Below are 112,425 nucleotides of genomic sequence, written 5' to 3'. Positions count from 1 at the left end.
CCATTGTACGAGAACCCTGGACCGCTGGCGTATTAGCCATCAAACGCTGTACGGGCGGCCAGGACAAGGACGTCGGTTCCGGCTAGCTGCGGTGTTGCGAGTGAAATCATGAAACGACGTTCCCTTTCGGCCGGTCTGTTCGGCGCCCTGATGGCGCTCGCCGGGCCGGGCCACCTGCCCCTCGGAGGACTGCCTGTCATGGTCGGAAAAGCCGATGCGGATGAGAGCGGCAAACAAGGCGGCACAGCGGGGCGCGCGCCCTCCGTTCCAATGGCCCGCGACCCCTCGGCTGCGGTCGCGGAGGAGTACGAATCCGCCCGTCGCAAGGGAACGCGGGAGGCGTTCGAGCTGTTCATTGCGCGCCACGGCGATGACCCGCTGGCCGAGCAGGCGCGCGCCCAGCTGAAACAGCTGGCGCGCTGATCCTGCGCGGGCGCCGCCCAGGCATTGCATTTCGCCAGGCGGCATCGGCGCGGCCCTGACCTGCCGCGTGATGCCTTGCCGCATGGTTTTACGGCACTATGGTAGGCCCGCAATCTGTCCCGGAGCCCATCAAGATGCCCTTTCCGCATGCCTCGGAAGCCCTGTCACGCTTCACCGTGCTCGATCTGACCCGCGTGCGGTCCGGGCCCACCTGCGTGCGGCAGCTCGCGGACTGGGGCGCGAACGTGATCAAGGTCGACGCGCTGACCGAGGATGCCGGCGGCGAGCAGCCGGGCGGGCCGCGGCGGGGCTCCGACTTCCAGAATTTGCATCGCAACAAGCGGGCGATGACGCTGAACCTGAAGGACGAGCGCGGGCTCGCCGTGTTCAAGCGCCTCGCCGCCAAGGCCGACGTTGTGGTTGAGAATTTCCGCCCCGACGTGAAGAAGAAGCTCGGCATCGATTATGAGGGCCTCGCCGAGGTCAATCCCCGCATTGTCTATGGCAGCATCTCGGGCTTCGGCCAGGACGGGCCCTACCACAAGCGGCCGGGCTTCGATCAGATCGCGCAAGGCATGGGTGGGCTGATGTCGATCACCGGCGCGCCCGGCGAAGGCCCGATGCGGGTCGGCATTCCCGTCGCCGACCTCACCGCCGGCCTGTTCTGTGCCATGGGTATCCTTACCGCACTGCTGGAGCGCGAGGTCTCGGGCAAGGGCCAGTGGGTGCAGACCTCGCTGCTGCAGGCCCAAATCTTCATGCTCGACTTCCAGGCCGCGCGCTGGCTGATGGAGAAGGAAGTGGCCAAGCAGGCCGGCAACAACCACCCGACCAGCATTCCGACCGGCGTGTTCAAGACCTCGGACGGCTACATCAACATCGCCACCACGGGCGGCCGGATCTGGGAGCGTTGCGCGCAGGCGATCGGCGCGCCGGAGCTCTACAGCCATCCCGACTATCTGACCGCGCCAGCCCGCTCCAAGAACCGCGACGCGCTCAATGCCGAGATCGAGAAGCGTACCTTGACGAAGTCCACCCAGACCTGGGTCCGTGAACTCAACGAGGCCGGCGTGCCCTGCGGGCCGATCTACGCCATCGACCAGATGTTCGAAGACGAGCAGGTCAAGCATCTCGGCATCGCGCAGGAGGTGCCGAATGACGAGGATCGCGACATCCGTCTGGTCGGCCAGCCCGTGACGCTGTCGCGCACGCCGAGCAGGATGGTGGCGCGGCCGCCGGAATTCGGCGAGCAGACCGACGAAGTGCTGAAGGAGTTCGGCTTCGGCGCCGACGAGATCGCCAAGCTCCGGGACGCCAAAGTGGTGTGAGTGCTTCGTTAGAGATCGGCCAGCGAAGAAGCCCGGCGCTCGCCGGGCTTTTTGACTCGCGGAGCCACGTCGCCGCTCAGGTGCCGCTGAAGCGATAGTTGACGCCGACGCGCAGGATGTTGTCGGTGATGTGCGAGCGATAGCCGACAACCAAGGGCGCGCCGCTGAGCGCGATCACTGGCGTTGCGAGCGAACCCGAGACGGTTCCGAGATCGACATGGAGATATTCGAGCCTGGCGCTCCAATTTTCGGCGAAGGCGCCTTCGATGCCGGCACCTGCGGTCCAGCCGATCTTCGTCGTACTGCTGCTGAAATTTGCCGCGACGGGCGTGAACGCCAGGTTGTCGTCGCTCCCAGGGCTGCCGCTGACACTGGTCGCGGCGATGGTGCCCGCGGTGGAGACGCGGCCATAAGCAAGACCACCGGTACCGTAGAACAGCACGCGCGGCGTCACCGCCGCGCCAAGCCGGCCGCGGACAGTGCCGAACCAGTCGAGCTTCTGGACGAGATTGAAGGTCACGGGCAGCGCGGGATCGGACGTGTTGTCGCCGCGATGACCCGGCGTGCAGACGCCGTCCTGCAAACCCGCCGGCGCGCCGGCGCACAGCGCGTCGAAACGGCCCTTCCGGCCGCTGCCCTGGAAACCAGCCTCGAAGCCGATCACGAACATCTCGCGCTGCCAGTTGTAGCCGATCTGTCCGCCGCCGCTGACGCCGTTGAGATCGAACTTGCCGGCGCTCGAATTCAGAAGCGCGCCAGCTCCGCTGTCGATGAAATCAGCAGTCGTGGCCGAGCGTCCCCAGCCATGGCCGACATTGATGCCGGCGTAGAAGCCGCTCCAATTGTGGCCGGGATCCACGGCCACCGGCGGCGCCTTGGTATAAATGTGCGGCACCGCGAGATCAGCGGCGAAGGCAGGCGGTGCTAGCAGCATGGCGGTCGCGACCGCAACCAGCAGAGTTCGTGTCATCAATCTTCCCTCGACAAAAGGTGTTGCCTGCTCGCTTCCCCGCGCGAGGCCGGCGATTCAGTGTCGCGACCCTAGGGAAGAGCGCATCGCTCCGCGTCGTGCGAACGAATGTCAGTCGTTTGTGGGATGCGAGCGGACAGTTGCGCGCGGAAGGCGTGCGCGCACTACCCAAGCGTTCTCGAAATCGCTGCTATTTCAGTAGGATTTGATGGTCGGATGGATTTTCGCGGACTGGCACGATGGCGTCGGGAGGCGCTCGACGCATACGGCTTCGCAGGTCCAACCAGAGCAGATCAGGCCGCAGACGTGGCGCGACCGCAACAAGTCAATCGCTCCGTCCGATTGTCGGCCTTGCGCCATTTCCTAAAATCAGGACAGAAACGACAAAGCCCGGCTCGAGCCGGGCTTTGCTTCTCGTTGACGCCTCAGTTGTTCTTAGTAGCGGGCGACCACCGGGCCACCGAACTGGTAATTGATGCCGGCGCGCAGGATGTGGTCGGTGAAGCGCGACGAGACGTTGGCACTGATTGTGGAGAGCGGCGCCAGCGTGAACGGACCGGACGAGAAGCTGCCGAGATCCATGTAGAGATATTCGAGCTTGGCGCTCCAGTTCTGGGTGATCTTGCCTTCGACGCCGACGCCGGCGGTCCAGCCCGCGCGCGTCGTCGAATTGGATGCGACCGAGGCGATCGCGACACCGGCGGGCGTGAAGCCGGTCATGGTGCCCGTCGTCTTGATTTCGCCGAAGGCCAGACCGCCGGTACCGTAGAACAGCACCTTGGGCGTCGCCAGGATGCCGACGCGGCCGCGAACCGTGCCGAACCACTGGAGATGCTGATCAATCGTCAGAACCGTATTCGTCAGGGCGCCGGCCGGAAGGAAGGTCAGGCCCGGAAGGCAGGGCCCGGCGACCGGAAAGACGGCACTGCCAGCGCAGCTATATCCGGCGCGGCCCTTCTCACCCGACCATTGCAGGTCGCCCTCGATACCGAACACCCAGTTGGCGTTCTGCCAGTTGTAGCCGGCCTGACCGCCCGCGATGCCGCCGTTCATGTCGAACGACGCATTGGTGATGGAGCCAGCCGGCGGCGCGATCGCAGCACCTGTTGCCGAATTGAAGTAGGAGACGTCGGTGCGCGAGCGGCCCCAGCTGTAGCCGCCATTGGCGCCTACGTAGAATCCGGTCCAGCTCCAGACCGGATCGACCATGACGGGCGCCTTGACATAGGGCCTCGCGCCTAGGTCGGCAGCCAATGCGCCCGTCGCAAACAGCGACATCGCCGCCGCCATTCCAATCACAATCCGCTTCATGGCAATTCCTCCGCCCTGTTTGATGATAAAAATATACGCGGAGGAGCGCCCAACGGCTGTGCCGCGCCAGCAACAAACGGGAACAATCGGGGCGTGTAACGCCCAAGACTAGAACGACATCACCCCTATGTATCTGAATCCGGGGGAGATTTTGCCTAGCGGGACGCCCAGTTGGCCCCCTGCGTCAATCCGACACGGGCAAGCAAGGCGTCGATCACAGGCCAAAACAGCAGCACGATCGCCAAGGTCGTGATCGAGCCGACCAGGCCATTCGACCAGAACACCTTGAGGTCGCCGCCGGCGCCGATCATCGACAGACGGAAGGCATCCTCGGCGCGGTTGCCGAGCACGAGGGCCAGCGTGAACGGCGCGAGCGGAATGCCGATCTTCTTGAAGACATAGCCGACGACGCCGAAGCCGAGCATCAGCCAGATATCGAACATCGCGTTCTGGATCGCATAGGCGCCGATCGCGCAGGACACCACGATCATCGGCGCCACCGCGGCGAACGGCACGCGCAGGATCGAGGCGAAGATCGGCACCGTCGTCAGCACCAGCACGAGGCCGACGACATTGCCGAGATACATCGAGGCGATCAGGCCCCAGACGAAATCCTTGTGCTCGACGAACAGCAGCGGTCCCGGATTGAGCCCCCACACCATCAGCCCGCCGAGCAGGATCGCCGCGGTGCCGGAGCCGGGAATGCCGAGCGCCAGCATCGGCAGCAGCGCCGCGGTGCCGGAGGCATGCGCCGCCGTCTCCGGCGCGAACACACCCTCGATGCGGCCCTTGCCGAAGCTCTCGGGATCCTTGGCAAAGCGTTTTGCCAGATTGTAGCCCATGAACGAGGCTGCGATCGCGCCGCCCGGGGTAATGCCGAGCCAGCAGCCGATGAAGGAGGAGCGCAGCAGCGTCACCCAGTATTTCGGCAGGTCCTTCCACACACTCAGCACGACGCGCAACGAAATGCTCGCTGCGTGTCCGCGCAGCGCCAGGCGCTCCTCCATCGTCAGCAGGATCTCGCTGATGCCGAACAGGCCGATGACGGCGACGAGGAAGTTGATGCCGCGGAGCAGCTCGGACGAGCCGAAGGTCATGCGCAGATTGCCTGACACCGTGTCCATGCCGATGCCGGCGAGCAACAGCCCGAGCGACATCGAGATGACCGTCTTGTGCTTGGCCTCGCGTCCCAGCCCGACGAAGGAGCAGAAGGTGAGCAGATACACGGCGAAGAACTCGGGCGGGCCGAACTTCAACGCAAAGGACGAGATCATCGGGGCGAGGAAGGTGATCAGGAGCACCGCGACCAGCGAGCCGATGAAAGAGGACGTGAACGCCGCCGTCAGCGCCTCCGCCGCCCTGCCCTGCTGCGCCATCGGATAGCCGTCGAAGGTGGTCGCGACCGACCAGGCTTCGCCGGGGATGTTGAACAGGATCGAGGTGATCGCGCCGCCGAACAGCGCGCCCCAGTAGATGCAGGACAGCATCACGATCGCCGAGGTCGGATCCATCGTGAAGGTCAGCGGCAGCAGGATCGCAACACCGTTGGGTCCGCCGAGCCCGGGCAAAACGCCGACGAAGATGCCGAGCACCAGCCCGACCATCATCAGCGCGAGCGTCTTCCACGTCAGCAGGACCGCAAAGCCGTGAAGCAAGAGACCGAAAGCTTCCATCGCGGGCCCGCCTTAGTGGCCGAAGGCCGCTTCTAGCGGCCCTTTCGGCATGATGACGTCGAAGGCGATGTCGAAGGTAACGAACATGATGGCCGTGAATACGACAGCGGTGAGCAGCGACTTCCACAGCGCGATCTTGCCGACGAGGCGCATGAAGCTGGCGATCAGCAGGAAGCTCGCGACATAGAGGCCGAGAAACTGCGTCGCCAGGCAGAACAGCAGCGTCGGCACGAACACCGCCATCACGCGGCGGGCCTGCGCACGCGTGACGAAGGTCTCAGCTGCCGCGCGGTGCGCGACCAGCGCCACGATCAGGCCGTAGAGGCTGGCACCACCGAGAATGACGGAGAGGTAGAACGGGAAATAGCCGGGCTCCGGCCCGGTCGAATCCCAGGAGGCGCCGGTGCGCCAATTGTCGTAGCCGAGCGTGGCGGCCAGCGCGAGCAACAGGAAACAGACGAATATCTCGATCGTGCCGGAGGAGACGACGGAAGGCGAGTCGTCTTCGGGCGCGGTCGGATCTTCGACGATGATTTCAAGATCGGTTTGGGGCATGAGCCGTTGGGACGGAGTGCGGTCGATTCTCCCTCTCGCCGCAAGAACGGGAGAGGGAGAAGGGAGAAGAGACGGCTACTTCGCGACGAATCCAGCTTCCGTCATCAGCGACTTGTTGACTGCATCGTCCTCCTCGAGGAATTGCACCATGTCTTTGCCGGTGAGGAAGATCGGCTTCAGCGCCTGCTTTTCCATGTAGTCCTTGTATTCCGCGGTCTGCGTCACCTTATGGAACAGCTCGACATAGAACGCCTGCTGTTCCGCCGTGACCTTGCCGGGCAGGAAGGTCGCGCGCAACATCAGATACTGCACATCGACGCCCTCCTCCTTGCAGGTCGGGATGTCGGCCCAGGACTGCGTCTCCGTCACCTTGCTGGTGTAGGAGATTCGTTCCTTGTCGAACACACAGAGCGGACGCACCTGGCCCGCGCGCCAGACTTCGAGATTTTCGGATGGATTGTTGACGTTGGATTCGGTGTGGTTGCCGACGAGCTGGGTCGCCGCCTCGCCGCCGGACTTGTAGGGCAGATAGGAGAATTTCGCGCCGGTCTTCTGCTCGAGGAACACGGTCAGGACGTGATCCTCGCGCTTGGAGCCGGTGCCGCCCATCTTGAACGGCGCGCTCGCCGCCTTCGCGGCGGCGACGAACTCCTTCACCGTCTTGGGACCCGCGCTGTTGTCCCACAGCACGAACTGGTCGAGCGCGATCACCGAAACCGGGGTCAGCTCACGCCAGTTGAACGGGATCTTTGCCGACAGCGGCAGCATGTAGATCAGCGAATAGGCGATCAGCACCTTGTTGGGGTCGCCCTCGCTGGATTTCATGTACATCAGTGCTTCGGCGCCGGAAGCCCCGCCCTTGAGCGAGACCACGATCGGCTGCTTCATCAGATTGTTCTTCTGGATGGCGGCCTGCATCATCCGCGCCATCTGGTCGGAGGCGCCGCCCGCGCCCGCCGCCACCACGATCTCGACCGGTTTGGTCGGCTCCCAGCCGGCAAAGGCCGGCGCGCTCAACGATAGCGCCGCTGCAACGCCAACAGCTTTCACTAAAATTCGCACGAGTTTCGTCCCCTGGATTGTTGGCTTTGTTTGCAAGGAATTATTGACGCATTGTGCGGATTAATGCGGGTGAGTTCAAGCACGCGGGCATGCCGCTGCCTATGACTTTCGGCTGACGAAGCTAAGCCGGAGATGCGCTACTTGCCTTTCCAGCTGGGCGTGCGCTTGTTGAGGAGAGTGTCCATTCCCGTTGCGAAAATCTTCGCCTTCCTCGCGCGACCGTCTGCGGCGGATATCGCGCACCGGTTCTCCTGTCGCTTCCCGCGGAAGCGCGTGGCGAGCGACTTGGATATGTTGCCCAATGGCCACGGTGGCTGAAAATGCACAGCGGCACAGGCCCGAACCCGGCGCAAATGGATAGCCATTCCTTGCAGGCCGTTGCGGCGCCATGAGATCATGTCGGGACTGCTGGGCATCCGTACGGGTCACGGTTGCGTGCTCGCGATAATTTCATTGTTGATTGAGAAGATTGGATGGCCGGACCGATGGCTGGTGAGCGGATCGGATACGGGCTGCGATCTATCGTGCGTCATTCTTTGGCGACCCTGCTGGCGACCACCGCGCTCGGCGTTGTCGCCGCGCAAGCTCAGGACGGCACATGGATTGGCGGCACCAGCGACTGGACCACTGGCACGAACTGGTCATCCAACCCGGTCGTGCCGGACGGAACCGCAACCTTCACCAACACCGGAAGCACGGCCGTCGACAACAATAACGGTGTCGTTGTCATTGGCGCGGTCCAGTTCACGAGCATCGCGCAGGCCTACTCCATCACGATCGGCAAGGCGTTCACCGTCAACGCGGCAGGCATTGTCAACAATTCCGGGACGACGCAGAATTTCGAAGTCACCTCCGGCAACAATCTGGTGTTCCAGAACAGCAGCACCGCGCGCAGCGGCGTCGGGGCCGGAGCCGTCATCATCACGAACGACGCCGGCGGCCAGATCGATTTTTTCACCAGCGCTTCGGCCGGCAGCGCCACGATCAACAACCTCGCTTCGGCGACGCTAAACTTTCACAACACCACGACCGCCGCCACCTCGACCATCACCAACGACGGAACGGTGAACTTCGACGGCTCCAGCACGGGCGGCAGCGCGCGTTTCGTTAACAATGCCGGGGGCACGGTCGATATTTCCGGCCTGACCAGCGGCGGGATGACCGCCGGCTCGATCGAAGGCGCCGGCAATTACGTGCTCGGCGCCAAGACCCTCACCACAGGCAGCCTCAACACCTCGACCCAGGTCGACGGCGTGATCTCCGGCACCGGCGGCGGACTGGCCAAGGTCGGCACCGGCACGCTGACGCTGACCGGCCTCAACAGCTACACCGGCGCCACGACGATCTCGGCGGGGACACTGGCGATCTCGGGCTTCGGCAGCATCGCGAGCTCCAGCGTCGTCACGGTGAACGCGACGTTCGACATTTCTGCATCCTCGGTTGCGTTCAACCTGATCACGACACTTGCCGGCAGCACGAGCGGCGTCGTCAACATGGGCGGCAACGGGCTGCTCATCACCAACGGTTCGACCGAATTCGCAGGCTTGATCCAGGGCACAGGCGGGCTTGAGGTTTTCGGCGGAACGCAGACCCTCTCCGGTGTGAATACTTACTCCAATACGACGCAGATCGATGCCGGCGCGACATTAGCGCTGAAAGGCAGCGGATCAATCGCGAACTCGGCGAGCGTCACGTTCACGCCAGGCGCAGGCGGTACGTTCGACATCTCGCAAACAACCTCCGGCACGTCGGTGAACGCTTTGTTCTCGTTGACCGCTGGCGGCATCGTCGCACTTGGATCGAAGACACTGGCGATCACCAGTGGCAGCTTCTTCGGCGGCGTCATTCAGGATGGCGGCATTGCAGGCGGCACCGGTGGCAACGTCGTGATCGCCAACGGCGCCACCCAGCAGCTCTACGGCACCAACACCTATACGGGCACCACGACCATCGCGAGCGGCGGCGAGCTCGATCTCATCAATTTCGGCGGCAACGATGGCAGCATCGCGACCTCGAGCAATGTCGTCGCCAACGGCTTCTTCGACATCTCGGCCCTGAGCGCCGGCACCTCGATTAAGTCGCTGTCGGGCTCCGGCAACGTCAACATCGGCGCCAACACGCTGACGATCACCAACGGAATCGGCAATTTCGCGGGCGTGATCGACGATGCCGGCGCCGGCGGCGGCCTCACGCTGACCGGCGGTACGCAGACACTGTCCGGCGCCAACACCTATACCGGCGCCACCACGATCAACGGCGGCAAACTGATCGTGGACGGCTCGATCCTGAGCCCGACCACCGTCAACACGGGCGGCACACTCGCCGGAAGCGGCACGGTCGCCGGCGTTGCGGTGAATGGCGGCACGCTCGCCCCAGGCAGCACGGCGACCCCGTTCGCGCCGCTAACGATCAACGGTCCCCTCAGCTTCACGGCGGCCTCGACCTATCTCGTGCAGGTCTCCTCCGGCAATGCCAGCCTCGCCAATGTCAACGGCGCGGCCACGCTCGGCAACGCGACGGTGAGCGCGATGTTCGCCTCGGGCACGATCAAGAAGCAGTACACGATCCTGTCCGCGACCGGCGGTTTTGGCGGCACCTCCTTCAACGCAGCCGTCGTCTCCAACATACCGACGATCAACGCATCGCTGAGCTACGGCACCAACAATGTGTTCCTCAACATCGGCGTCACCTTCGCGCCCAGCGGCGGCGGCCTCACCGTCAACGAGCAAAACGTTGCGAACACGCTGACCAACTTCTTCAACTCGACCGGCGGCATTCCGGCGGCCTTCGCCGCGCTGACGCCGGCCGGACTGACGACGGCCTCGGGCGAGCTCGGCACCGGCATCATCCAGTCCGCGATCAATGCCGACGGGCAGTTCCTCAATCTGATGCTCGACCCGACCGTCATCGGCCGCTCGGGTGGTTTCGCCAAGGCCGGCAGCGTCGCGCAATTCGCCGAGAGCGACGACGCGGCCGCCTATGCGTCCATGCGCCCGGCCAACGCGCGCGAGCGCGAGGCTTATGCGATGGCGACCAAGGCGCCGCTGCTCGCCTCGCAGCCGGCCAGCCGCTGGAGCCTCTGGACTGCCGGCTATGGCGGATCGGCACAAGTTGGCGGCAATGCACCGGTCGGCTCGCAAGACCTGACCGCGCGGGTCTGGGGTGGGGCGGCCGGCGCCGACTACAGGGTTTCGGTGGACACGCTGGTCGGCTTCGCGCTCGGCGGCGGCGGACTGAGCTACTCGCTCGCCAATGCGATGGGCTCGGGCTCGGCAGACCTGTTCCAGGCCGGCGTCTACGGCCGGCACAATTTCGGATCGGCCTATATCTCCGCCGCGCTCGCCTATGGCTGGCACGACGTCACCACCAACCGCACCGTGGCGCCCGGCGGCTTCGACCAGCTGCAGGGCCGCTTCAAAGCCGACACCTTCTCGGCCCGCTTCGAGGGCGGCTACCGCTTCGCGACGCCGATGATCGGCCTCACCCCCTATGCGGCGGCGCAGGTGACGAACTTCAACCTGCCCAACTACTCCGAAGTCAGCCTCAATGGCGGCGGACTGTTCGCGTTGAACTATGCCTCGCAATCGCTGACCGACACCCGCTCCGAGCTCGGCCTGCGCACCGACAAGTCGTACGCGATGCAGAACGGCGTGCTGACGCTGCGCGGTCGCGCCGCCTGGGCGCACGACTACAATCCGGGCCGCGCCGTCACCGCGCTGTTCCAGACCCTGCCGGGCACCAGCTTCGTCGTGAACGGCGCCCGGATCGACGCCGACTCCGCGCTCGTCAGCGCCAGCGCCGAGATGAAATGGCTGGGCGGCTTCTCGATCGCCGGCACATTCGACGGCGAGTTCTCCGGCAACGTCGCCAGCTATTCCGGCAAGGGCGTGTTCAAGTACGCTTGGTGAGCCGGACGTCGTGAGTTGAGGAGGCCGCCCTACTTCCCCGCCTGCCATTGGCCGGAGGCGCCCAAAATCACCCTGACGCGGCCGGCGCCCGAATCACTCAGCGCCGTGGTCTGCGGCACCTGGACGTCGAGCTGGTCGACGAACAGGAACGGCATGCCGGCTTCGCATCAAGGGAGAAGCGCGTAATTGTGGTTCCGACAGGCGGAACCACTTGAAGAGTTGCACGGCGCAATCGGCAGCGGCTGCGGGCTACTTGCCCTTCCAGTTGGGCGTGCGCTTGTTGAGGAAGGCGTCCATACCCTCGCGGAAATCTTCGCTCATATAGGCCTTGAGGATCAGATCCTCGCCCTCTTCGCGCGACAGCGTGCGGCGGATGCGGCGCACTGCCTCCTTGGTCGCTTCAAGCGTCAGCGGGGCGTGGCTCGCCACGAGCCTGGCGGTCTCGTCGGCGCGGCGCTGCAGCGTCTCGATGTCGGGCACGATTTCGTTGAGGAGACCGAGCGCCAGTGCCTCCGGCGCCTCGACCAGGCGCGCCTTGAAGATCAGATCCTTGGTGCGGGCGGGGCCGACCAGCGAGACGACGCGACTGATATTCGACATCGACAGGCAGTTACCGAGCGTACGCGCGATCGGAAACCCGATGCGCATCGTTTCAGTCCCGATGCGGAGGTCGCAGCACGCCGCAATTCCGGCGCCGCCGCCGGTGCATGCCCCCGCGATCGCCGCGATCACGGGCACGCGGCACTGCTCCAGCGTGCCGAGCACGCGGTCGATGCGGGCCTCATAGTCGAGCGCATCCTGCGCGGTTTTGAACGCACGGAATTGAGAAATGTCGGTGCCGGAGGCAAACGCCTTGTCGCCGGTGCCGGTCAGGATCAGCGCCTTGATCGAGCGGTCGGCGTTGATCTCCTGGCAGATCTCCGCCATGCGCTCGTACATGGCGAAGGTCAGTGCGTTGCGCGCCTGCGGGCGGTTGAAGGTGATCCGCGCGATGCCGTCCGTGACGGAGTAGAGCAGGTCTTCGTTGGCGGTCGTCGGTGCGTTCATCGCGCGCTCTCATTTCTCTAGGTTAGTTCAGGCAAGCTGAGCCTTCAGGCCACCTGAGCCTTTAAGCCACCTGAGCCTTGGTCATCGGCACCACGTCGCGTCCCTTCAGGACGTCCATGGCCGCCAAAACGCCGCCGCTCCGGTGCGGGATCTTTGCAAGATCGAGGCCCATCTCGACGCCGGCGAGCGTGCCCATCAGCATCAGATCGTTGAAATGGCCGATATGGCCGATGCGGAACACCTTGCCCTTGACCTTGTTCAGGCCGGTGCCGAGCGACATGTCGAAGTTTTCCAGCACCACCTTGCGGAAGGCATCGGCGTCATGGCCATCGGGTACGCGCACGCCGGTCAGCGCCGGCGAATGCGCGGCAGGATCGGCGCACTGCGTCTCCAGGCCCCACACCTTGATCGCGGCACGCGTCGCCGCGCTGTGGCGCTTGTGGCGGGTCCAGACGTTCTCGAGCCCCTCCTCTTCCAGCATCTTGATCGCCTCACGCAGGCCGTAGAGCAAATTGGTCGCGGGCGTATAGGGGAAAGTGCCGAGCTTGTTGAAGCTGATGACCTCTTGCCAATCCCAATAGGAGCGCATGCCGGGGTTGGCCTTGGCCACCGCGAGCGCCTTTTCCGAGACGGCGTTGAAGCCGAGACCCGGCGGCAGCATCAGGCCCTTCTGCGAGCCGGCGACCGAGACGTCGATGCCCCAGGCATCGTGCTCGTACTCGATCGAGCCGAGGCCGGAGATGGTGTCGACCATCAGCAGCGCGGGATGCTTGACCCGGTCGAGCAGCTTGTGCACTTCGAGCGGCGGCGTCACGCAGCCGGTCGAGGTCTCGTTGTGGACGACGCAGACCGCCTTGATGGTGTGCTGCTTGTCGGCGGCAAGGCGCTTCTCGATCTCGGCGAGGTCGGCACCATGGCGCCAGTCGCTCGGGATGAAGTCGACGTCGAGCTTGAACTTGTCGGCGATGCCGCGCCACAGCACGGCGAACTGGCCGGTCTCGCACATCAGCACCTTGTCACCGGGCGCGAGCACGTTGACCATCGCGGCTTCCCAGGCGCCGGTGCCGGACGAGGGGAAGATGATCACGGGCTGCTTGGTGCGGAACACCCGCTGCATGCCGGCGAGGACGGCGAAACCGAGTTCGGCGAACTCCGGACCGCGATGGTCCAGCGTCGGCATGTCCATCGCCCGCAGCACCCGGTCGGGCACGTTGGTCGGTCCTGGAATCTGGAGAAAATGCCTTCCAGTATGCACGGTCATCGGCGTCCTTCCCGGTCTTTGAGTCTGTCTTTTGCGTCTGTCTCTTGAGTCTGTCTTGGCTTCGAGCCCAGCTTGACTTGGAGCCATCTGGCCTCAAGGGGGCTGCGCGAGCCGCTCGAATATCACTATTCGCCGGGCTTGTCCCTCGCCGGGCGGGGTCCGTCAATGCACAAGAAGCAGGGCTCGCCTTGCCAAGGGCCGTGACCGGAGGCAAGACGGGGGCGGCGAACAGGCAAGAGCGGACCATGGCGGCGGAAGTGCCCGGGAAATCACAGGAATCGGCCAAAAAGGACGGCCTTGCGGCACGCCTGGCCCGGGACGTGACCGGCGACGTCCTGTTCGACGCTTTCAGCCGCGGCCGCTACGCCACCGACGCTTCCTTCTACCAGATCATGCCCTACGGCGTGGTGGTGCCGCGCACCATGGACGAGGCCTTGCGGGCGCTGGCGATCGCGCGCGACGACGGACTGAAGGTGACCCCGCGCGGCGGCGGAACCTCGCAATGCGGCCAGACCGTCAATGACGGCCTCGTGGTCGATCTCTCCAAGCACCTGAACCGGATCCTGTCGCTCGACGTCGAAGGACGCACCTGCGTGGTCGAGCCGGGCATCGTGCTCGACGACCTCAACCGCCAGCTGAAGAAACACGGCCTCTGGTTTCCGGTCGATGTCTCCACGGCCTCGCGCGCCACCATCGGCGGCATGGCCAGCAACAATTCCTGCGGCGGCCGCAGCCTGCGCTACGGCACCATGCGCGACAACACACTGTCGATGGAGGCCGCGCTTGCCGACGGCACGCTGAGCCGCTTCGGCGAGGTCTCGCGCGATCTCTCCGATCTCGATGCGAACGACGGTGCCCGCGCTCTGTTCCGCGACATGCTCGATCTCGGCGCCCGCGAGGCTGACGAGATCGCCGCACGCTTTCCAAAGGTGCAGCGCCGTGTCGGCGGCTACAATATCGATGCGCTGGTGCCGCGCAATGCCCGCAACAACATGGCCCACCTTCTCGTCGGCTCCGAGGGTACCCTCGCCTTCACCACCAAGGTCGAGCTGAAGCTGTGGCCCGTGATCCGCAACAAGGCGCTCGGCATCTGCCATTTCGGCAGTTTTTACGAGGCGATGGACGCGGCCCAGCATCTGGTCAAGCTCAAGCCCATCGCGGTCGAACTGGTTGACCGCACCATGCTCGCACTCGGCCGCGACATCGCGATGTTCCGGCCCATCATCTCCGCCGCAATCAAGGGTGATCCGGATGCGGTGCTCATGGTCGAGTTCGCCGAGGAGGACCAGGCGGACAATTTCGTGCGCCTGAAGCAGCTCGGCGAGCTGATGGGCGATCTCGGCTTCGGCTGGAACAACGACAAGCGCAAATGGGGCGGCGTGGTGGAAATCACCGAGCCCGCGCTCCAGGGCGGGATCGCCGATTTCCGCGCCGCCGGCCTCAACGTCATGATGTCGATGAAGCAGGAGGGCAAGCCGGTCTCCTTCGTCGAGGACTGCGCCGTGCCGTTGCCGCATCTCGCCGACTACACCGCACGGCTGAACGAGGTGTTTGCCAAGCACGGCACCAGCGGCACGATGTATGCTCACGCCTCCGAAGGCTGCCTGCATGTGCGGCCCGTGCTGAATTTGAAGCTGGAGAAGGACGTCAGGGCGATGCGGGCCATCGCCGAGGAAGCCTTCGAACTGGTGCGCGAATACAAGGGCTCGCATTCCGGCGAGCACGGCGATGGCCTGGTGCGCTCCGAATTCCACGCAACGATGTTCGGCGAGCGCCTCGTCGCCGACTTCAGGAAAGTGAAGCAGCGCTTCGATCCCGATGGCGTGCTCAATCCCGGCAAGATCGTCGACGCCCCCAGGATGGACGATCGATCGCTGTTCCGCTTCAAGCCTGAGTATCGCGTCGCTGAGCTCAAGACAAAACTCGACTGGTCCGCTTATCCCGGGGCCGGCGGCGGCTTTCAGGGCGCGGTCGAGATGTGCAACAACAACGGCGCCTGCCGCAAGCTCGAGGGCGGCGTGATGTGTCCGTCCTATCGCGCGACGCGCAACGAGAAGGACGTGACGCGAGGCCGCGCCAACACATTGCGGCTCGCGATCTCCGGCCAGCTTGGCGCGGGCGCACTCTCCTCCGACGAGATGATGGAGACGCTAAAGCTTTGCGTGTCCTGCAAGGCCTGCCGCCACGAATGCCCTGTTGGCGTCGACATGGCCAAGATGAAGATCGAGGTGCTCGCCGCGCGCGCGGCCTCGCATGGCCTGACCTTGCGCGACCGGCTGGTCGGCTACCTCCCGCGCTATGCCGGCCTCGCGTCGCGCTTCGCGCCGCTGGCGAATTTGCGCAATAGCAGCCCGCTGCTGCGAAAGCTGTTCGAGCGCTTTGCCGGCATCAGCGCCCGCCGCGCGCTGCCCGCCTTCCGCAGCGATGTGTTTGCACCGCCGATCGAAGCGGTCGGACCGGAAACCGGCCGCGAGGTCGTGCTGTTCGCCGATACCTTCAACCGCATCTATGAGCGCGAAAACCTCGAGGCCGCGTTGCGGGTGCTTGCGGCCGGCGGCTATCGCGTGCATCTGCCGAAACCCGCAAGCGGCAGCCGTCCGCTGTGCTGCGGCCGCACCTTCCTGTCAGCGGGCCTTGTCGACGAAGCCAAGTCCGAGCTCGATCGTCTCGTCGCCGCGTTTGCACCCTTTGCCGCGCGCGGCATCCCGATCGTCGGCCTCGAGCCGAGCTGCCTTTTGACCCTGCGCGACGAGCTCGCCTCGCTGCGCAGGGACGACGACGCCAAGGCCGTCGGCGCCCACGCGCTGACCTTCGAGGAATTCCTGGTGCGCGAGGCCGAGGCCGGCCGGCTGCAACTGCCGCTCGGCACCGTGGCCGACAAAGCGCTGGTGCACGGCCATTGCCATCAAAAATCCTTCGGTGCGTTCAAGCCGGTCGAGCAGGTGCTTCGCCTCATTCCCAGCCTGAAGGTCGAGGCCATCGAGTCGAGCTGCTGCGGCATGGCCGGCGCCTTCGGTTATGGCGCGGGCACCTACGATGCCTCGATCGAGATGGCCGAGCTCTCGCTGCTACCCGCCGTGCGGCGCGCGGACCAAAATACGCTCATTGTTGCCGACGGCACCTCCTGCCGGCACCAGATCCACGACGGCGCCGAACGCGAGGCGCTTCACGTCGCGCGCGTGCTGGCGATGAGCCTCGATCGTGCGAAGACCCAATCCACAACAACTCCCCTTGCAAAGGAAACCAGCCATGGCTGACCTCACCCTCGACACCGCTCGCAAGATCCTCGACGCCGCCTTCGCGAAATCCACGGAGCTGAAGCTGAAGCCGCTCGTCGTCACCATTCTCGACGCCCGCGGGGTGCTCAAGATCGCCGCGGCGCAGGACGGCACCAGCCTGATGCGCGCCGAGATCGCACACGGCAAGGCCTATGGCGCACTCGCATTGGGTATGGGCTCGCGCGCTCTCTTCCAGCGCGCGCAGGAGCAGGCCTATTTCATCGACGCCGTGAACACGATGGCCAAGGGCGCGCTGGTGCCCGTCCCCGGCGGCGTGCTGATCATGGACGGCACGACGCTGCTAGGCGCCGTCGGCGTCTCCGGCGACACGTCGGATAATGACGAGGCCTGCGCGGTGGCCGGTATCCAGGGGGCAGGGTTGAAGGCTAACGCGGGATAGTGATCGTCCACGCACCCGGAGCCCTGCGCTTGACAAGACGTCACAGAGTGCGCCGCGTAGCATCGGTTGGCGGGGGTTCGAGTCCCTCGACCGCTACATGGCTCAACCCACTACAGTGGAGGCGCTGTGCATTTCCGGAGGGCGGCTTAACTCCCGACCTCGCGCCTTCTTAGCTCACTAGAAGCCGCCCTTCTTGCCCGTTCCACGCACTCCCGTGCGTCGACGTAAGATTCACGATTCCGGCGGATTGCTGATTAAGAGACACGCTACCAGCATTGATTCTCAAGCGAATTCTTCAAGTGGGCATATACCCGATCATTACGGATCAATGGCTTACTGCGAAACCCCACCCCCGAATGCGTGGTGTGGCGCATCACCCCGCTATCGTTCGCGTCATTCTAGGGCGGGTTCAGCACTTTGGCATTCTAGGTGCTTCCGCGCCGAAGATGCGCATGTGCAACCAACGACTCGCTTCCGACGGTAGACCGGCCGGTCGAACAAGAATCAATCTGGAGTTCGCCGCGTTGAACATTCGACGTTTCTATGCTGGCTGATCAATCGGTCCGATCCATCATCAGCCAGTTTGAGCTAGCTCCAGCCAAACGTCGCAAACTAGAGCAAGCTCCAGAAAACAGCCTGGGTGCGCTACGGACACGGACCTTCTTATCCCGAGGTCAACATCGCCATATAAGAGTCCCCCTGCGCTTTAATCCAACCGGAACCGAAGGGCGAGCGCAAGCTCCATTACGAGTGGATTGACACTCGATAGGCGTGGACTGTGGCGACTCCGGACCGGATGACTTTTCCAATTCTCGGATAGCCCGGCGTGTACAGGCTAGGTGGCCCAATCAAGCAGGTGGAAAAATGATGGATCTAGTTCGGTACTACGCTGCTCGTGCTCGCTTCCGTTCGCATGATCGTGGCGACCTGGGCAGCCGGTGAAATTGAGCGGACATTGCGGCGCTGACCTTCACGGCCTGCCGGTTCACGCTGGTGGGCCACTGTGCTAGCACGACGGTGCCGTGCCGATCGTGCGGACCGTCGCGGAGCTTGCGCCGGCACGAGAGACAATCTGGCGGCTCGCACTCACGGCATAACCGAGAAATAGGAATAGCTGCGCATCGCGGCTTATCCTCCCGTGTGCCATGCTCATGCAGAATAGGAATGTTAGCACGCACAGGGCGAAGCGCGCCTCCTGGCTAGAAGGCGCCTGAGAAAGAGCCCTTTGTCCTGCGAGCAGCGTCAGAATTAAAAGTGCTATGCTGGCAGGCCAGCCAAATTCGACGGCGACCTGAAGCACACTATTGTGCACTTCATTCTTCTCGGCGAGGCAAGATGCATCCGTGAAACGGTCCAAGCCGATGCCAATTAGCATCGTCTGGGGCAGGAGCTGAAATGCCTCCCGATAAAGCTGCTTGCGAATTTCGACCGTGTTGGTTTGGTCGATCCCGGCGCACCTCGACTGAGCTGGCATCGCCAGCGGTTGGGCTGGTGCCGCCTGTAGTGCGGCCGCGTGCAAGGGCGGAGAGGTGGTTTCAGCATTTCCCAGCCCGAGCGACTCGACGCCCGACTTCATAAAAAGTGCGGCGGTGACGGGACGACTGAAGTGGCCAGCCATGATGGCAAGAACAAGCACACCAGCGACCACAGCGAGCGCCTTTCGATCCTTCGCACTACCAAAGATAGCTGCGAGTGCCAGCATGCCCATTATGGAGACAAAAGAAAATCGCACCATAGCCGCCGCAATGATTGCCGTGGGCAGGGCTGCTGCGACCGCAACCCCAACAGCTTGTTTCAACGTCAATGGTCGCGCCACAAGCGCGGCGATCGTAACAGCCAGTGCAACTGCGAAGTAGAGCTGGGCGGCTCCGTACTTCCCGAAAACGAAGACCTTGCCGACGCTGTCGACATATCCTGGTCCTGCATTGATCGCGGCGAGGATAGTGATCGCACCGATTACGACGATCGTGGCGCTTATGATTGTGAATGTCGGCTCAATCGGGGCACCGGCGAATACCCGACCGGCGGGATATGCGGCAACTGTTAGTGCGAGCAAGGCCAATTCTTTCGGATCCGAAAATCCGTGGAGAGCGATTGACACCGTGGTCCCCGCAAGAAAGACGCAAAACGCAAGATCTGCCCTGTGAACAGAAAGCGATTTCCAATTCCCAAGCAGCAGGAGCGCTAGCGTGGTCCCCCCTAAAAACGCGGCTGTAAAAACGGACGAGGTATCAAAGAACTCGTGAGCAAACATTAGGATTGGGCCGCTTGATACAAAACACGCGAGACTTAGCCCTCGCCAAAACGCTCTAGACAAAACAGGCAGATTCCAGAGCGCTGCCAAAAAGAGCGCGGTTCCCAGCACGGTGAATCCAAGCTTATCGGTGTTCTCGTAGAGAAAATCCCACATGTTCCCGTTCTCCTCAACCTGGGTAGGGACGGATTCGCAGCTAAGTCAATCGTTGTTGTCCGGAGCGGGCTATAGGCGATGCAACGACAACCAGGCCTGTGCTCAGAAGAAGGGGCTGAGTGGCAAGTCAATATGGCCGACACGATCAAGCAGATGAGCAAGGCAGCTATCGCCAAGCAGGATGGTTTGAAGCGCCGATAGCTATCTGCGAAGAATCCGGTACCACGGACGGGGTCTAGTCCCTCGGTGGCTCGGCAGATAGTTATCAGCAAGCTCGAGCAGCGCGGCGCGCTCGACCGGATCTTCAGTTGCGACCGCCAAGGTGCGACAGATTGACTCGATGTCGTGCCGGCCAGGCAGCGAGCTGATTGTACGTTCGATTGTGCGCTGAAACTTTGACATCCGCTTAAGTAATTGATTTAAATGAACTTTTGGCAGAAGGGGTGTCCAGTAAACCTTCTTGATATTACTCGCATTTTCGAGCGCGGCGCGAGCGATCCACGGTCCTATCCACGGCGAATTTCGCAGCCTCACGACCGTAGTTTTCGGCCATCTCAAGCAGCGCCCCGTCCTCGCCGGGCGGGCTTCCTATGACGCCTAGGAGCGCCTTGGCGGGCGCGCCTCACCTAGCTCTTGTGCCGGGGGCGGTGCGCTATGTCCAGAGGGGAGACCCTTAAAGGCGCGCCGACGTGTCTCTTTAGCACGTTGTCACCCCCCGACTGCCCGGGCCGCCTTCGGGCATCGCTGTGACGGGCCAAGCTAAAGAGCAACCCACCATGACCCGTCGTCTTATCGACAACGCCTGAGACATGTTCGTCGGCGAGCTTTCCCGCATTGATAGCCTCGGCGCAAATCAGCGCCTGATCTTCACTCTCCCGACCGTCGACGGCGACGGCTACAGCAACGTGCAAGTCAAGCTGATCGTGCCGGCCGACTACATGGCGACCCTAGGAGCGCTGATCCTTGGCCACGCCCGCGGGGAGCGCGATACCGCACTAGCTCGTTTTGTGCTTGAGCCTGGCACGGCAACGAACTGAAAGGGACGTGGCATGAGCAACTTCGTTGAACTTCTGCCAACCCGGCGGATCACCAAGGAAGAAACCGCGGCCCTCCATGGTGACGCTTTCCGCGACCTGGAAACGCCGATCGGCGATTGCGTGATGATGGGCAGGATCGCCGCGCAAATGGTCTCGGAAGCGGACGACGGCACACGGCCAGAGCTGTGCTTTGCCGTGTTTCACCTATCCGAAATGCAGGACAAGCTGAAGGACAACTACCGAGCCGCATGGCATGGAGAGGCCCAATGCGGCTGATCCGGCCCCTATGGGCGTTGCAGCGGCTCAGGTGGCACGCTCGACGTCAAATGGATTAAGCTGTTGATCGGATTCCCGCCGGCAGCGACGCCGGCGGGGGTCTCGATGACCTCGCCTTGAAGCAATCGCGCGCAGTGCAAATTATTCTATGGATCGATTAGAGGGATGTGCGCGGGGGCTTTCTTGAAGGCTCTTCGCTTGAGCAGCCATCCGACCACTAGGAAGGTGCAGCCGAATAGAGTGACCTTTACCCAGAGAGATTCGATTCCGCTCACAGTGCTGAAGAGCCAAGCTGCCAAAATCCCGGTCAGTATGGAGGTGTGCGCAATGAGTAACCCAAGCAAATCGACCATCTTCCATTCGAGCCACGACAACCGCGCTTCGATTTTCGTAGCGTCTGGCAGCTTGGAAAATTCGTCGTAATTCATCTCGCACCACCATAGGCTTTATGAGACCCGTTGAAGGCGACCCGAATAGTTGTATGGCGGTTAGCTCATGAGCCAATCCTAGTACGAATTCGGGTCTGTGAACATAATGGTTGTCCCTGTCCATCGATAAGAGGCCCCAGAAAGAAATCGAGCCCGGAGCGCGATTGAATTGTGGGTAAGGCCCGCCCGTTCAAGCTTGGCGGGCCGGCGCTCTTCCGCAGTTGCGCAGAGCGCGTACGCCTGCTGCATCAGGCCGCCTGGGCGAACGAGCGCCGCTTCTGGCGGAAGTAGCGCGTGATGTCCGGAAGAGCCATCGCGTTCAGGACCCGGTCGGCAGGGACACCGCCCTTCCGGGCCATCTCGACGCCCCAGTGCATGTGGTCGAGCTCAGGGATGGAGTGGGCGTCCGGATTGATGCTCAGCATGCAGCCGAAGTCGAGGGCGGCCTGGTGCCAGCGCCAGTCCAGGTCGAGGCGCCACGGGTGGGCGTTGATCTCGACCACGACATCATGCTTGGCGCAGGCCCGCAGCACCTTCTCGACGTCGATTTCGTAGCCTAGCCGCCGCTGGAGCTGGCACCCGGTCATGTGGCCGATGATGGTGGTGTGAGGGTTGCAGATGGCCCGAAGCAGGCGCTCGTCTGCGCCTTGCGGTCGAGTTTGAAGCGGGCGTGGATGCTCGCGACCACGAAGTCGAAGCGCTGCAGCACGTCCTCCGCATAGTCCAGCGAGCCGTCGGCCAGAATGTCGGACTCGATGCCTTTGAGGATCCGGAAATCCTTGCCGAAGCGCTTGTTCAACCGGTAGGCGTCCCGGTGCTGCTGCGCGATCTCTTCCTCCGAGAGACCCCCCGCGTAGTGCGCGGACTTGGAGTGATCGGCGACGCCGAAATACTCGAAACCGCGCTGGCGCGTAGCCTTGGCCATGGTCTCCAAGGTCTCGGTGCCATCGGAGGCATCCGTGTGGCAGTGAAGGATTCCCCGCAGATCCTTGTCGCTGACGAGCTTGGGTATCGGCGCCTTCGACATTTCGCATTATCGCCCCATCGAGCGGCCAAATAGCGTCAGAATCGTGCATCCGAAGAATGGAGAGGAGGCCTGGTGGCCCCTAACGGACGAAACTGGCGCCCCTCTCTTCCCTGAACTTATGGAGGAACTTGACGAGATCAAAAGGACCACCCTCTCCGGCCTGGTATTCCGGCGTGACCATGCGCATCGTCAGTCGGCAATCCCGCTACCATGGATTACCCCGCGCAAGGATCTCCGCTATCTACGTAGTGTGGTAAAAACAATTATCACAGAGGCTGGCCTACGTCAGGAGCTTTCTTTTCGGTCCTTCCGACACGGAGGATTTACTGAAGGCGCTAAACGCCAATCTCTCCTCGGAATAAAGGCACGTCGATCGACGGCAGCGCCCACGAATGCGCTGAAAGGATCGCCTATTTTCCCGTCCACAATGGCTTGCGTTTCTCGCTGAACGCTTTCAGCCCTTCCTTGGCGTCCTCGGTCATGGCGAGCAGCGCGATCTGGCTTTCGGTGTAGGCGATGCTCTCGTCGAACGACATCGAGGCGATGGCACGCATCGCGTATTTGCCGCGACGGATCGCGGTCGGCGATTTGTCGACGATGCGGCCGATCAGCCAGTCCACCTTGGCGTCCAGCTCGGCCGTGGGCACGACGTAGTTCAGCAGGCCCGCAGCTTGCGCCGCCTTGGCGTCGAACGGCTCGCCGGTCAGCGCCCATTCGTTGACGAGGCGAGGTGGCGCAATGGACTGCAACAGGCTCAACACCTGCATCGGGAATACACCGACCTTCACCTCCGGCAGGCCGAAGATGACGTGATCGGCGGCGACGGCCATGTCGGTCATGCAGAGCAGGCCCATGCCGCCGGCCATGCAGACGCCACTGAGGCGCGCGATCGCGGGCTTGGTGGCGTTCTGCGACAAGCGCAACAGATCGGCATAGTCGACATTCGGCTTCGAATGATCCATCGCGAAGGCCGCGCCGGAGTTCTGCAGATCCGCGCCGGCACAGAACGCCTTGTCGCCCGCGCCTGTCAGCACGATGATTCGGACATCCTTGTCGTCATGCGCGTCGCGATAGCCGCGCGCGATGCCGGCGATGACCTCGCCATTCAGCGCGTTGCGCTTCTCGGGCCGGTTGATGGTGATCCAGAGCGCCTGCCCGCGCTTCTCGGTGATCACGGCTGTGGTGTCGGTCATCGCACGCTCGCTTCCTTGGCTCTCCGTTTGGCGGCCATTTGCGGCAGCTCGGGCCGAAGGTGCAAGGGCAAACTGCGGCGCGGCGCCGCTTTAGCGCCTCGACACAAAGTTGCCGGCGATCGAAGCGCGTGTGCGGCTCAGGCCGCGACCGCTTTCCTGATCCAGACCTTGTTGTCGTGGAATGCGGCGCCGCCGATCGGCGCGATCGTGTCCGCGCCCGTCAGCATGTTGATGCCGCGGTCACCGATATGGTTCTTGTTGGGATGAACGGACTCCGCGATCAGCACACCGCGCCGCACGCCCTCGAACAGTTTGGCGATCAGCGTGGTCTCGCCGCGGGTGTTGCCGAGCGTCACGGCATCGCCATCGGCGATATCGAGCGCGGCCGCATCCAGGGGATGGATCATCACGCTCGCCTTGCCCTCGCGCGCCTGGGAGGACGGCGTCTCGTTGAAGGTGGTGTTGAGGAAGCTGCGCGACGGGCTGGTGGCAAGCCGGAACGGATGGGCCTGGTCGGAATGCTCGATCACCGCCCAATGGTCCGGCAGCGACGGCATCTTGTCGAAATCGCCCATCTTCTGGCCGAACGGCGGATGCGCCCAATCGGCCTTGAAGTGGAATTTCCCGTCGGCATGGGCAAAGCCGTCGAGATAATGCGACGTGCGGAAGTCCGGCTGCAGGTCGCGCCAGAGATCGGCTTCGAGGCCGGCAATGTCGCCGTGGTCGCTCAGCTTCAGCGTCGCGTCGATCAATTCACGCGGCGTCAGCTCGAACCCCGGATGACTGGCGCCGAGCCGCGGCGCCAGCGCCTGCAGGACCTCGTGGTTGGAGCGGCATTCGCCGGGCGGATCGATCAGCTTCGGGCCGACCGAGATGTGCTGGTGCCCGCCGCCGTAATAGAGATCGTCATGTTCCATGAACATCGTCGCCGGCAGCACGATGTCGGCCATCTCGGCCGTCTCGGTCATGAACTGCTCGTGCACCGCGACGAACAAATCCTCGCGCGCAAAACCCTGCCGGACCAGCGCCTGCTCCGGCGCCACCGTCATCGGGTTTGTGTTCTGGATCAGCAGCGCCTTGACCGCACCCTTGCCGTGCAGCGCCTTGGAATCGCCGGTGAGGATGCGGCCGATCTGCGACTGGTCGAGCGCGCGGATGGCTGGGTCGATGGCGTCGTGACCTTCGATGATGGATTCGTTGAAGTGCCACAGCGCGTAATTGTTGAAGAAGGCCCCGCCGCCTTCATATTGCCAGGCGCCGGTCACCGCGGGAATGCAGTTCGCGGCATGCATCTGCGCCGCGCCGTTGCGCGAGCGGGTGAAGCCGTAGCCGAGCCGGAAGAAGGTCCGCTTGGTCTCGCCGACCAGTTTGGCAAAAGCCTCGATCTCCGCCACCGGCACGCCCGAGATCGCGGACGCCCATTCCGGCGTGCGCGTCTTCAGATGCGCCTCGAGCTCGCCGGGGCAATCGGTGTACTTGTCCATATAGGCGCGATCGGCATGGCCGTCGCGGAACAGGACATGCATCACGCCGCAGGCGAACGCGCCGTCGGTGCCCGGCCGCAGCATGATCTTGATATCCGCCTGCTTCATGGTCTCGTTGTCGTAGATGTCGACGGCCGCGATCTTGGCGCCACGCTCCTTGCGCGCACGGGCGGCGTGCGTCATCACGTTGACTTGCGTGTTGACGGGGTTGGTGCCCCAGATCACCACGAGATCGGAGAGTGCCATCTCGCGCGGATCGACGCCGGCGATCTTGCCGGTGCCGATCGCAAACCCGATGCGCCCGACATTGGCGCAGATGGTCTGATAGAACCGCGAATATTTTTTCACATGCGTGAGGCGGTTGAGGCCGTCGCGCATCACCAGCCCCATCGTGCCGGCGTAATAATAGGGCCAGACCGAGTCCGCGCCGAATTCGCGCTCGGCCTGGTTGAAGCGATCGGCAATCTCGTCCAGCGCCTCGTCCCAGGTGATCCGCGCGAATTGGCCCGAGCCCTTCGGCCCGGTACGGCGCAGCGGATACATCAGCCTTTCAGGATGATGGATGCGCTCGGCATAACGGGCGACCTTGGCGCAGACCACGCCGGCCGTATAGGTCTGCTTTTTCGAACCGCGGACACGACCGATGCTGCGTCCCTCGACCACCTCGATGTCGAGGGCACAGGCCGACGGGCAATCATGCGGACAGGTCGAATGGCGGATTTCGATCTTGGCGTGCTGGTTCATGTCCAATTTGGTAACACCAAAATACCTGTCAGCCGAGGGTATTTATCCGGCAACGCCCATGCGATTTGCTCAAATCACGCGCCGCCGGTTCCTGCCGCGACCGCGAAGAGCGGCGCCGCCACACCGAAGCCGCAGGATATTCCAGGCCGCATCGGCCCTGTGAGGCGTCGACAGTCCGCCTCCCCTGCCGCTACAGTGCCGGCCAACAAGAACGACATCAGGGAGGTGGGTGTGACGGCCCGACAATTCATGCTGGCGCTGGCCGCCGGCCTGCTCAGCGCCTTCTCCGCGGCCCCCTCCCTGGCGCAAGACTATCCCAATCACGCGGTCCGGATCGTCGTGCCCTTCGGCGCCGGCGGGCCGGCCGATGTCGCGGCCCGGCAGATCGGCAATGCGCTTCAGGAGAGTTTTGGCCAGCCCTTCGTGATCGAGAACCGCACCGGCGCGGGCGGGGTCATCGGCACGGTCGAGGCGGCGAAGTCGCCCGCCGACGGCTACACGCTGTTGATGATGTCCAACACCCAAACCGCGAACGAATCGCTGCTGACGCCGGACAAACGCAAATACGAGCTGATGCGCGACCTCGCGCCGATCGCACCGGTGAACGCTTCCGATCTCGTCATCGTGGTGAACCCGCAAGTCGCAGCGAAGACGCTGCAGGAGTTCGTCGCGCTCGCCAAGTCGCAGCCGGGCAAATTGAACTACGCCTCCTCCGGCCAGGGCACGCCCTACCACATGGCCGGCGAGCTGTTCAAAGCCATGGCCGGCATCGACCTCGTCCACGTCCCTTACCGCAACAGTGGCGAGGCGCGCAGCGGCGTGATCGGCGGGCAGGTGCAGATGATGATCGACGCGGTGCCGGCGATGGCGCCGAACATCGGCGAGAGCCAGGTCCGCGCGCTCGCGATCACCGGCAAGCAGCGCTCGGCGGTGCTGCCGAACGTGCCGACAGCGATCGAAGCGGGCGTAGCAGGCTATGAAGCCACGATCTGGCTCGGCCTGATGGCGCCGGCCGGCACGCCGAAACCTGTGATCGACAAGCTCAATGCCGCCGTGAACGCAATGGTGAAGCGACCCGACATCGTTAAGCTCTGGACTGCGCAGGGCGCGATGCCGATGTCGATGACGCCGGAGGAATTCGACCAATTCCTGCGCGGCGACATCGAAAAATGGGCCGAAATCGTCAAGAAGTTCGACAAGTCCTGAAGCCGTAGAGCGACAATGCCCACCATTCAATTCCAGCTCAACGGCACGGCGGCGGCTGTGGATGCCGATCCGGATCAGACGCTGCTCGACGTGCTGCGCGCCCGCCTCGGCGTCACAAGTCCGCATTTCGGCTGCGGGGCCGGCGAGTGCGGCGCCTGCCATGTCATGGTCGACGACCGCGCGATGGCCTCCTGCGACATGCCGATGTGGTCGGTCGCAGACAAGGAGGTCGTCACGGTGGAAGGCCTCGGCACAGCGGAGCAACCGCATCCGCTGCAACGCGCCCTTATCGCCGAACAGGCGATGCAATGCGGCTATTGCGTCTCGGGGATCCTGATCAGCGCGGCGGCGCTGCTGAAGCGCAATCCGTCGCCGACGGAGGCTGAGGTCAAAACCGCGCTTGATCGCAATCTGTGCCGCTGCGGATCGCACAACCGCATGGTCCGGGCCGTGCTGCGCGCGGCCTCGGAGATGGCGACATCATGAGTGCGCCGTCCCCTGCCCCGACACTGCCGGTCAGCCTTGCGGCCAATCCAAAGCTGTCATCCTGGGTGAAGCTCATCGGCGATGGCCGTGTCGCGATCTCGCCCGGCAAGGTCGAGATCGGCCAGGGCATCGTCACGGCCCTGGCGCAGATCGCAGCGGACGAGCTCGACGTCGATATTGGCCGCATCGAGATGATCCGCGCCTCCACGGCGGCCAGCCCGAACGAGGGCGTCACCTCGGGCAGCCTATCGGTCCAGCAGTCCGGCCGCGCGCTGCGCCACGCCTGTGCCGAGGTGCGCCAGCGCTTCCTCGCCGCGGCATCCGAACGTCTCGGTGTCGATGCGTCGCTGCTCGAGATCCAGGACGGCACGATCTCGGGCCCCGGCAATGTCAGGACCAGCTATTGGGAGTTGGCCGGCGACGTCTCGCTCGACCACGACGCCATTGCGGGCGCGAAGGCGAAGATTGTCGCCAAACGCACTGTGGCCGGACATTCGGTCCAGCGCGTCGACATTCCCGACAAGGTGTTCGCACGGCCGCGCTTTATTCATGACTGTCCGCTGCCGGACTTGCTGCACGGACGCGTGCTGCGGCCGGACATCTCGGGCGCCAGGCTGATCGCGCTCGACAAGAGCGCGACGCGAGCCGTTCCCGGCCTCGTCGCGATCGTCCGCGACGGCAGCTTTTCCGGGGTGGTTGCCGACAGCGAGGCAGCGGCGGAAACCGCGCTGAAGGCCTTGCGCAAGGGCGCGACATGGTCGGCCGGTGAGCCGTTGCCCGACGAAGATGATCTGGCCGGGTTTCTGAAGAGCCAACCGGTCGAAACGACCATCATTGATACCAGGGCCGTAGCAGCGACCGATAAAGCTGCTCACACCCTCCGCCGGCAATACATCCGTCCCTACATCGCGCATGCCTCGATCGCCCCGTCCTGTGCGATGGCACAATGGGACGGTGATCGCGTCCATGTCTGGACGCACAGCCAGGGCGTTTATCTGCTGCGCGCCGACCTCGCGATCGTGCTCAAGCTGCCGGCAGAAAACATCGTCGTCGAGCACATGGAGGGCGCGGGTTGCTACGGTCACAATGCCGCCGACGATGTCGCGCTCGATGCCGTGCTGCTGGCGAAAGCGGCCGGCGGCCGTCCGGTGCGGGTGCAGTGGTCGCGCCACGACGAGATGTCCCATGCGCCGTTCGGCGCGGCGATGGCGATCGAGATCGAGGCCGATCTCGATGCGGACAACGAGATCGTCGGTTGGCGCCATGCGATCTGGAGCAACGGCCACGCGGCGCGGCCCGGGCGCGCGGCCCAGCCTGCGCTGCTTGCCGCAACCGAGATCGCGAATCCCTGGCCGCGCATGATCTCGACCAATCCGCCCGCAACCAATGGCGGTGGCGGCGACCGCAACTCCGTTCCGCTCTACGACCTCAAGGCCTGGACGATCACGAGCCATCGGCTGCTGACCATGCCGGTGCGGACCTCGGCGCTGCGAACACTCGGCGGACAAGGCAATGTCTTCGCCATCGAGTCCCTGCTCGACGAGATCGCAGCCCTGCGCGGCGAAGACCCGATCGCGTTCCGCTTGCGTCATCTGCGCGACGAGCGCGCGAAGGACGTCATCCGGGCCGCGGCACGCCGCGCGCAGTGGAAACCGCAGAAGCAGGCCGGCATCGGTCATGGCGTCGGCTTCGCCCGCTACAAGAACACGGGGGCCTATTGTGCCGCGATTGCGGAGATCGAGGGCACCGATGACATCCGCGTCAAGCGGCTGACGCTGGCGGTCGATGTCGGCGAGGCCATCAACCCGGACGGCGTCATCAACCAGATCGAGGGCGGCGCGATCCAGGCGACGAGCTGGGTGCTGAAGGAACGCGTCCGCTTCGACCGAACGCGCATCACATCGACGTCTTGGACCGACTATCCGATCCTCACCTTCAGCGAGGTGCCAATGGTGGATGTCGAGATCGTTCAGCGGCCGGAGATCGAGCCGGTCGGCGCCGGCGAGGCCGCCCACGGCCCGGTGACGGCCGCGATCGCGAATGCCGTTTACGATTGCCTCGGCGTGCGGGTGCGCGACCTGCCGATCACCCGCGACAAGATCATTGCAGCCATGGAGCTGGCATCGTGACGACGGTGACCATTTTGAGCGGAGGCGCGGCACAAGGCCTGGTGCGCGGCCTCAGTGATCTCTTCAAGACACAGACCGGCTTCGGCATCGACGGCGAGTTCGGCGCCGTCGGCATCATGGCCGACAAGCTGCGGGCGGGAACGGCGGCCGATCTGGTGATCCTGACGCAGGCGCTGCTTGCAAAGCTTGCCGCGGAGAAGCTCGTCACCCCCTCCTCGATCTCGGATGTCGGGCGGGTCGAGACCGCGCTGGCGGTCCGCAGCCGCGATCCCAAGGTGACCGTGACGACTGAGGCTGACCTGCGCGAGGTGCTGCGCAGCGCCGACGCGATCTACGTCCCGGACACGAAAGCCTCGACGGCGGGGCAGCACGTCGCAAAGGTGCTGGATCAGCTCGGCATCGCTTACGAGGTCGCGTCGCGCCTCCAGATTTTTCCGAACGGCGCGACCGCGATGCGGGAGCTTGCGGCGTCCACCGCCGCCCATCCCATCGGCTGCACGCAAGCGACCGAGATCATCGCAACCGACGGCATCGCGCTGTCAGGAGCGCTGCCGCCGGGTTGCGAGCTCGTGACGATGTACACGGCCGGGGTGACCACGCGAGCCGCACATCCGCAAGAAGCGGCCGCGCTGATCGCGTTGCTGACCGGCGCAGACCGCAAGGATCTACGCCAGCGCGCAGGCTTCACCGGCTAGATAACCGCTCTATGTGTGCAACTGGGTGAGGCCGGTCGGCGGACCGTCGACTGCGGTCCAGCCGCCATCGACGAACAGCGTGCTGCCGCTGACATAGCTCGCGGCGTCCGAGGCGAGATAGGCGACGGCTGTCGCGACCTCGTCGGCGCTGCTCCAGCGGTTGAACACGGTGTGGCCGGCGTAGAGATTGTAGATGTCGGGACGCTGCTTGAACGGGCCGGTCAGCGCGGTCTCGGCGATGCTCGGCGCGATCGCGTTGACGCGCACGCCGGAGCGTCCAACCTCCGACGCAAAGCCCTTCACCAGCAGGCCGATCGCGGCCTTGGTCGAGCCGTAGACGCCGAGGCCCGGCTCGATGGTCACCGCCCGCACCGAGGAGCAGGCGATGATGCTGCCACCCTTCTGCTCGACCATGATGCGGCCGAAGGCCTGGAAGAACCAGACCGTGCCCTTGATGTTGAGATTGAGGACGCGGTCGAGATCCTCCTCGGTGTAGTCGAGGATGGTCTTGCGGATGTTGAGCCCGGGTGTCGTCACCGCGATGTCGAGCCGCGAGAATTTCTGCATCACGGTCTTGGCCAGCGCATTGACGTCTGCAGCGTTAGCCGCGTCGCACGCAGCTGCCTCGGCCCAGCCGCCCTTCTCGCGAATGCCAGCGGCGGTTGCTTCGGCGACGTCGAGCGCGCGATCGGCGCAGATGACACGGGCGCCGAGCGCGGCCAGCGCCTCGGCCGACGACTTGCCGATCCCGGAGGCGGCGCCGAGCACCACGGCCGACTTGCCGGTGAGATCGAAGAGCTTGCGATAGTCAGTCACGGGTAGATTCTCCTGTATTGCTGCTATCCCTTGTAGCCCATCAGCAGGCGGGGCAGCCACAGCGAGAAGGCGGGGACGTAGGTCACGAACATCAGAGCTGCGATCAGGGCGGCGTAGAAAGGAAGGATGGTGCGCATTACCGCACCCACGGAGATGCCACCGATGGCGCAGCCCACGAACTGCGTGGTTCCGACCGGCGGAGTGTTCAGCCCGAGCGCGCAGTTGATCAGCATCAGCATGCCGAACTGCACCGGATCCATGCCCGCCTTCATCGCGATCGGCAGGAAGATGGGCGTGCAGATCAGGATGGTCGCAGCCATGTCCATGAACGTGCCGAGCACGAACAGGATGACGTTGATGAGCAGGAAGATGACCCAGGGTTGCGTCGAGACCTTGCTCATCATCTCGCCGGCGAAATCGGCGACCTCGTAGAGCCCCATCAGATACTGGAACATGGTAGAGACGCCGATCAGCAGCAGTACCACCCCCGTCGTCTTCACCGCCTTGGCCGCGGCGCGCAGGAAGTTCGGCCAGGTCATCGTGCGATAGATGAAGAACGTCAGCAAGATCGTATAGGTGACCGCGACGGCTGCGGATTCGGTTGCGGTGAACACGCCGGACAAGATACCCGCCAGGATGATGCCGATGATCAGAAGGCCGGGCAGAGCGGCCGCGAGCGAGCGAAAAACTGCGGGCCAGCCCGGGAACTTGCCGGCCGGATAGCCGCGCTTCACCGCGACCGCGTAAGCGGCAACCAGCATGCACACCATCAGCACCAGCGCAGGCAGGAGACCGGCGGCGATCAGCGCGCCGATCGAGACCTTGCCGCCGGCGGCGAGCGCATAGATGATCATGTTGTGACTGGTCGGCATCAAGGCTCCGACCAGCGACGCATGGGTGGTGACGTTGACGGCGTAGTCGGTGTCGAAACCTTCCTTCTTCATCATGGGGATCATCACCGCCCCCATCGCCGACACGTCGGCCACGGGCGAGCCGGACACGCCGCCGAACAGCGTGCAGGCGACCACGTTCGACATGCCGAGCCCGCCGCGGATGTGTCCGACGAGATTCTTGGCGAGTTGCACGATCTTGTCGGCGACGCCGCCATGCAGCATCAGCTCACCGCTGAAGACGAAGAACGGGATAGCGAGGAAGGAGAAGATGTTCATCCCCGACATCATCTGCTGGAAGATGACCGCGACCGGCAGGCCTTCGTAGAGGATGGTGCAAATCGCCGACAGGCCGATCGCGAAGGCGACGGGGACGCCGAGGACCAGGAAGCCGAAGAAAGTGGCGCCGAGAATGATCAGTTCCATGAGGGGACGACTTCTTCGCCGCGCAGGAGAGCGATAATGTGCTCGATTGAAAAGGAGACGATCAGGACGCCGGAGGCGATCAGCGGCACGTAGCGGATGACCTCAGGCAGGCCGAGATTGGGGATCTTCACGGTTCCGACCGAGGCTCCGAGGATCCAGCCGTTATAGGCCATCGCGAGGCCGAAGCCGGCCACCAGGACGTGGATGACAATCTCGATCTTCTCTCGCGCGTGATCCGGCAGCATCACCAGCAAACTGTCCATGCCGATATGCCCGGCATCGCGCACGCCGACGGCAGCGCCGATCAGCGTGACATAGAGGATCAGAACCAATGCTAGGTTCTCCGTCCAGGTCGGGCTGGAATTGAGCACATAACGTCCGAACACCTGGTAGAAGACGATGGTGACGATCACGAGCAGCCCGGTCACCGACAGATACATGCCCAGCCGAGCGACAGGAGCATTGATCCGGGACAGCAAGCCGGTGGACGGGCGTCCGGCTACGTCCAGTTCGTGGTCTGCGACGTGAGGGTCTGTCATCCAAGTCTCCTTGCAAGTCTCCTTGCGCGCCTCCAACGCGTCGGTCCGGTGTCGCCAATCGGCGACGCCGGACCGACGCAATGGTCTTACTTCGTGTCCTGGATACGCTTGACGAGGCCCTTCAGCTTCTCGTCACCTGCGAACTTGTCGTACACCGGCTTCATCGCGTCGACGAACTCCGCCTTGTTGGCGATCGTCACGACCTGAACGCCGGCCGCTTCGACGGTCTTGCGGGACGCCTGCTCACGCTCGTCCCAGAGCTTGCGCATGACCGGAACCGATTCCTTCGCCGCCTTGCGGACCATCGCCTGGTCCTCCTTGCTCAGCGTGTCCCAGACCGTCTTCGACATCACGAGAACTTCGGGCGCCAGGGAGTGTTCGGTGATGTTGTAGAACTTGGCGGCCTCGAAGTGGCGCGAGGACTCGTAAGACGGCCAGTTGTTCTCGGCAGCGTCCACCAGACCGGTCTTCAGAGCGGTATAGACCTCGCCATAGGGCATCGGCGTCGGATTGGCCCCGAGGCTCTGGATCATGCCGACCCACAGATCGGATTGCTGGACGCGAATCTTCAGACCCTTGAGGTCCGCGAGCGACTTGATCGGTGCCTTGACGGTGTAAATGGACCGGGCGCCGCTGTCATAATAGGCGAGGCCGACCAGGCCGGCGGGCGCCATGGCCGCCAGGATCTCGTCGCCGATCGGCCCGTCAAGGACGGTGCGCATGTGCTGCGTGTCCCGGAAGATGAAGGGCAGGCACAACGCGATGGTTTCCGGCACGAAGTTGTTCAAGGGCGATGCGTTGATCCGCATCATGTCGAGTGCACCGATCTTGAGCTGCTCGATGGTGTCCTTCTCGGAGCCCAAGGCACCGTTGGGAAACACTTTCACTCCGAGCTTGCCGCCGCTCGCCGCGGCGAGCTGCTTGCCCATGAACTTGACGGCCTCGACGGTCGGATAATCGGCGGGGTGGATGTCGGCGGAACGGAAATCGCGTGCGGTCGCCAAGGGGGCTGAGACCGCCAGCAGAGCGGCTGCGATGATGCCGGTGAGTATCTTCATCTGGGCTTCCTCCTGAGTTGATTATGTCGTTGGGCAGATGCTGCGGGCCGCCTTGGGTCGCTCCACTTCCGGTGTGAAGTCAAGCGCCATCGTCGTCCCTAGGGCGCGCGGCATTCTCTGTCCAAGCCAAATCCGGCATCGATCAATGCTAGAGTTGCATCGATGGATCAAACCGGGGTTTGGGCAGACAGCCGGCTCATCGTCCAGTTTTTCCGAAATCATCTGCCGTCTGGCACGGGAAGCGTTCATGCGCGTTGCTTGACGACGCCGGTGCGGCCCCCTCAAGATGCAGCGAAACGAAACGAACCATCCCGAGGAATGCCCATGCCGCGGAAGCTGATCGACATCTCCGTGCCGCTCAGAAACGACGTGACGGCGGATCCGCCGGGCAATCACCCGGCGATCCAGTACATCGATCACCAGCAGGGCCTGCCGCGGATGCTGCGGTTCTTCGACGGCCTCACGGCACAGGACCTGCCGGACGGCCAGGGCTGGGCCGTCGAGCAGGTCTCGCTGTCGACCCATAACGGCACGCATCTCGATGCGCCCTGGCACTTCCATCCAACCATGAATCGCGGCGAACGGTCATGGACGATCGACGAAGTGCCGCTGGAATGGTGCTTTCAGCCCGGCGTGAAGCTCGACTTCCGGCATCTCCCCGATGGCTATGTCGCGAGCGCGGACGACGTCGAGAAGGAGTTGAGGCGGATCGGGCATGCGCTGTCGCCGCTGGAGATCGTCGTCGTCAACACCGGCGCCGGCGCCAAGTTCGGCCAAGCCGACTATGTCAACTCAGGCTGCGGCATGGGCTATGAGGCCACCATGTATCTGCTCGAACGCGGCGTGCGGCTGACCGGCACCGACGGCTGGAGCTGGGACGCGCCGTTCGTCCACACCGCGAAGAAATATGCCGAAACGAAAGATGCCGGCCTGATCTGGGAGGGCCACAAGGCGGGGCGGCACATCGGCTATTGCCATCTCGAGAAGCTGCACAATCTCGATCAGCTGCCTTCGACCGGGTTCACCGTCTCGTGCTTTCCAGTGAAAATCGAGCGGGCCTCCGCGGGCTGGACCCGCGCCGTCGCGATCATCGACAGCTAGCTGTCGAGCCCGCTCTCGGCGAGTTCGCGCAAGGCATCAATGTCGAGCACGACAATGGCGCCGTGCTCGAGGCGAACCCAGTTGCGGCCCGCCCAGGCGCGCAATTGCTTGTTGATGCTCTCGCGTGTCATCCCCACCATCTCGCTGATCTCCTGCTGCGTGATGACAAGCGTGCCGCTGCCGGAGTCGAACTTGCGCTCTTCGGTGAGGCCGAGCAGTGCGCTCGCGAGCCGGCCCGGCAGATTTTGCAGGATCACCTGCTCGACCTGCTGGCTGGTCCAGCGCAGGCGCGCGCAGAGCAGCTCGATGAATTTCATTGCGAGCGCCGGCTGGCTCTTCACGAACGGCAGGAAGTCCCGGCGATCGATGATGTAGAGCTCGCAATTGGTGTTGGCGGTCGCATCGGCCGACCTGGGGGCGCCGTCGAGCACCGCGATTTCGCCGAAGATCTCTCCAGGACCGATCAGATTGAGAATAGCGTTGCGGCCGTCAGGCGACGAAGAGGAAATCTTCACCGTCCCTGTGATCACCGCGAACAGATTGTTGCCGGGATCGCCCTTGGCGGCGATCGTCGCGCCGCGCTTCACCGTGGTGTGCTTGGCGTAACGGCAGAGCTGATCCAGCGCCTCCGGCTCCAGATCCGCAAAGATCGGGTGCTTGCGCAGGACCGATAATTTATTCCCCGCCGCTTGTCGGGGGTCGTCGCCGGTCTTGTCCTGAGGCACGCCACTGGGCTCCTAAGACTGCGAGGCACTGGGGTCCCTGCGTAGTCAGTGTAGCCCAGTTTTTCAACCGGAAAGCATGCGCCCCCATTTGAGGCAAACGCGGCGAAAATGCCGCGGTCAGGCGCGAAGCCGGCAGCCGAAGGATGAGCCAATGCGTCCCAGTCGATGCAGAGTTGCAAGCGCCGCAAGCCGCCTTGCGTTGAGGCGCTGCCAACCATCCCGAACTCGCACGGCATAGCCCGCGCCGCGGGTGCCGCAAAATGCGACCGTGATCTCAGGAGCTTCGAGGCTTGACGTCCGACTCGGGCCCGCTTGCGCTGGTCTGCCGGTCTGCCCAGACCAATGCCCCGGCGAATGTGACAAAGATTGCCACGACTATGATGCTCATAAGCAACGCGTCAGCCGGCATGATGCCCTCCCCTGTGGTTTCAGGCATTATTCGGGGCACGCGGCCGAACGCATTGATCCCGATCAAAATTGAGCCGCGCTACATCGGAATCAGGCTGCGGCCAGAGCCTCGACCTTCGCCGGATCGAGCAGGCTGATCCCGCCATGAATGATCTCGATCACGCCGTGGCGCTCCAGCTTGGTGAAGGTGCGGCTGACGGTCTCGATGGTCAGGCCGAGGTAGTCGGCGATGTCCTGGCGGCTCATTGGAAGCGGAACCGTGTCCGACGCCCCCTTCAGCGAGACCAGCCGTTCGCGCCAGCCGAGCAGAAAGGCCGCAACCTTTTCGTCCGCCGAACGGCGGCCGAGCAGGACCATGTGGTCCCGGGCCTGGTTCAGCTCGCGAATTGCCAGTTCGTTGATCCGCCTGAGGAGGTGCAGCCGGTCCTCGATGAAACGGCCGAAGGGTGCCTTAGCGAACTGGCATACGGTCACCGCACCGATCGCATCGGCCGAAAAATTGTGCCTGCCCGAAACATTCATCCCCAGGAAATCGCCGGGCAAGGCAAAGCCGACGATCTGCCGGCGGCCATCGGTCAGCAGCTTGTACAGCCGCATGACGCCCTCGACGAGATTGTAGAACGAGGTCGTGATGTCCTCCTCGGAGAACACAGTCTCGCCTGAGGAAAAATGGACGCGCCGACCGAGATGCTCGAATTCCCGAAGCTCGACCGCATCCAACGACGAACAAACCGCCGATGCGCGGACGGCGCAATCGCTGCAGAGCTGCCAGTTCGGCTCAATCGTGACTACGGGCTTCATCGACCGCTCCAAGCGCCGGCTGCCCATCAGGCCCATTCCGCCGCGCGGCTGCATTTTACTGCACTGCGCCAAAGCCGGTTGACCCAGATCAATTTTGGAGGGAATCCCCGCCCTATTCTTCTCCCAGACTTAAACGGGGTCACTTTACATGCTGCAAGGAACGCTGCGTCACGGGTTGATCGGGTTGCTTCTGATGACGCCTGCCCTGGCGGCCCCGACCGCCGAACAACGCGGCAAGGCCTTCGCGCGAGCCAATTGCGCGCGCTGCCACGCGATCGACCGTGCGTCGAACAGTCCGCTCAAGGTCGCACCGCCGCTGCGGACTTTGCACCAGCGTTATCCCATCGAGAGCCTTGGGGAGGCTCTGGCCGAGGGCATCAACACCGGCCACGCCGACATGCCGGCCTTCGAGCTCAGTCCGGACCAGATCTACGATCTGCTGTCCTACCTCAAGACCCTGGAATAGCCGGCGTCACACCGCCTGCACCGTCCAGCCGATCAGCTCCTTCGCGACGCGCGTGAAGGCCGTATCGAACGCTGCGACCGCTACGGCCGGCTCGACCTTGTCGAGCTTTTCGCTGGTCTCGACGAGACGCGAGGCAATCACCTTGCCGTTCTTGTCGACGATCCGTGCCGACAGTCCGATCTCGACCCGTGTCTCCCCCTCCGTGGCAATGCGGAAGCGCCTGATGTCGATCAGCAGCTGATAGTCCGCCTGCCCGAGATCGGCCGTGCGCAACGGCGCGTGGGCGATGTCGTAATTCTCGAAACTGTCGATCAACCGCGCCTGCACCAGCTTGGGAATGCTGTCGGCCCAGAGGAAGTCCGCAAAGCCCGCATGATCGCCGCCGGGCGCGAACAGCATACGCTGGGTCTGCAGCATGGCGACCGCTGTCGGCTCGGGAATGGCCAGTGACGCCGAGAGCGTCTTGCCGGCCGGACCGAGGTTCTGCGGCGTGCGAAGGTCATAGGTGACTTTCTGCGCCGGCGTTCCGCCACCGGTCATCTTCTCCAGGCCCGCCAGAATGCCGTCAATCTTGCCGGTGTTGCGCGCAAGTCCCTCGGAGAAGGTCTTGAGATTGGCGACGGTGTCCTTTAGCGGGCCCGAATTGTCCTCCAGCACGGTGTCGACCCGCCGCAGTGCATCACGCGCGGCCTGCGTCATGCTCTGGCCCGCACCCGCCTCGGCAATCAAGGTCGGGGGCTCGCCGGATCTGGTGACGATGACGCCTCCCTCCAGCGTCACCACCGGCACGCCGGTCAGCCCCTGGAAATCGAGCCCGACCCTGCTGTCGACGCGCACCGGCGTGGTTGAAGCAACCGAGATTGTCGCATTGACGAAGCGTGGATTGTCCGGCGCTAGCCCGAGCTGGGTGACCTCGCCGACGCGGATGCCGTTGAACAGCACGCCGGCGCCGACCAGAAGACCGGGCACCGGGCCCTGAAATTGCACGTGATAGCTGGTGCGCGGCCCGATGCCGCCGGTGTTGTTCAGCCAATAGACGAAGCCGAACACCGCGAGGATCGCGGCCAGGACGAAACTGCCGATCAGCACGTAGGGAGCGCGGGTTTCCATGTCTCATCTCATCTCGTGTTGCAGCATCTGCGAGCGCTTGCCGTGGAAATAGGCGCGCACCCAGGGATGCTCGGATTGCAGCAGTTCGCGCATCGGGCCGATCGCCACGATCTTGCCGTCGGCGAGAGCAGCGACACGGTCGCAGACCGTGGTCAGGCTCGCCAGATCATGGGTGACCATGAACACGGTGAGGCCGAGGGTCTTTTGCAGTGTCCCGATCAGCGCATCGAAATCACCCGCCGCGATCGGATCGAGGCCCGAGGTCGGCTCGTCCAGGAAGAGGATCGGCGGATCGAGTGCGAGCGCGCGCGCCAGCGCGACGCGCTTGGTCATGCCGCCGGATAGCTCCGCTGGATATTTATCGGCATCCTGCGCCCGCAGCCCGACCATTTCGAGCTTGGCGATCGCGATCTCGTCCATGAGCTCCTGTGACAGGACGAGATTTTCACGGAGCGGAAACTGGATGTTCTGCCGGACCGTCAGCGAGGAGAACAGTGCGCCCTGCTGGAACAGGATGCCCCATGTCGTAGCCGCGCCTTCGGTGCGGCCACCGATTGGCCGTCCCGTGACCTCGATGCTCCCGCCTTGGCGCGGGATGAGGCCGATGATGGTTCGCATCAGGACCGACTTGCCGCCACCCGACGCCCCCACGAGTCCGAGGATCTCACCCCGGCGCACGTCGAGTGACAGATGATCGAGCACGGTTTGCTGGCCGAAGCCGACCACGAGGTCGCGGACGCGGATCGCGAACTGCTCTTGCGACTCGCTCATGATCACATTCCGATCGAGGCGAAGAAGATCGCGAACAGGCCGTCGAGCACGATCACCAGGAAGATCGACTTGACCACCGACGTCGTGGTCTGTCGCCCCAGCGACTCGGCGCTGCCCTTCACGCGCAAGCCCTCGCTGCAAGCGACTACTCCGATCACCAGCGCCATGAACGGCGCCTTCAGGATGCCCACCTCGAAATGGGCGATCGAGATCGCATCGTGCAGCCGCGCGATATAAATCGCCGGCGCCATGCCGCCGTAGAACTGCGCGACCAGGCCGCCGCCATAGAGTGCGGCAATCGAACCAATGAAAGCAAGGATCGGCAGCGCAATGACCAGGGCCGCAACCCGCGGCAGGATCAGGACGTGGACGGGATCGAGGCCCATGGTCGAGAGCGCGTCGATCTCCTCGCGCATCTTCATCGAGCCGAGCTCGGCGGTGTAGGCGCTTCCCGAGCGGCCGGCGACCATGATGGCGACGATCAGCACGCCGAGTTCGCGCAGCACCAGGATGCCGACCATGTCGACGGTGTAGGACTCCGCGCCGAACCTGCGGAAATGAAAAAATCCCTGCTGGGCGATGATGGCGCCGATCAGGAAGGTGATGAGCACGACGATGGGGATGGCCTGCCAGCCGATGCGGTAGAGCTGATAGATCAGCGATGTCAGCCGCAGCGAGCGCGGCCGGCGCAGCACGCCGATCACGGCCATGAACAACGCGCCCAGCATTTGAAGAAAGATCGTGATGTCTTCGCGCGCGCCGACCGTGGACTTGCCGAGATTGTTCAGTCTGAGCAGGACAGGGTTGGGTGCAGGCGTCGGCGCCGGCGTGTGGCGGTTGACCTGACGCACCTCGTCCATCAGGCCACTGAAATGGTCGGCGACACCGATAAACTCGGCCGATTGACCGGATGATGAGGCCCTGCGCGACAGCTTTTCCAGGACCCAGGCGCCGAGCGTGTCGAGCGCGCTGACGCCTGACATGTCCAGGGTCACGGTTCTGGATCGATCGACATCCGCCCCGACCGACCGGGACAACGTCTCCAGCAACGACACGTTCGCGGCAATCCACGGCCCTTCCGGGCACAATTTCAGCTCTTCGCCGGAGGGCGTTGCCAGCAACAGCGGTTCGGAGTTCACGCTTCCACCTCATCGGGACAACCGGATCCCCATTCAGCCGGTCATTCTAGGCCAGCATGTGGCAGCCGGTTTGACCTGTCTCAAGACCACGACGCGTCTGCGTCCTTGACGCAAATCAAGCGCGCTCGCGCCGGCGGGTCCTAGGTTTGATTCCATTCAACGGGGAAATCAGATCCATGTTCGACAGCGACAGGATGAGCGAAGAACTGCGCACGCTGAAGGTTGACGTCACACGCTTGCTGAGCACGGCCGGCGAGGAGATGTTCGACAGTTCGAAAGACCGCGCGGAGGCCCTTGCCGATCAGATCAAAGCCGCGCTCGCCGAGCTCGGCGAGACCGTTGACGCGGACCAGGAGCAACTTCAGGGCCTCATTGCGGACCGCCCGATCACATCACTTGCCTCGGCTTTCGCGCTCGGCGTGGTCGTCGGCTTCATGCTGCGGAGGCACTAGGTGAACACGGAAAATGTCGTCAAGCATCTGCGTGTGCTTTGGCGTACCGACAGGATTATCGCGGACATCAGGCTGCGCCACCTGCTGATCGGCCTCGGCTTGCGCGCCTTTGCGGCGCTGATCGCCGCGTTCGGGCTCCTGATGCTGGAGCTGTCCGCCTATTTCGCACTGGTGCAGATCTGGAGTGCCATTGGCGCGGCGGCCATCCTCGGCGCCGTCAATTTTGCCATCGCAGCAATTCTCTTCGTGATTGCCGGCCGGCCTCCTTCGGGCCGCGACATCGAACTCGCCAACGAGATTCACGGCGCATCCATCGAAGCTCTTCAGCTCGAGGCACGCACATTCCAGGCCCAGGTGTCGGGCGCCGTGCATCATCCGCTCAGCACGATCTTGCCCGTGCTGGTGCCGCTGATTGCGGTCCTGGTCAAGAATTTGCGGCGAACGGCCAAGGACTCCGCCGCCGCAAATCCGGCTAAAGCGCGCTCCTGACGGCGCGCTCAAAGCTTCAGCCTGACGTCGCAAAGATCCGGCTCGGCCGGGTCCGGCTTCACCTCGAAGCCGAGCTGCCGGCACATTTCGAGCATCGTGGTGTTCTCCCTGAGAACATCACCGGAGATCGCTTTGAGACCCTCCGATCTCGCGTAATCGATGATCAACTGCATTAGAGCCCATCCCAGTCCCTTGCCTTTGAGATCGGACCGCAGCAGGATCGCATATTCGCCGCTCTCGTAGATCGAGTCCGAATGGAGTCGGACAACGCCGACCATCTCACCCGTCGCCTCGTCGAATGCGATAAACGCCATCGCGCGCGCGTAGTCGAGCTGGGTCAGGCGCGCGATGAACTCGTGGGTGAACTCCTTCATCGGCGCGAAGAAGCGCAGACGAAGGTCGTGCGACGTGACATGCTTCAGGAATGCGTGGATGGTCGGCTCGTCCTCCGGACGCAGGGGCCGCGCGAAGATCCGCCAGCCCTCCTTGAGCTTGAGGTGGCGCTCCCACTGCGACGGATAGGCCCGAACGGCGAAGTTGGCGGCGCCGGAGCCGGCAAACTTCCGTTGCGGCGGCCCGACCGCGACGCGAGCGTCGACCGCGGTCACGCCGGTTTCATCCGCCAGCAGCGGATTGATGTCGAATTCGCGGATCTCGGGAATGTCGGCGGCCATCTGCGCCAGCTTGACCAGGACCATGGCGACGGCGTCGGGCTTCACCGCCGGCACGTCCCGGTAAGCGCGAAGCAGTCGTGACACGCGCGTGCGGTCGATCAGGTCGCGGGCCAGCTGCAGATCGAGCGGGGGTAGCGCAAGGGCCTTGTCGTTGATGATCTCGACCGCGGTCCCGCCGCGGCCGAACACGACGACGGTGCCGAAGGTCGGATCGTCGGCGAGGCCCAGGATCAGCTCGCGCGCCTTCGCCTTCACGACCATCGCCTGCACGATTACGCCCTCAATGCGGGCTTGCGGACGCAGCTTCCTCGCGCGAACGAGAATATCGGTGGCGGCGGCGCGTACCGCCTCGATCGTCGTCAAATTGAGCACGACGCCACCGACATCGGATTTGTGTACGATATCGCGCGACATGATCTTCAGAACGACGGTGGCGCCTTGCGCGAAGATGTCTTTCGCGTAGGCGACCGCCTGCTCGACATCGGCCGCGGCGTATGTGGGCACCATCGCGATATTGTACGCTTCGAGCAGGTGCTTGATCTCGACGGGTTCGAGCCACTGGCGGCCGTCCGCGATGGCAGCAGCGACGATCTGCTTCGCGGCACGTGCGTCCGGCACGAAAGTATCGGGCATCGCGGGTGGAACCTGGCTCAGTTCCTCCACCACTTCGCGGTGCCGGACCAGGTGCATGAAACCGCGCACGGCGTCATCCTCGGTCGGATAGTTCGGGATGCCCGCGCCAGAGAGTGCCTGAACGATGTTCTGATCGGCTCCGACCCAGGCAGCCAGCACGGGCTTCGCCCATCGGCGGTGCTGCTCGCGGTACTTGCCGACGAGCTCCGTCACGGCCGTGGCGATGTCGGCAGCCGAGGCGATCGCGGTCTGCACATTGAGGACCAGGACCGCGTCGTTGTCGGGATCGGCGAGCAGCACCTCGAGCGCCGCCGCGTAGCGCGCCGCATCGGCGTCGCCCACGATGTCGACGGGATTTGCGCCGGACCAAGTCGGCGGCAGCACGTCATCGAGTTTCTTGCGGGCGTCCGCCGAGATGGTCGCCGGAATGCCGCCGAGCTCGACCAGGCGGTCAATAGCGAGGACACCGATGCCGCCGCCATTAGTCAGGATGGCGAGGCGCTTTCCCGCCGGCGACTCGACGCGGCCGAGCGTCTCGGCGCAATCGAACAGCTCGCGCAGATCGGAGACCCGCAGGACGCCCGCGCGGCGGAACGCCGCGTCATAGACGGCGTCGGCGCCGGCGAGTGCACCGGTATGGGTGGCGGCCGCCTTCGCGCCCTGCGCCATTCGGCCGGACTTCACCACGACGACCGGCTTCACCCGCGCCGCGGCGCGCGCGGCCGACATGAACTTGCGCGCGTCCTTGATGGCTTCGATGTAGAGCAGGATCGCGCGGGTCTTGTGATCCATCGCGAAATAGTCGAGCAGATCGGCAATATCGACGTCGATTTGATCGCCGATCGAGACGATGCCGGAGAAGCCGACGCCGCGCTGTGCGGCCCAATCGACCATGCCGGCCGCGATCGCGCCCGATTGCGAGATCAGCGCGAGATTCCCCGGCCCCGGCATGTGCGCGGCAAAACTCGCATTCAGGCTCACGCCGGGCATCATGATGCCCAAGCAATTCGGCCCGATCAGCCGCATCCCGTATTTGCGGGCCGCAGCGATGGCGGCCTCGTGGAGGGACCCCGATCCGTGACCGAGCCCGGCCGAGACGATCAGGGCGCCCGCCGAGCCGCCCCGCCCGGCTTGATCGACGATGCCGGGGACCGCGCGCGCCAGCGCGGTGATGACCACGAGCTCGGGCACGAACGACAACTTGTCGAGGCTGTCCACGGCCGCGACGCCGCCGATCTCGGCATGGCGCGGATTAACGAGGCCGAACTGTCCCGTGAATCCAGCCTTGCGGATGTTCTCCAGAACGGCGCGTCCAACGGAGACCGGGCGGGCGCTCGCACCGACGAGCGCGACCGAACGCGGCGACAGCAGGTTCTTCAGACGATAGGTTGACATGAAAACAAATGCGCCCGGTCGGTGGCGGTTCCGATGGTTGACGATCAAGCCCGATAAACTGGCGACCCGCCTAGTAGGAGATCATAACCCAGCACGGTGGCTCGCCAATGACGGTCTTTGTCACACCGCCCCAAACGATCTCGTTCAGGCGCGAATGATGGTAGGCGCCCATCACGATCGCATCGATGGCATGGGAATTCGCCCAGCTTCCGAGCACCTTGCCAATCGAGCTGCCGCCGCCCGCCACGGTTTCGAACGAGGCATAGACCCCGTGTTCCCTCAAGTGATCGACGAGAGCCGTCCCGGATTGCACGATCGCGTCGGACTTGTCGTCCGCCACGGTCACCACGCGGACTAGGGCTGCTGCCTGAAGGATAGGCAGCGCGTCGCCGACCGCCCGCGCCGCACGCGCGGAGTGATCCCAGGCTATCATGATGTTCTCGAATTCCGGGCGCAGTTCGTCCAGATGCTGCTCCGGGCAGAGCAGCACGGGCCGTCCGGATTCGAACAGGAGCGTCTCGATGATGTGCTCGGTTCTGCTGTCGTGTGGCTTCACGGGGACCAGGGTGAGATCGCTGAAGCGCCCGTGTTCGGCCAGGACTGACGCGATCTGATCTGCCGGCACCTTGGCCGACCGGCTCTGAGCGCGAATGCTGGTGCGGGAGGTTGCACGGGTGAACGCATCCAGGAGGTGCTGCATGTCGCCCGCCCCGAGCGAGCCGTTTGCCTCGGCCGTATCGGGGAGCATCACCTTCGGCCGCACGAAAACATCCTCCTCGAGTGCCAGCGCGGTGATCCTGGCGCCGAGGTCGGCGGCAACGGCCACGCATTTCTCGATCGCAGCAAGGGCCGGGCCGCGCGGCTGACCGACGAGCGGTAGAAAGACGTCCTTGATGGGCATCGGGTTCTCCTTGGCCACCAGAATAGGCCGGCTCGGGTCCGGACGCTTGATCCTCGTCAAGCCCCGGGAACTCCGACCGGTCTGAGGGAGGTAGCCGTTGACAGAAGTCAAGGACTGGCCGCGATCTGCTTCTATGGATTACCCTGATCGCGGGGCGAGCCGCCTTCCGACGCATCTGGACGTACCTACTGGAATGACAGACGATTCTGCGACCCAGGACCGGATCTTTGCGGCACTCACCGCGGATCATCCGAACGTGAGGCGGATCGATACGCACGCAGCTTCGGTCTTTCTCGAAAGCAGGCGCGCACTGAAAATCAAGCGCGCCGTGCAATTTCCGTTCCTCGATTATTCGACGCTCGAGAAGCGCAAAGCGGCGTGCGAAGAGGAGATCAGGATCAACCGGCCGCTGGCGCCGCAGATCTATCACCGCGTTGTGGCGATCACGGAAGAAGCCGATGGAACACTGAAGGTCGACGGAAGCGGCCGGCCGATCGAGTATGCAGTCGAGATGTCGCGCTTCGACGAAAGCCGGACGTTGGATCATCTGGCCAAGGCCGGAGCGCTGGATGAAAATCTTGCCTCGGCTGTCGCCGACGCGATCGTGGCTTCGCATGCGCAGGCTGTTCACGCCGAGAGCAACGCATGGGTTTCCTCCATCCCCGGCCTGATCGATGGCAACAGCAATGGCCTGCGGACCGACAATCATTTCGAAGCCGAAGAGATCGCAGAACTCGGCAGAGACTCGCACGCAATGTTCCTCCGCCTCCGGCCTTTGCTCGAAGAGCGCGGCCGTCAAGGCTTCGTGCGCCGCTGCCATGGGGACCTGCATCTTGCGAACATCGTGGCGATCGATGAGCAGCCGGTGCTGTTCGATGCCATCGAGTTCGACGCCCGGATGGCAATCACCGACGTGCTCTACGATCTCGCATTCGGATTGATGGACCTTTTGCACCACAATCAGCCACGCGCGGCCAACATCGTGCTGAACCGCTATCTCGCCGCGACTCCGGCCGAAAATCTCGACGCGCTCTCCGCACTGCCGCTATTCATGTCCATCCGGGCGGCGATCCGCGCCCAGGTCGCGCTGGCACGGCTGAAGCCGCCGCATTCCGATGATCCGGGCATTCTCGACGGTGCACGGCGCTATTTTGGCCTCGCCCGCGCGCTGATCCAGCCGCCCGCTCCCCGACTGATTGCAATCGGCGGACTTTCAGGCACCGGAAAGACGATTTTGGCACGCGCGCTCGCGCCGGACGTTACGCCGCAGCCGGGGGCCGTCGTGCTGCGCAGCGACCTCGTCCGCAAGCAGATGTTCGGGGTCGAGGACACGGACCGGCTGCCGGCATCCGCGTACACGCCGGAGGTCACGGCCCGCGTTTACGACATGTTGGCTCAGCACGCCGGGCGGGTGCTGGCGCAAGGCCATTCCGCGATCATCGACGGCGTGTTCGCCCGTGAGGACGAACGAGACGCGGTCGCCACACTGGCGCGCGAGCGCAACGTGCCGCTGAGCGGCCTGTTTCTGGTTGCGGATCTCGCGACGCGGCAGGCGCGGATCGGCGGCCGCCGGGGCGACGCATCCGACGCCACGCAAGAGGTTGCCGCGCTGCAAGAGCACTATAATATCGGCCATGTCGGTTGGGCGACCATCGATGCATCCGGGACGCAAGAGCAGACGCTCCAGAACTGCCGGGACGCGATCGCCGAGAGCAAGTAAGGCAATCCGCAAATGGCGCGACCCAGCACGAATTCGACGGCCGCGCGCGTCAAGCCTGCGGCGAGGCGCAATGCCCTGCCCGGCCGCCTCAGCCCCGGCATGGCCTGCGACACGGCCTTCCGGATCATCGCCCGCCGTCACCTCGACGCCGTTCTTGCCCAGCATGACGGCACCTGCCGCGGCGATCCCGAGGCGCTGCACCAGATCCGGATTGCACTGACGCATCTGCGCACCGCCATCCGCTTCTTCTCACAGATGGTCGATGACGCCGTACGGCCGGAGGTCTGGACCGAACTGAAATGGCTGAACAGCCAGCTCGGCATGATACGGGACCTCGACGTTGCAATCGAGCGGGTCATCGCCGAGAGTGGCGGCGAGTTGACCGTGATTGCCGAGCTCCAGCACTGGGACGAGAAGCGCACCGAGAGCCACCGCTTGCTGGCGCGCGCGCTGCAATCCTCGCGATATCGCCGGCTCGTCGAACAGACGTCAGCCTGGATCGAGAGCGGCCCGTGGTCGACCCGGCGCAGCAAGGAAGCGATCAGGCTACGCCGCTGCACGCTCGCCGACCACGCAACAGCGAAACTCACAGAATGGCAAAAGACGTTGCTCAAGAAAGCACGAAAGCTCCGCAAGCTTGACGTCGAGAAACGGCACAAGCTGCGGCTTCTCAACAAGCGGCTGACCTATTCGATCGAGTCGCTGGAGGACCTGTTCGCCGACGATTCGCTGACCAAGCAGAAGTCGATCCTCAAGCTATTGCGCAAGGCGCAAAAGTCCCTCGGGCAATTGAACGACGATGCGCGAGGGCAAACGCTGGCGGCGTCATTGAACGAGGCCATCCCCGAGGCGGGCATTCGCTTCCTCAACCGCAAGCGCGAAAAGAAACTGTTGCTGACCGCCTCGAACGCCTACCGGAAACTGGGCAAGGCCAAGCCGTTCCGCTCCGCCGACCTTGCGCCGAATGCGGAACCTGAAGATTAGGTGTGGACGTAGTCTCCCGGCGCGTCGGGCAGACTGTTGACGTTCCCAAACCCCATCCGTGGCGGCTCACCGAGTTCACCAGAGCGGGCAGTCAGCCATCTGGACCATTCTTGCCACCACGACCCCTTCGCATGCGGGGCCAGTTTCAGCCATTCGTCGCTGTCGACGTAGGGCGCATCCTCCGCCTTGGTCATGACCTGGTAGCTGTGCCCGGGCTCTTCGGGAGGCGCGACGATGCCGGCGTTGTGACCTCCGCTCGTCAACAGGAAGGTCACATCGGCATCGACCTGATAGTGAATCTTGTAGACGGATGGCCACGGCGCCACGTGATCCCTGACCGTGCCGACGACAAACATCGGGGTGTGGATGTCGGAGAGCGATATGCTCTTGCCGTCGACGCGATAGCGACCTTCAGCCAGGTCATTGCTGAGGAACAGCTTGCGCAGATATTCAGAATGCATGCGATAGGGCAAGCGCGTGGCGTCGGCATTCCAGGTCATCAAGTCGCTCGGCGGTGCCCGCTCCCCCATCAGATAATTGTGCGAGAGCCGCGACCAGATCAGATCGTTCGAGCGCAGCAGCTGAAAAGCGCCGGCCATCTGCGTCGTATCGAGATAACCTCGCTCCCACATCATGTCTTCCAGAAACGAGACCTGACTCTCGTTGATGAAAAGCGTCAACTCGCCCGCTTCGGTGAAATCCGTCTGCGCAGCAAGCATTGTGATTGTCTTCAGCCGATTATCGCCGTCGCGCGCCATCGCGGCGGCCGCGATCGACAACAAGGTGCCACCAAGGCAGTAGCCAAGCGCATGAACTTTCCGGCGCGGCAAGATGCAGGCGATCGCATCCAGCGCAGCAAGGACGCCCGATGTGCGATAGTCATCAAACGCCACGTCGCGATCGGTCGCGTTCGGATTGCGCCAGGATATCGCAAATACGGTGAAGCCCTCGCCGGTCAGATATTTGACGAGCGAGTTCCGCGGCGACAGGTCGAGGATGTAGTATTTCATGATCCATGCCGGCACGATCAGGATCGGCTCGGGCCGCACCGTTTCAGTGGTGGGATGATACTGGATCAGCTCGATCAACTCGTTCCGATAGACGACCTTGCCGGGCGAAATCGCGACGGTTTTGCCGACAACGAACTGTTCGTCGCCTGCTGGCTCCCTCGTAGGGAGCATGCGCATCAAGTCCCTGCACCAGTTCTGCCACCCGAGTACGAAATTCTCTCCCCCGCTCTGGAAACCCTTCTGAAGGACCTCGGGGTTGGTGGCAGCGAAATTCGATGGTGCAAGCATGTCGAGCATCTGGCGTCCCGAGAACTCGACGATTGCTTCATTCGTGGGTGCGACGCCACGCACGCCCGTCGCAGCATCGTGCCACCACCGTTCTCCGAGGAGAAACGATTGTGCCAACAGGTTGAAAGGCGGGCTTTGCCACAATGGCGCTGCGAAGCGGCGGTCCTTCGCTTGTGGTTTGATCACCGACCAGGGGTTTTGGCCTGGTGCAGCGGCATGCGCGAGGGCGTCGAAATACCGGCTGGTGTCCCCTACGATGTCGCGCGCCCTCTCCAGTTGGCGCTGCGGTGCTGCTGCAAGATGCGAACTCCAATCGAGATAGGCGAGCGACAGCGCTAACGGCGAAATCCCACCGGTGAATCGCGCCAACATCGCATGGAAGGCCCGATCGAGCGGGTATGGTTCGGGTACGGGCGGCGCATCGGCAGCCGGAAGATGCTGCTGGACGATCGCGGCCGGCGTTGCGGAACCCTTTACCAGATCGACGGGCGGCTCGGACGTCAGTTGCCCTCCGGCCAGCAGGAGGTTCGACACCTGCGTGACGTTCATGGCTGAATATTCTTATTGGCTTCTGATTTTCCGTCAGCGACAGCGCTGGTCAGCCGCGACTGCTCATTGAGCATGCCGAAGATGGCTGCCGCGACCCGCTCGCCATGCCGAAAATACCGATCGCAGTCGCGACGAATGAAGTCGAGCTGATGCTGGCTGCATTCCCGGTACATGGTCGTCCAATCCTTCACGGAGTGAGAGCCGGCCAGTTTCGACGCGAACTCCGCAAATAAATGCGTTTCGGTTTGCGTTCGGTCCAGGAATTCGTTGGTCATGAATACGAGCTCTTCGAATATGAGCCGCTGCGCACCATGCGGTATCCAGCGCACGCTGGTTCGCGCTGGCCAGCCCTGCAATTGGATTGGAGGGCAATGATTCGGCCGCAGGCTCTTGCAACCGGACGAGCTCCCTCACGATCAGCCTCCTGATCACCCACGAGGGTGCTTCTCCATCAGGGTACAGCCAGCCGGGCCGGGAACGTTGAGCTGCATCAAGTCGAACCAGCCATCGCAGTCGACTTTCCTCGATTGACCTGCGTCAAATCGAGTCGCGATGCCGAGATTAAGCTCAAGTTCGGACGTCACCACAATCAGCGGAGTCCGCCATGCGCGCCCATCAGATCATGACCCGGTCGGTCATCTCGGTCACCCCAGACACTGGCATCGTCGAGGCGGCAAACATCATGCTGAAGCGGCATGTCAGCGGTCTCACCGTCGTCGACGATGCCGGCAAGCTGGTCGGCATGGTCTCGGAAGGCGACTTCATCCGCCGCAGCGAAATCGGCACGGGACGCAAGCGCGGGCGCTGGCTGCGGTTCATTCTGGGATCCGGCAAATCGGCCGGCGACTTCGTCCACGAGCACGGCCGCAAGGTGTCGGAGGTGATGACCCCCTCGCCGGTGACCATCAGCGATGATACGGCGCTTGCCGAAATCGTCGATCTCATGGAACGGAACAATGTGAAGCGTCTGCCGGTGATCCGCGGCGACAAGATCGTCGGCATCGTGTCGCGGGCGAACCTGCTCCAGGCGGTGGCGGACCTCGCCCGAGACGTACCCGATCCGACCGCCAACGACGATCACATTCGCAGCCGCATCATCGATACCATGGAGAAGAACGACTGGTGCCCGTTCGGGCTGAACGTCATCGCCCGCGACGGCATCGTTCATCTCAGCGGCGTCATCACCGAGGAGCGCGCGCGACAGGCCGCGGTCGTCGCCGCGGAGAATGTCAACGGCGTGAAGAAGGTGCATGACCATCTCTGCTGGGTCGACACCATGTCAGGAGTATATCTGAACTCGCCCGAAGACGATGACCTCGCCAAAGCAAGCTGACCAAGGCAAGCTGACCAAGGCAAGCTGAGCACGCACCGGCCGCAGTTCAGCGCGGGATGACGGCGGTGGCTTCGATTTCGACGCGCGCCGCCTTCTCGACGAGGCGGACGACCTGAACCAGCGCCATCGCCGGATAGTGCGCACCGAAGATGGTGCGGTAGGCCTTGCCGAGCTCTTTCAGGTTCGTCAGGTACTCGTCCATGTCGACGACGTACCAGGTCAGGCGCACCAAATGCTCGGGCTGCGCACCGGCTTCCGCGAGGATCGCGGCGATGTTGCCTAGGGTTTGGCGCACCTGCGCGACGAAACCCTCCGCGAGACGCTCCTCGGCATCCCAGCCGATGACGCCGCCAGTGACGACGATGCGTCCCTCGGCCGCCATGCCATTGGCATAGCCTTTCGGCACCGGCCAGCCGGACGGTTGCAGCACCTGCGCCCTGGAGCGGGTTTCATCCTCGGCTGCTGTCGGCAGCACCGCGAGGTGCGGGCCTTTCGGCGGCGTCACGGACAATTCTCTATCCTTCTCTCATTCCGCCGCGACGCCGGAGGACGCCACCGCGGTCTGCGCCAGTTGCCGCAGGGCAAAGCGCTTTAGTTTGCCAGTCTCGGTCTTCGGTAGTTGCGTCACGAACTCGATCGCGCGCGGATATTTGTATGGCGCGATCTCGCGTTTGACATGCTCCTGCAACGCGGCCACGAGCTCGGCATCAGGCGTTACGCCCGGCGCGGCAATGACATAGGCCTTCACGATCATGCCGCGCGCCTCGTCCGGCGCGCCGACGACCCCGCACTCGACGACGGAGGGATGCGTGAGCAGCGCCGCCTCAACGTCCGTGCCAGCGATGTTGTAGCCGGCCGACACGATCATGTCGTCCGAGCGCGACTGGTACCAGAAATAGCCGTCGCTATCCATCAGATAGGTGTCGCCCGTGATGTTCCAGCCGTTCTGGACGTATTTGCGCTGCCGCTCGTCGGCGAGATAGCGGCATCCGGTCGGCCCGCGTATCGCGAGCCGTCCCATCGTGCCCGGCGGCAAATCATTGCCGGAATCGTCGACGATCTTCGCTTCATACCCCGGCACCGGCTTGCCCGTCGCACCGGGACGGATCTCGTCCTCGGTCGCGCTGATGAAGATGTGCAGCAGCTCGGTCGAGCCGATGCCGTCCATCAGCTTGATGCCGGTCGCCTTCAGCCAGGCATCGAATGTCGGCTTGGGCAGGGTCTCGCCGGCGGACACGCATTTGCGAAGCGAGGAAATATCGCGGCCCGGAAGCTTGCCAATCATCGCCCGGTACGCGGTCGGCGCGGTGAAACAGACTGTGGTCTTGTACTGCTCGATCGCATTCAGAATGTCGTCGGGCGCCGTCTTCTCCAGCACGACGAAGGAGGCGCCGATGTGCATCGGAAACAGCACGCCGCCGAAGCCAAACGTGAAGGCGAGCGGTGCAGAGCCGACGAAGCGATCCTTCTGCTCCGCGCGCAGGATGTTGCGGGCGTAACCATCGCAGACCGCGAGCATGTCACGATGGAAATGCATGGTGCCCTTGGGATCGCCGGTCGTGCCCGACGTGAACGCGATCAGGCAGACGTCGTCGCAGGCGGTATCGACGGCTTTGAACTCGGGACTTGCATCCCCCATCAGCGCCTCGAGCGAGTCACCGGCGCCGTTGCCCCAATAGACCACGCGCTTGAGACCGGGGGCTGCGGCTTTCGCCTTCTCCATCTCGTCGGCGAGCTTGCCATCGCAGAGCGCGAGTGTGATCTCCGCCTTCTGGATCGGATAGGACAGCTCCTTGGCGCGCAGGAGCGGCATGGTCGCCACGACAATGCCGCCGGCCTTGATCACCGCCAGATAGGTCGCGACCATCATCGGATTGTTGGCCGAGCGTAGCAGCACGCGCCCGCCGGTGATGAGACCAAGCTTGCCGACCAGCACATTGGCGATGCGGTTCACCAGCGTTTGCAGCTCACGATAGGTGTAGCTGACGGCAGGGCTGATCACGCACGGAGCGTCGCCGTGTTCCTGCTCGACCCAGCGGTCGAGGAAATAGCTGACGCAGTTCAGGCGGGGCGGATACTGCAGTTCAGGTCGTGTGAAGATGAATTCCGGCCACAACTCGCGCGGCGGAAGATGCTGCCGCGCGAATGTATCGACATGGGCGGTCGCGGCACTGTCGTCACGCGAGCCCGAAACTTGAACCTTGGCGGCGTTGGCCATCGCACGCTCCTTTCAGCATGGAAAGCACCCGGCAGCACTAACTCGGAAACATTTTAGGCTTAAAGCAATTTCGCGCAATAGCGGATTTTGGGCATCCCGTGCTTTTTCCGGCGGCAAACGGGATGGTGAGTGCCTCGGCCGCAGCCTAGGCCCGGCGGCGAGCGGCCGATTTCTGCGCCGATGCCTTGGTCTTGGCGAGCAGCCGCATCAATTCGCGCACGTCTTTCGGCGTCAGATCGGCGAAGAGATCCGCGATCCAGGTTTCGTGTTCCGCGGCCATTCTGCGAAACTCGGCGCGACCGAGTTTGGTCAGCCGGATCACCTGGACGCGGCGGTCCGTCTCCGACGTGCGGCGGTCGAGATGACCGGATTCCACGAGGCGCTCGACGAGGCCGGTGACGTTGCCGTTCGAGACCATCATGCGCTTGGAGACGTCGGACAGCGTCATGCCGTCGGGCGCCTTGTCGAGCTGCGCCATCAGGTCGAAACGGGGCAATGTGACGTCGAAGCGTTGCCGCAACCGGCCACGGACCTCACCTTCGATCAGGGTCGTGCAGGTCAAGAGGCGCAGCCACAGCCGAAGCTCTTCGGCGTGATCTTCCGGAGTTTCGACGGCCTTGGTCTCGGAATCGAGCATGTTGATGCAGTCACTCACGGCCGACACTGGCGCCCGGCAGGGATTCCCAACGTTTTGAGCTTCAAGTAAATCGAAGCCGGCTGCAAGCCTAAAGCCGCAACAATCAACCGCACGCCAATTTCTTTAGGCTTCAAATAATTGGCGCGCCGCTTGCATGCACCGCTGCCCGCAGGATGACGACTTGAGCTTAGCTTGCCGCGGCAGCAATCATCGGCATAAACTTGGATTGGAGTAGCGGCTTGCAACGCAAGTCCGGTTATCACGAGGGACAGATCATGAAGACGCAAATGACGTTGGCCGCAGCCGCCTTGCTGCTTGGCACCGCGGTGAGCCCTTCCCTCGCCCAGGAGAAAATCAAGCTGGGTGTGATCGTGACCCTCTCGGGACCCGCCGCCGCGCTCGGCCAACAAGTTCGCGACGGCTTTGCGCTCGGGGTCAAGGATCTCGGCGGCAAGATGGGCGGCCGCGATGTCGAGGTCGTCGTGGTCGACGACGAGTTGAAGCCGGACGCAGGGGTCACCAAGGTCAAGGGCCTTCTGGAGCGCGACAAGGTCGACTTCGTGGTCGGCCCGATCTTCTCCAACATCCTCCAGGCGATCCACCGGCCGGTCACGGAATCGAAAACCTTCCTGATCAGCCCCAATGCCGGCCCCTCTACGTTTGCCGGCAAGGACTGCAACCCGTTCTTCTATGTGACCTCGTATCAGAACGATCAGGTGCACGAAATCCTCGGCAAGGTCGCGCAGGATCGCGGCTACAAGCGCATGTATCTGATGGTGCCGAACTATCAGGCCGGCAAGGACTCGGTTGCGGGCTTCAAGCTCGACTACAAGGGCGAGATCGTCGAAGAATCCTACATGCCGCTCAACACGCTGGACTTCCAGCCGGAGCTCTCCAAGATTTCGTCACAGAAGCCCGATGCGCTCTTCACGTTCATGCCGGGCGGCCTCGGGGTCAATCTCGTCAAGCAATACAAACAGGCTGGCCTCGCCGACAGCATTCCGGTGCTCTCGGCTTTCACGGTGGATGAATCGACCTTGCCGGCGCAGCAGGACGCGGCGGTCGGCATGTTCGGCGGCGCGAACTGGGCGCCCAATCTCGACAATCCCCAAAACAAGAAGTTCGTCGCGGCCTATGAGGCCGCCTATAACGGCGTGCCGGGCACCTATGCCTTCCAGGCGTACGATGCCGCGATGCTGATCGACAGCGCCGTCAAGGCCGTGAAGGGCGACCTCTCCAATAAGGACGCGGTCGCGGCCGCTTTGAAAAAGGCCGACTTCACCTCGCTGCGCGGCGCCTTCAAGTTCAACACCAACGGTTATCCGATCCAGGACTTCTACCTGACCAAGGTCGCCAAGCGCGCGGACGGCAAGTTCCAGACCGAGATCGTCCAGAAAGTCTTTGAGAATTACGGCGACCGCTACGCCAAGGACTGCAAGGCGGCGAACTAAGCCGCAGGTCGCGTCGAGGGAGGATCACAATGAAAAGCGAAATCACCGGCATCACGCGGGCCAATGAGGGGATCCAGGGCATCTCCTGGAACATCCTCGGCCAGACCTATGTGCCGAAGAGCAATACGGAGCACAGCTTTTCCTGGCATGCGACGCTGCCGCCGGGCACGTTCGTGCCGCCGCACATTCATCCCGACCAGGATGAATATCTCTACATGCTGGAGGGCAAGCTCGATTTCATGCTCGGCAATTCCGAGTCACAAGCGACCGCGGGCGACCTGATCCGGCTCGGCATGGGCGTGCCGCACGGCATTTTCAACAAATCGGAGCAGACCGCGAAGGTGCTGTTCTGGGTGTCACCGACCCGCAAGCTGTTCGACCTGTTCTGGGGCCTTCACAACATGAAGGAACAGAAGCCCGAGGACGTGGTGGCGATGGCCGCCGAGTTCAATATCCACTTCCTGCCGCCGCCTCCCGGCGGCTAGCAACGCAGCTCAAGCCCTCACCGCCGCAAGTCCCGGTACTGCGGCGAAGCCGGCCTTGGTGGCATAGCCGCGCACGATCGCCTCGCGCTGGGAATAGCTCAGCACGTTGTCGACATTATCGAAACCATCAGGCGCGAGCTGCTCGACAGCGTCGATGACGCCCTCGGGGCCGCCGCGCCGGTTGGACCGGACGATGTCCGCGGTCATGGGCAGGCGCTTCTTCTCGTATTCAAGCAGCGCCTGGCGCGGATGCTCGGCGCGCACCAGCGCGTCGGCGAGGCAGCGTGCATCGAGGATGGCCTGCGAGGCGCCATTGGAACCAACCGGATACATCGGATGCGCGGCATCGCCGAGCAGCGTGACTCTGCCCGACGACCAATAGGGCAACGGATCGCGGTCGCAGGTCGGATATTCGTAGAACTCGGGCGTGGCCGAGATCAGGCTCTTCACGTCGACGTAAGGCACCGAAAAGCGCGCCACATGCGGCATCAGTTCCTCGCGCCGGCCCGGCCGCGACCAGTCTTCCTTGCGCGGCGGCGGGGCATTGCCCTCGCCGACCTTCACCAGCACCGCCCAGTTGGTGAGACGGCTCGCCGGGCTCGATCCCTCCGCAATGGGATAGATCACCACCTTGGCGTTGAGGCCGCCGGCCACGATCATCGACTTGCCGGTGAGGAACAGCGGCCAATCCCGCGCACCGCGCCACAGCATCAGGCCGTTCCAGCATGGCGGCCCCTCGCTCGGGAACAGCGTGTCACGTACCCGCGAATGGATGCCGTCGGCACCAATCAGGATGTCGCCGCGCGCGGTATGGATGTGTGCGCCTGAGCGGTCGAAGAAGTAAGCCGTGACGCCTGCCTCGTCCTGCGTGAAGGCACCGAGGCGGCAGCCGGTGTGGATGGCCTCCGGCCCGAGTCGCTCCTCGACCGCCCGATGGATGACGCCTTGAAGGCGGCCGCGGTGGATCGAGAATTGCGGCACATCGTGGCCGGCGTCGATGCCGCGGGCCTCGCGCCAGACTTCCTGACCGTGACGGTTGAGGTAATAGAGTTGGTCGGTGCGGATCGCGACATCGTCAAGCTGCTGCAGCAGGCCGAGACCTGCCAGCTCGCGCATGGCATGCGGCAGCGTGTTGATGCCGACGCCAAGCTCGCGGATGGTGTCAGACTGCTCGAAAATCTCGCAAGCGAGGCCCCGCGAGCGCAGCATCAATGCGGTGGTGAGACCACCGATACCGCCACCGACGATAATCGCCTTCATCGCCCTCACTCCACTCGGTACACACCAGGCAATACGGCCAAATTCGCACGGGCGGTCACTCAGCCGCAAGCGGCTTTGTCGCCTCCGCCTTGAGTTCGGCCCGGGTCTTGGGCTTAGCCTTAATTCTCAGCTCCTCGAGATCCTGCCGGTCGCGCACGCTGTTGCGGAAAATCTGATCTTTTCCGGGAAGGTATTGCGGCGGACAGAACGCGTCGCCCGCGCCGTACCAGGCCGCAGCCCTCATGGTGAAGGAGGGATCGACCAGATGCGGCCGCCCGAGCGCGACGAGGTCCGCCCGGCCCGCAGCCAGGATGGTGTTGGCCTGGTCGGCGGTCGTGATGTTGCCGACACACATCGTGGCCACGCGCGCCTCATTGCGGACCTGGTCGGAGAACGGCGTCTGGAACATGCGGCCGTAGATCGGCTGCGCATCGCGCACGGTCTGTCCGGTCGAGACGTCCACGAGATCGACGCCGGCTTCGGCAAACGCGCGCGCGATCGCCACCGCATCGTCGCCGCCGATGCCGCCGTCGGCCCAGTCGGTCGCGGAAATGCGCACAGACATCGGCTTGTGCGACGGCCACGCGGCCCGCAGCGCCTCGAAGATCTCGAGCGGAAAGCGCAGGCGGTTTTCGAGCGAGCCGCCATACTCATCCGTGCGGGTGTTCGTCAGCGGTGAGATGAAGCTCGCAAGCAGATAACCGTGGGCGCAGTGCAGTTCGAGCATGTCGAAGCCGCAGCGCTCGCCGCGCTCGGCCGCCGCGACGAAAGCATCTCTCACTGCGTTCATGCCGGCGCGATCGAGCTCGCGCGGAACCTGGCTGTCGGGGAAATAGGGCAGCGGCGATGCGGAAAACACCTCCCAGCCGCCCTCCTCCAGCGGACGATCCATGCCGTCCCACATCAGCTTCGTCGCACCCTTACGCCCGGCGTGCCCCAGTTGCAGGCAGATTTTTGCGGCTGAATTGGCATGGACGAAATCAACGATGCGCCGCCAGGACGCCTCCTGCTCGTCGTTCCACAATCCTGTGCAGCCCGGCGTGATGCGGGCGTCGCGGGAAACGCAGGTCATCTCCGTGAAGATCAGGCCGGCGCCGCCGATCGCGCGCGAGCCGTAATGCACCAGGTGGAAATCGGTCGGCACGCCCTCCTTCGCCGAATACATGCACATCGGCGACACCACGGCGCGATTGGCGATCTCCATCTCGCGTAGCCGGAAGGGCTGGAACAGCGGCACCATCGGCTTCTTGGTGTCGACGTCGAAACCGCTATCACGAACACGCTTGGCAAACGATGTTTCGACCTCCGCCACGAAGTCGGGGGCGCGAAGCTTCAGATTGTCATAGGTGATCGCCTTCGAGCGCGTCATCACGCCGAAGGCGAACTGCACAGGATCGAAATCCCAGAAGCGGTCGACATGCTCGAACCAGACCAGCGAGACGTCGGCGGCGTGCTGCGTCTTCTCGACCTCTTCGCGGCGGCCGTGTTCATAGACGTCCAGCGCCGCCTTGATGCTGGGCGCCTTCTCCATGGCGTCAGCCAGCGCGATCGCGTCTTCCATTGCGAGCTTGGTGCCCGAGCCGATCGAGAAATGCGCGCTCGCCTTGGCGTCGCCCAGCAGAACCATGTTATCCTTGACCCAGCGCTTGCTGCGGATCATCGGAAAGTTGCGCCACGTCGAGCGGTTGGTGAGCAGTTGATGCCCATCGAGGAACCAGCCGAAGATCTCGGCCATCCGCGCAGCCGACTGGGTCTCGCTCAGGCCCGTGAGCCCGGCACGTTCGAACGTCTCCGGATCGGTCTCGAAAATCCAGGTCGAGTGCCCGGCTTCATATTGATAGGCATGGGCGATGAACGGCCCCCACTCCGTCTCCTGGAAGATGAAGGTGAAGGCATCCAGCGGCCTGGTCGAGCCCATCCAGGCGAACTTGTTGGTACGGAGGTCGACTTCCGGCGCGAAATGATCGATATATTTGTCGCGGAAGCGGCTGTTGATGCCGTCGGCGACCAGGATGAGATCGGCATCCGCGAAGCGGGATTCGTCCTCGACGTCCGCTTCAAAATTCAGGACGACGCCCAGTTCTCGCGCGCGCGCCTGGAGGATCAGGAGCAGCTTCTGCCGCGAGCAGCCACAAAAGCCATTGCCGCCGACCCGATGGACCGTTCCGCGGAAGTGCACGGCGATGTCGTCCCAGTAGGCGAATTCCTGGGTGATGCGGCGATAGCTCGGAAGGTCGTGCTTCTCGAAATTATCGAGCGTGGCGTCCGAGAACACCACGCCGAAGCCGAAGGTGTCGTCGGCGCGATTGCGCTCGTACACCGCGATCTCGGCGCCCGGCCGCTGCTTCTTCAGCAGGATTGCAGCGTAGAGACCCGCAGGTCCGCCACCGATGATCGCGACTTTCATGGGAGCCTCGCCAATTCAACCCGGCGAAACTATTTTAAGCCTAAAATAATTTCACGCAAGTCCCCATTGCGGCAGGCGGCCGGCAAAGCCGGGCTTAGTCGCCCCTGAAGACCGGCTTGACCTTGTTGGCGAAAGCCTCGAAGGCCCGCTCGAAATCGGCCGTCGTCATGCACAGCGCCTGAGCAACGGCTTCCGCCTCGATTGCCTCCTCCACCGACATCGCCCATTCCATGGCCAGCATCCGCTTGGTCATGGTGTTGGCGAAGGTCGGCCCCTCCGCGATCTGCTTGGCCAGTAGCTGTGCCTGGGGCAGTACCTGCTCCGGCGTGACGAGGCGGCTGAAGAAGCCCCAGCGCTCGCCCTCCTCCGCGGTCATGAACCGGCCGGTATAGAGCAACTCGGAAGCGCGGGACTGTCCGATGATCCGCGGCAGGATCGCGCAGGCGCCCATGTCACAACCGGCAAGGCCCACCTTGTTGAAGAGGAAGGCAACCTTGGCCCCGCTCGCTGCAAGCCGCATGTCAGACGCCATGGCGATGATCGCGCCCGCCCCGGCGCAAATGCCTTCAACCGCGGCAACGATCGGCTGCGGGCAGGCCCGCATCGCCTTGACGAGGTCGCCGGTCATCCGCGTAAACGCCGTCAGCCCCTTGGTGTCCATCTTCACGAGCGGGCCGATGATCTCGAACACATCACCGCCGGACGAGAAATTGGCACCGGCACCCGTGACGACGATGCACTTGACCGCATCGTCGAACGCGCAGGCGCGAAAGAAATCGGTGAGTTCGCGATAGCTCTCGAAGGTCAACGGATTTTTCCGTTCCGGACGATTGAGCGTAACTGTTGCAACACCATCGACGACGGCCAGCAGGAAGTGCTGCGGCGAATAGTCCGCAAGCGGTAAGGTCACGGGATTGGCTGGTCTGCTCATACGATCTCCTTGGCTTGCTTGCTCCGCGCCTTTGCCATGCGCGCTAAATTTCACCCCCGGCAACAGCGATTGCCTGCCCGGTGATTGCGCCGGCGCCCTCGCCGCACAGCCAGAGCACGGTATCCGCGACCTGCTGAGGCGAGATCAATCGTCCCTGCGGATTATGTTTGGCGAGCTCGGCAATGGCCTGCTCACGGCTGCGCCCCGTCTTTTTCATGATGTTCTCGATGCTGCCGGCGACGAGATCCGTGTCGGTGAAACCGGGACACACCGCGTTGACGGTCACGTTGCTGCTAGCCATCTCGAGCGCAAGGGACCGCACGAGACCGACCACAGCGTGCTTGGCCGCAGTGTACGCGCTGACATAGGCATATCCCTTGAGCCCCGCCGTCGACGCGATCGCGACGATACGGCCATAGGGACGATCCTTCATCCCTGGCAGCACACCGCTGACAGCATGGACCACGCCCATAAAATTGACGTCCATCATGCGCGCGAACAGGGCGCTGTCGGATTTGGCGAACGGCGCCGACTCGGCACTTCCCGCGTTGGCGATCAGAATATCAATCGGCTGCCGCCCACTTGCTTGAGCGATAGCGGCTTTCATTGAGGTTTCGTCCGAGACGTTCGCGACGGCCGCAAAATGCGCTGCCCCTGCGCTGATAGCCTCTTCAAGCGTCCCAGCGTTGCGCCCAAGGACGGTCACCGTGGCACCGGCCTCGACGAGCGCGGCTGCGATGGCGCGACCAATGCCGCGACCGCCACCGGTCACCAGCGCGTGCGGCGAATGCGGTAATCCGGACATGCGCTGGCTTCCTTGCATTCTGCTGATCGCTCTCTCGATATATTTTAACCTTCAAACTTTTGCAAACAAAGCTCGACTCGGCCCCCGCGAACGACCGCATGCAGAAGACGGCCTGAAAATTGCTTTAAGTATAAAATTATCTCTTCCCATCCCTCACAGGCCTGTTAGCATCGAAGGGCCGAGCAAAAGGATGTCGCGTGTCGCAGCCTGCGCCAATGATAACAAAGGACGGCCGCTTCGCCTATGAAGCCGCGGGCGATCCGGGCGGAACACCTCTGATTTTCCTGCATGGCATCGGCGGTGCGGCACGGGCCTGGCGACAGCAGCTTGCGACATTCGGCGACCGCTTCCACGCGATTGCATGGGACATGCCGGGCTATGGCGGATCGGCGCCGCTCGCCAGCGTCAGCATCGCTGCCCTGGCGGACGCGCTTCAGCGCTTCATCGAGCAGCTTGGTGCGAACAAGCCCATTCTGGTCGGCCATTCCATCGGCGGCATGATCGTCCAGAAATGGCTGGTGCAATCCCCGAAACTGGCGCGCGCGATCGTGCTGGCGCAGACCAGCCCGGCCTTCGGCAAGGCCGACGGCGATTGGCAGAAATCGTTTATCGCCGCACGGCTCGGGCCGCTCGATCGCGGCGAGACAATGAAGTCGCTGGCGCCCTCTCTGGTGAAGGAACTGGTGGGCGACGATCCTGATCCCAAGGGAATGGAGCTTGCACGCGAGTGCATGGCAAGCGTGCCCGAGGCGAGCTATCGCGCCATGATGCTGGCCTTGATCGGCTTCGACCAGCGCAGCACCCTCAAGGATATTTCCATACCGACGCTGCTGCTGTCCGGCTCCAAGGACAACAACGCGCCAGCCCCGATGATGGCGAAGACGGCGACCTACATTCCCTCGGCTGAATATGTTGAGTTGCCCGGTGTCGGCCATCTTGCGAACCTCGAACGCCCCAACGCCTTTGACGAGGCCCTCGGCCGGTTCCTGAATCCCGTCGCGACCAAAACGTAGGATGACTGCGCAATGACCATGCAAGTCAGCAAGACCATCGGCGCGACTGACAAGGTCGCGCTGGACGCGCCGATCTTCGATCCCGTCGCATTCCGACTGAGCGACGAGCAGGCCGGCATCATCGCGCGCGCGCGCGAGATCGGCCAGAGCGTGTTCGCCGGCCGCGCAGCGACTTACGACCGCGAGGCGATTTTCCCGTCCGAGAATTATCGCGACCTGCATCGCGTCGGCTTGCTCGGTATTGCCGTGCCCAAGAAGCATGGCGGGCTCGGGGCGAATTATCAAACTTATGCGCTGGCGGCAGCCGAAATCGGCCGCTATTGCGGCGCGACTGCGCTCACGTGGAACATGCATGTCTGCTCGACGCTGTGGTCGGGCCCGCTCGCCGACGATCTCGACATGGATGCAGAGATCCGCGCCGAGCACGAGGGGCGACGTGCAGTCCACTACAAGCGTATCGTCGAGGACGGCGCGATCTATTCGCAGCCGTTCTCGGAGGGCGGTGCAGCAGCGGCAGGCGGCGTCGCTTTCGGCACGGAGGCACGGCCAGTCGAGGGCGGCTGGATCGTCAACGGCAAGAAGATCTTTGCATCACTCTCCGGCCATGCGGACTATTACGGCGTTCTCTGCACCGAGGTCGAGGAAGGCGAGAAGGCTTCGCGCCGCAATACGCTTTACCTCGCCATCCCCGCAAAATCGGAAGGCGTTTCGGTCGTCGGTGATTGGGATCCGCTGGGCATGCGCGGAACGGTCTCGCGCACGCTGCTGTTCAAGGACGTGTTCGTGCCGGCAGATTCGGCGCTGATGCCGCGGGGCGTCTATTTCCAGGCCGCGATGCGCTGGCCGCACATGTTCCTGACGCTGTCGCCGACCTATATGGGCCTTGCTCAAGCCGCCTATGACTTCACCCTCGGCTATCTGCGCGGCGAAGTACCGGGCATGCCGCCGGTCAAGCGCAGGATGTATCCGACCAAGCAGATTGCGGTCGCGCAGATGCAGATCAAGCTCGAGCAGATCAAGGCGATCTGGTTCCAGGCGGTCACCGAGGCGCGCGCCAATCCGAGCAAGGAGCAGGTGCTTCGCGCCTATGCCGCGCAATATTCGGTGATGGAGGGCGCCAATGAGCTCGCCGCGCTCGCGATCCGCACCTGCGGCGGTCAGGCCATGCTCCGCTCGCTGCCGCTTGAGCGCATCTATCGCGACAGCCGCTGCGGCTCGCTGATGTTGCCCTGGACAGCCGAGCTCTGCCTCGACCGGATCGGGCGCGAGGCGCTGTACGAGGCCGGCGAAACGGACGACTAACGGTGGATCTCTGTAGTCTGATCGATCGCAACGCGGCGTTCGCGCCAGACAAGACAGCCATTGCCTTCGAAGGCGAACGGTTGAGCTATGCAGCGTTCGCTGCACGCATCGAGCGAACGGCGGCGACATTGAAGCAGGAGCTCGGCGTCGGCCGGGGCGACCGCGTTGCGATCCTCAGTCTGAACCGGCCGGACTATCTGGTTCTGCTCTATGCCTGCGCGCGGCTCGGCGCGATGCTGGTGCCCCTGAACTGGCGGCTGGCTATCGCCGAGCAGCTTTTCATTCTCACCGATGCCGGCGCCAAGGTTTTGGTACTGGAGCAGGCATTCGAGGGGATCCTCGCCGAGCTTCAGGGGACTGCTGTTGTCGGGCTCGATTTCGAGCCGCCCCGCGGCATGACGCTCGAAAGTCTGCTGGCCCGTAGCGAGGGCACCGGCCGCAACCCGCACACTGATCTCTCCTGCCCGCTCCTCATTGTCTACACATCAGGAACGACCGGACGGCCCAAAGGCGCAGTGCTGCGCCAGGAGGCGCTGTTCTGGAACGGCGTCATGAGCCAGCACATGCATAACATGACGTCCGACGACCATGTGCTGACGCTGCTGCCATTCTTCCACGTCGGTGGCCTCAACATCCAGACCACGGCGGCGCTCCAGCTGGGCGCGACGGTCACGGTTCACGCACGCTTCACGCCGGACACCGCGCTTGCAGCCATCGAACGGGAGCGGCCAACCTTGACCGTGATGGTGCCGGCGATCATCCAGGCCGTAAGCGAGCATCCCGCCTGGGCCACGACCGACCTTTCGTCACTCAAAGCCGTCGCGACCGGGTCAACCATCGTGCCGCCGCATCTGATCGACCGCTTCGTCGCGCGCGGCGTCCCGGTGCTTCAGGTCTACGGCTCGACGGAAACTTGCCCGATTGCAGTCTACACCCGGCTTGGTGGCGATCTCTCGCGCGCGGGATCGACCGGGCTTGCCGGCCTGTGCTGCGAAGCGAAAGTGATTGATCAGGCCGGCAACGAGGTGCCGGCGGGCGCGCCGGGCGAGATCGCGGTGCGCGGGCCCAACGTGTTCTTCGAATATTGGGGCAATGCGGACGCCACGCGCGATGCGCTGCACGACGGCTGGTATCGTACCGGCGATATCGGCCTGTGCGACGCGGACGGCTATTTCTGGGTGCGCGACCGCAAGAAGAACATGATCATTTCCGGCGGCGAGAACGTCTATCCGGCGGAGGTCGAACGCGTCCTGCTCGAACATCCGGATGTCAGCGAATGCGCGGTGATCGGCCGGCCCGATCCACGCTGGGACGAGGTGCCCATCGCCTACGTGATCCGGCGATCCGGCGCTCGACTGCAAGCAGACGCGTTGAAAGTGCATCTCCAGGGACAACTCGCCCGCTACAAGGTTCCGCGTGACATCGTTTTCGTCACCGACCTGCCGCGCACGGCGCTGGGCAAGGTCCAGCATTTCCTGCTGAAGCAGCTTGATGCGCAATCGCGCGCGCAAGGAGAAGCATCTTGAATATTGCGGTTCTGGGTGGGGGAAACGGCTCTTTCGCGGCCGCGGGCGATTTTGCGCTGTCGGGACATGAAGTCCGGCTCTGGCGCCGCGACGCGGATCAGGTCGCAGCACATCGCGCCGCCGGATCGCGCATCCTGGTGAAGGATCATAACGGGCCTCACGACGTCAAGCTCGCGCTGGTCACGGCCGACATCGCCGAAGCCGTCAGCGGCGTCGAGCTGATCCTGTGCCCTGCCCCCGCCTTCGCACAGCCGGATATTGCGCGCCTGCTTGCTCCACATCTGCGGGATGGACAGGTCGTGTTTCTGCCGCCGGCCACGTTCGGCTCGATGATCTTCGCCCAGGCTGCACGGGATTCCGGCAACCACGCCAAGGCGAGCTTTGCCGAAACCGGGACCTTGCCCTGGCTGACCCGCAAGCACGGGCCGTTCGAGGTCGCGATCACCATCCGCGCCAAGCGACTGCCGGTCGGCGTTTTCCCGCTCGATCAGGCGCCGCGCGCACTTGAGGTGATCGGGCAGGCTTTCCCCGACGCGGTCGAGCCGTGCGGTGATGCCCTCTCAGGCGCGTTGATGAACGCAGGCCCGATTATCCACCCGCCGCTGATCGTGATGAATGCAGGCCCGATCGAGCATTTCAAAAAGTGGGACATTCACAAGGAAGGAACGCAAGCCGCGATTCGCCGGGTCACCGACGCGCTCGACGCCGAACGGATCGCCGTCCGTGAGGCGCTCGGATATGGCGCACCACATTTTCCGCTCGCCCATCACTATGCCAAGGAAGGCGATATCTGGATGTACGGCCGCGGCTCGCACGACCGGCTGACCGATTCCGGCGACTGGCGCGAGCGGATCATGCTGACCGAGCACCGCTACATGAGAGAAGATTTGCGGCTTGGGCTATCGCTGCTGGTCTCCGTCGCCGGCCTAGCGGGCGTGGCTACGCCGCTGGCCAAGGCATTCCTGGCCATTGGCGGCGCAATCTGCGGTGAGGACTTTGCGCAAGGCGGCCGAACCCTCGAGACGCTGGGGCTCGGCAATCTCGGCAAGGCCGATTTGCAGACGCTTCTTCGCGGGGGATTTTGACCGATGACCAGCCGAGCCATCATTGCCTGTCTCGGGGCCGGCCGCATGGGGCGCGGCATCGCCGTCGCGTTTGCCTACGCGGGGCATACGGTCACGATGATCGACATCAAGGCCCGTTCAGTGGAAGATTTCGCCAGGCTGGAGGCAGATGCGCTCGGCGAAGTCACGACGACCTTTGCCAGCCTGTCGAAGCTGGGGCTACTGGCCGAGGCGGATGTCGATCCGCTGATCGCGCGGGTCTCGGTGGTGCCGGCCAACCAGAGCGGTGCGGCACTGTCCGATGCTGGAATAGTCTTTGAAGGGGTTCCCGAAGTCGTCGAGCTCAAGCGAGATGTGCTGGGGGCGGCCTCAAAACAAGTCGGCCCCGATACGATCATCGCATCGACGACCTCGACCATTCTTGTCGACGATCTCTCGGGCGCGATCGTGAACCCTCGCCGCTTCCTCAACGTGCACTGGCTCAATCCGGCCTATCTGATTCCGCTGGTCGAGGTTTCGCCCGGTAAAGCCACCGATCCCGCTGTCATCGACGAGGTCAAGGCGCTGCTCGAAGGCATCGGCAAGGTGCCGGTGGTCTGCGCGGCGACGCCCGGCTTCATCGTTCCGCGCATCCAGGCGCTGGCGATGAACGAGGCCGCGCGCATGGTCGAGGAAGGCGTCGCCAGCGCAGAAGACATCGACAAGGCGATCCGCTACGGTTTCGGCTTCCGTTACGCCGTGCTTGGGCTGCTCGAATTCATCGACTGGGGCGGCGGAGACATCCTCTACTATGCCAGTCGCTATCTCGAAGGCGCACTCGGCAGCGACCGCTATCGTGCGCCGGAGGTCATTTCGCGGAACATGCACGAGGGCCGGATCGGCCTGCGCACAGGTGCAGGCTTTCTCGATTATTCCGGCCTCGACATCGACGCCTACCGGGCAAAACGGCTTCAGGCCATGGTCGACCTGCTCCGGCACTTCGACCTGGCGCGGCCACCGGTGCTCGATCGCGGTTAGCCGAAGACGTCCTGCAGCACCCCTTCACGCACCACCGCGACGCCGTCGAGCTCGATCGTCGTTCCCATCATCGGCAGATCGAAATGGCCCGCCGTGTAACGGCCGGCGAATTCGTTGGCACCGGTCGAGAACAGAAAGTTGCCGGACACAGCGCGAATTTCCGTGCCGTTGGTATCGCGCTGGTCATACATCGACAGCGCCTCGTAGCGAGCGGCCGGATTCATGCCGAAGCCGACATGCGATACCGCATAGGCTTCCCGATCGCCCCAGGCGGCAAGATAGGCACGCATCATTGCGGCATCGGTGCCCTCGCCTTCCAGCTCGACGACATAATCGTCCTTCAGCGTCATCTTCACCGGCGATGTCAGGTAGCGCTTGAACGTGAGATTGATGTCGCCGGGCGCCATCACCAGCGTGCCGTTGATCGTTCCGCTCTTGGGGAAGCTGACAACGATGCCGCCGGGCCAATGCGCCAGCGTACCGGGCTTGTCCGTCCAGCCCCACACGCCGACCGTGGACGCGCCGACCATATCGACGTCGAGCGCCGTGCCGGCCTTTGACGTCACCCGCATCCGCTTGGTCCCGCGCAGCATCTTCGCCGCTGCGCGAACGCGCTTCTCGAGCGCCAGATCCGGCACCATTCGCTCCAGCGCCTCGGGATGCTCGTTGGAGATCACCAGGATACGCGCGCCCGCCTTAAGGATCTCTGGTGTCTCGACCGCATGCATCAGGCCCTCGATGGTGCAATCCACCACGAAGCCGGCCTGTTGAAGCGCAGTGATGACCGGACCAAGCCGCTGGATCGCCTCGCTTGCACCTGTCGAGCGAACCGGAACGATATTCCGGTTACGCGGGGTCGGCATGACCAAGTGAAACGGTCGCGCGCCCATCCGCAGCAGCGCGAGCTCCGCCAGATGAACATTCAACGCACGTGACTGGGTTTCCGAGAGGATCGCCGCGGTATCGCCGGCCTTGACGGCGCATCGCTCAAAAATCTCGCAAAATGCGTCGATCCATTTTGCCTCGATGCGATCAGCCAGCATGGTCTACTCCCCGGTCTTCCTGTTTCTTCTTCGTCAGTTCATGCTTCGGGGAACCCCCGCAGCAGGTACGCGCGCACTGCCCCGAGCAGGCCATTCAGGATCAGGCCCAGCAGCGAGATCGTGATTAGCGGAACGAACATATCGACGGCCTGAAAAGTCCGGGCCGCCGTCACGAGGACATGTCCGAGCCCGTCGCTCGACGTGATCATCTCCGCCAGAAACACCACGATACAGGAAATGACAAGGCCGATCCGGCAACCGGTCAGGATCGACGGCATCGCCGCCGGCAGCACCACCTTGAACAGGATCTCATATCGCGGCGTTCCCGCCGCCATGGCCGACCAGATCAGTTTCTGCTCCACCGTCGACGCGCCGTAATAGGTAGACAACAGAATGGGAAAGAGTGCATCCGCCGCCACCAGCGTGATCTTCGATCCATGCCCGAAGCCAAGCAGCAGCAGCAATGCTGGATAGAGCGCGACCTTAGGCAAGGGCGCGAGTACGCGAACGATCGGCCGGACCACGGCGTTGATAGCCGGACTGGCGGCGGCGGCGATGCCGATGCTGACACCGAGCACGACCGCAATCGCGAAGCCGGCAAACAACCGGATCAGGGTCGCCGCAATCTCCTGCTGGAACGTCCACGTCACGAGTTGCTGAAGCAACCGAACGAAGACGTATCCCGGCGGCGGCAGCAACACTGCAGGCGCGAAGCCAAATGACACAAGGCCTTGCCACAGAGCGATCACCAGCACGATCGGCGCGAGCCCGAGGATAATGCTGGTGGAGCGAAGCTGTGGCATCATGAGAAGCTCAGCGGCATGTCGAACTGCGGTTCGGACCAGCGCACCAGCCTTGCGCGGACCCGCTCGAAGATCGCATCGAGGCAGATTCCCATCGCGCCGACGATGATGATCATCGCAAAGACGGTATCGTATTGGCCCATGTCGAGTGCGTTGAACAGGATGTTGCCGGCGCCGGACTGACGGGCGATCATCTCGCTGGTAATCATCGTGATCAGCGCCAGCACGAGTCCAGTGCGGCAACCGGTCAGAATTTCCGGAAGCGCCGCCGGCAGTACGATCCGGACCAGCCGTTGCGCAGGCGAAAGCCCCATCGCCGCGCCCGACCACAGCATCTTCTCCTCCACCGCCTTGGCGCCTTCGAAGCTGTGATAGATTACGGGCAGGCTGACGCCGAGAAAGATCACCAGCGTCTTCGTGACGTCGCCGACGCCCAGCCACAGCATGATGATCGGCATCAAGGCTGCCTTCGGGACCGGGTAGATCACCATCAGGAGCGGATTGAAGAAGGCCGCGACGGCCCGGCTGCGGCCCATCAACAGGCCGAGCGGGATCGAAACCGATACCGCTATGCCAAATCCGATCGCCATGCGGCGGAGCGAGGCCAGGATGTTGATCAACGATTCCTTGTCGCCAAGAATGTCCGGGATTGCACGGATCGCCTCGATCGCCGTTGGAAAGCTATCATTCTTCAACGCGAGGGACGCCGCCTGCCACATCGCCAGCAATCCGATGCAGGCAAGCACCGGGGCAGCACGTCTCGCCAAGCCGGCGGGCGATATCATGACGGAGACCCGACAGGGTCGGTCTCGTCGAACATCCGCTCGATATCGACAACGTATTTCTGATAGCGAGGGTCGAGCAGCAGCTCGCTGCGTCGGCGCGGCCGCGGCAGATCGATGTCGATGACCTCGCGGATGCGGCCGGGAGACTTCGACATCATCACGACCTTGTCTGACAGGAAAACCGCTTCGTCCACCGAATGCGTGACGAACAACACCGTCTTGCGATCACGCTCCCAGATATTCAACAGATCGTTCTGCAGGCGCGTTCGCGTGTGAGCATCGAGCGCGCCGAACGGCTCGTCCATCAACAGAACCTCAGGATGGTAAGCCAACGTTCGAGCCAGTGCCACGCGCTGCTTCATGCCGCCGGACAGCTCCTTGGGATAGAAATTCTCGTAGCCCTTGAGCCCGACCATCTCGATCAAGGCCCGGCTCTGTGCTTCCGCCTCGGTGGTGCGCACGCCCTGCTGGCGAGGGCCATACATCACATTGCCCAGCACGGTCTTCCACGGAAACAACGCGAACTCCTGGAACACCGGACCGCGATCCGGCCCTGGTCCCGTGATCGTCCGTCCCCTGATCTTCGCTGAGCCGCTGGTCGGGCTGACAAAGCCGCCGACGACGTAAAGCAATGTCGACTTGCCGCAGCCGGACGGACCAAGGATGGAGACGAAGGCTCCCTCGTCGATCGCCAGCGAGATGTCCGACAGCGCCACATGATCCTTGCGCGCCGAGGTCTGAAATACCTGCGAGACGCTCTCGATCTCGATGATTGCAGAAGCCGGTTTTTGCGGCGTCACCGGTCTCACCCATTCGCTCGATCTCGAAGGCACTACCTTCATCCCGTCTCACTTCGTTCGCGCGCGAACCCTGCGCAACAGATTTGCTGAATGTCCTCCGTCAGCGGCACCAGCTTAGCAAGAAACTTGCCAGACCACGGGCTGTTTTCGGGCAAGTGCGCCGCGTCATCCGAACCAGGGCCATTCTGCGGGCCCCTCATGCGTCACGGCCCCGCCCGGTGCCTGCCCAACCAATCGCGCATATTTGGCGAGGGCGCCGGCACGATGACGAGGCGGACGCGGCTTCCAATCGTGTCGGCGAGCAGTGAGTTCCTCCTCGTCGACCAGCATATCCATCCGCCGGTTCGCGGCATCGATCCGGATCCTGTCGCCATCGCGTACCAGCGCCAGGGGACCGCCGACGAAGGCCTCGGGGGACACATAGCCGATGCACATTCCGCGCGTGGCGCCGGAGAACCGTCCATCCGTGATGAGGGCAACCTTCTCGCCCATGCCCTGTCCGTAGATCAGCGCAGTGACGCCGAGCATCTCGCGCATGCCGGGGCCGCCCACCGGCCCCTCGTTGCGGATCACGAGAACCTCGCCCGCCTGATAGGTGCGATCACGAACCGCCGCGACGCAGGCCTCCTCGTCTTCGAAAACGCGCGCCACGCCTTCAAAGAACTGGCTCTTCAGACCCGCGACCTTGATGACCGCGCCGTCGGGACAGAGGTTTCCCTTCAGCACCGCGACGCCGCCATCTGGCATGATCGGCGCGCGAGCCGCGTAAACGACCTCTCCGTCAGGTGCATTGGCGGCGCCATATTCTTCGGCAAGTGTACGGCCTGTGACAGACAAGCAGCTGCCATCAATATGCCCGCTCTGGATTAGCTCCCGGATCACCACGGCGGCGCCGCCGATATCGTAGACATCCTTTGCCGTATATTTGCCTCCCGGCCGCAGATTTCCGATCAAGGGCGTCCTGGCAAAAACCTCGCCGACATCATCGATCGTGAATGCGATCCCGGCCTCGTTCGCGATCGCCGGCAGATGCAGGGCAGCATTGGTCGAACCGCCCGTGGCAGCCACGATCGCCGCCCCGTTTTCCAGGGATTTCCGCGTCACGATGTCGCGCGGCAAAGGCCCGCCGCGCTCCAGCATCTCCATGATGAGGCGCCCGGCTCGCCTGGATATCTGCGCGCGCTCGGCATAGACACCCGGCACCATCGACACGTTGGGAATGGTGAGGCCCATCGCCTCCGAGACCATTCCCATGGTGTTGGCAGTGAATTGGCCGGCGCACGCGCCGATGGTCGGCAGGCAGGCCCGCTCGATCCGCTCGAGCGTGGCGCCATCGATCTCTCCCGTCATGAAGCTGCCGACAGCCTCATAGGAGTCGAGCACGGTCAGGGTTCGCCCGTCCACGCGACCCGGCAGCGAGCTGCCGCCATAGATGAAAATGGCCGGCACGTTACACCGGACCATGCCCATCATCACGCCGGGAAGCGTCTTGTCGCATCCGCCGTAACCGATCAATGCATCGTAGGCGAGCCCATGGACGACGGCTTCGATCGAGTCGGCAATCAGCTCCCGCGAAAACAGGGAGAACTTCATCCCCTCGTGATTCATGCTGATACCGTCGGAAACCGATACGGTCGAAAACTCGCGCGGCGTGCCGCCGGCCTCTTCGATTCCGGTCTTGGCCGCTGCGACCTGAAAGTCGTGCGTCATGTTGCAGGGCGTCTGTTCGCCCTTCATGCTGACGACGCCGACCATCGGCTTGGCAATCGCAGCGTCGTCGAGCCCCATGGCGCGCATGAACGCGCGGTGCGGAGCCCGGTCGAGACCCTCCGTCGTGATCCGAGATCGGAGCTTCTTCATACGTGCATCTTCTTCATGCAACGTCCCGGATCATCCTGGACGCCGCATCCTTCCCGCTCGGTTCATTCGTCCGATCGCCTATTGCAGCGGAGCGACGATCGTCGAATGCTTGAATTGCGCGACATCCAATTTTGGCAGCATCCCTGTCTCGGCGTAGATGTCCAGCATCTTCTGGATCGCGGGGAAATTCGGTGCCGCGCCCGGATCGCGGCCGAAATCATTGTCCTTGAGCAGATAAGTCTCGAGAACCGGAATAGGTGCCTTCAGGACTTCGTTGACGACCTTCAACGTCTCTTCGCGGTTGGCCAGCGCTTTCTTCATGCCAGAGGTAATGTCACGCACGTAAGCCTTGACCAGTTCCGGGTTCTTGTCGACGAAATCGGCACGGCAGGCTTCCAGGATGTGCACGATGTTGGGCATCGCCTGCGACAGCGAGAACAGTTTGCGCGTGCCGCCCTTTGCCTCCGCGCGCGCCGCAAACGGCTGGTTCATGTTCACCGCATCGACGCGGCCCTGCCGCAACGCATCCTCGGAGACGGCAAAGCCGACCTCGACCAGCTTGATGTCCTTGGCCGGATCGATGCCATTCTGCTTCAGCAACAGATTGAACGGGCCTTGGGTGCCGCCGCCGATCACGGAGATTCCCACCGTCTTGCCTTTGAGATCGGCGATCGTCTTGATCGGGGAGTCGTCCATGACAGCCCAGTAGACCGAGAAACCGCCGGCCTTCTCGAAGACATGCTGCGCCACGATGTAGGCCTTGAGGTTACCGCCAACGACGCCGTTGGCGAGCGACAGCGGCGCCTGGGTCGCGCAATCCAGCGCGCCGGCCGCCAACGCCTGCGTCATGGGAGCGGTGCCCTGAAACTGGGTCCATTCGATGTTGTAGGCCTTGCCGATATTGGGAAACTCAGCCGGCCGGCGCATCATCCAGTATTTGGATTCCTCGGCCGGAATCGTCCAGCCGACGCGAATTGTCTGCTGCGCCCATGACGAGCCTGCGCTCGCGCTCACGGCCGCTGCCGCCCCCAAAGCCAGGATCCACTTCGAAACGGTTCGCATCGTGCCCACTCCGCTGCCCAGGCGCCGACCGGCGCCATCCAACCCGACCGCGCCAAATGTTTCATGGTTCAAACAATCAAGCAAGCCATGCAGGCCGGGCGCTTTCGTGGTGGAATACGCCATGTATGGTAGTGCAGCGTCGCGGAGCGACAGATGGAGACAATCTATGGCTGAGGGGAGAAAGACAAACCCGCAAAGCGTCGAGCGGCTCGGCTATATCGGCCTTGGATTGATGGGGACCCCGATGACCCGGCGGCTGCTCAAGGCCGGCCATCAGGTCACTGTCTGGAACCGTTCGGAAGGGAAGATAGCCGCGCTCGTCGAGGCTGGTGCCAGGCGCGCAGCCACCCCCCGTGACTTGATGGAGAGCTCGGACATCGTCTTCATGTGCGTGACGGATGCGGCTGCCGTGGAAGAGGTGATCTTCGGGGTCGAAGGCAGCTCAACTGCGCCCGGCGCAGGCAAGCTCGTGGTCGACTTCTCGTCCATCCATCCTGATGCCGCACGGGATCTTGCAACACGATTGTTAGCCGCGAACGGCGCGGGCTGGATCGATGCGCCGGTCTCCGGTGGTACCAAGGGGGCCGAGGAAGGCACGCTTGCCATCATGGCCGGCGGAAAATCCAGCGATATCGAGCGGGTCCGCCCCTACGTGCTGGCTATGGCACGCAGGCTCACCCACATGGGCCCGACCGGCGCCGGCCAGACCACAAAGCTATGCAACCAGGTGATCGTCGGATGCGCGATGGCTGTTCTTGCGGAGGCAACTCGCCTTGCCGTGAACGCCGGAATCGATGCCAACCGGTTGCCCGAAGCACTCGCCGGCGGCTTCGCGGACTCCATTCCGTTGCAGCTGTTCGTGCCGCGGATGGTCCAGGGTATTCACTCACCGCCGCTTGGTCACATCGCTACAATGCTCAAGGACCTCGATACGGTCGCCGATGTCGCGCAGACGACATCGACGCCGGTGCCCATGGCCTCTCTCGCAGGACAACTTTTCAGGCTCGCCAAAGCCGCGCGCGGCGCGGACGCGGATGCGCTCGAAATCTACAAGCTTTCGGCAGGGTGCGCTGAACCGACGACCGCAAGCTGAAGCACACGTCGAGTGACTACTTGCGCTCATCGTCGGCGAGAAATCGGCCAAACGCACCCCGCGCGAAGAGCAGCGGTTCCTTCGCATTGTAAGTATAGGCCTCGACCGCACCGAGAAAGATCACGTGGTCGCCGCCGTAATAGCGATTGACCGAGCGGCATTGAAAATTGGCGACGCTCTCAGCGAGCACCGGCGCGTTGCCGAGGCCCGGCGTCCAGTCGACACCGGTGAACTTGTCATCAGACGATTTGGCGAATTTGCTCGCAAGCGCCTGTTGCGAAACACCAAGAACGTTGACCGTGAAATGACTGGCGTTCTGGAAGATGGTTAGACTAGAGGAATAGACGACCAGGCTCCAAAGAACCAGCGGAGGATTCAGCGAGACCGAGGCGAACGAATTGCACGTCAGGCCATAGGGCTTGCCGTCAGGAGCAGCGGCTGTGATGATCGTCACCCCTGTGGCGTAGGTGCCAAGCGCGCTGCGAAAATCGCGGGGATCGATAGCTGAATTGTCGCTCGCGAACTCGTTGGCCGGATCGGGAACGGCAGGCTGCTTCGGCAGATCATTCATCGGCCGGCCTCACAGCGTGAGATTCTCAGACGGCAGGCCCAGCGCCACGCGTCCATAATTGGTCCCGGCTGCATCGAAATTAAACGCGAGATGCGAATTGATCGCGTGCGCATCGCGGAATTGCCGCTGCAACGCGCCCGTCGTGAACAGGCCCCGTGCTCCGCTCGCGGCAAACAGCATCGACACCGCATCTGTGCAGAAGTTTACTGAAAAGGCGCCGTCGCGCCGATATCTGGTCTTGGTCGCCATATCGGGGATATGACCCTGCCTTGCATCCTCCATGGCATTCAGACAGGCCGAGCGCATGATCAGGCGTGCAGCGTCGATCTTCGCCGAGGCCTCGGCGATCTTGATCTGGGTGCTTTGAAAGTCGCTCAGCTTGGCGTGGTTGTAGGTGGAAATGCGATGACGGACGACCTCCGCATAATCGTCGAGACACGCCTGCGCGTTTCCCAGCGCGACGCCTGAGAGGACGTAGGGAAACAGCGAGAACACCGGGAGCGCATACAGCGGGTTGGGATTGAGCTTGCTTCCCGGAGTCGGCCCACCGTCAAGATCGCCGACCGCGACCGTCATGTCGTCGGGCACGAAAGCGTCCCTGACCTCCACGTCGCAAGACCCTGTCCCGCGCAGCCCCGCGACATTCCAGGTGTCGAGGACTTTGTAGTCGGCTTTCGGGAGCAGAAATATCCGATACTCGATGCCGTCTGCCTCATCGTCGGAGTAGACCACGCTTGCAAGCATGTTCCATGCGCAAGAGGCGACGCCCGAGGAGAACGGCCAGCTGCCATGGAGCCGGTATCCGCCCTCGACCCTCGTGGCACGCCCGGCGGGAAAAATGAACGAGGACGCGATCAGCGCGTCCGGATCACGACTCCAGACCAGATCCTGCGCCGTCGGCTCGAACATGCCGAGCATCCAGTGATGGCTCGCCAGATTGGCCAGATTCCACGCCACCGACGCGTCTGCTTGTCCGAGCAGGTCCGCGCAATCGATCAAGGCGACATAATCGAGTTCTGCGCCGCCAATGCGCTTCGGCTGAAGCATCCGGAACAGGCCGGCGTCGTGCAGATCCTTCTCGGTTTCCGGCGGCAGATGCCGCAACTCTTCCGTTCGCGCCGCCCGCTCTCGCAGCCGCGGCAGAAGGGCCCGGGCCTTTGCGACCATTGCCGCATGGGCAGGTTCATCGGATTGCGCCGCCGCGGGCCGGCCCACGCTCGGCTCTTGACCAGGCGCCATTCGTATCCCTCGCTTTCACGCATTTATGCGGCGAGACCTTTGCCAAATCAAGCCGAGGCAGCGCTGTCCGGGTATGGTCGCCCTGAACCCGGCTGCCCGGGAAGGGCGATGCCGCGAGATGGCATCGCCAAGCTGTGATCCGCAAGCCCCGCGAGGCCTTGCCTGCAGGACTACCCCTCGCTCAGCCCGACGTCGAGGGTTTGCCCGAGCCGAACACGCCGTTTTGGGTGAACTGCGATATCCGACGCTCATCATAACCGAGCGTATCACGCAAGACCTGCTCCGTGTGCTCGCCCAGCAACGGAGCAGCCACAGGATCAATCGGGCCGGTCAAGCTCATGGTGATCGGCGGCTCGATGTTCGGGACCCACTCCGCCGTACGATGTGGAATCCGGTTCAAGCGATGGCGCTCTCGCGCCTCCGGTGCATTGAATCCCTCCTCGACAGTCCGGAGATAGCCGACCGGGATATTGGCCAGCTTCATCTTGGCCATCCAGTTCTCGAGGGTGTCGCTCGCAAAGACCTCCGCAATGGCCGCTCGCAAGAGCTCCTTGTGCTCGGAGCGGGCTTTGCGCGTCGCAAACTGCGGATCAGTGATGAGATCAGGCCTGTTCAGCACCTCGACGACCAATCTGCGATAGAGCCGGTCATTGGCACACGCGATGTAGAGCGGCCCATCGGAGGCCTCGTAAACACCGACGGTGGGAGACCCGCTCGGTGAATTACCGAACCGCCCAGGGTTCTCGCCGTTGATCAGATAAGCCATGCCATAGAAGCCGGTCATGCCCATCGCGACGTCGAACAGGGCGACCTCGACATGCTGACCGCGACCGAGCCGATCCCGAGCCAACAGCGCCATCAGGATGGCGTTGCAGGCAGACATCCCCGTCGCCATGTCCACGATGGGCGGGCCGGTGCGAACCGCCGGGCCATCGGCAAATCCGTTAAGCGACATGAAGCCGCTTTCCGCCTGCGTGATCGGATCAAAACCGGGACGCGAGGCAAATGGTCCGGTACGCCCGTAGGCGGAGATCGAGCAATAGACCAGCCGCGGATTGAGCGGCGCAACAGTTTCATAGTCCAGGCCAAATTTCTTCATGACCCCGCTGGAAAAGTTCTCGACGACCACGTCGGCCTTGCGAATCAAATCCAGCGCGATCTCACGAGCCTCCGGCACGGTAAGGTCGAGCGCGATGCCGCGCTTGTTGCGATTCAGGCTGAGATAGGCAGCACTCTCTCCGCCGATCTCGGCGTGTTCATACGCACGCGTGTCATCGCCCCCGTCTGGATTTTCGATCTTGATGACGTGCGCGCCGAAATCAGCAAGCGTCTGCGTACAGGCCGGGCCAGCAACCACACGCGTGAAATCGACGACCAGCAGACCATCGAGCGCGGTAGGCGCGCCCGTCGCCCGCGACGAACGTTCCGGCAATTGAGGCTTGGTGGGCATCGACGGCGCTCCCTTACATCGGCTTATGGTTGCCGAATTTCCCGCAGGAGCAAACTTAAAGCCCGGCCCCGCTGACTTCGCAAGTCCTTCGCCCGCATCGCTTCAATACGCAAAAAGGGCCCGGCAGCTGTCAAGCTGCCGGGCCCTTGGACGTTCGGTGTTGCGCTTCATCTCGCGCGAACCATTCCGTTGCGGGAATCGCGTTCCGCACCACGGGAAACCCGGCTCCATTCGCTCAGCGAAGCCGCTTTCGCCAGTAAAGCGTGTGCGCCCAAGCCCAGGGCACAAGGGGTTCGAAGAGCCGATAGCCCGCCCGGATGAAATTATTGGCAGACACCGGATTGTCCGTCGTATCCGAGACGATGCTGTCCCGTCCAATACGCCGTCCCCTCGCCTCGATCACCCGCATCAGCCTGCACTGGAGGTCACGTCCCCGGTGCCGCTGCAACACACCGACCCTGGAGAAATAGCCGCCATTTCGAATGTGCGATGACGGCACGACGCCGGCGAATGCTACCGGCTCGTCGCCGTGATAGGCAAGCCACCACGCCCCTAACTCGAATTGTGGCAAGGCAGCCGCATCGAAGAACGTCGACTGATGCAGATCGGCCAATGTGTCGGCGATGTCGTCATCGGATGCATCGACAATGCGAATTCTGTACATGAGACGGTCCATTGGGATGAAATGACGCGAGTGGAAGTGCAGCAATCTCGTGCCGATTGAGGCTCACTTGCCCAGCACGACCTTGACGCCTAGCCAAACCGCGCCCATCAGCCCGGTGGCAATCTTGTCGCTGAACAGCTTGAACCCGTGGCCGAGGCCAAGGCTGGCGATCTTGCCCTCGATCAGCCGCTTGGACGATTGCGTCAGCGTCCGCTGCGCTTCTCGAATGCACACCGCGAGCGTGCCGCGCTCGGCCTGGCAGGTCTCGACCAGGAGTTCGCCGAAGAAATGCGATTTTCCCGAGCCGCGCCCACCGTAAACGCCCTTGTAGCGGGCGGGCTTGAGCAGCGGCTCGAAGATCTTGGCCGTCGGAATTTTCAGGATGGACAATCGATGCACTCGCTCACCCTAGGGCAGGCCGGTGCGCCTGCGCCACATCACGGACCAGTCCTCGTTGTCTAGGTTCGCTAGTGAGGGACGGCTTGCTCAACTCTCGCTGATCTACTAACTGTTTCGCGCGCGGTAGTTTCGCGGAACACATGCCGCATTCACCGAGGAATGGGGGGCTTACGTGAACACTGCTATTCGTCGCGGAATTCTCAGTCAGGCTTTCTCTACGCGGCCGTGATCGCTCTCGCGCTTCCTGGTTTCGCACAGGAACCGCCCGCACCGGCATTCGACAAATGGCGTCCCACGGCCGGCGTCTACGCCGAACCCGGCAAGAATTTCCAATCGTCCTGCGATGAGAGCGGCGGCCTTACGATCGACCTTGGCGAAAAGTCGGTCAGCGGTTAAGGAGGGACATTTCACCGGCGAGGGCCGCAAGCTGTCCTATTGCAGCGACCAGGCGCAGCGCGCCTACGCCGCGCAACGGCGGACCAACACCAGACCAAGAACTGACGAAAGCATGACCGAGACGAAAACCCGCTACCGATTGCCCGGCGCGGGCTGAACAAACCATGCCTGATGATGCCCTTCTGCCGGTGTTTTGCCCCGAATTGTCAAACGACAATCCAATTCCAGATCGGGCTTCTCGTAGCTCAGACGTCGCGCCCGGCGGCGCCGCCGCTCGCGCTCCCCGGATACACGATGATCCGCTCGACCCGGTGAATCAATTCCAGCACGCCATCCTCGCCGTTCTCGATCGGTTGCGCCGCCTTGCCCCAGCCGCGATCGAGGATCGCATTGGCGGCCGAGACCCGGGCGGCCGGCGTTGCGTCGTCGCTGCGCATGATGCCGACCAGCACCCTGAGCGCGGCTCTGGTGTGGCTGCGCGCCAGCGAGCGGATTTCGGTCAGGGTGCGCGCGCTGGACGTCTTCCGTCGCGCCGGCGCGCGGACCGGCTCGCTCACGAGCGCAATTTCCATGTCCTCGCTCAAGACAACGTCTCCCACAGCGCGATTGCAACCAGGCCCGCGAGCGCGAGCGATATCAGATAGGCGGTCATCGTCTCTCCTCGACAAAGAAAATGCGCGGCAGATCGCGAATGAGGCGCGATCGTTTCGGGCGCGAACCCTATCTCCGTATCCGGAGACCGCAGCGGCGCGAGCAGATCGCTCGCACCGCGGACCGGCACGTTCGCGCGTGCACGGCCAGCAATGGTACGGACGGCGGCACGCCGATCGGCGCTCCCTCAACGCGTTTCAAGCGAGTGCGTGGCCGTGATGCGTGGGCCGCCGTCCGATTCCGAAAATGGGATACGAAAAAACCCGCGGCGGATTTTGTCCCGCGCGGGTGTTACGAACTTTTCGATGATGCCACTATGCCAGTGTTTTGCCCGACGGGTCAAGCTCAGTTTCGATTTTTACGAATTAAAACCGACGGAGACCTTCGAGAAACCATTTCCAGTCAGGCTGCCGGCGTTCCCCCGACGTGCCAACGAACGAACCGTCCCTGCCCGCGTTAGCGTGACAGGAGGATCGACCAATGACACTAAACATGACGCCGAAAACCTCGCGGGACTTGCCCGGCCGAAAGCCGCGCATCGACGGAGAGCCCGACACGCGCGAGGCCATCATCCCCGACGCTGGCGAAACCGAGGACAGGGATCGCGATCTCGTTCACGGCGAGGGCGGAACCGTCGATCTTCCCACCAGGCCTGGCGATCTCTCGAAGGATGATTAGGCCGGCGAGCCCGAATGACGAGGCTCTTCCTCCCATTCTGATATGTGGTGCGCAACGGGCTTGCTTCAAGTCCCCGGTGATCGCGTAGAACCCTCGGCCCAACCAACACGTCGAGGGGTCACGACATGTCCGTATTGCTTCCGACGTCCCGGTCGCGCAGCCGGAAACAACAGGCCACCGCGAACAATTTGGCGACGATAGACCATGCCGTCGTCATCGCCGGTGGCGGACCGACCGGTCTGATGCTGGCCGCGGAGCTCGCGCTCGCGCATGTCGACGTCGCCGTCGTCGAACGGCGCGCCGATCAGGAACTGGTCGGCACGCGCGCCGGCGGCTTGCACGCGCGCAGCATCGAGATCCTCGACCAGCGCGGCGTCGCGGATCGTTTCCTGCGCGAAGGACAAATCACCCAGCTCGCGGGCTTCGCCTGGACCAGGCTCGACATCAGCGATCTCCCCACCCGGCACGCTTACGGACTCGCACTGCGGCAGAGCCACATCGAGCGCATCCTGGCCGACTGGGTCAGCGAGCTCGCGGTGCCGATCTATCGAAACCGCGAGGTGACGGGTTTTGCGCAGGACGAGACCGGCATCGACGTGACGCTCTCCGGCGGCGAGACCTTGCGCGCGAATTATCTGGTCGGCTGTGACGGCGGCCGCAGCCTGGTGCGCAAGGCCGCCGGCATCGACTTCGCCGGCTCCGAGCCGACGCTGAGCAACCTCATGGCCGAAGTCGACATGCGCGACGAGCCCGCCTGGGGACTGCGCCACGACGCGCTCGGCTTTCACGGCCTCAGCAAGACCGAGAGCGGACGCGTGCTGGTGGTCGTGACGGAAGCGACGCTCGATCGCACGGGCGCGCCCGGCGCCCGCGATCTCGGCGACGCCCTCGTCGCCGTCTACGGCACCGACTTCGGCCTGCAAAACCCGTCCTGGATCTCCCGCTTCACCGATGCGGCTCGGCAGGCCGTGTCCTATCGCAAGCGTCGCGTACTGCTCGCCGGCGATGCCGCGCATATCCATCACTCCGTCGGCGGACAAGGCCTCAACATTGGCTTGCAGGACGCTGTCAATCTCGGCTGGAAGCTCGCGCAAGTGGTCAAGGGCCTGTCGCCCGAAACCCTGCTCGACAGCTACCACGCCGAGCGCCATCCCGTCGCCGCGCGGACCTTGCGCAACACCAAGGCGCAAATCGCCCTGCTCCGCCGCGGCGAGGACGGCCTTAAGGCCGCGCGCGAGGTCGTCGCCGATCTGCTCGCGATGGACACGCCGCGCCAACGTTTTGGCGCGATGATGAGCGGGCTCGACGTGCACTACGATCTCGGGCAAGGCCACGCGCTGCTCGGGCGGCGGATGCCCGATCTCGATCTGACGGTCGACGGGCAGCCGCTGCGACTGTTCACGCTGCTGCACGGAGCACGCGGCTTGCTGCTCAATTTTGGCAAGGCCGGCAACATCGACCTCACGCCCTGGGCAGATCGCATCGATATCGTCGAAGCGGACTATCACGGTGCTTGGGAGCTTCCGTCCGTCGGACAGATCGCGGCGCCCGGCGCCGTGCTGGTGCGGCCCGACGGGCATGTGGGCTGGGTGGGAGACGAGAGCCAACGCGGACTTACGGACGCGATGACGAGGTGGTTCGGACGGGCCGCGACGTAACGCACGAATCTCCGGCGCGCCGGTCGAGACAAAGAAGCCCGCGGATTTCCGCGGGCTTGAACCAGGCGCCTTTTCGATGATGCCATTCTGCCAGTGTTTTGCCCGACGTGTCAAACGACAGATCTCGAACAACATTCGCACGTCTCAAAACTTGCACTTCACTCCGGCCGAAGCAACGGCCGTATCCAGCGGGCATACCACTCCTCAGCGTCATTGTGCGGACTGCCTGCGCCATCCACTCCAAAGATCGGTGGCGGAATGAAATAGCTTGGCTCATTCGCAAATGGACCTATCGGTATGCTCGGCCTCAGCGGTCGGCCGTCAGCGGTCGGCATGGTCCAGTTGCCAAACCGATCGTTGAATTCCGTGGAAGGCAGATAAGGGACGGGCGCACTTCCCGACGTGAAAACGCTGCCCGCATTCGACTCATTGACACGGGTGAGACGGCGGACCTCTTCGGGCGGGATAGCCCCCGAACCAGGAGTAACTGGCGCTTCAATTCCGCTCGGCTGAGCGGGCATGGCACCATCTGCCACTGCGGTCCATTGCCCGAAACGATCGGTAAAGTTGTTCGCCCGCGCGGAATTTTGGTCGAGCGAGTTGTCCGATCGTTGCTGCGCACCAGACTGTGACGCCGCTATGGCAGATACTCCGCTCGCTTTTCCGCTAGCGGGTTCGGCGCCAGCGGCAGAACTCGCCGCCCCCGTCAGTCCAAGAGTCCCCGCGATAGGCAGCCAAGCCGGTAAGAGCGGCAACAATTCGGGTGCTACCATCGCGCCCCCGAAAATCGCGAGTCCGCGCAAAACAGCCGGACGGTCGGCAGGATCGTAGGGGAGATTATACGGGTCAGGTCCCATCAATGGCGATCCATCCGAACGCCTGAGCAGATCGCTGGTCTCCGGATTGAATTGCAGAACTTGCGGAGACGGCGGCATCGCCGTGCTGGGAGGCAGTTTGCCGAGCCGCTGCTCATCTGGACCAGGCAGCGGAAATGCCGGCACTCCGCCTGCGAAGCGTGGATCGCTCCGCGCGAACCCTTCCGTTGCGTTCAGACCTGCAAGAGAAGGCGAACTGTAGCCTGGCAGCGGTGGAAACTCGCTTGGGTTGACCGGTGTCGAGCCGGGTATACGAAAGGTGCTTGAGGAGGGATCAAGGGGTGTGAACTTGGACCAAGGCGTATCCTTCAAGTCTTTGTGGCCGGGCGTTAGGTTGAGGCCAGGATTGTCGGCCATTGTCTTACTGAGCTGCTTTTCCCTCTCGAAATTGCCCAGGTACGGCGAGAATTTGATAAGATGACTTCCCGTCCGCCTGAGCTCGCGGATTCTGTTCTGTTCTTCGGGGTAATCGGCAAGATATTTTCCACGACCGGCGAGCAAGCTCTTGTTGCCAGGTGTCACATCAGCGCCGGAACTCGGCGTGTTGGTGTAAAGGTCTTCATTTGCAAGCGCAATTCTCATCGCATCTTGCAGATCCTCGACAGCCTTCAAGCGAAGAATAGAGTCAGAGATCTCAGCAATCGCGTCAAGCTCTTTGCAAGCCGCGTAGTATGATTCGAGATGCCCACCGGGATGAGGAGATACCCCCATTTCGGCAGCGAGCAGCCGACTTCTCGGAAGATAAACAATATTTGCAGGCGCATCCAAATCCACCCCTTGCAAGGCTTCGTGGCGCCCACAGTGCTCTGGAATAATATGGTGACCCCATAGAATTGAACTTCGCATGATGTCCCTCAGGAGGATCAGCGGCCGCTTGAGCCGTCAAATGTCCAAAGCATTATTGAATTTGATTCCGAGAAGGCCGGCTTCCTTGCAGGCATCCTTGAGCGCCTGATCGCAAATAACCGTCCTAGAGCAGAAGGCCATTCGGAATACATGTGCACTTCCCACCGCGTCTTCGTTGAAGACGAGTTTGGCGCCGGTGCTGAACTTGTAGTATTTCTTGCCGAAATTGTTGTACTTTGGGTCGTCTTGGATACCTATCTCAAGCCGTGACTGCTCTTCGTCCAGTGCGTCCAGGACGCGAGTGGCATCGCACAACCAGTATCGCGGGCCATCGTAGGTCCCCCGGGAAACACTCACGTCGCATGCTGCAAATTCGAATCCGGCATGATCGACGGCTTGAAAGACCTTCTTCGCTTGCTCAGACACCAGCCAAAAAGAGTGAAACTCTCTGATGTCCAAAGATCGTCGCACTCGCTTCTTCTTAAACAGGAAGCGCGGCGGCTCGAAGTATTCCGGAAATCCCCGCCGGCCCGGTGGCGGCGCAAGGACTTGCGTGCCAGGAACAAGAGCACCAGCGTTCTCCCAGGTCAAACGAGGGCGAGCGGGGCGGTAATCCATGGCCATTTCATAGTACTTTCCCTTCCGCACGCTGCGGCGACGAGGTCCAACCTTCTCGTTGTCGTCATTCATGATGGTCTGCCGGTGGCAAGAGTAACATCGTTAGATCAGCGAGGACTGGGCCTGCCGGATTGCGGGCGTCACCTGCGGCTCCGTTGATCTTGGTGCTCTATGTTCTGCGAGAATGATCATCACGTGCCTTCGGTCTTTCCTTGCCGCAGCGTGGTGGCTCGATCATCGGAGTACCAATATGAGCATGCGAATGCGGCAAAGCCGTCGAAAGGTCACACCGATTTCGCCAAGGCAGCCTGTTCAAGCCGCACGTCCGCCAAGGAGCTGAAAATCTTCTACTCGTGCCCACGAGCTCTATCCGCTAAAAGATTTTGGCCCCAAGTCTTCATCGCTAAAGCGAACCGCACCGAACGCCTCGCGACCTGCTCAGCTTTTGCTTCGGGATCCGCAACCGTTGCCAGACCTCATGACGACGAAGGCTTCAATTAGCTCAAAGCTTGGAGACATCGCAAAACCGTATCCTCTTGAGACCGGCCGACTTGCAGGCATCCTTCATGTCTTGATCGCATATGACGTCAGCCTCGCTATGAGCCATACGAAAGATATGTGCTTTGCCGATTGCAGCCTCCGTAAAGACCAGCTTGGAGCCCGGCATGGTCAAGTAGACCTTCTTTCCAAATTTGAGGGAGCGAGGATCGTCCTCAGTTCGGATGGTCAAACGCGATTGCGCTTCATCAAGTGCATCAAGGATGCGAACAACATCGCAGAGCCAATAGTCCGGGCCCTCGTAGCTACCATGCGGCACTCGCGCCGTGCACGGCACAAACACAAAGGCCTCCGGATCAAGCCGCTCAAATACTGCTTTTGTCCGATCCGAAATGAGCCACCATCCGTAGTAAGGCTCAAGGTCCATTGGCAAGCTGCCAGCCGATTTATCAAACACGAAGGGCGCAGGCGCGGTAGAAGCCGGCAGACGGAATACCTTGTAAGGAGGAAGGATACTTTCGTCCTCGAGCCAATAGCCCGCCTTGCCTCCCACCCCGTAGTCGGGACCCATTTCGTAAAAGCGGCGCTTTCGCGCTCGGGGCCGTTTTGCAATGAAAACTCCCCTATCCTCGCCCATGCCTACGTCCCATTGAACATCATGCCCATCGGGGCACGACGAAGACTCAATTGCTAACAAAAAAGCCCGCGGCACCCCCGCGGGCTCGATCCAAATTCATCTCGATGATGTCATTCTGCCAGTGTTTTGCCCGACGTGTCAAATGACGCATCCTGAATGGGACGCACGCAACTCCCTTCGCGTATCGTTACAGTCGATTATGCCGAACCATCGGTACAGAAAAGAACGGGCAAGCCTTCAAATCGATCGGAGGCCTGGTAACGAGCCGAGAAGCGCTCGCGCGAATCTCGACCAAATGTATCGCCGTCTTTGACGACAAGCCCGTGCTCGACCAGATAGACGGCAAGACCGTCCACCTTGTTGATCAGCGTTGGGAGTGTCAGCTTGTGGGTCTCGAACTCGATTTCACGCTCAGCAAATGCTGACAATCCCATTGTTACTGCTCCGATGCCTGTCTTTGATCGGAACGGTAATATGTCCACCCATAGTGAGGAAGGATAGTCCGGATACGGCGCAAACGATTGGCTGGACATGTCCAACCATAGATCGGCGGATCGTGCGACCTTCCCATTCCATACAACAGCGCAACATTCCGGCACCGCCGCAATCAATGCGCCGATGACAGCCGTCGTTAGACGAGCGGCGGGCACCGGACGCTGATTTTGGCCAAGCACAGAGACGATCAGATGCCCTCGATGCCGCGCCGCAGCCGACTTGCTCTCTGGCCATGTCGTGGAAGCGCGCGACCACAAGCCGGGATCGTCAGGAATGCGCGCCGGCATCGACATGACGGCAACAAGCTCGTTGCCACAGCGAATGAGCGGCGAGTTTGCCCGAGCCTGTTGCGCCTCTCCGTTCTCCGCAACCTCAGTTGCCAGCTCCGGATGTCGCGCGCGAAGGGCCTTGGCAACCGCCGACATGTCCGGCGTCACAGGATTATCCAATAAGACCAGAGAGAGAATCGAGTTACTCATCGACTGCCCCGCAGAAATTGCGGCGAGCCCGATAACGCCGCTCTCGCCCAAAGGTTGAATATTTTGCATTAATGGAACAAACCAAGAACAAGGTCAAGCGATATTCCTTGCCCGCATGATGAGAGCACACAGATATCGGCTTCGAGCCGAACAGGCCGGTTTATCTAGTCGGCGACACGGATGTTCGTTCTGATAAGAGTGCTTCTCCTGATGCGGGGTGGGCCGCCGCATCAGGTCTACAGCTTTCCCACCACAACGCCGGACGCGGTTGTCGAACCCATTCATCCGAAAGCCGTGCGGGTGATCTTGACTACGAACGAAGAACAGGACGTGTGCGCCCTGGGATGAAGCCAACGCGCTGCTACAGCCGCTGCCGTACGGCCGCTTGAAGATCGTGACGCGCGGCATCGAGCAGGAAGACGCGTTCGCTGCCACAACAGTTGATCGTGAATGTTTGAACTGGCGAACTGCATAGCAATGCGGTCAACACTCAACTCAACATCTGCATTTCGAGAGGCTGAATTTGGAAAGGCTGAACTGTTTCAGTGTACGGGAACATGCGGTCCAATTGTTGACGGAGGCAGCCATAGTGTGTATATATACACATCATGAATAGCCGGGAGGTTATCAAGGCGATTCAAAAGGATGGTTGGTATCAAGTGGCTCAAAAAGGCAGCCATGTTCAATTCAAGCATCCGATCAAGCAGGGACGAGTAACGGTTCCCCACCCTGCACGGAACATCCCTATTGGGACACTGAAGAGCATTGAGAAGCAGTCTGGCCTACAACTGAGGTAAGAACCATGCGCAACTATATTGGTCTTATCCATAAGGATGCCGACAGCCATTTCGGCGTTTCGTTTCCGGATTTCCCCGGGGCTGTTACTGCCGGCACCACCCTGGATGACGCTCGTCATATGGCGGAAGAGGCTCTGGCCCTTCATATCGAGGGTATGACGGAGGATGGCGAAGCCATCCCCGAACCCTCTGCCCTCGAAGAGGTCATGTCGGATCCGAACAACCGCACCGGCGTTGCTATTCTGGTCTCGGTCAAGACGGAAGCGCCGAAAGCAATCCGCGTCAACGTCACCCTTCCCGGCGATGTGTTGGATCAGATCGACAAATACGCTGAGGCACACGGCTTCACACGCTCGGGCCTTCTCACCCAAGCCGCTAAAAAGCTGATGGCCGAGACCGCATAAGCAAAAGCCCGAGATCATTTCTCGGGCTCCTTCTCCTTCTCAGCTTGCGCCAGCTTCTTGCGGCTTCGGATTCATCTTGAACTTCCGGATTCAAAGATCCGCACCGATCGGCCGCCGCGGCGCTGCAGCGTGATCCTGTGCGAAGTCGATCCACCGCAGCTCGCATCCACGTGAAAATTGAAAACTCTTGCACCGCAAAATGAGTAAGCCACTCAAGCCGGCCGCGCTGCACGCCCGAAAGATTCTTCTCAACAAACTAGCAAATGACAAAGACGGTCCGAAACCGGCGGCCTAGGCTTGATCCATCACCGCGCCTCACTCGGCATCGATCGGCAACGACAACGCCGGGGTTGCGCTCCCGCCTGCTCGCACGATGGACATGCCATGCAGAAGCGCCGACGTTTCAAGCAGACCACGACACTCACCGAACGGCTCGCCGAGGAGGCCGCGCGGCTTCGCGAGGAAGCGCGCACGCTCGCGCCGGGGCGCCGCCGCGAAATGCTGCTGCGCAAGGCGCGGCAGGACGAGACCGCCATGCACATCGACGCCTGGCTGCATTCGCCAGGGCTGAGGGCACCGTCATGACCCTACAATATCGCGCCTACCTCGTTGGCGACAACGGCGTCTTCCACTCCGCCGAAGCGTTCGAGGCCGCCTCCGATGCGAACGCCCTCACCTTCGCGCAGCAGTTCACGCGGCGCGGCAAGGTCGAGGTCTGGCAGCTCGGCCGCAAGATCGCCGTGCTCGAGCCCGAGTCATCGCCGCCGGAATTCCTCACGCGTCAATGATCGCGTGATGTCGAGGGCGTCCTGAAGGTCTCGAACGCGAACGAGAACTTGACCTGCATCACGGGACCCCCGGCATCGCGAACGTCGATCGCCATGGTCTGCCTGCCGCCCGCCGCAGGCGCGGAGAGGATGGCATCGCGCGCCATGTCCGCGACCGACTTTGCGGCCTCCGCCTGAACGGCGCGCAAGCTGGCCAGCTCCAGCCCTTCCTCGTCGAGCGCTACACCAGTGTCGTCGCGCAGGTCGAAATAATATCGGGGCATCGCAGCATCCTTTGGCGGTATAGGTCCGAAACGGCCAAAGGGTTTCGAGCGGCTCGAAAAAAACTGTTGGAATCAATAGGTTCCGGGAACTCCTCTGTTCCCTTTTGACGATCCAACGCCTGCCCTTCGCCTGTGTGCGCCCGGCGCCAGCGTCGAATTCCATCGGCGAACAAGCGCCGGCCGCCGCGTCCCGCCCGTCATGTCTCATTCCATCGAAGGAGGATTTCGCCCGCTGTGTGCGCGGCGTCACGGAAGCACGCGCCAGGTCGGCCTATCACTCATCCCACGACGACGGCTTGGAACAAAACAAACAACCAGACAGGTGGACCATGACGAAGACCTTGATGATCACGAAGATGGCGGCAGCGATCGTGTTGGCCAGTGTTGCGGCAGGCGTTGCGAGCAGCTCGGCGCAGGCCGGCTGGGGCCAGAATGGACAGTATGGCAACACGCCGCAGGCCCGCCCTCAATTCGGTCCCCATTTCAACGGCTATGGCGGCAACGGCGGCCAGCGCCCGGTCGTCTATCCCGGCCCCCGGCCGATGCCCCAGGTCATTGTCTATCCGCGGCCCGTGCCGCCCCCCTATATCCCGCCGCAGGTCGTGGTCCGGCCGGTGCAGTATCCGGTTGTCGTGAACAGGCCGGTGTACGTTCCGACGCCGCAGGTGGTGGAAAAGACGGTCGTCGTGCAGCGCCCCGCCGTGGTTGCGGCACCGGTCGCGGCGGCTGCGCCCGCCCCGGTGGTCAACAACAACTGCAACTGCCTCGTGAAGGAATATCCGCAGGCCGGTGTCGTGGTGTTCAGGGATATCTGCACCAAGGAAAGTGCGACCTACACCAACCTGCCGCAGCAGACCACGCAGGCCGTGCTGCCGCCGACCCAGTAATCGCGCGGAAGCCCGCGCGCTGGATACGATGACAAATCGAACGCGGCAGCATCGCCTGCCGCGTTCGTGTTTCGGGGGTGAAAGCGACAAGGGCGCACCGACATTCGGCGCACCCTCACTCCTCCGCAAGCTTCCCGACGATATAGGCATCCACCGTTTCGGCGAACGAGCGCTGCACACCGACCGCGATCCCATGCTGGTCGAGCGCGTCGCGCTGGAGCATGCGCAGGCCGCGCCCGCGCATGCAGGCCGGCGCCGTGTTCAGATATTGATCGATGGCGCCCTTTGCGAGCGGGATGGCCTTCGGGTCACCCCTTGCGATCAGAAGCCGCAAGAGGCTCTGGCATTCGGCCAAACCTGGCATGGGATCAGCGCCTCACGCCTGCCGCGATTTCGTCGGCCGCTTGACCGGCTGGGTGTGGGTGCCGAACAGCGCCAGCAAAAACGCGACTTCTTCCTTCGAACCAACCTGGATACCGACTTGGATCATGATGATCTCCTTTTCGCTAGGTTGGTCGGGCACAGCCGGCGGAGCGTTCGAGACAATCTGGTTTCAGCACTGTTTCAGGCGTGTTTCGTCGGGGCGCGCCATGGCGGGCCAGCAAATTAGGAACTGCTTGTGGGATGAAGAAGTTATTCGGGCGTCGGTCCGGATGCACGACCGGCACCTCCCAACGGCCTCAGCTCGCCCCCCGGCTGGGGCCGTTTCTTCTCCCGCGCAAATTCAACCCGAGCGCGCGTTCTGGTCTCGGCTGGGCTTCTCCCAGGACAGCTTGTTGCAGCCGGAACACCGAAAGATGGCAATCGCCCCCTCGGGTGAACTGACCGCGTCGATGAAGGTCATGGGCTTGTTGCACGCGGCACACATGGCCCGCAGCCTGGTATCTCGGTTCGTCATGCGCGCAAACGCGGGACAGCGGGATAGGTTTCTATTGCTCTTCGTGGTTCCTTAACGCCTGCGACCTAATTTTTTCCCGCGGCGTTTGAGAGGGCGTGGGGTTCGCGTGATGGCTGTGAAATGTGCGGGATGTGCCGACGGGACCGAGCTCCCGTTCCAGTTCAAGATGGCGTTTCAGCCGATCGTCAAGGTCGTCGAACACCGCATCTGGGGCTATGAAGCCCTGGTGCGCGGGCCGAACGGCGAAAGCGCGCACAGCGTCCTCAGCCAGCTCACCGACCAGCAGCTCTACCGCTTCGACCAGGCCGCGCGCGTGATGGCGATCGAAACCGCAGGCGCGCTGTTCCAGGACCCGGAGGCGCGGCTCTCGATCAACTTCCTGCCGAACGCGGTGTACGAGCCGCGCGCTTGCATCCAGAAATCGCTGGAGGCCGCGCGCCGCGCGAGCTTCCCGACATCGAATTTGATGTTCGAATTCACCGAGAACGAGCGGATCGCCGATCCCGCGCATATCGAAAACATCGTCCGCACCTACAAGGCCTTCGGGTTCTGGACCGCACTGGACGATTTCGGCGCCGGCTATGCCGGCCTCAGCCTGCTGGCCCGGTTGCAGCCGAACCTGATCAAGATCGACATGGAGCTGGTGAGAGACATCCAGCTCAGCCACCCCAAGCAGGTGATCGTCTCGGCGGTGGCCGCGATCGCGCGCGAGCTCGATATCACCGTGCTGGCCGAAGGCGTCGAGAGCGAAGCCGAGCTCACTTGCTTGCGGGCCGCCGGCATCGCGCTGTTCCAGGGTTACTATTTCGCAAAACCGGGGTTCATGTCGCTGCCGCAGGTCCGCGGATTTCAGCAGATGGATGTCTCGATCGCCAGTTGACGAAAGAGGCGGCCTGTTTTTCAGGGTCCGCGCTTCTGCGTGACGAGGCGCAGCGCGATGCCGTGCTGCCAGGCTCGCACCCTCACGGCCGCTTCGCTGCGACCAAGCTCGCCGGCGATCTCGTCCGGCCGCCAGCCGGCTTCGGCCAGCGCCTTCAGCCGCTCGTGCTCTTCCGCTGTCCACTTCTTCAACAACGGGTAGCGTGATTGCATGGTCGGAAGCGGTCTCGCCTGCGTGGTCGATGCAGGCGACAAGCGCGCGAAGCAGGCGAAGTTCCTATCCGACATTGCCATGAGATCTGCAGCGCGATCTGCAGCGCGCCATCCCGCAAATGGACCGGGGCCTGCGACAGTGCTCGCTCAGATCCAGACTTCCTCGCGGCACGAATCGCACCGATAGATCAGGACCGAGCAATCGCGCCTCACGTCGAAGATCGACGTCAGGCAGCGCGTGCCCCTCTCGCATTTGGGACATGCCGGCCCCGACTTGTATTGGTGATCCGGCCACGTTGCCGGGCCTGCTTGCTGTTCGCTGCTCATCTCATTCCTCGTTGGAGGACTGAGTTCCTAAGTGCCAAAGTGGACATTCGTTCCAATCACCCGGGTGGCGCTTCGAATGGAAGAGAGGGCCTAGACGCCCCATGATCGCGCGCGCCGATTATCGGCTTCATCCTGAACGATCAAGCGGGTTTGTCCTGAACGATCAAACCGGCTTGCTGTTGGCGGGTCCCCCCCCCCCCCGCAATTCGTCCAGGCTCTCGAGTGTGCAGATGCGCGCGGCGCGGCGGGCCAGTTCGTCGTAATTTTGCGCCACCTTGCGCAGCACGTCCCGCGTCTCGGGATATTCGCAATTATCCGCCTTGGTGCGGAATTCTTCCGCCCGCATCCGCCAGTACCGCGGAGGATGCATCCGCTCGGCTCCCATGGGCCACTCCCCTCAGTTGGTCCAACTGTTCATGTTCCTTAATGAAGAGCACGTCCAAGAGTTCCCGCGCAGATGTTCCGGTTCCGATCACACGTCGAGATTGCGCACGAACTGCAGCAGACGACGACAGCATCTCGCGGGAAAGATCGACTTTAGTTCAAATGCAGCAGGGCGGATTCGGCAGGATGCAATGGGTTCGCGCCATGCTGGAACATCTCCCTTGCGACAGACGCAACCGGGATAGCTCGGAGAGATCGTCGATGTATGTCGTCGCCGCCGCGTTGCTGGTGCTGTCGGGACTGTTCTACTCCGCGAGCCATCACGAGATCGGCTCGTTCGGCGTCACCATGTGCACCTATGGAAGTGCGTTCTGCGACAATCCCCTGATCGTCTTTTCCGGCGCCGTGCTGGCCGGCGCCTGGGGCATGTTCGTCAGCATCAAATAGTCCCGACGGCACTTGCTCAGGGGACAAGCGTCTCGCCGGTGTACGTGCGGGGTTGTCGGATTGCGCGACGGCCGCCCGGTCGCCCGGTCGCGCTCGGGATGCGCGCTAAAGCGGGCAGCGTATTCTTCGATCATGTACTTATACAGGTGTTTTGCCCGACGAGTCAAAGGGCGATTAGCTTTATCAGAAATGAGCGAGGCGCCCGCTCCCGCTCGCCCGGGAACCTTGTTCCCTCGTTGGCATTTGTGAAGGACGCGCCCCGACCGAGGTCCCTCCCGCCATGACCGACAGTGCCCTCACTCCCACGAAATCCGCGCCGACGCTGTTGCAGAGGCTGGGGCCGGGTCTCGTCACCGGGGCGGCGGACGACGATCCGTCGGGCATCGCCACCTATTCGCAGGCCGGCGCGCAATTCGGCTACGGACTGCTCTGGACGGTGTTCCTGACCACGCCGTTCATGATCGCGATCCAGCTCGTCAGCGCCCGGATCGGCCGCGTCACCGGCAAGGGGCTGGCCGCCAACGTCATGCAGATCGCGCCGCGCTGGGCGGTGCTGTCGCTCGTCGCCATGCTCGTCGCCGCCAACACTTTCAACATCGCCGCCGACATCGCGGCGATGGCGGAGGCGCTGTCGCTGGTGATCGGCGGCCTCAACCACGAGCACGCGCTGATCTTCGCGGCGGGCTCGACGCTGCTGCAGGTGTTCCTGCCCTATCGGCGCTATTCGCCGGTGCTGAAATTTCTCACCTTGGCGCTGTTCGCCTATGTCGCGACCGCCTTCACCGTGCAGATTCCGTGGAGCACGGCGCTGCTCGCGGCGGTGTGGCCGAAGACGAATGTCAGCGCCGACTATTTCTTGATGGTCGTCGCCGTGCTCGGCACCACGATCAGCCCGTATCTGTTCTTCTGGCAGGCCTCGCAGGAGGTCGAGGAGATGAACCAGGGCAAGCGCGACAAGCCGCTGCGCGAGCTGAAGCACGGCGGCAGTCCGGAACTGGCGCGCATCCGGGCCGACACCCTCTCCGGCATGCTGCTCTCCAACGGCATCGCCTTCTTCATCATCCTCACCACCGCGTCGGTGCTGCACGCGAATGGCGTCACCAACATCAGTTCGGCGACGGAGGCAGCCGAAGCGCTGCGGCCGCTCGCCGGCGACTTCACCTTCGCCCTGTTTGCGACCGGCATCATCGGCACCGGCCTGCTCGCCATCCCGGTGCTGGCGGGATCGGCCGCCTACGGCGTGGCGGAGATCTTCGGCTGGCGCGCCACGCTGGAGGCGAAGCCCGACGAGGCGGTCGGCTTCTACACCATCATCGCCGCGGCAACCGCGATCGGCTTCGGTCTCGGGTTCACCGGCATCGACTCGATCCACATGCTGGTCTGGAGCGCCGTGCTCAACGGCATCGTCGCCGTTCCGATCATGGCCATGATGATGCTGATCGTCTCGAGCAAGGCGATCATGGGCCGCTTCAAGGGCCGCTCATGGCTCGTCGCGCTGGGCTGGCTCGGCACCGCGCTGATGGCGCTGGCCGTGCTCGCGCTGCTCGGCTCGTCCGTGATCGGCTGACTAACTTTGCGACAGGGCCGCCGAGATCTGCGAGGCGATGATGAGGGCCGCGAACACGGCCGGCACGCTGATGAAGCGCAGGAACTGGTCGATCGAAAGCATCGCTGTCTCCCCCAAGACAAAAAACGTCTCCGCCCGCCGCGCTATTCCACCCCGTGCGCGGCGTGCTGATCGGCCGTCAAAAACTGATCGGAGATGGCGGCTCCACCCATCGTGAGCAGCGCCAGGATCGAAATCACAGCCAGAAATTTCATGGCCGGAGGGTCGATCCCGATTGCGGCCAAAAACGTCACAGCATGGTCCCTTTTCACGTCGATCCCGGGAAAGATCATGGCTCTCCCCACCAGATTCCGCCGAGTTTTCCGCTAGAATGGCCGGAACGGGCTTGCCCGCGCACCTCGCCGGACTTCACTGCGCAGGGCCGTTAGCCTAACAATTGTGGCTTGAGCCGGGCTTGCGGGCCGGCCAAAGAAAAAGCCCAGCCGGGCAACAGGGAGCGACATGAGCAAATCATCAAAAGCAACAAGTCTCGAAATTCTCGCCTGCGATGCCGGTTGGAGAAACTACCACTTCGTCAAGCTGACGACCGAAGACGGCATCGTCGGCTGGAGCGAGTTCGACGAGGGCTTCGGCTCGCCCGGCGTCGGCGCTGCGATCCTGCGCCTGTCCGCCCGCGTCGTCGGGCAGAACGTTTTCCGGCACGAGCGCATCTACGCCGAACTGTTCGCGGCCACACGTCCCGCCGCCGGCGGCGTGGTGGCGCAGGCGCTCGGCGCGATCGAGAATGCGCTGCTCGATGCCAAGGCGAAGTGTCTCGGTGTGCCCTGCTATGAACTGCTCGGTGGCAAGATCCGCGACCGTGTCAGGGTCTATTGGTCGCATTGCGCAACGTGGCGGATCAATCATCCGTCCTGGTACAAGCCGCCGATCGAGAACCTCGACGGTGTCAAGGCGATGGGACGCGAGGTGCGCGAGAAGAAGTTCACCGCGCTCAAGACCAACATCTTCTCCTACGATGACGGCAAGCCGACCGGCTGGCGGCCGGGCTTCGGCTCGCCCTTCGCCCCCGAGATCAACGTCGATCGCAAAATCCTGCGCGACCTGCGCATGCATCTGGAAGCGATCCGCGACGGTGCAGGCCCTGACGTCGACATCCTGCTTGACTGCAACTTCAACGCCAAGACCGAGGGCTATTTGGAGATCCTGCGCACCATCGCGGACCTCGACATGTTCTGGATCGAGATCGACAGTTTCAACCCGGAAGCGCTCGGTTACATCCGCAGGCAAAGCCCGCACCCCATCTCGTCCTGCGAGACGCTATTGGGCCTGCGCGAATTCCTGCCCTATTTCCAAGAACAGGCCATGGACGTCGCGATCATCGACACGCCCTGGAACGGCGTCTGGCAGTCGATGAAGATCGCAGCCGCTGCGGAAGCGTTCGAAGTGAACGTTGCGCCGCATAATTTCTACGGTCATCTCTGCTCGATGATGAACGCGCATTTCTGCGCCGCCGTACCTAATCTTCGCATCATGGAGATCGATATCGATCGCCTGGCGTGGGACCGCGAGCTGTTCACACATGAGCCGGAAATTCAGAACGGCCATCTGGTCATTCCGGACCGGCCCGGCTGGGGCACCGATCCGAACGAGGAAGCCCTTCGCGCGCACCCGCCGAAGACCAGCGGCGGGCTCCTCAACTACGGTCGCAAGAATTAGAGCGTCTTACGGCGTTATCGGATTGACGGTCGGGGACGTCTTTGGCCCCGGCCGCGCCGGCTCAATCGGTGATTTCGGTTCGGTCGGGAGAATCTTGGCACCTACGGCGCGCGCAGCTTCTCCCGTGGTTGCATACATCGCAACGTGAGCAGGCTGCGTCTTGGCGCGATTCCATGGCCCATGATCGACGACGAGCATCGCGGCAATCGTCACCGCCGCCACAATCAACGCGATCACGCCGGGATGGCGAAGCGCCGAAGACATGGAATTTGCGAAGCGATCCGCTGCCATCGAAGGACCCATCCAATTTATCCTATCGCAGGTTAATTCAATTCGGCCCCGCGAGTTCCGCTCCTGGCCCAGGCAAGTTCCAAGTCAATGCGTGGAACCTGACGGTACAAGGCGCTCAGTGTTTCACATCCGGCCGCGCATCGCCGACGAACCGGTCGCGGTTCGGCATTTTGACAGCCGCAAGCGATTTGGCATCGAGCGTCACATCCGCTCCAACCAGCCCGTTCAGGTTCAGGATGTACGCGGACACCGCATAAACCTCCTCATCGCTCAGCGATTGCGGCGCGTTCTGCGGCATCGCACGGCGGATGTAGTCGAACAGCGTCGGCGCATACGGCCAATAGCTGCCGACCGTGCGGATCGGCTTTGGCGTTGCGATCGTGCCCTGTCCACCGACGAGCCGGTCACCCAGCCCGCCCTCGCCCTTGTCGCCATGGCATGATGCACATTGCTGGGCAAACACTTCGCGCCCTTGGCCGACCGAGCCGCTTCCCTTCGGCAGATTGCTGCCGTCGCCTCCGACGTCGATATTCCAGCCCGCGATCTCCGCAGCCGTCGCGGGGCGTCCGATGCCGTACAGGCTTTGTGCTTGCGCCCCGCTCGCGAACGCACACAGCACGATGACGATAGCAATGCCGCAAGTCTCACGCCAGCGCATTGGTCACCTCGCCGTCGGCCGCGATGCGCCAAGGCCAGATCGCGTTGTTGTGGTAGAAATAGTTCTCGCCGCGCACCGCGAGCAACTCGGAGAGCGTCGGCTGCACATAGCCGGTCTCGTCGATGGCACGGCTCTGGATCACGGCAGGCTTGCCGTCCCACTGCCAGGGCAAGCGAAAGCGTGTCAACGCACGCGTCAGCACCGGCTCCTGCAATTGCGCGGTTTGCCAACTCTTTCCCTCGTCGACGGACACTTCGACGCGCGCGATCTTGCCATGCCCGCTCCAGGCGATGCCCGTGATCTCGTGGAAGCCGGGCGCGCCCAGACGCTGGCCGCCAGAGGGCCGCGTGATGATCGACTTCGCCTCCATGTAGAACGAAAATTCACGCGCGGTGCCATCCGGCAGCAGGTCGGTGTATTTCGAGGTCTCCTCGCGCGAATAAACCGGCTCCGCAGTTACATGCAGGCGCCGCAGCCACTTCACACTCATGTTGCCCTCGAAGCCCGGCAGCAATAGCCGCAGCGGATAGCCCTGCTGTGGACGCAGCCGCTCCCCGTTCTGGCTGTAGACCAGCATGGCGTCCTCGAGGCATTTCTCGATCGGGATGCTGCGCGTCAGCGCAGCCGCGTCGGCACCCTCGGCGACGACCCATTTGGCTTCCGGCTTCAGCCCGGCCTCCTGCAGCACCAGCTTGAGGCTGACCCCGGTCCATTCCGCACAACTCACCAGACCCACAAGATCTGACGCTGTCTTGCCGTAAGGCTTGGTGTAGCCGGGATTGCCGGAGCATTCGAGAAAGTGGACGCGCGATTCCGACGGGAAACGCCTGAGATCATCCATTGTGAAGATCAGCGGGTGCTCGACCAGCCCGTGCAGCATCAGCCGGTGCTGGACCGGATCGATGGTCGGAACGCCGCCGTGATGACGCTCGTAAAACAGGCCGTTCGGCGTGATGATGCCGTCGAGCTCCTGCAACGGCGTCCGACTTGAGGCAGAGATGTACTGCTTGAGAGTCTTCGAGATGTTCTTCACGACTCCCTTCTCGAACGGCGATGGCGCGCCATAGAGCTGGCCCCCCGTCGGCTCGCCCGGCGCCCTCATCCATTCGGGAACATTTGGCGGAAGGTTGTCGGTGCCGGCGGCAGCCGATGCGCCGACGCCCAGGACGGTACCACCCGCAACCGTCGCGCTGGTGTGCAGAAAATGACGGCGAGTCGTGCCCGCCGATTTGTCGTCGGCATCGAACGTGCGGCTCATTTGCGGATCCTCGGCTGAAGCGCGACCCGCATGAAACATTCTGCGACGAGCATTTGCAATTCGCTCCTGTTTCAAAAACAGGCGATTTCGACCGCGACTGATCTAAATCTGGCGGGCGCGACGGCAATTCCCTTCTTCGCAACGCACAACGGCTCGTCCGTCACTCGCCCGGCGCGATCGCATTGCTCGGGGTCGGCCGGTCGGCGATCTGCTGGCCGAACAGGCTGCCGATCAGTTCAACCGCGGTGCGTGCGGTGCAGCCACGCTCGTCAAGAAAAGGATTGAGCTCGACGATGTCGACTGATCCGACCACGCCGGAATCGTGCAAAAGCTCCATGATCAGATGCGCCTCACGATAGGTCGCTCCGCCCGGCACCGTCGTGCCCACGCCGGGTGCGACGCAGGGATCGAGAAAATCGACGTCGAAGCTGACATGCAGTACGCCGTTACTGGCCCTGACGCGCTCGATGACGCGGCGGATCAATACGGCGACGCCGAACTCGTCGATCTGGCGCATGTCGACAACCCTGATCCGGCGCGTGCGCATCAACTCCTTTTCGAGCTTGTCGATTGAGCGCGCGCCGAACAGGTCGAGCCTGTCAGGATCGATCGAGGCGCGCGGATCATCGCCGAGCAATCCGTCGAGGCCAGGTTCGCCGCACAGGAATGCCGCCGACATGCCGTGCATGTTGGCGGTGATCGTCGTTTCCGGCGTGTTGTAGTCGGCATGGGCATCGAGCCAGAGCACGAACAGCTCGCGTCCGCGCTCCTGCCAGTGACGGGCCATGGCATTCACCGATCCCATCGACAGCGTGTGATCGCCACCGAGGAAAATCGGCAGCGCGCCGGTTTTCGCGATCTCGTAGCCTCTATGGCTCAGCACGCGCGTCCAGCGCTGGATTTCGCGGTAGTGATTGGCTTTGTCGGGAGGCACGTCTGCGAGGTCCCGGAGCTCGGCCACCGAGAGATCGCCGTAATCGACGACCTCGAAATCTAGGCTCTCGAGCAGTGTCGCAAGGCCGGCGGTGCGGAGCGCCGCAGGACCCATCAGGGTACCGCGCTGCGAAGCCCCCATGTCGATGGGAGCGCCGAGCAAGGCGATGCGCCGGGCTCGATCCGTCGTGGTTCGATCGGTCACAGCTGTCTCCTGAGATCAGCAAGATTGAGCCAGCCTAACAGAGATTCGCATCCGTCGTTTCACGGGGAAGGTCCGCGCAGGGGCGCATCCTCTCGGAACAAAAGCCCGCGCGCCGAATTGCTCATCCAAGGCCGGTACCCGCCGTAAAGACCACGGCGCCTGTCGCGGATAGCCAAAGGTCGTCCGACCCGCTGTTCAGAACGAGCGCTCGCGCGGATAGCCAAAGGTATCGGCCTCCGCCAACACATGATTGCCTGGAGGTTGCGCACTTGAGCACGGAGATCCCGCAGTCCACCTCACATCCCGGCATGGCCGAGCGCGCCATCGATGCCGCGACGGACGTATCCCGCACCATCGGTGAAGTCGCAGGTGGCCTGCATGCAGCTGTCGACCGCATGACCTCCGCTATCGACGAAGCTCGAAAGCCGGGCAAGCCCCTGGCGACCGTCGCCGCGATCACGCGCGAAGCACCGCTTGCCAGCCTGTTCGTGGCTTTCCTGTTCGGCGTCGCGGTCGCGCGTCGGCGCTAAAGACCGAGCGGACCCGTTCAGGCGGCACTAACGGCGGCGCACTCGACCGCGAGGAATTGCCGCTCGAATGCTTCCGCCGGCATCGGACGGCCGAAGAAATAGCCCTGGCCTTCCTCGCATCCCATGCTCACCAGGAGATCGGCCGTAGCGCGGTTCTCGATGCCCTCGGCCACGACCGTCAGTCCGAGCTGTTTGCTGAGGCCGATGGTCGACCCGACGATCGCGGCATCATCGGAGTTCGCGAGCAGACCGAGCACGAACGACCGGTCGATCTTGAGTCCATCGAGCGGAAACTTCTTCAAATAGCTCAGGCTTGCATAGCCAGTGCCGAAATCGTCGAACAGGACGCGGACGCCGAGCTGCTGGATGCGCTTGAACATGTCGAGCACGCGGGCTTCGTCGTGAAGCAGGATGTCTTCGGTGACCTCGAGTTCGAGCAGCGACGGCGTGAGCCCTGTCGCTTCGAGCATCCCCGCAACTGAATGTGCGAGATCGCCGGAGTGGAGCTGCGAGGGCGACAGGTTGATCGCCACCCGCACTCTGTCGCCGGACAATTCCCAGGCGCGTGCTTGCCGGCAGGCGGTCTCCATCACCCAGTTTCCGATCCGCTCGGATAGGGCTGAGCTGTTGACCACCGGCATGAACTCTCCCGGCGAAACGTAGCCGCGCACGGGATGCCGCCAGCGGATGAGAGCTTCGGCCCCGACCAGGCTCGCGTCGATCAGGCGAACCTGGGGCTGGTAGAACAGTTCGAACTCGCCGCGATCCGCGGCGAGCGCCAATTCACCCTCCAGCGTCAGCCGGTTCTCCAGCTCCTCTCGGATCGCGCTCTCGAAGACCACATAACCGCCGCGCCGCGTCAGCTTTGCCTTGGTCAGCGCAAGATGACCGTTGCTCAGGAGATCGTCGGCGTTGTGCCCGCCTTCTGGATGGACGGCGACGCCGATGCTGATCCTGACGCGATGCTGCCGCGTGCCGGTCGCAAGCGGCGCTTCGAACGCGCGCGCAATGCGCTCGGCGAAGTCCGCGATCGGCTCGTCGCCATCGGCGCCTTTGCGCGCAATGGCGAATTCGTCTCCGCTGAGCCGGGCAACGATAGCGCCGTCGCCCGCCTGGTCCTTCAAGCGGCCAGCGACCGCCTGCAGCACGAGATCTCCGGCGGCATGACCGAGCATGTCGTTGATGCTCTGGAAACCGTCGAGCCCGATGACGAGTAGCGCGACCTCGCAAGGGCGCTGCCCCGCATCCGCGATCATGCCGACCAATCCTGCATGCAGCGTGTTGCGGTTGGCAAGACCGGTCAGCGCGTCGTACTCGGCGAGATATCTGACGCGTTCGGCCTCGCGCTTGCGGACCGAGATATCGCGCAGGATAGCTCCGTACTGAAAGCCGTCCGTTCCCTGCCAACCCGAGAAGCTCGCCTCGACCGAGAAAATTTCACCGTTCTTGCGCCGCCCTTCGAATTCAACGACGACCGCTCCGCCGGGGACCAGGAGTGCCTGGCGCGCGGCGTCGCGCATGGACGGCCTCGCGTCACCGTCCACCGACACGGCGCACAGCGTTTCGAACGGGCGGCCGATGATCTCGGCGGGCATATAGCCGAAGATCGCACTGGCGCCGGGATTCCACACGGTGATCAGCTGACCTTCGTCGGTGCAGACGAGGCCATCGCCGAGCGACATCGCGATACGATGAAAGCGGCTTTCGGCGATGCGCCCCAACAGACCGCGGAAGTCGATTTCGTCGAGTGCGATCGCCGTCAGATAAGCCACAATCGCGATGTGGAACAGCGATGTGTCGATGATGAAGGGCCATCTTGCCTGCACGAGGACCGCAACCAGTTCGAAGATCGCTCCGGCTGAGATCAGGAGTGCGACGCGAATTCCCGGTCCGAAGCGGCGCCACGAAAACACCATCAGCAGGCAGATCACGGCGAGACCCAGGATCATGCCGGTATCGGAAGTCCAGCGCAGCATCCGGCTCTGGAGGATCGATTCCGCTGCCAGCGCCTGGAGGATGGGTCCGGAGATGATGCGGCCATTTGGAACGCTGAAGCGGTCGCCAAGCTCGAGCGCCGTCGCACCAATGATGACCTTCTTGTCTCTCAGCTTGTCGAGAGTAGCCGGTTCGCCGCGGAGCACGTCGACATACGAGACACTCGGAACGGAGCCCGCCCGAATGCTGAAATCGATCAGGAAAGGAGGCCGCCGATTGGCGTCCTGTCCGGCCAGCACGACGGCCATCGACGGCATCAAGGCGTCGCCGAGCTTCTCGCCGAATGGATAGCGGCGAACGAGCCCGTCGGATTCGATCGCAACATTGACCAGCGCCGGCCACGACTGATTGCTGAACGGCTTCAGGGGCCGATTGATGTGAGCTGCGCCGCCATTCGGCGTCGGCTGCTTGAAGGACGGCAGGATCGTCGAGCCGCCGACCTCACGCAGTGCGTTGACGAAGGCCTCGTCGGAGGCCGGATCGGATGGCGAGCTGAAATCGACGTCGAACGCAACGTCCTGCGCCCCCGCGGCCTCTAACCTGTGCAACAGTTCCGCGTGCAGCCGGCGCGGCCAGGGCCATACCCCGATCTGCTCGATCGAGGGCGCGTCGATGGCCACCACGACGACATTGCCGCTCGCGGCACGCGATTGCCAGGCGAACCGCAGGTCGGTCAGCGCGTTGCGAACCGCGCCATGCCACCCCGTGGACAGCACGATCGCAAGCGCGATCACGACTAGAATATGCGGACGATAGCGCTTCACTCCGATCCTCCCGCGCACCGGCTTCTGCTGGTACGCCCCCTCATCCCCTAAGAAATCGCCTCAGTGCTTGTTGTGGCCAAAGGCATTGCCGTGGCCATTGCTGCCGTTGCCGCCGCCATTGCCGTTGCCGTTGTTGCCCCTGCCGTTACCGGTGGCGCCGGCGTTGCCATTACCATTGCCGTTGCCGGAATTCCCATTGCCGGAATTGCCGTTACCGGAGTTGCCGTTGCCGGAGTTGCCGTTGCCGCCAGCATTTCCGTTGGCGGCCGCTGCGGCGATCGCGGCGCCTGGATTTGACGAACTGCTGCTGCCAGCCGTTACGGCACCACTTGTCGTCACCGCAGTCTGGACGGTGCTGTTGGATGCTGTCGTGCTCGCTTTCGAGTCACTCCAGACTGTCTCGGTGCTGGCATGCGCGTTGCGCACCTGCCCGGGAGCAACGCCACCGTGAGCGAGCCCGCGCGTGACCTTGTGGACGTTCAGCTTGACCTCGCCGAGCGAACTCGAGATGCGCACGACGCCGGGCTTTGCAGCACCGCCCTTGGGCGCGTGAGCTCCGGCCGCCTGCTGCGATTGCTTGGGCGTGGCGGCCGCCTTGGTGCCCTTGTCAATCGGACCGAGCGCATGGATCGCATGGCCGTTCGCGGCGTTGCGCGGGGCGGCCAGGCCCGATTTAGGCACGGGGACGCGCTCGATGCTCGAGGCGCGCGGCTTGCCGTGCTCGATCGGATTGAACGTTCCGGAGCCGCTCAGAGAGAGGCCTGGCTTGCCATGCTCGAAGACGGTGGCGGCCTGCCCCGGCAGGACCTGGGCGATCTGCCCGGTCTTGAAGTCGGAGACCTCGACCTGGCCGCGGAGCACGCCGACCTTGGTGCTGCCCGCATTCACGGTGACGCTGAACTGCGTTCCCTTGACGACGGCGGCGAGATAGGGCGTCTCGACCTCGAAATGCTTGACGTTGCGCTTCTCGACCTCGAGCAGGATCGAGCCTGCCTGCTGGATGATGGTGGTCGAGAGACCGTCCTTTTTCTCCGTCGGTAGGCCGACCACCGAGTTGGGAGAGATCAGGATCGTTTCCTCGCCGCGGACGAGCAGCACGCGTCCGTTACGTCCGGTGCGAATGGTGTCGCCGGGCTTGAGTGCCTCCTGCTGGTTCAACGAAACCTGCTGCGCGCCGCTGGTGGCCACCCAGACCTCGCCGGTGGCCTTGCCGACCGACCAGACGCCGTCGTCCGCGGCGGATGCGGCGGAAGCCGTTCCCAGGATCAGCGCAGCCACGAAGGCGCACTGCATTCCAATCTTGTTCAGCATGACGATCCTCAGTCCGCGTTACAGCCAGTCCTGAGGGGTATCCGAAATCACTCAACATAGGATTAGCGGGTAGCGGCCAGCGGGGTGGTCGCGTTAACGGTTCATTGACCATAAAAAACTATGAAAAATCATGGGGCTAACGAACTCTTACCGCATGAGGGGCACATCTCCGTCAAACTACGGGGGCAGCCGCGTCGCGCGCGTTGAGAAGCGGCATCTCGTTACCACAATGGTGCTGTTGGCACCGTTTTTCGCCGGAGTTCCTCAGGCTTTCGCACAACAGGCGAACCAGCCGGGCTTCGATCCGCGCCAACCCGAAAAATATTTTGAAAACCAAACCGAGCGGGAGTCGCTGAACCGTCCTACGGTCAGGCTGCCAACAGTCGACCAGCCCAACACCGGCGGCGATACCAAGCCTCAGTTCGTGCTGCGCGGCATCAACGTCAGCGGAGCCCGGGCCGTTTCCCCCGATCGGATCGCCGCGGTCTACCAGCCCTATGTCGGCAAGAAGGTTTCGCAGGCGGATCTCGCCGCAATTGCCGGCGCGATCAGCGATCTCTACCGCGCCGATGGTTTCCACTTGAGCCGTGCGATCGTGCCGCCGCAGGATATTGCCGACGGTCTGCTCCGGATCCGGGTGGTCGAAGGCGCCATCGTGCAGGCCGACCTGAAAGGCGACGGCGCCGAGCAGTTCGGCGTGAGACCGATGCTTGGGCCGGTTCTGGCGGAGCAACCGTCGCGCTTGGCAACGCTGGAACGCCAGCTCTTTCTCATCAATAGCAGACCTGGCGTCCGGATCACCGATACCGCACTCGAGGAGATCGGCGGTGCATCCGGCCGCTTCCGCCTCATCGTCTATTTGAAGACCTGGCACGTCTTCTCCTCATTCGGTCTGGACAATCTCGGCTCATCATCAGTCGGTCCGTGGCAGACCTACGCGACCGGCGCGTTCAACTCCTATCTCACGCCCGGTGACACGCTGGCCGTCAACCTGTCGACCATCGCCAACGACCCCCGCCAGCTCGGCTTCGCACGGCTGTCCTACGATGCACCCGTCGGCGTCGACGGCGTGCGTCTCGGCGGGTCCGTCCTGTACAGCGCGGTCAGGCCGGGCGATGCCCGCCGCCTCGACAGCGACATCACCACGACCGAGGCGTTCGAGCTGCGTGCCAGCATCGTCCCATTGCAGTCGCAATTGTCCTCGCTGACCCTGACTACGGCGATGACCTTCAGCAATGTGTCCGAGCATGACCTTTACGGCCCCTGGTACAACGACCACATCAGGACCGCGAGCCTGACCGCCGATTACCGGCTCCAGGATCATGTGGGCGGCACCAATTTCGCGACATTGACCTACCGCCAGGGCCTCGACATCTTCGGTGCCTCGCATTTCAACGACGACCTGTTGTCGCGCGATGGCGCGTCGTCGAACTTCTCGGTGCTGAACCTCTGGTTCACGCGCTACCAGACACTCAACGACGTCTGGTCGCTCAAGCTCTCCGCTGCGAGCCAGACGGCGTCACGGCCGCTGTTCACCTCGCAGCAATTCTATCTCGGCGGCGCTGCCTTCGGCCGCGGCTATGGCGCAGCAGAGATCAGCGGGGACAACGGTCTTGCCGGCTCGCTCGAACTGCGCTTCGACCAAAAGCTCAATTTCCGCTACTGGACCGGCTATCAGCTCTATGCCTTCGGCGACGCCGGCGCCGTCTGGAACGACGGCTACCGCCTAAGCGACGGCCTGTCGCTGACCTCGGCCGGAGCTGGCGTGCGATTCTTCCTGCCGGACGATTTCCAGGCCGATCTCGGCGTGGCCGTCCCCCTGAGCTACCGGGCGCCCGACAACGAGCGCCGCAGCCCGCGCTTCCTGTTTACCCTGTCCAGCGCACTGCGGCTCTGCTCCGAACGCGGCAAGGGCGGTTGTCTGTAACCCCCTTGTGCTTCGCGCTGTGGCCCCCGACATGCGGCCCTTTTTGGGGCGTGGCTCACAGACTTGCCTAAATTTAATCCCGTAACCTGCTCACGATCGCTCGATCCGGGATTTCCCAATGGCCATGTTCAGTCAAAAGTGATTTGAGACGGAACCATGAAAAGGGTGTTTGCAGTTCTGGCGTTTCTCTGCGTCCTCGGCGTCGGCCAGTATTTCGTCGTCAGCCGGTTCGCGATCCGCCATGAGGTTTTGACCCTGTTCGACGCCGCGCGCCAGCGGCCGATTGCGGTCGAAATCGCTGTACGGCGCGATTACGAGACCAAGGCCAATCTCGGCCTCTGGAAGCTCCCGCTCGCCATCATCAGCAACGGCAATACCGTCAAGGCCACCGAATATTCCTTCCTCGCCAACGTGCTCGCCGCACGCGGTTATCTCGTCGCCAGCATCCAGCAGGATCTGCCGAGCGATCCGCCGCTGATGACCAAGGCCGGCCAGCAATATGTCGGCCGGCGCGAGGTCTATATCCGCTGCGAGGCCAACATCCTCTTCACCTTGGGCGAGTTGAAGCGGCGGCAAGAGAACGCCGACTACGACCACATCACGCTCGTCGGGCATTCCAACGGTGGCGACGTTTCGATGTATGTCGCCCATCAGCACCCGGAGCTGGTGTCGAAAGTGATCACGCTCGACAATCTGCGGGTGCCTTTCGTGCTTAGCGACAACATGAAGATCCTGTCGTTCCGCTCGAAGGATCCGCATTTCGTAACAGATCCCGGCGTGCTGCCGACGCCGGAAGAGGCCAAAGCGCGCGGCATCGACATTATCCACACTGGCGCACAGCATACCGAGATGAGCGATCGCGGTCCCGATGCCGTCAAGGAGAAGATCCAGGCAACACTCGACCGCTTCCTGCGCGACAGCGCCAGCAGCGCGCTCGCCCCGGCCGATACACGAAGCCCGATGATCATGAACCCCGGCGACTATTAGTCCGGCCCCTTTGCGGCAGATCAAGGCTGCCGCGAGCCGGCCACGATAGAAAGGGCCTCGCCATCTCGGAGAGGCACGTGTCGCACTCCATCGAAAGCCTTGATACGAAAAGACTCGATACGACAAGCTTTGTCCTGCCCGCGGGAAGGACGCCGAGATTCGCCCGGCATCTCTATCGTTCGGCCCGAAAGCTGCTGCGGTCGATCATCGCCCGCATCGACCTCTCGCAGTTTCCGGGTTCGTGTTGCGGATGAGGACGGCGTCGCGATCCAACAACACACAGGGTTCCCCATGCACCGGCATTTAAGACGAATTTGCCTGCTGGTTGCAGTGGCCTCGAGTATGGGCACGTCGTCCGCTCTCGCCGCCGATGCAGATCACGGCGCCGACCTTGCGAGGCGCTGGTGCGCCAGCTGCCATGTCGTGGCGAACGGCCAGACCCAGGCGAGCGCCGACGTCCCCTCTTTCGCATCCGTTGCGCGCAGGCCCGACTTCAGTTCGGAAAGGCTCGCCTTTTTCTTGCTAGATCCGCACCCGAAGATGCCGAATTTCCCCTTGAGCCGGACTGAAGCCGGCGACATCGCGGCCTACATCGCATCGCTGCGTTAGCAGAGCGGCCGATCGGTCGAGACACTTGCGACAAATGCAAATCCCTGCCGGAGAACCGACAGGGATCGGCAGAAGGATGATGGGCTGTGAATGAGGTCCATTCGCCGGCCCATCATGGACCGGTACCCGCATCGACGTGCGGATATCCACGCGGCGCAGGTCCAATCTGTGGACGCGCCGTAAACACACCGACAGTCAGGACTTGCCCTTCCCCGGCTGCATGAGGCTGCCGGTCATCTGCCGCATGTGGTCCCCGGCACTGGTGAACTGGCTGCGCAGGAAATCCGATTGGATTCGCATCGCCTCCTGAAGGTCGGTGGCATGGACGAGCTTGCGAGCATGCTCAAACGCCGACTTCATGTTCTGCTCGGTGAAAGCGAGCGCCTGCTTCGACACGTCCGCCCCCGCGCCCGGAACGGTGGTCATCGATTTGGTGGCGGCTTCGAAAAACATTCCGAATGCCTTTTCCGCCTGGTCAATCGTCTTCTCGGCCAAGTCGCGCAGTTCGGCCGGAACTTCGAGCTTCGGTTCGATCATGGTCGCACTCCTCCCGTTTTCTGAACTGAATACCACACTTGCCGGATCGCCTGCCAGCGTCCAGCCGGGGGAAGACATGCCCGGCGGCCGGCTCTGGCAGGCAAACGAGGGGCAAGGCGTAAGGCCGGCGCACAGGCCGGCTCAGGACAGGGGGTGTTCGGGAAGGGTTTCTTCGGTGGCTAGGTCTTCGACGAGCTTGATGACCTCGAAACGCTGCCGGGGCGCGAGCTTCAGAAACGCACGCAGCAGGCGCAGGCTTTCGACGGTGCCGCTTGCAGGCGCGCCGAGCTTGAGGTGCAGCTCAGCTGCGAAATTGAGGTTCTTCATCTCGCACCTATGACAAGCATCGAACTTCGTGATCCAACATCGAGGTCCCGACTAAGAACCGAACGCTAGAACCGGATGCCATAATCGGATGTTATGGCCGGGGGAGCCCGGTAGGTTCGCACGCCGAGCTACGTGTGCAAGCGGGCACACCTGAACAGGTTGCAATTATGTCAAGAAACAACTCATCCGGCAAGCCTAACGGTTGGCGCAGCGATGCTTCGTCCGCATCGCGCCACGGCAATTCCGGATAACAGGAATATAGGCCGCCGTCACCCACCTGCGTCAAGAAGCGTCATCGATCAGGCATACAGTCTCGATCGCCGTCAATCGACGCTGCGTTTCGTCTTCTTTCGGATGTGAATGGACATTGGTGAACGCGAATTAGCGCTTCTTCAGCGTATGCACGTAATTGTTGAGTCCGGGATCGGCGGTTGTATCGTCGACGAAATAAACGTTGATCTCGCGCCACGGATCGGCAGCCACAGCGCGGCCGTATTTGTTTCTGGCCGTGAACCATTTTCGAGGAGCAAACGACAAAGCGGTGGCGAAACAGTCACGCAGATTATGGGCGCTATGGCCGATGCATTGATCGATTCGGGCGCCCCAGCACCAAAGGACGACGGCATGCTTTCCCGCTGCGATCTCATCAAGGGCGCCGCAGTCGCGCTTCTCACCTTCTCGATACAAGGCGCATGGGCGCAGGAGACCAGGATGAACCTGTTCAAGATCGTCACCATCAAGGACGAAATCGTCGTCGGATTGTCGACAGAGGAGCTTCAGGCGCTCGGCGGCAACGATGCCAGCGCCGTTGCACATGCTCTGGCACAGAAGGGCGATCTCACCGTCTGGCAATACAACGTGCATCGCGGTCCGAACGGCGAATTACAGCAAGCGCCGACCGCCAGAATAGGGCTTCTGGCCAACGCCTCGCTGCGCGTGGAGCCCTATACCACGACCTACCAGATCCTCCCGCATCCCTAAGCAGCAGACCGGCGCTCCCGCGACCGCGGTCGCGGGAGCGCCATTGTCATCTGCCTTGCCCTGCACGCCGTGTCCCCGTTTCCGTCGCAAAGCCATAGATCAGTGCCAGACGATCCAGGCATTCACGAAAACGTCGGGCAAAATAGTCGGTCCAGCGCTGCGTACGGACGGCGCGACGCTGGCCGATCTCGTCCATGGTCAGGCCCAGCACCAACACGTCGTGCACTAGCGCGGCGCCGTCGGTGCCGAGTTCGCGCTCGACCCGGTTCAGCCGCAGCACCGCCTGGCGCTGGCTCTCGGTGACCGGCTCGCGGGTGCGCGCGCCATCGACATATTCGCGAGTCGGGTCGATTGCCTGAAGGCCGCGCTCGGCCCTCTCCCAATCGTTCTGGAAGGCGCGCCCGCCGCGATATTGCGCCTCGTCGATCTGATGGTGCGCGTGCAGCCGGCCGAGCGGATCGCTGCGGATCGACCGCACGGCCATGATCTTCTCGCCGGGGTCGAGCGCCAGCGGATTGTCCACCTCGACTTCCGCCACCTCCGCATTGAACGGTATCTCGCGTGAGCGTCGGTCGTAGACATTCGCCAATTTGTAGGATCTGTTGCGTCGGACACGTGCCACTCGGGTACTCCTTGCGAAACTGACATTGAACGGCGGTCGTCGGATCAGGCGGCGGAGACCAGCCTCAGCACGACGGGGCCGGCGACGCGCGCGGAGCCGGCTCCGGCGCGGCGCGTCAGGCGCGCATGCGGCGCGCAATAGCTCGAGCCCGGCTCGCGCGGATGGCCGCAGAAGGTAATCTCCTCCCCGTCCTTGTCGCCGCCATAGGGATAGCGACAGTCCTCGCTGGCGAGTTCGACCAACGGGACCAGGCGCGGCTGGACGCCGACGCAGCGCAATTTGACCGGCTCGGCAGGCTTCATCGCGGATTTCGGCGGCAGGTTCAGTAACCCGGGACGGTGCGGGAGGATAAGGCAGGCTCCAGACGGTAGCACCGGCACGATCGACGGGCTCGTCGTCCGCACCGGCACGATCAGCCCGAGCCGCTTGGCGCGACCGACCACCGCGTTACGCGTGTAAGCCGTTACAAACCTTGCGTTAATCTGTCTTCCGATCTCCGCATAAGACATTCCCTTGAGAAAATAGTCGCGAAGCGCGTCGGAGTGCTCCGACGGCCAATGGCCCGGTTCCATGCTGCTGTCCTGTGATGCGCCTCCTCCGATCGCACGATCGCGAGGCGGAGCTAACATTCCGGTATTCCGAAGCCCAAGTCAAGCGATAATTCTGATATTCATAATTGCATCAATTCCGAATTTCGGATTACAAGAGGCGGAACGATGGACAATCGAGGGAATCACATGTTGGACGCGGCAATGATCGAACGGGGCTTGGAAAAGACGGGCAAGAGCAAGGGCGGCCTGGCGGCTGCCATGGGCGTTCGCCCCGGCGCTGTCTCGGAGATCCTGGGCGGCGAACGCCTGGTGAAGGCTTCGGAAATTATTCCGATCATGGAATATCTCGAGCTCAATCTCGCGCCGATCATGGGCCGCGTTGGGGCCGGTGCCGTGATCGAGCCGGATTATGAGCAGGTTCCCCCCGAAGGCCTTGGCGACATCGCGTTGCCCTTTCCAATCATGGAGGAGACCATCGCATTCGAGATCGTGGGCGATTCGATGCTGCCCAAATACGAGAGCGGCGACGTAATCGTGGTCTACAAGGACCAGCGCCATCCGCTGTCGAGCTTCTACGGCGAGGAGGCCGTGGTCCGGCTCAAGACCGGCGAGCGCTATCTGAAGACCATCGAGCGGGGCAAATCCCCCTCCGTCGTCAATCTCACCAGCTTCAATGCCAAGCAGATCGTGGGCGTGAAACTGGAGTGGGTCGGCGAGATCTGCCTGTCCATGCCCAAGGGCCAGCTGGAGCGGCTGCGCGCCAAGTCGGCGCGCCCTCGCAAGAGGAGCAAGTAGGCAGCAATTTCCGTTTTTTCGAAACTGACCTTGACTTGATTCCGTTTTTCAGAAATACTCTGCCGTGCCCACCATGGGGCACGGCAGGATCCTTTCATGCAGTATTTCGTCGTGATGATCGACTATGGGCGTCGCGGCCGCGAGGCGGTGGTCGACCCTGAAATCACCAGGCGCGAGGTCATTTCCCGCGTCGCCTCAGGTGAATATCGGAACATCTCGTTCATCCAGGAGATAGTGGAGAACTCGGTCGAAGACGTTACCGAGACGATCCTCGCTGAGGCTGCCCTGCCCCGGATCCCGCCCCAAGAAGTCGACCTCCAGGCCCTGCGCCTCGATCACGCCCGCGATCTGCGCAAGCACGAGCGGACGTGACGCAGGCCCAAGCGACCCGCACCACGCCCCCGTTCGGAGTTCACACCGTGAGGACGGTCGATCCCGTGGTCTTGCGCCCAGCGAGATCGGCATGCGCCTTGGCGGCGTCCTTCAGTGGGTAGGTCTGGTGCACCTCGATCTTGACCGCGCCGGACTTGACGACGTCGAACAGCTCGCCTGCCATCGCGACCAGGCTCTCACGCTTCGCGGCGTAGGTGAACAGCGTCGGCCGGGTGACGTAGAGCGAGCCCTTCTGCGCGAGCAAACCGAGATTGAGCGGCTCGACGGCGCCGGAGGACGCACCGAACAGCGCGGCGACGCCGAGCGGCGCGAGACAGTCGAGCGACTTCAGGAACGTATCCTTGCCGACGGAATCGTAGACCACCGGCACCTTCTTGCCGCCCGTGATCTCGTCCACCCGCTTCACGAAATCCTCGCGGCTGTAGATGATGACATGGTCGCAGCCGTGCGCCTTGG

At 63.1% G+C, this 112,425-nt stretch carries 106 protein-coding genes and 3 pseudogenes (1 of these 109 only partly in view); 44 read left to right on the top strand and 65 right to left on the bottom strand.

Annotation, left to right across the window (positions count from 1 at the left end; genetic code table 11):
* Positions 1-108: 108 nt before the first annotated feature.
* Positions 109-423: a hypothetical protein gene (locus ABIC03_RS10595; protein WP_354057846.1), complete on the top strand. Its 315-nt coding sequence runs from the start codon at positions 109-111 to the stop codon at positions 421-423.
* A 134-nt stretch (positions 424-557) separates the two neighbouring features.
* Positions 558-1,751, top strand: a complete 1,194-nt coding sequence (locus ABIC03_RS10590; RefSeq protein WP_354057844.1) for a CaiB/BaiF CoA transferase family protein — start codon at positions 558-560, stop codon at positions 1,749-1,751.
* Positions 1,752-1,827: 76 nt separating this feature from the next.
* Here the strand turns inward: ABIC03_RS10590 and ABIC03_RS10585 are convergent, their stop codons facing one another.
* The 5 genes from ABIC03_RS10585 to ABIC03_RS10565 form a co-directional block, all read right to left on the bottom strand.
* Positions 1,828-2,721 carry an outer membrane protein gene (locus tag ABIC03_RS10585; protein WP_354057842.1) on the bottom strand — a complete coding sequence of 298 codons (894 nt, stop codon included), beginning with the start codon at positions 2,719-2,721 and terminating at the stop codon, positions 1,828-1,830.
* A gap of 435 nt (positions 2,722-3,156) precedes the next feature.
* Complete coding sequence (locus ABIC03_RS10580) at positions 3,157-4,032, bottom strand: outer membrane protein (RefSeq protein WP_354057840.1); 876 nt, start codon at positions 4,030-4,032, stop codon at positions 3,157-3,159.
* A gap of 155 nt (positions 4,033-4,187) precedes the next feature.
* Positions 4,188-5,705, bottom strand: a complete 1,518-nt coding sequence (locus ABIC03_RS10575) for a tripartite tricarboxylate transporter permease (RefSeq protein WP_354057838.1) — start codon at positions 5,703-5,705, stop codon at positions 4,188-4,190.
* A 12-nt stretch (positions 5,706-5,717) separates the two neighbouring features.
* A complete protein-coding gene (locus tag ABIC03_RS10570; protein WP_354057836.1) occupies positions 5,718-6,260 on the bottom strand; it encodes a tripartite tricarboxylate transporter TctB family protein in 543 nt (180 codons plus the stop codon).
* 75 nt (positions 6,261-6,335) lie between these two features.
* The gene (locus ABIC03_RS10565) at positions 6,336-7,322 is read right to left on the bottom strand and encodes a tripartite tricarboxylate transporter substrate binding protein (RefSeq protein ID WP_354057834.1); all 987 of its coding nucleotides are present in this window, start codon (positions 7,320-7,322) and stop codon (positions 6,336-6,338) included.
* A gap of 473 nt (positions 7,323-7,795) precedes the next feature.
* Here ABIC03_RS10565 and ABIC03_RS10560 point away from each other — a divergent pair, with 473 nt between their 5' ends.
* Positions 7,796-11,230: an autotransporter domain-containing protein gene (locus ABIC03_RS10560; RefSeq protein WP_502917339.1), complete on the top strand. Its 3,435-nt coding sequence runs from the start codon at positions 7,796-7,798 to the stop codon at positions 11,228-11,230.
* Positions 11,231-11,259: 29 nt separating this feature from the next.
* Here ABIC03_RS10560 and ABIC03_RS10555 read toward each other — a convergent pair.
* From ABIC03_RS10555 to ABIC03_RS10545, 3 genes and pseudogenes are all read right to left on the bottom strand, one after another.
* Positions 11,260-11,394: pseudogene (locus ABIC03_RS10555) on the bottom strand (GspMb/PilO family protein); the annotation flags it as partial.
* A gap of 85 nt (positions 11,395-11,479) precedes the next feature.
* A complete protein-coding gene (locus ABIC03_RS10550) occupies positions 11,480-12,277 on the bottom strand; it encodes an enoyl-CoA hydratase/isomerase family protein (RefSeq protein ID WP_354057830.1) in 798 nt (265 codons plus the stop codon).
* A 61-nt stretch (positions 12,278-12,338) separates the two neighbouring features.
* Positions 12,339-13,538: a pyridoxal-phosphate-dependent aminotransferase family protein gene (locus tag ABIC03_RS10545; RefSeq protein WP_354057828.1), complete on the bottom strand. Its 1,200-nt coding sequence runs from the start codon at positions 13,536-13,538 to the stop codon at positions 12,339-12,341.
* Positions 13,539-13,783: 245 nt separating this feature from the next.
* On the opposite strand from ABIC03_RS10545, the gene ABIC03_RS10540 reads away from it, so the two are divergent.
* Both ABIC03_RS10540 and ABIC03_RS10535 read left to right on the top strand, forming a co-directional pair.
* Positions 13,784-16,795 (top strand): FAD-binding and (Fe-S)-binding domain-containing protein, encoded by a 3,012-nt coding sequence (locus ABIC03_RS10540; protein ID WP_354057826.1) that lies wholly within the window; start codon positions 13,784-13,786, stop codon positions 16,793-16,795.
* Positions 16,788-17,216, top strand: a complete 429-nt coding sequence (locus tag ABIC03_RS10535; RefSeq protein ID WP_354057824.1) for a GlcG/HbpS family heme-binding protein — start codon at positions 16,788-16,790, stop codon at positions 17,214-17,216. Before ABIC03_RS10540 ends, ABIC03_RS10535 begins: the two co-directional genes overlap by 8 nt.
* Before the next feature lie 1,006 nt (positions 17,217-18,222).
* Here the strand turns inward: ABIC03_RS10535 and ABIC03_RS10530 are convergent.
* A complete protein-coding gene (locus ABIC03_RS10530) occupies positions 18,223-19,626 on the bottom strand; it encodes an O-antigen ligase family protein (protein ID WP_354057822.1) in 1,404 nt (467 codons plus the stop codon).
* Between the two features lie 809 nt (positions 19,627-20,435).
* On the opposite strand from ABIC03_RS10530, the gene ABIC03_RS10525 reads away from it, so the two are divergent.
* Together ABIC03_RS10525 and ABIC03_RS10520 are read left to right on the top strand one after the other, a co-directional pair.
* Entirely contained in the window at positions 20,436-20,663 is a 228-nt protein-coding gene (locus ABIC03_RS10525; protein ID WP_354057821.1) for a hypothetical protein, read from the top strand.
* Between the two features lie 12 nt (positions 20,664-20,675).
* Positions 20,676-20,939, top strand: a complete 264-nt coding sequence (locus tag ABIC03_RS10520) for a hypothetical protein (RefSeq protein ID WP_354057819.1) — start codon at positions 20,676-20,678, stop codon at positions 20,937-20,939.
* 146 nt (positions 20,940-21,085) lie between these two features.
* On the opposite strand, the gene ABIC03_RS10515 is transcribed toward ABIC03_RS10520, so the two are convergent.
* The 4 genes and pseudogenes from ABIC03_RS10515 to ABIC03_RS10500 form a co-directional block, all read right to left on the bottom strand.
* Positions 21,086-21,367 carry a hypothetical protein gene (locus tag ABIC03_RS10515; protein WP_354057817.1) on the bottom strand — a complete coding sequence of 94 codons (282 nt, stop codon included), beginning with the start codon at positions 21,365-21,367 and terminating at the stop codon, positions 21,086-21,088.
* A 248-nt stretch (positions 21,368-21,615) separates the two neighbouring features.
* A pseudogene (locus ABIC03_RS10510) lies at positions 21,616-22,388 on the bottom strand (PHP domain-containing protein); the annotation flags it as partial.
* A gap of 416 nt (positions 22,389-22,804) precedes the next feature.
* The gene (locus tag ABIC03_RS10505) at positions 22,805-23,587 is read right to left on the bottom strand and encodes an enoyl-CoA hydratase/isomerase family protein (RefSeq protein WP_354057815.1); all 783 of its coding nucleotides are present in this window, start codon (positions 23,585-23,587) and stop codon (positions 22,805-22,807) included.
* 137 nt (positions 23,588-23,724) lie between these two features.
* Positions 23,725-25,815 carry a molybdopterin-dependent oxidoreductase gene (locus ABIC03_RS10500; protein ID WP_354057813.1) on the bottom strand — a complete coding sequence of 697 codons (2,091 nt, stop codon included), beginning with the start codon at positions 25,813-25,815 and terminating at the stop codon, positions 23,725-23,727.
* Between the two features lie 249 nt (positions 25,816-26,064).
* Here ABIC03_RS10500 and ABIC03_RS10495 point away from each other — a divergent pair, with 249 nt between their 5' ends.
* Genes ABIC03_RS10495 through ABIC03_RS10480 form a run of 4 tightly spaced genes read left to right on the top strand, consistent with a single transcriptional unit; the run spans position 26,065 to position 30,331 of the window.
* On the top strand, positions 26,065-27,021 hold the full coding sequence (locus tag ABIC03_RS10495) for a Bug family tripartite tricarboxylate transporter substrate binding protein (RefSeq protein WP_354059607.1): 957 nt from the start codon (positions 26,065-26,067) through the stop codon (positions 27,019-27,021).
* 15 nt (positions 27,022-27,036) lie between these two features.
* Positions 27,037-27,507: a (2Fe-2S)-binding protein gene (locus ABIC03_RS10490; protein ID WP_354057811.1), complete on the top strand. Its 471-nt coding sequence runs from the start codon at positions 27,037-27,039 to the stop codon at positions 27,505-27,507.
* A complete protein-coding gene (locus ABIC03_RS10485; RefSeq protein WP_354057809.1) occupies positions 27,504-29,636 on the top strand; it encodes a xanthine dehydrogenase family protein molybdopterin-binding subunit in 2,133 nt (710 codons plus the stop codon). Before ABIC03_RS10490 ends, ABIC03_RS10485 begins: the two co-directional genes overlap by 4 nt.
* Positions 29,633-30,331, top strand: coding sequence for a molybdate ABC transporter substrate-binding protein (locus ABIC03_RS10480; protein ID WP_354057807.1), 699 nt, complete (start codon positions 29,633-29,635; stop codon positions 30,329-30,331). Before ABIC03_RS10485 ends, ABIC03_RS10480 begins: the two co-directional genes overlap by 4 nt.
* A 9-nt stretch (positions 30,332-30,340) precedes the next feature.
* Here ABIC03_RS10480 and ABIC03_RS10475 read toward each other — a convergent pair whose 3' ends face one another.
* The 4 genes from ABIC03_RS10475 to ABIC03_RS10460 all read right to left on the bottom strand — a co-directional run bounded on the left by ABIC03_RS10475 (position 30,341) and on the right by ABIC03_RS10460 (position 34,060).
* Positions 30,341-31,147 (bottom strand): SDR family NAD(P)-dependent oxidoreductase, encoded by an 807-nt coding sequence (locus ABIC03_RS10475; RefSeq protein WP_354057805.1) that lies wholly within the window; start codon positions 31,145-31,147, stop codon positions 30,341-30,343.
* 23 nt (positions 31,148-31,170) lie between these two features.
* A complete protein-coding gene (locus ABIC03_RS10470) occupies positions 31,171-32,463 on the bottom strand; it encodes a TRAP transporter large permease (protein WP_354057803.1) in 1,293 nt (430 codons plus the stop codon).
* Entirely contained in the window at positions 32,454-33,002 is a 549-nt protein-coding gene (locus ABIC03_RS10465; protein ID WP_354057801.1) for a TRAP transporter small permease, read from the bottom strand. Before ABIC03_RS10465 ends, ABIC03_RS10470 begins: the two co-directional genes overlap by 10 nt.
* Positions 33,003-33,088: 86 nt before the next feature.
* Entirely contained in the window at positions 33,089-34,060 is a 972-nt protein-coding gene (locus ABIC03_RS10460) for a TRAP transporter substrate-binding protein (RefSeq protein ID WP_354057799.1), read from the bottom strand.
* Positions 34,061-34,384: 324 nt separating this feature from the next.
* On the opposite strand from ABIC03_RS10460, the gene ABIC03_RS10455 reads away from it, so the two are divergent.
* Positions 34,385-35,161, top strand: coding sequence for a cyclase family protein (locus ABIC03_RS10455; RefSeq protein ID WP_354057797.1), 777 nt, complete (start codon positions 34,385-34,387; stop codon positions 35,159-35,161).
* Here the strand turns inward: ABIC03_RS10455 and ABIC03_RS10450 are convergent.
* The gene (locus ABIC03_RS10450) at positions 35,158-35,886 is read right to left on the bottom strand and encodes a Crp/Fnr family transcriptional regulator (protein WP_275169828.1); all 729 of its coding nucleotides are present in this window, start codon (positions 35,884-35,886) and stop codon (positions 35,158-35,160) included. The two genes, ABIC03_RS10455 and ABIC03_RS10450, sit on opposite strands and share 4 nt — an antisense overlap.
* 498 nt (positions 35,887-36,384) lie before the next feature.
* Positions 36,385-37,095: a helix-turn-helix domain-containing protein gene (locus ABIC03_RS10445; RefSeq protein ID WP_275169827.1), complete on the bottom strand. Its 711-nt coding sequence runs from the start codon at positions 37,093-37,095 to the stop codon at positions 36,385-36,387.
* 148 nt (positions 37,096-37,243) lie between these two features.
* On the opposite strand from ABIC03_RS10445, the gene ABIC03_RS10440 reads away from it, so the two are divergent.
* Positions 37,244-37,561, top strand: a complete 318-nt coding sequence (locus ABIC03_RS10440; protein WP_354057795.1) for a c-type cytochrome — start codon at positions 37,244-37,246, stop codon at positions 37,559-37,561.
* Positions 37,562-37,567: 6 nt separating this feature from the next.
* On the opposite strand, the gene ABIC03_RS10435 is transcribed toward ABIC03_RS10440, so the two are convergent.
* The 3 genes from ABIC03_RS10435 to ABIC03_RS10425 are packed head-to-tail and all read right to left on the bottom strand — an operon-like array spanning position 37,568 to position 40,581.
* Positions 37,568-38,671: an ABC-type transport auxiliary lipoprotein family protein gene (locus ABIC03_RS10435; protein WP_354057793.1), complete on the bottom strand. Its 1,104-nt coding sequence runs from the start codon at positions 38,669-38,671 to the stop codon at positions 37,568-37,570.
* A 3-nt stretch (positions 38,672-38,674) separates the two neighbouring features.
* On the bottom strand, positions 38,675-39,442 hold the full coding sequence (locus ABIC03_RS10430) for an ABC transporter ATP-binding protein (protein ID WP_354057791.1): 768 nt from the start codon (positions 39,440-39,442) through the stop codon (positions 38,675-38,677).
* Positions 39,443-39,444: 2 nt separating this feature from the next.
* Complete coding sequence (locus tag ABIC03_RS10425) at positions 39,445-40,581, bottom strand: ABC transporter permease (protein ID WP_354057789.1); 1,137 nt, start codon at positions 40,579-40,581, stop codon at positions 39,445-39,447.
* 176 nt (positions 40,582-40,757) lie between these two features.
* On the opposite strand from ABIC03_RS10425, the gene ABIC03_RS10420 reads away from it, so the two are divergent.
* Positions 40,758-41,033: a hypothetical protein gene (locus tag ABIC03_RS10420; RefSeq protein ID WP_354057787.1), complete on the top strand. Its 276-nt coding sequence runs from the start codon at positions 40,758-40,760 to the stop codon at positions 41,031-41,033.
* Positions 41,034-41,522 carry a phage holin family protein gene (locus tag ABIC03_RS10415; protein ID WP_354057785.1) on the top strand — a complete coding sequence of 163 codons (489 nt, stop codon included), beginning with the start codon at positions 41,034-41,036 and terminating at the stop codon, positions 41,520-41,522. It abuts the gene before it with no gap.
* An 8-nt stretch (positions 41,523-41,530) separates the two neighbouring features.
* Here the strand turns inward: ABIC03_RS10415 and ABIC03_RS10410 are convergent, their stop codons facing one another.
* Complete coding sequence (locus ABIC03_RS10410; RefSeq protein ID WP_354057783.1) at positions 41,531-44,224, bottom strand: bifunctional acetate--CoA ligase family protein/GNAT family N-acetyltransferase; 2,694 nt, start codon at positions 44,222-44,224, stop codon at positions 41,531-41,533.
* A gap of 70 nt (positions 44,225-44,294) precedes the next feature.
* On the bottom strand, positions 44,295-45,125 hold the full coding sequence (locus tag ABIC03_RS10405) for a universal stress protein (RefSeq protein ID WP_275169819.1): 831 nt from the start codon (positions 45,123-45,125) through the stop codon (positions 44,295-44,297).
* A 193-nt stretch (positions 45,126-45,318) separates the two neighbouring features.
* Here ABIC03_RS10405 and ABIC03_RS10400 point away from each other — a divergent pair, with 193 nt between their 5' ends.
* Both ABIC03_RS10400 and ABIC03_RS10395 read left to right on the top strand, forming a co-directional pair.
* Positions 45,319-46,845: a bifunctional aminoglycoside phosphotransferase/ATP-binding protein gene (locus tag ABIC03_RS10400; RefSeq protein ID WP_354057781.1), complete on the top strand. Its 1,527-nt coding sequence runs from the start codon at positions 45,319-45,321 to the stop codon at positions 46,843-46,845.
* A gap of 12 nt (positions 46,846-46,857) precedes the next feature.
* Entirely contained in the window at positions 46,858-47,829 is a 972-nt protein-coding gene (locus tag ABIC03_RS10395; RefSeq protein ID WP_354057779.1) for a CHAD domain-containing protein, read from the top strand.
* Here ABIC03_RS10395 and ABIC03_RS10390 read toward each other — a convergent pair.
* Together ABIC03_RS10390 and ABIC03_RS10385 are read right to left on the bottom strand one after the other, a co-directional pair.
* On the bottom strand, positions 47,826-49,676 hold the full coding sequence (locus tag ABIC03_RS10390) for a PHA/PHB synthase family protein (RefSeq protein WP_354057777.1): 1,851 nt from the start codon (positions 49,674-49,676) through the stop codon (positions 47,826-47,828). The two genes, ABIC03_RS10395 and ABIC03_RS10390, sit on opposite strands and share 4 nt — an antisense overlap.
* Positions 49,673-49,951, bottom strand: a complete 279-nt coding sequence (locus ABIC03_RS10385) for a hypothetical protein (protein ID WP_354057775.1) — start codon at positions 49,949-49,951, stop codon at positions 49,673-49,675. The genes ABIC03_RS10390 and ABIC03_RS10385 overlap by 4 nt, the downstream gene beginning before the upstream one ends.
* Positions 49,952-50,280: 329 nt before the next feature.
* Here ABIC03_RS10385 and ABIC03_RS10380 point away from each other — a divergent pair, with 329 nt between their 5' ends.
* Positions 50,281-51,009, top strand: a complete 729-nt coding sequence (locus ABIC03_RS10380) for a CBS domain-containing protein (protein WP_354057773.1) — start codon at positions 50,281-50,283, stop codon at positions 51,007-51,009.
* A gap of 46 nt (positions 51,010-51,055) precedes the next feature.
* Here the strand turns inward: ABIC03_RS10380 and ABIC03_RS10375 are convergent, their stop codons facing one another.
* The 3 genes from ABIC03_RS10375 to ABIC03_RS10365 all read right to left on the bottom strand — a co-directional run bounded on the left by ABIC03_RS10375 (position 51,056) and on the right by ABIC03_RS10365 (position 53,864).
* A complete protein-coding gene (locus ABIC03_RS10375; protein WP_275169813.1) occupies positions 51,056-51,520 on the bottom strand; it encodes a RidA family protein in 465 nt (154 codons plus the stop codon).
* A 15-nt stretch (positions 51,521-51,535) separates the two neighbouring features.
* The gene (locus ABIC03_RS10370; RefSeq protein WP_354057771.1) at positions 51,536-53,227 is read right to left on the bottom strand and encodes a benzoate-CoA ligase family protein; all 1,692 of its coding nucleotides are present in this window, start codon (positions 53,225-53,227) and stop codon (positions 51,536-51,538) included.
* A 145-nt stretch (positions 53,228-53,372) separates the two neighbouring features.
* Complete coding sequence (locus ABIC03_RS10365) at positions 53,373-53,864, bottom strand: MarR family winged helix-turn-helix transcriptional regulator (protein WP_156527288.1); 492 nt, start codon at positions 53,862-53,864, stop codon at positions 53,373-53,375.
* Between the two features lie 275 nt (positions 53,865-54,139).
* On the opposite strand from ABIC03_RS10365, the gene ABIC03_RS10360 reads away from it, so the two are divergent.
* The gene (locus ABIC03_RS10360) at positions 54,140-55,315 is read left to right on the top strand and encodes an ABC transporter substrate-binding protein (RefSeq protein WP_354059605.1); all 1,176 of its coding nucleotides are present in this window, start codon (positions 54,140-54,142) and stop codon (positions 55,313-55,315) included.
* A 29-nt stretch (positions 55,316-55,344) separates the two neighbouring features.
* Positions 55,345-55,800, top strand: a complete 456-nt coding sequence (locus tag ABIC03_RS10355; RefSeq protein WP_007601580.1) for a cupin domain-containing protein — start codon at positions 55,345-55,347, stop codon at positions 55,798-55,800.
* Between the two features lie 9 nt (positions 55,801-55,809).
* Here ABIC03_RS10355 and ABIC03_RS10350 read toward each other — a convergent pair whose 3' ends face one another.
* The 4 genes from ABIC03_RS10350 to ABIC03_RS10335 all read right to left on the bottom strand — a co-directional run bounded on the left by ABIC03_RS10350 (position 55,810) and on the right by ABIC03_RS10335 (position 61,203).
* Entirely contained in the window at positions 55,810-57,060 is a 1,251-nt protein-coding gene (locus ABIC03_RS10350; protein ID WP_354057768.1) for a flavin-dependent oxidoreductase, read from the bottom strand.
* Between the two features lie 55 nt (positions 57,061-57,115).
* The gene (locus ABIC03_RS10345) at positions 57,116-59,467 is read right to left on the bottom strand and encodes a bifunctional salicylyl-CoA 5-hydroxylase/oxidoreductase (RefSeq protein ID WP_354057766.1); all 2,352 of its coding nucleotides are present in this window, start codon (positions 59,465-59,467) and stop codon (positions 57,116-57,118) included.
* Positions 59,468-59,561: 94 nt separating this feature from the next.
* The gene (locus ABIC03_RS10340) at positions 59,562-60,398 is read right to left on the bottom strand and encodes an enoyl-CoA hydratase family protein (protein ID WP_354057764.1); all 837 of its coding nucleotides are present in this window, start codon (positions 60,396-60,398) and stop codon (positions 59,562-59,564) included.
* 43 nt (positions 60,399-60,441) lie between these two features.
* On the bottom strand, positions 60,442-61,203 hold the full coding sequence (locus tag ABIC03_RS10335; RefSeq protein ID WP_354059603.1) for an SDR family NAD(P)-dependent oxidoreductase: 762 nt from the start codon (positions 61,201-61,203) through the stop codon (positions 60,442-60,444).
* A gap of 197 nt (positions 61,204-61,400) precedes the next feature.
* Between ABIC03_RS10335 and ABIC03_RS10330 the strand changes: the two genes are divergently transcribed.
* The 5 genes from ABIC03_RS10330 to ABIC03_RS10310 are packed head-to-tail and all read left to right on the top strand — an operon-like array spanning position 61,401 to position 67,125.
* Positions 61,401-62,216 carry an alpha/beta fold hydrolase gene (locus ABIC03_RS10330; RefSeq protein WP_502916873.1) on the top strand — a complete coding sequence of 272 codons (816 nt, stop codon included), beginning with the start codon at positions 61,401-61,403 and terminating at the stop codon, positions 62,214-62,216.
* Positions 62,217-62,228: 12 nt separating this feature from the next.
* Positions 62,229-63,518 carry an acyl-CoA dehydrogenase family protein gene (locus ABIC03_RS10325; RefSeq protein WP_354057760.1) on the top strand — a complete coding sequence of 430 codons (1,290 nt, stop codon included), beginning with the start codon at positions 62,229-62,231 and terminating at the stop codon, positions 63,516-63,518.
* A gap of 2 nt (positions 63,519-63,520) precedes the next feature.
* Positions 63,521-65,044 carry a class I adenylate-forming enzyme family protein gene (locus ABIC03_RS10320; RefSeq protein ID WP_354057758.1) on the top strand — a complete coding sequence of 508 codons (1,524 nt, stop codon included), beginning with the start codon at positions 63,521-63,523 and terminating at the stop codon, positions 65,042-65,044.
* On the top strand, positions 65,041-66,129 hold the full coding sequence (locus ABIC03_RS10315) for an NAD/NADP-dependent octopine/nopaline dehydrogenase family protein (RefSeq protein WP_354057756.1): 1,089 nt from the start codon (positions 65,041-65,043) through the stop codon (positions 66,127-66,129). The genes ABIC03_RS10320 and ABIC03_RS10315 overlap by 4 nt, the downstream gene beginning before the upstream one ends.
* Positions 66,130-66,132: 3 nt before the next feature.
* Positions 66,133-67,125 carry a 3-hydroxybutyryl-CoA dehydrogenase gene (locus ABIC03_RS10310; RefSeq protein ID WP_354057754.1) on the top strand — a complete coding sequence of 331 codons (993 nt, stop codon included), beginning with the start codon at positions 66,133-66,135 and terminating at the stop codon, positions 67,123-67,125.
* On the opposite strand, the gene ABIC03_RS10305 is transcribed toward ABIC03_RS10310, so the two are convergent.
* The 6 genes from ABIC03_RS10305 to ABIC03_RS10280 all read right to left on the bottom strand — a co-directional run bounded on the left by ABIC03_RS10305 (position 67,122) and on the right by ABIC03_RS10280 (position 73,478).
* Positions 67,122-68,168 carry a 2,5-dihydroxypyridine 5,6-dioxygenase NicX family protein gene (locus ABIC03_RS10305; protein WP_354057752.1) on the bottom strand — a complete coding sequence of 349 codons (1,047 nt, stop codon included), beginning with the start codon at positions 68,166-68,168 and terminating at the stop codon, positions 67,122-67,124. The two genes, ABIC03_RS10310 and ABIC03_RS10305, sit on opposite strands and share 4 nt — an antisense overlap.
* A gap of 38 nt (positions 68,169-68,206) precedes the next feature.
* Positions 68,207-68,974: an ABC transporter permease gene (locus tag ABIC03_RS10300; RefSeq protein WP_354057750.1), complete on the bottom strand. Its 768-nt coding sequence runs from the start codon at positions 68,972-68,974 to the stop codon at positions 68,207-68,209.
* Complete coding sequence (locus ABIC03_RS10295; protein ID WP_275169798.1) at positions 68,971-69,756, bottom strand: ABC transporter permease; 786 nt, start codon at positions 69,754-69,756, stop codon at positions 68,971-68,973. Before ABIC03_RS10295 ends, ABIC03_RS10300 begins: the two co-directional genes overlap by 4 nt.
* Positions 69,753-70,598 (bottom strand): ABC transporter ATP-binding protein, encoded by an 846-nt coding sequence (locus ABIC03_RS10290; RefSeq protein ID WP_354057747.1) that lies wholly within the window; start codon positions 70,596-70,598, stop codon positions 69,753-69,755. Before ABIC03_RS10290 ends, ABIC03_RS10295 begins: the two co-directional genes overlap by 4 nt.
* Before the next feature lie 123 nt (positions 70,599-70,721).
* Positions 70,722-72,416, bottom strand: a complete 1,695-nt coding sequence (gene ilvD / locus ABIC03_RS10285) for a dihydroxy-acid dehydratase (RefSeq protein WP_354057745.1) — start codon at positions 72,414-72,416, stop codon at positions 70,722-70,724.
* 78 nt (positions 72,417-72,494) lie between these two features.
* Positions 72,495-73,478, bottom strand: a complete 984-nt coding sequence (locus ABIC03_RS10280) for an ABC transporter substrate-binding protein (RefSeq protein WP_027566680.1) — start codon at positions 73,476-73,478, stop codon at positions 72,495-72,497.
* A 121-nt stretch (positions 73,479-73,599) separates the two neighbouring features.
* Between ABIC03_RS10280 and ABIC03_RS10275 the strand changes: the two genes are divergently transcribed.
* A complete protein-coding gene (locus tag ABIC03_RS10275) occupies positions 73,600-74,571 on the top strand; it encodes an NAD(P)-dependent oxidoreductase (RefSeq protein ID WP_354057742.1) in 972 nt (323 codons plus the stop codon).
* A 16-nt stretch (positions 74,572-74,587) separates the two neighbouring features.
* On the opposite strand, the gene ABIC03_RS10270 is transcribed toward ABIC03_RS10275, so the two are convergent.
* The 6 genes and pseudogenes from ABIC03_RS10270 to ABIC03_RS10245 all read right to left on the bottom strand — a co-directional run bounded on the left by ABIC03_RS10270 (position 74,588) and on the right by ABIC03_RS10245 (position 79,862).
* On the bottom strand, positions 74,588-75,142 hold the full coding sequence (locus ABIC03_RS10270; RefSeq protein ID WP_275169795.1) for a flavin reductase family protein: 555 nt from the start codon (positions 75,140-75,142) through the stop codon (positions 74,588-74,590).
* Positions 75,143-75,151: 9 nt separating this feature from the next.
* The gene (locus tag ABIC03_RS10265) at positions 75,152-76,381 is read right to left on the bottom strand and encodes an acyl-CoA dehydrogenase family protein (protein WP_354057740.1); all 1,230 of its coding nucleotides are present in this window, start codon (positions 76,379-76,381) and stop codon (positions 75,152-75,154) included.
* Positions 76,382-76,562: 181 nt separating this feature from the next.
* A complete protein-coding gene (locus ABIC03_RS10260) occupies positions 76,563-77,831 on the bottom strand; it encodes a CaiB/BaiF CoA transferase family protein (RefSeq protein ID WP_354057738.1) in 1,269 nt (422 codons plus the stop codon).
* A gap of 235 nt (positions 77,832-78,066) precedes the next feature.
* On the bottom strand, positions 78,067-78,495 hold the full coding sequence (locus ABIC03_RS10255; RefSeq protein ID WP_354057736.1) for a GNAT family N-acetyltransferase: 429 nt from the start codon (positions 78,493-78,495) through the stop codon (positions 78,067-78,069).
* 114 nt (positions 78,496-78,609) lie between these two features.
* Positions 78,610-78,885, bottom strand: a pseudogene (locus ABIC03_RS10250) (phage terminase large subunit); the annotation flags it as partial.
* A 650-nt stretch (positions 78,886-79,535) separates the two neighbouring features.
* A complete protein-coding gene (locus ABIC03_RS10245; RefSeq protein WP_502916923.1) occupies positions 79,536-79,862 on the bottom strand; it encodes a hypothetical protein in 327 nt (108 codons plus the stop codon).
* A gap of 559 nt (positions 79,863-80,421) precedes the next feature.
* Here ABIC03_RS10245 and ABIC03_RS10240 point away from each other — a divergent pair.
* Entirely contained in the window at positions 80,422-80,619 is a 198-nt protein-coding gene (locus ABIC03_RS10240; protein ID WP_354057732.1) for a hypothetical protein, read from the top strand.
* A 125-nt stretch (positions 80,620-80,744) separates the two neighbouring features.
* Positions 80,745-82,277: an FAD-dependent monooxygenase gene (locus tag ABIC03_RS10235; protein ID WP_354057730.1), complete on the top strand. Its 1,533-nt coding sequence runs from the start codon at positions 80,745-80,747 to the stop codon at positions 82,275-82,277.
* A 158-nt stretch (positions 82,278-82,435) separates the two neighbouring features.
* Here the strand turns inward: ABIC03_RS10235 and ABIC03_RS10230 are convergent, their stop codons facing one another.
* From ABIC03_RS10230 to ABIC03_RS10215, 4 genes are all read right to left on the bottom strand, one after another.
* Entirely contained in the window at positions 82,436-83,998 is a 1,563-nt protein-coding gene (locus ABIC03_RS10230) for an AHH domain-containing protein (RefSeq protein WP_354057728.1), read from the bottom strand.
* Between the two features lie 36 nt (positions 83,999-84,034).
* A complete protein-coding gene (locus ABIC03_RS10225) occupies positions 84,035-84,688 on the bottom strand; it encodes an imm11 family protein (protein ID WP_354057726.1) in 654 nt (217 codons plus the stop codon).
* Between the two features lie 430 nt (positions 84,689-85,118).
* Positions 85,119-85,751 (bottom strand): imm11 family protein, encoded by a 633-nt coding sequence (locus ABIC03_RS10220; RefSeq protein WP_354057724.1) that lies wholly within the window; start codon positions 85,749-85,751, stop codon positions 85,119-85,121.
* Positions 85,752-85,948: 197 nt separating this feature from the next.
* Complete coding sequence (locus tag ABIC03_RS10215) at positions 85,949-86,794, bottom strand: DUF4261 domain-containing protein (RefSeq protein WP_354057722.1); 846 nt, start codon at positions 86,792-86,794, stop codon at positions 85,949-85,951.
* Between the two features lie 539 nt (positions 86,795-87,333).
* Here ABIC03_RS10215 and ABIC03_RS10205 point away from each other — a divergent pair.
* The 4 genes from ABIC03_RS10205 to ABIC03_RS10190 all read left to right on the top strand — a co-directional run bounded on the left by ABIC03_RS10205 (position 87,334) and on the right by ABIC03_RS10190 (position 88,714).
* Positions 87,334-87,522 (top strand): type II toxin-antitoxin system HicA family toxin, encoded by a 189-nt coding sequence (locus ABIC03_RS10205; RefSeq protein ID WP_354057720.1) that lies wholly within the window; start codon positions 87,334-87,336, stop codon positions 87,520-87,522.
* A 5-nt stretch (positions 87,523-87,527) separates the two neighbouring features.
* On the top strand, positions 87,528-87,926 hold the full coding sequence (locus tag ABIC03_RS10200; RefSeq protein ID WP_354057718.1) for a type II toxin-antitoxin system HicB family antitoxin: 399 nt from the start codon (positions 87,528-87,530) through the stop codon (positions 87,924-87,926).
* 384 nt (positions 87,927-88,310) lie between these two features.
* Entirely contained in the window at positions 88,311-88,511 is a 201-nt protein-coding gene (locus tag ABIC03_RS10195; protein ID WP_354057716.1) for a hypothetical protein, read from the top strand.
* Positions 88,508-88,714: a hypothetical protein gene (locus ABIC03_RS10190; protein WP_354057714.1), complete on the top strand. Its 207-nt coding sequence runs from the start codon at positions 88,508-88,510 to the stop codon at positions 88,712-88,714. The genes ABIC03_RS10195 and ABIC03_RS10190 overlap by 4 nt, the downstream gene beginning before the upstream one ends.
* Here the strand turns inward: ABIC03_RS10190 and ABIC03_RS10185 are convergent.
* The gene (locus ABIC03_RS10185; RefSeq protein WP_354057712.1) at positions 88,708-88,977 is read right to left on the bottom strand and encodes a DUF6894 family protein; all 270 of its coding nucleotides are present in this window, start codon (positions 88,975-88,977) and stop codon (positions 88,708-88,710) included. The two genes, ABIC03_RS10190 and ABIC03_RS10185, sit on opposite strands and share 7 nt — an antisense overlap.
* A 329-nt stretch (positions 88,978-89,306) precedes the next feature.
* Between ABIC03_RS10185 and ABIC03_RS10180 the strand changes: the two genes are divergently transcribed.
* Positions 89,307-89,864: a hypothetical protein gene (locus ABIC03_RS10180; RefSeq protein WP_354057710.1), complete on the top strand. Its 558-nt coding sequence runs from the start codon at positions 89,307-89,309 to the stop codon at positions 89,862-89,864.
* Positions 89,865-89,979: 115 nt separating this feature from the next.
* On the opposite strand, the gene ABIC03_RS10175 is transcribed toward ABIC03_RS10180, so the two are convergent.
* Positions 89,980-90,228, bottom strand: coding sequence for a hypothetical protein (locus ABIC03_RS10175; protein WP_354057708.1), 249 nt, complete (start codon positions 90,226-90,228; stop codon positions 89,980-89,982).
* Between the two features lie 643 nt (positions 90,229-90,871).
* Between ABIC03_RS10175 and ABIC03_RS10170 the strand changes: the two genes are divergently transcribed.
* A complete protein-coding gene (locus tag ABIC03_RS10170) occupies positions 90,872-91,642 on the top strand; it encodes an EAL domain-containing protein (RefSeq protein ID WP_354057706.1) in 771 nt (256 codons plus the stop codon).
* A 20-nt stretch (positions 91,643-91,662) separates the two neighbouring features.
* Here ABIC03_RS10170 and ABIC03_RS10165 read toward each other — a convergent pair whose 3' ends face one another.
* Both ABIC03_RS10165 and ABIC03_RS10160 read right to left on the bottom strand, forming a co-directional pair.
* On the bottom strand, positions 91,663-91,854 hold the full coding sequence (locus ABIC03_RS10165) for a hypothetical protein (protein ID WP_027519295.1): 192 nt from the start codon (positions 91,852-91,854) through the stop codon (positions 91,663-91,665).
* Positions 91,855-92,344: 490 nt separating this feature from the next.
* Positions 92,345-92,566 (bottom strand): hypothetical protein, encoded by a 222-nt coding sequence (locus tag ABIC03_RS10160; protein ID WP_354057704.1) that lies wholly within the window; start codon positions 92,564-92,566, stop codon positions 92,345-92,347.
* A 260-nt stretch (positions 92,567-92,826) separates the two neighbouring features.
* On the opposite strand from ABIC03_RS10160, the gene ABIC03_RS10155 reads away from it, so the two are divergent.
* Complete coding sequence (locus ABIC03_RS10155; RefSeq protein ID WP_354057702.1) at positions 92,827-93,012, top strand: hypothetical protein; 186 nt, start codon at positions 92,827-92,829, stop codon at positions 93,010-93,012.
* 280 nt (positions 93,013-93,292) lie between these two features.
* The gene (locus ABIC03_RS10150; protein WP_354057700.1) at positions 93,293-94,579 is read left to right on the top strand and encodes an NRAMP family divalent metal transporter; all 1,287 of its coding nucleotides are present in this window, start codon (positions 93,293-93,295) and stop codon (positions 94,577-94,579) included.
* 143 nt (positions 94,580-94,722) lie between these two features.
* Here ABIC03_RS10150 and ABIC03_RS10145 read toward each other — a convergent pair whose 3' ends face one another.
* The gene (locus ABIC03_RS10145; protein WP_354057698.1) at positions 94,723-94,911 is read right to left on the bottom strand and encodes a hypothetical protein; all 189 of its coding nucleotides are present in this window, start codon (positions 94,909-94,911) and stop codon (positions 94,723-94,725) included.
* A gap of 169 nt (positions 94,912-95,080) precedes the next feature.
* Between ABIC03_RS10145 and ABIC03_RS10140 the strand changes: the two genes are divergently transcribed.
* Positions 95,081-96,295 (top strand): mandelate racemase/muconate lactonizing enzyme family protein, encoded by a 1,215-nt coding sequence (locus ABIC03_RS10140; RefSeq protein ID WP_354057696.1) that lies wholly within the window; start codon positions 95,081-95,083, stop codon positions 96,293-96,295.
* Positions 96,296-96,301: 6 nt separating this feature from the next.
* Here ABIC03_RS10140 and ABIC03_RS10135 read toward each other — a convergent pair whose 3' ends face one another.
* The 4 genes from ABIC03_RS10135 to rocF all read right to left on the bottom strand — a co-directional run bounded on the left by ABIC03_RS10135 (position 96,302) and on the right by rocF (position 99,640).
* Entirely contained in the window at positions 96,302-96,598 is a 297-nt protein-coding gene (locus ABIC03_RS10135) for a hypothetical protein (RefSeq protein ID WP_354057694.1), read from the bottom strand.
* Between the two features lie 103 nt (positions 96,599-96,701).
* Positions 96,702-97,244, bottom strand: a complete 543-nt coding sequence (locus ABIC03_RS10130) for a c-type cytochrome (RefSeq protein ID WP_354057692.1) — start codon at positions 97,242-97,244, stop codon at positions 96,702-96,704.
* Positions 97,231-98,502, bottom strand: a complete 1,272-nt coding sequence (soxC, locus tag ABIC03_RS10125) for a sulfite dehydrogenase (protein ID WP_354057690.1) — start codon at positions 98,500-98,502, stop codon at positions 97,231-97,233. Before soxC ends, ABIC03_RS10130 begins: the two co-directional genes overlap by 14 nt.
* Positions 98,503-98,662: 160 nt before the next feature.
* Positions 98,663-99,640: an arginase gene (rocF, locus tag ABIC03_RS10120; RefSeq protein ID WP_354057688.1), complete on the bottom strand. Its 978-nt coding sequence runs from the start codon at positions 99,638-99,640 to the stop codon at positions 98,663-98,665.
* Positions 99,641-99,909: 269 nt separating this feature from the next.
* On the opposite strand from rocF, the gene ABIC03_RS10115 reads away from it, so the two are divergent.
* On the top strand, positions 99,910-100,170 hold the full coding sequence (locus ABIC03_RS10115; protein WP_354057686.1) for a hypothetical protein: 261 nt from the start codon (positions 99,910-99,912) through the stop codon (positions 100,168-100,170).
* A 17-nt stretch (positions 100,171-100,187) separates the two neighbouring features.
* Here the strand turns inward: ABIC03_RS10115 and ABIC03_RS10110 are convergent, their stop codons facing one another.
* Both ABIC03_RS10110 and ABIC03_RS10105 read right to left on the bottom strand, forming a co-directional pair.
* Positions 100,188-102,929, bottom strand: coding sequence for an EAL domain-containing protein (locus ABIC03_RS10110; protein ID WP_354057684.1), 2,742 nt, complete (start codon positions 102,927-102,929; stop codon positions 100,188-100,190).
* A gap of 60 nt (positions 102,930-102,989) precedes the next feature.
* The gene (locus ABIC03_RS10105) at positions 102,990-104,240 is read right to left on the bottom strand and encodes a FecR family protein (RefSeq protein ID WP_354057682.1); all 1,251 of its coding nucleotides are present in this window, start codon (positions 104,238-104,240) and stop codon (positions 102,990-102,992) included.
* 130 nt (positions 104,241-104,370) lie between these two features.
* Here ABIC03_RS10105 and ABIC03_RS10100 point away from each other — a divergent pair, with 130 nt between their 5' ends.
* The 3 genes from ABIC03_RS10100 (at position 104,371) to ABIC03_RS10090 (ending at position 107,763) form a co-directional block, all read left to right on the top strand.
* Positions 104,371-106,167: a ShlB/FhaC/HecB family hemolysin secretion/activation protein gene (locus tag ABIC03_RS10100; RefSeq protein WP_354057680.1), complete on the top strand. Its 1,797-nt coding sequence runs from the start codon at positions 104,371-104,373 to the stop codon at positions 106,165-106,167.
* Between the two features lie 156 nt (positions 106,168-106,323).
* On the top strand, positions 106,324-107,154 hold the full coding sequence (locus tag ABIC03_RS10095; protein WP_085384826.1) for an alpha/beta fold hydrolase: 831 nt from the start codon (positions 106,324-106,326) through the stop codon (positions 107,152-107,154).
* Positions 107,155-107,445: 291 nt separating this feature from the next.
* Positions 107,446-107,763, top strand: coding sequence for a c-type cytochrome (locus tag ABIC03_RS10090; RefSeq protein WP_275169764.1), 318 nt, complete (start codon positions 107,446-107,448; stop codon positions 107,761-107,763).
* A 195-nt stretch (positions 107,764-107,958) separates the two neighbouring features.
* Here ABIC03_RS10090 and ABIC03_RS10085 read toward each other — a convergent pair whose 3' ends face one another.
* Both ABIC03_RS10085 and ABIC03_RS10080 read right to left on the bottom strand, forming a co-directional pair.
* Positions 107,959-108,300 carry a phasin gene (locus ABIC03_RS10085; RefSeq protein WP_007601491.1) on the bottom strand — a complete coding sequence of 114 codons (342 nt, stop codon included), beginning with the start codon at positions 108,298-108,300 and terminating at the stop codon, positions 107,959-107,961.
* A gap of 141 nt (positions 108,301-108,441) precedes the next feature.
* Entirely contained in the window at positions 108,442-108,627 is a 186-nt protein-coding gene (locus ABIC03_RS10080; RefSeq protein WP_007612798.1) for a hypothetical protein, read from the bottom strand.
* A 624-nt stretch (positions 108,628-109,251) separates the two neighbouring features.
* Between ABIC03_RS10080 and ABIC03_RS10075 the strand changes: the two genes are divergently transcribed.
* Positions 109,252-109,608, top strand: coding sequence for a hypothetical protein (locus ABIC03_RS10075; protein WP_007612800.1), 357 nt, complete (start codon positions 109,252-109,254; stop codon positions 109,606-109,608).
* Positions 109,609-109,654: 46 nt separating this feature from the next.
* On the opposite strand, the gene ABIC03_RS10070 is transcribed toward ABIC03_RS10075, so the two are convergent.
* Complete coding sequence (locus ABIC03_RS10070; RefSeq protein WP_354057676.1) at positions 109,655-110,230, bottom strand: hypothetical protein; 576 nt, start codon at positions 110,228-110,230, stop codon at positions 109,655-109,657.
* Positions 110,231-110,274: 44 nt separating this feature from the next.
* Positions 110,275-110,802, bottom strand: a complete 528-nt coding sequence (locus tag ABIC03_RS10065; protein ID WP_354057674.1) for a GcrA family cell cycle regulator — start codon at positions 110,800-110,802, stop codon at positions 110,275-110,277.
* A 165-nt stretch (positions 110,803-110,967) separates the two neighbouring features.
* Between ABIC03_RS10065 and ABIC03_RS10060 the strand changes: the two genes are divergently transcribed.
* Positions 110,968-111,576 (top strand): S24 family peptidase, encoded by a 609-nt coding sequence (locus ABIC03_RS10060; RefSeq protein WP_007601486.1) that lies wholly within the window; start codon positions 110,968-110,970, stop codon positions 111,574-111,576.
* Between the two features lie 96 nt (positions 111,577-111,672).
* Complete coding sequence (locus tag ABIC03_RS10055; protein ID WP_354057671.1) at positions 111,673-111,948, top strand: hypothetical protein; 276 nt, start codon at positions 111,673-111,675, stop codon at positions 111,946-111,948.
* Between the two features lie 40 nt (positions 111,949-111,988).
* Here ABIC03_RS10055 and ABIC03_RS10050 read toward each other — a convergent pair whose 3' ends face one another.
* Positions 111,989-112,425 carry the 3' portion of a quinone oxidoreductase family protein gene (locus ABIC03_RS10050; RefSeq protein ID WP_354057670.1) on the bottom strand. Its footprint extends 538 nt past the window's final position, so the window shows 437 of its 975 coding nt (coding positions 539-975); the start codon falls outside the window, past its right edge; its stop codon occupies positions 111,989-111,991.

The organism is Bradyrhizobium sp. RT6a, assembly GCF_040547675.1.
In the GTDB taxonomy this organism is placed as follows: Bacteria; Pseudomonadota; Alphaproteobacteria; order Rhizobiales; family Xanthobacteraceae; genus Bradyrhizobium.
Note: the sequence above shows the minus strand (reverse complement) of the source record. Positions and strands in the feature narration are given on the sequence as shown.

Excerpts from the sequence above, each read along its gene's own strand:
- ABIC03_RS10595 (WP_354057846.1), top strand. The coding sequence starts at position 109 with ATGAAACGACGTTCCCTTTCGGCCGGTCTGTTCGGCGCCCTGATGGCG.
- ABIC03_RS10590 (WP_354057844.1), top strand. The coding sequence starts at position 558 with ATGCCCTTTCCGCATGCCTCGGAAGCCCTGTCACGCTTCACCGTGCTC.
- ABIC03_RS10585 (WP_354057842.1), bottom strand. The coding sequence starts at position 2,721 with ATGACACGAACTCTGCTGGTTGCGGTCGCGACCGCCATGCTGCTAGCA.
- ABIC03_RS10580 (WP_354057840.1), bottom strand. The coding sequence starts at position 4,032 with ATGAAGCGGATTGTGATTGGAATGGCGGCGGCGATGTCGCTGTTTGCG.
- ABIC03_RS10575 (WP_354057838.1), bottom strand. The coding sequence starts at position 5,705 with ATGGAAGCTTTCGGTCTCTTGCTTCACGGCTTTGCGGTCCTGCTGACG.
- ABIC03_RS10570 (WP_354057836.1), bottom strand. The coding sequence starts at position 6,260 with ATGCCCCAAACCGATCTTGAAATCATCGTCGAAGATCCGACCGCGCCC.
- ABIC03_RS10560 (WP_502917339.1), top strand. The coding sequence starts at position 7,796 with ATGGCCGGACCGATGGCTGGTGAGCGGATCGGATACGGGCTGCGATCT.
- ABIC03_RS10550 (WP_354057830.1), bottom strand. The coding sequence starts at position 12,277 with ATGAACGCACCGACGACCGCCAACGAAGACCTGCTCTACTCCGTCACG.
- ABIC03_RS10545 (WP_354057828.1), bottom strand. The coding sequence starts at position 13,538 with ATGACCGTGCATACTGGAAGGCATTTTCTCCAGATTCCAGGACCGACC.
- ABIC03_RS10540 (WP_354057826.1), top strand. The coding sequence starts at position 13,784 with ATGGCGGCGGAAGTGCCCGGGAAATCACAGGAATCGGCCAAAAAGGAC.
- ABIC03_RS10535 (WP_354057824.1), top strand. The coding sequence starts at position 16,788 with ATGGCTGACCTCACCCTCGACACCGCTCGCAAGATCCTCGACGCCGCC.
- ABIC03_RS10530 (WP_354057822.1), bottom strand. The coding sequence starts at position 19,626 with ATGTGGGATTTTCTCTACGAGAACACCGATAAGCTTGGATTCACCGTG.
- ABIC03_RS10525 (WP_354057821.1), top strand. The coding sequence starts at position 20,436 with ATGTTCGTCGGCGAGCTTTCCCGCATTGATAGCCTCGGCGCAAATCAG.
- ABIC03_RS10520 (WP_354057819.1), top strand. The coding sequence starts at position 20,676 with ATGAGCAACTTCGTTGAACTTCTGCCAACCCGGCGGATCACCAAGGAA.
- ABIC03_RS10515 (WP_354057817.1), bottom strand. The coding sequence starts at position 21,367 with ATGAATTACGACGAATTTTCCAAGCTGCCAGACGCTACGAAAATCGAA.
- ABIC03_RS10505 (WP_354057815.1), bottom strand. The coding sequence starts at position 23,587 with ATGACCGACACCACAGCCGTGATCACCGAGAAGCGCGGGCAGGCGCTC.
- ABIC03_RS10500 (WP_354057813.1), bottom strand. The coding sequence starts at position 25,815 with ATGAACCAGCACGCCAAGATCGAAATCCGCCATTCGACCTGTCCGCAT.
- ABIC03_RS10495 (WP_354059607.1), top strand. The coding sequence starts at position 26,065 with ATGCTGGCGCTGGCCGCCGGCCTGCTCAGCGCCTTCTCCGCGGCCCCC.
- ABIC03_RS10490 (WP_354057811.1), top strand. The coding sequence starts at position 27,037 with ATGCCCACCATTCAATTCCAGCTCAACGGCACGGCGGCGGCTGTGGAT.
- ABIC03_RS10485 (WP_354057809.1), top strand. The coding sequence starts at position 27,504 with ATGAGTGCGCCGTCCCCTGCCCCGACACTGCCGGTCAGCCTTGCGGCC.
- ABIC03_RS10470 (WP_354057803.1), bottom strand. The coding sequence starts at position 32,463 with ATGGAACTGATCATTCTCGGCGCCACTTTCTTCGGCTTCCTGGTCCTC.
- ABIC03_RS10465 (WP_354057801.1), bottom strand. The coding sequence starts at position 33,002 with ATGACAGACCCTCACGTCGCAGACCACGAACTGGACGTAGCCGGACGC.
- ABIC03_RS10460 (WP_354057799.1), bottom strand. The coding sequence starts at position 34,060 with ATGAAGATACTCACCGGCATCATCGCAGCCGCTCTGCTGGCGGTCTCA.
- ABIC03_RS10455 (WP_354057797.1), top strand. The coding sequence starts at position 34,385 with ATGCCGCGGAAGCTGATCGACATCTCCGTGCCGCTCAGAAACGACGTG.
- ABIC03_RS10445 (WP_275169827.1), bottom strand. The coding sequence starts at position 37,095 with ATGAAGCCCGTAGTCACGATTGAGCCGAACTGGCAGCTCTGCAGCGAT.
- ABIC03_RS10440 (WP_354057795.1), top strand. The coding sequence starts at position 37,244 with ATGCTGCAAGGAACGCTGCGTCACGGGTTGATCGGGTTGCTTCTGATG.
- ABIC03_RS10435 (WP_354057793.1), bottom strand. The coding sequence starts at position 38,671 with ATGGAAACCCGCGCTCCCTACGTGCTGATCGGCAGTTTCGTCCTGGCC.
- ABIC03_RS10430 (WP_354057791.1), bottom strand. The coding sequence starts at position 39,442 with ATGAGCGAGTCGCAAGAGCAGTTCGCGATCCGCGTCCGCGACCTCGTG.
- ABIC03_RS10420 (WP_354057787.1), top strand. The coding sequence starts at position 40,758 with ATGTTCGACAGCGACAGGATGAGCGAAGAACTGCGCACGCTGAAGGTT.
- ABIC03_RS10410 (WP_354057783.1), bottom strand. The coding sequence starts at position 44,224 with ATGTCAACCTATCGTCTGAAGAACCTGCTGTCGCCGCGTTCGGTCGCG.
- ABIC03_RS10405 (WP_275169819.1), bottom strand. The coding sequence starts at position 45,125 with ATGCCCATCAAGGACGTCTTTCTACCGCTCGTCGGTCAGCCGCGCGGC.
- ABIC03_RS10400 (WP_354057781.1), top strand. The coding sequence starts at position 45,319 with ATGACAGACGATTCTGCGACCCAGGACCGGATCTTTGCGGCACTCACC.
- ABIC03_RS10395 (WP_354057779.1), top strand. The coding sequence starts at position 46,858 with ATGGCGCGACCCAGCACGAATTCGACGGCCGCGCGCGTCAAGCCTGCG.
- ABIC03_RS10390 (WP_354057777.1), bottom strand. The coding sequence starts at position 49,676 with ATGAACGTCACGCAGGTGTCGAACCTCCTGCTGGCCGGAGGGCAACTG.
- ABIC03_RS10385 (WP_354057775.1), bottom strand. The coding sequence starts at position 49,951 with ATGACCAACGAATTCCTGGACCGAACGCAAACCGAAACGCATTTATTT.
- ABIC03_RS10380 (WP_354057773.1), top strand. The coding sequence starts at position 50,281 with ATGCGCGCCCATCAGATCATGACCCGGTCGGTCATCTCGGTCACCCCA.
- ABIC03_RS10370 (WP_354057771.1), bottom strand. The coding sequence starts at position 53,227 with ATGGCCAACGCCGCCAAGGTTCAAGTTTCGGGCTCGCGTGACGACAGT.
- ABIC03_RS10365 (WP_156527288.1), bottom strand. The coding sequence starts at position 53,864 with ATGCTCGATTCCGAGACCAAGGCCGTCGAAACTCCGGAAGATCACGCC.
- ABIC03_RS10360 (WP_354059605.1), top strand. The coding sequence starts at position 54,140 with ATGAAGACGCAAATGACGTTGGCCGCAGCCGCCTTGCTGCTTGGCACC.
- ABIC03_RS10355 (WP_007601580.1), top strand. The coding sequence starts at position 55,345 with ATGAAAAGCGAAATCACCGGCATCACGCGGGCCAATGAGGGGATCCAG.
- ABIC03_RS10350 (WP_354057768.1), bottom strand. The coding sequence starts at position 57,060 with ATGAAGGCGATTATCGTCGGTGGCGGTATCGGTGGTCTCACCACCGCA.
- ABIC03_RS10345 (WP_354057766.1), bottom strand. The coding sequence starts at position 59,467 with ATGAAAGTCGCGATCATCGGTGGCGGACCTGCGGGTCTCTACGCTGCA.
- ABIC03_RS10340 (WP_354057764.1), bottom strand. The coding sequence starts at position 60,398 with ATGAGCAGACCAGCCAATCCCGTGACCTTACCGCTTGCGGACTATTCG.
- ABIC03_RS10335 (WP_354059603.1), bottom strand. The coding sequence starts at position 61,203 with ATGTCCGGATTACCGCATTCGCCGCACGCGCTGGTGACCGGTGGCGGT.
- ABIC03_RS10325 (WP_354057760.1), top strand. The coding sequence starts at position 62,229 with ATGACCATGCAAGTCAGCAAGACCATCGGCGCGACTGACAAGGTCGCG.
- ABIC03_RS10310 (WP_354057754.1), top strand. The coding sequence starts at position 66,133 with ATGACCAGCCGAGCCATCATTGCCTGTCTCGGGGCCGGCCGCATGGGG.
- ABIC03_RS10305 (WP_354057752.1), bottom strand. The coding sequence starts at position 68,168 with ATGCTGGCTGATCGCATCGAGGCAAAATGGATCGACGCATTTTGCGAG.
- ABIC03_RS10300 (WP_354057750.1), bottom strand. The coding sequence starts at position 68,974 with ATGATGCCACAGCTTCGCTCCACCAGCATTATCCTCGGGCTCGCGCCG.
- ABIC03_RS10295 (WP_275169798.1), bottom strand. The coding sequence starts at position 69,756 with ATGATATCGCCCGCCGGCTTGGCGAGACGTGCTGCCCCGGTGCTTGCC.
- ABIC03_RS10290 (WP_354057747.1), bottom strand. The coding sequence starts at position 70,598 with ATGAAGGTAGTGCCTTCGAGATCGAGCGAATGGGTGAGACCGGTGACG.
- ilvD (WP_354057745.1), bottom strand. The coding sequence starts at position 72,416 with ATGAAGAAGCTCCGATCTCGGATCACGACGGAGGGTCTCGACCGGGCT.
- ABIC03_RS10280 (WP_027566680.1), bottom strand. The coding sequence starts at position 73,478 with ATGCGAACCGTTTCGAAGTGGATCCTGGCTTTGGGGGCGGCAGCGGCC.
- ABIC03_RS10275 (WP_354057742.1), top strand. The coding sequence starts at position 73,600 with ATGTATGGTAGTGCAGCGTCGCGGAGCGACAGATGGAGACAATCTATG.
- ABIC03_RS10270 (WP_275169795.1), bottom strand. The coding sequence starts at position 75,142 with ATGAATGATCTGCCGAAGCAGCCTGCCGTTCCCGATCCGGCCAACGAG.
- ABIC03_RS10265 (WP_354057740.1), bottom strand. The coding sequence starts at position 76,381 with ATGGCGCCTGGTCAAGAGCCGAGCGTGGGCCGGCCCGCGGCGGCGCAA.
- ABIC03_RS10260 (WP_354057738.1), bottom strand. The coding sequence starts at position 77,831 with ATGCCCACCAAGCCTCAATTGCCGGAACGTTCGTCGCGGGCGACGGGC.
- ABIC03_RS10255 (WP_354057736.1), bottom strand. The coding sequence starts at position 78,495 with ATGTACAGAATTCGCATTGTCGATGCATCCGATGACGACATCGCCGAC.
- ABIC03_RS10245 (WP_502916923.1), bottom strand. The coding sequence starts at position 79,862 with ATGGAAATTGCGCTCGTGAGCGAGCCGGTCCGCGCGCCGGCGCGACGG.
- ABIC03_RS10240 (WP_354057732.1), top strand. The coding sequence starts at position 80,422 with ATGACACTAAACATGACGCCGAAAACCTCGCGGGACTTGCCCGGCCGA.
- ABIC03_RS10235 (WP_354057730.1), top strand. The coding sequence starts at position 80,745 with ATGTCCGTATTGCTTCCGACGTCCCGGTCGCGCAGCCGGAAACAACAG.
- ABIC03_RS10230 (WP_354057728.1), bottom strand. The coding sequence starts at position 83,998 with ATGCGAAGTTCAATTCTATGGGGTCACCATATTATTCCAGAGCACTGT.
- ABIC03_RS10225 (WP_354057726.1), bottom strand. The coding sequence starts at position 84,688 with ATGAATGACGACAACGAGAAGGTTGGACCTCGTCGCCGCAGCGTGCGG.
- ABIC03_RS10220 (WP_354057724.1), bottom strand. The coding sequence starts at position 85,751 with ATGGGCGAGGATAGGGGAGTTTTCATTGCAAAACGGCCCCGAGCGCGA.
- ABIC03_RS10215 (WP_354057722.1), bottom strand. The coding sequence starts at position 86,794 with ATGCAAAATATTCAACCTTTGGGCGAGAGCGGCGTTATCGGGCTCGCC.
- ABIC03_RS10205 (WP_354057720.1), top strand. The coding sequence starts at position 87,334 with ATGAATAGCCGGGAGGTTATCAAGGCGATTCAAAAGGATGGTTGGTAT.
- ABIC03_RS10200 (WP_354057718.1), top strand. The coding sequence starts at position 87,528 with ATGCGCAACTATATTGGTCTTATCCATAAGGATGCCGACAGCCATTTC.
- ABIC03_RS10195 (WP_354057716.1), top strand. The coding sequence starts at position 88,311 with ATGCAGAAGCGCCGACGTTTCAAGCAGACCACGACACTCACCGAACGG.
- ABIC03_RS10190 (WP_354057714.1), top strand. The coding sequence starts at position 88,508 with ATGACCCTACAATATCGCGCCTACCTCGTTGGCGACAACGGCGTCTTC.
- ABIC03_RS10185 (WP_354057712.1), bottom strand. The coding sequence starts at position 88,977 with ATGCCCCGATATTATTTCGACCTGCGCGACGACACTGGTGTAGCGCTC.
- ABIC03_RS10180 (WP_354057710.1), top strand. The coding sequence starts at position 89,307 with ATGACGAAGACCTTGATGATCACGAAGATGGCGGCAGCGATCGTGTTG.
- ABIC03_RS10175 (WP_354057708.1), bottom strand. The coding sequence starts at position 90,228 with ATGCCAGGTTTGGCCGAATGCCAGAGCCTCTTGCGGCTTCTGATCGCA.
- ABIC03_RS10170 (WP_354057706.1), top strand. The coding sequence starts at position 90,872 with ATGGCTGTGAAATGTGCGGGATGTGCCGACGGGACCGAGCTCCCGTTC.
- ABIC03_RS10165 (WP_027519295.1), bottom strand. The coding sequence starts at position 91,854 with ATGCAATCACGCTACCCGTTGTTGAAGAAGTGGACAGCGGAAGAGCAC.
- ABIC03_RS10160 (WP_354057704.1), bottom strand. The coding sequence starts at position 92,566 with ATGGGAGCCGAGCGGATGCATCCTCCGCGGTACTGGCGGATGCGGGCG.
- ABIC03_RS10155 (WP_354057702.1), top strand. The coding sequence starts at position 92,827 with ATGTATGTCGTCGCCGCCGCGTTGCTGGTGCTGTCGGGACTGTTCTAC.
- ABIC03_RS10150 (WP_354057700.1), top strand. The coding sequence starts at position 93,293 with ATGACCGACAGTGCCCTCACTCCCACGAAATCCGCGCCGACGCTGTTG.
- ABIC03_RS10145 (WP_354057698.1), bottom strand. The coding sequence starts at position 94,911 with ATGATCTTTCCCGGGATCGACGTGAAAAGGGACCATGCTGTGACGTTT.
- ABIC03_RS10140 (WP_354057696.1), top strand. The coding sequence starts at position 95,081 with ATGAGCAAATCATCAAAAGCAACAAGTCTCGAAATTCTCGCCTGCGAT.
- ABIC03_RS10135 (WP_354057694.1), bottom strand. The coding sequence starts at position 96,598 with ATGGGTCCTTCGATGGCAGCGGATCGCTTCGCAAATTCCATGTCTTCG.
- ABIC03_RS10130 (WP_354057692.1), bottom strand. The coding sequence starts at position 97,244 with ATGCGCTGGCGTGAGACTTGCGGCATTGCTATCGTCATCGTGCTGTGT.
- soxC (WP_354057690.1), bottom strand. The coding sequence starts at position 98,502 with ATGAGCCGCACGTTCGATGCCGACGACAAATCGGCGGGCACGACTCGC.
- ABIC03_RS10105 (WP_354057682.1), bottom strand. The coding sequence starts at position 104,240 with ATGCTGAACAAGATTGGAATGCAGTGCGCCTTCGTGGCTGCGCTGATC.
- ABIC03_RS10100 (WP_354057680.1), top strand. The coding sequence starts at position 104,371 with ATGGGGCTAACGAACTCTTACCGCATGAGGGGCACATCTCCGTCAAAC.
- ABIC03_RS10095 (WP_085384826.1), top strand. The coding sequence starts at position 106,324 with ATGAAAAGGGTGTTTGCAGTTCTGGCGTTTCTCTGCGTCCTCGGCGTC.
- ABIC03_RS10090 (WP_275169764.1), top strand. The coding sequence starts at position 107,446 with ATGCACCGGCATTTAAGACGAATTTGCCTGCTGGTTGCAGTGGCCTCG.
- ABIC03_RS10085 (WP_007601491.1), bottom strand. The coding sequence starts at position 108,300 with ATGATCGAACCGAAGCTCGAAGTTCCGGCCGAACTGCGCGACTTGGCC.
- ABIC03_RS10080 (WP_007612798.1), bottom strand. The coding sequence starts at position 108,627 with ATGAAGAACCTCAATTTCGCAGCTGAGCTGCACCTCAAGCTCGGCGCG.
- ABIC03_RS10075 (WP_007612800.1), top strand. The coding sequence starts at position 109,252 with ATGCTTTCCCGCTGCGATCTCATCAAGGGCGCCGCAGTCGCGCTTCTC.
- ABIC03_RS10065 (WP_354057674.1), bottom strand. The coding sequence starts at position 110,802 with ATGGAACCGGGCCATTGGCCGTCGGAGCACTCCGACGCGCTTCGCGAC.
- ABIC03_RS10060 (WP_007601486.1), top strand. The coding sequence starts at position 110,968 with ATGTTGGACGCGGCAATGATCGAACGGGGCTTGGAAAAGACGGGCAAG.
- ABIC03_RS10055 (WP_354057671.1), top strand. The coding sequence starts at position 111,673 with ATGCAGTATTTCGTCGTGATGATCGACTATGGGCGTCGCGGCCGCGAG.